This is a genomic window from Pseudoduganella flava, from assembly GCF_007830495.1.
GTDB lineage: Bacteria > Pseudomonadota > Gammaproteobacteria > Burkholderiales > Burkholderiaceae_D > Rugamonas > Rugamonas flava.
In genome coordinates, this window is the sequence record NZ_VLKW01000013.1 from 112,787 (window position 1) to 227,239 (window position 114,453).

Consider the following 114,453-nt stretch of genomic DNA (forward strand, 5'->3'; position numbering starts at 1 on the left):
GGCGCCTCCCATTTGGCATTCATCGGGGAGACGTACACCTGCGGCACGTCCTTGCCTGGTTTGGCGCCCGTGTTGGTGACCGTGAAGCGCACCTGCACCCGGCCGTCGCGCAGCTCGGCGCGCGGCTTGCCATAGCCGAAGCGGGTGTACGACAGGCCGTAACCGAACGGGAACAGCGGCTTGTGGCCCTTCAAGTCGAACCACTTGTAGCCGACCGCCGCCCCCTCGTGGTAGTCGACGTTGAAGTGCAGCTCCGGTTGATTCGGATCGCCGTCCAGCTTCGGCCGCGGCAGTTGCTGTTCCGTCTCGGGGAACGTGGCGGGCAGGCGGCCGGACGGGTTCACTTCGCCAAACAGCACGCGCCCGATCGCTTCGCCGCCATTGGTGCCGGGGTACCAGGCCTCGACAATGGCCGCCACCCGGTCCGCCCACGGCGTCAGCACGGGGCCGCTGTTCTCCAGCACCACGGCCGTCTTCGGGTTCGCGGCGGCGACGGCGGCGATCAATGCATCCTGCCGGTCCGGCAATGACAGCGTCGTGGCATCGATCGACTCGTCCACCCACTGCGTCGCAAAGACGAGCACCACATCTGCACCGGCAGCCAGCTGCGCGGCCTTGGTGGGATCGGCGCCGCTGTCGAACACGACCTGCGCGCCCGGTGCGCGGGCCCGGATCGCCTTCAGTGGCGACGAAGGGTAGAACATCACCGGGCCGGGCCACGTCGCCGGCTGCAGCCCCGGCACGGCATTGCCGCCGCGTGGATAGACGAGCGACGAGCCGCCGCCCGCCAGCACGCCGACGTCCGCATGACCGCCGATGACGACGATCTTCCTGGCATTCGCGCGCAGCGGCAGCAGGTCGCCTGCGTTCTTCAGCAGGACGATGCCTTCCTCGGCATCGGCCTGGCTGATCCTGCCGTGCGCGTCGTAGTCGATCGCGCCATCCTGCCGCACCGGGTGGTCGACGACACCTTTCGCAAACATCGTGCGCAGCACACGGAACGCCATGTCATCGAGCCGTTTCTGCGGCACGTGGCCGTTCTCGACGGCTTCATCCAGCGCGCCGCCAAAGTAATGAGCGCGGTCGAATTCAAAGCCCGATTGCTGGTCCAGGCCCGCATTCGCCGCTTCGACGGTGCTGTGCGTGGCGCCCCAGTCCGACATCACATAGCCCTTGAAGCCCCAATCCTTCTTCAGCACCTCGTTCAGCAGCCATGGGTGCTCGCAAGCGTAGGGCCCATTCAGCCGGTTGTAAGCGCACATGAACGAGCCGGCATCCGTCAGCTCCAGCGCGATCTGGAACGCAAACAGGTCGGACATGCGCAGCGCGGCCGGTTCGATGCGCGCGTTCAGTTCGAAGCGGCCCGTTTCCTGGTCGTTCAGCGCGTAGTGCTTGATCGTCGAGATCACGTGGTTCGATTCGATGCCGCGCACCTGCTCGGCCACCATGATCCCCGCCAGCAGCGGGTCTTCCCCCGCGTATTCGAAGTTGCGGCCGTTGCGCGGCTCGCGCAGCAGGTTCACGCCGCCGGCCAGCATCACGTTGAAGCCGGACGCGCGCGCCTCGAAGCCGATCATCCGCCCGCCTTCATAGGCAAGCTTGCGGTTCCACGTGGCCGCGGTCGCGATGCCCGACGGCAGCGCCGTGCGTTCGCGCGGCGTCGTCGTGTACTGCGTGGCGACGCCGATGCCGGCGTCCGTCAGGAACATCGCGGGCAGGCCGAGGCGGGGAATCGGCGGCACGTAGCCGGCCGAGAACGGGATCGCCTCCGGCACCTTCTTCGTCTTGTTGCCGGCATGGTCGGCGCCGAAGTGGCTGGATACCAGGGTCAGTTTTTCCTTCTGCGTCATCTCCCTGATCGCCAGCGCGGCACGGCGGTCGGGATCCAGGCTCTTGTCCAGCCACGGCTGCGGCGCGTCGGCGGCGGCCAGGCATGGCAACACGGCAAGCGCCAGCAGGAACGCTTCTTTGTGCTTCATCGTCATCCTTTGAAAGTCAGTGCTGTGCTTCGACGTACATGCGGGCATAGCGCACGCCGAAGTACAGGATGAACACGTAGCAGGCCGCCGGCACGAAGAACGACCATTGCAGGCCGATCGCATCGGCCAGCGCGCCCTGCACGAACGGCACGATGGCGCCGCCGACGATGGCCATGCACAGGATGCCGGAGCCCTGCCCCGTCTGCGCGCCCAGCTTGTGCAGCGCCATCGAGAAGATCGTCGGGAACATGATGGAATTGAACAGGCCGACGGCCACCAGCGCCCACAGCGCCACCTGGCCCTTGCCGAAGATGGCCAGCAGGATCAGCACGATGGATGCGGCGGCATTGAACGCGAGCGCCTTGCCGGGGCTGACACTGCGCATCACGGCAAAGCCGATGAAGCGGCCCACCATCGCGCCGCCCCAGTAGTAGCTGACGTAGTGCGCGGCCTGGGCGTGCGGCAGGTTGGCGATCTGCGGTTCGCCGATGAAGTTGATCAGGAAGCTGCCGATCGCCACCTCGCCGCCCACGTACAGGAAGATGCCGATCGCGCCCAGCACGAGGTGGCGGTGCGCGAACACGGAGGCGGATGGCGCCTCCAGCTCGTCGCCGGCATGGGTGATCGTGGGGAGCTTCACCAGCGCGAACAGCACGGCCAGCGCCAGCAGCGCGCCGGCCAGCGCCAGGTACGGGCCTTGCACCGCGGCCGCTTCCTGCAGCCGGTACTGCAGCAACGCGTCGCCCACCAGTTTCGTCGCGTCGACGGCAGCGGGCATGCCCTGCAGGATCAGCAGGCCGCCCAGTGCCGGCGCGATCGTCGTGCCCAGCGAGTTGAATGCCTGCGTCAGCGTGAGGCGGCTGGATGCGGTGGCCGGCGGCCCCAGCACCGTGACGAACGGATTGGCGGCCACCTGCAGCACCGTGATGCCGGACGCCAGCACGAAGAACGCGAACAGGAACAGCGCGTAACCGCTGATCGCCGCCGGGTAGAACAGCGCGCAGCCGAGCGCCGCGACGACAAGGCCGGCACAAGCGCCGTTCTTGTAGCCGATCCGGCGGATCAGCATCCCGGCCGGCAGCGACACGATGAAGTAGGCGCCGAAGAAGCAGAACTGCACGAGCATCGCCTGCACGTAGTTCAACGTGTAGACGGACTTCAGGTGGGGGATCAGCACGTCGTTCAGCGACGTCAGGAGCCCCCACATGAAGAACAGGATCGTGATCACGACCAGGGGTGCGGTGTGCGACCGCGCGGGGGCGTTGCCCGGCGGCGCATACGCCGCGGGTGACAGGTGTTCCATCATCGTCTCCTCTCGGATTCCGGCGGCGCCGGGTCTGTTGTTATGACAACGATTTTGCATAAGCCCCCGCGGCGGGTCAAACGCCGGCCGCGAAACGGGGCCCAGTTTAGCGCTGTTCACTAAACAAGCACCCCGTCCCTTCCTCTATTGCAGCTACACAGGGGCGGCAGGAGCGGCGGTTGTTTAGTAAATACGACTAAACTGCCGGGCAAAGCGCATTGCGTGTTTGACCATGTACCGACCCTATGCAAGACTGTGCCGATAAAAGAACGGGCCGGCAGGCACGTTCGCTGATAACGGAGGGGATCCATGTGCCAGCTTCCCGGAGGCGTAAGCCCATGACGGCCGCCACCGCCAACGACGCCGCCCGGCGCACCGCCCAGGGCGGCGTGACGATCCGCGACATTGCCCGCGCCGCCGGCGTTTCGGCGGGCACGATCTCGCGGGCGCTGAAGAACGAACCGGGGCTGACGGAAGTCACGCGCCAGATGGTGCTGAACACGGCGCGCGACCTCGGCTACGATTTCTGCAAGCTGCGGCCGAAGCGGCTGCGGCGCCTGACGTTCCTGCTGCACCGCCAGCACAACACTGCCGCCAGCAGCCCGTTCTACTCGCCCGTGCTGCACGGCGCCGAGGAGGCCTGCCGCAAGCAGGGCATCGTGCTGTCGTTCATGGCCGTGGGACCGGCCGACGGCCTGGTGGACCAGTTGCGGATGCACGCGCCGGACGCCATCGTGTGCGCCGGCTTCTTCGAGCCCGAGCTGCTGACGGCGCTGCGTGCCACCGGCAAGCCGATCGTGCTGATCGATATGAAGCTGCGCGGCTACAGCTCCGTCAACCCGGACAATATGATGGGCGGCTACCTGGCCACCAAGCACCTGATCGAACGTGGCCGCGAACGCGTGGGCTTCATCTGCGGCTCGCTGTCGCACTACAGCATCCGCGAGCGGGCGCGCGGCTACCGCCAGGCGCTGTTTGATGCCGGCATCCTCGCCGACCCACGGCTGGAGGCGCCGCTGCCGGATGGCGTGGACCTGGAACAGGGTGCATGGGAAGCGATGGAATCGCTGCTTGCGTTGCCGAAGCCGCCGGACGCCGTGTTCTGCTACAACGACAGCGCCGCACTGGTGGCGATGCGTTGCTGCCTGGCGCGGGGACTCAAGGTACCGCACGACGTGGCGATCGTCGGCTTCGACGACATCTCGACGGCCGTGCTGGGCCACCGGCCGCTGACGACGCTGCGGATCAACAAGAAGGAGCTGGGCGCGCTGGGCGTCGAGCTGCTGCTGAGCGGGCGCACGGACGACGTGGTCGAAAAAGTGGCGCCCGTCGAACTGGTGGTGCGCGCCAGCACCGTTTGCTGAAGGAGGAACGGGGCGGCACACGACCACACCATGCGACGTACCCGGCGCGGCCAGCGGCCGTGCGGGGAGCGCTCATCCTCGCATGACGGAGGCGCGTCGCAGCATCGTGAAAACAGGGGAAGGACAGGACCAAGGACAGCGCCAAGGACAGCTCCAACGAGGAACTTGGGGCCAATTGTACTTGGGGCCTATTGTATAAACGGTTTCCGCCTTCGTTGCCGCGAAGAGGAAACGCCATCAGAACGGACGATTCATGTTACCAGATTTTCATTCCCGCGAAACCCTGCTGCGGCATATCCGCGACACCCGCAGCTTCTACGACCCGCGGTCGGTGGATGCCAGCGGCGGCTTCCACCACTTCTACAAGGATGACGGCACGGTGTACGACGCGCACACCCGCCACCTCGTCAGCAGCACGCGCTTCGTGTTCAATTACGCGATGGCCTACCGCCACTTCCACGAAGCGGAAGATCTGCGCCGCGTGCGCCATGGCCTCGCATTCCTGCGCGACGTGCACCGCGATCCCGCCACCGGCGGCTATGCATGGCAGCTGGACTGGCGCGATGGCGTGAAGACCGTCGGCGACGCCACCAACCACTGCTACGGCCTGGCCTTCGTGCTGCTCGCCTATGCGCATGCGTTGATGGCCGGCGTGGAGGAGGCGCGCGGCTGGCTCGATGAGACGTACGACCTGATGGAGCAGCGCTTCTGGGAACCACAGCACGGCCTGTACGCGGACGAGGCGACGGCCGACTGGGTCGTGGCGCCCTACCGCGGCCAGAACGCCAACATGCACTCGTGTGAGGCGATGCTGGCCGCGTACGACGCGACCGGCAACGTGCGCTACCTGCACCGCGCCGAAACGCTGGCGCGCAATATCGCCGTGCGCCAGGCTGGCCTCGCGGACGACCTGGTGTGGGAACACTACCGGCAGGACTGGTCCGTCGACGCCGACTACAACCGCCACGACAAGACCAACATCTTCCGCCCGTGGGGTTACCAGCCGGGCCATTTGACCGAATGGGCCAAGCTGCTGCTGATCCTCGATCGCCATCGCGACAAGCTGGCCGGTGACGCGGACTGGCTGGTGCCGCGCGCCGTGCACTTCTTCGACGCGGCGCTGGCCAGGGCATGGGACGAGCGCCATGGCGGCATCCATTACGGCTTCGGGCCGGACGGCAGCATCTGCGATGGCGACAAATACTTCTGGGTGCAGGCTGAAAGCTTCGCAGCGGCCGCGCTGCTGGGCGCACGCACGGGCGAGCAGCGCTTCTGGGACTGGTACGACCGCATCTGGCAATACAGCTGGCAGCATTTCGTCGACCACGTGCATGGCGCCTGGTACCGCATCCTCGCGCCGGACAATGCCAAGCTGACTGACGAGAAGAGCCCGGCCGGCAAGACGGATTACCACACGATGGGCGCCTGCTACGAAGTGCTGACCGTGCTGAAGGACTGACATGAGCGAACCCGTTTTCATTGCCGCAGGCGAGGCGCTGACGGACCTGATCGTGGCCGGCGATGCGCGCGCCACGTGGCTCAGCCGCACCGGCGGCTCGACGTGGAACGTGGCGCGCGCGATGGCCCGGCTGGGCGTGCCGACCGCGTTTGCGGGGGCCATCAGCCGCGATGTGTTCGGCGACGCGCTGTGGCAGGCCTCCACCGACGCGCAGCTGGACCTGCGCTTCCTGCAGCGGCTGGACAAGTCGCCGCTGCTGGCGATCGTGCACCGGCTGGCGCCGCCCAGCTATTTCTTTGTCGGCGACGACAGCGCCGACCTGCACTTCGATGCCGCTGCGCTGCCGGCCGGATGGCAGGACCACTGCCGCTGGATGCACTTCGGCGGCATCAGCCTGGCCCGGCAACCGCTGGCGGACAAGCTGGTGGCATTGGCGCGGCAGGCCAGGGAGGCCGGCATCCGCATCAGCTACGACCCGAACTGGCGCCTGCTGATGGACGAGCGCTACGACCCGACCTTGCGGGCGATGACGGCGCTGGCGGACGTCGTGAAGGTATCCGACGAAGACCTGGCCGGCCTGTTCCGCACGACCGACATCGCCGCCGCATTCGTCACGCTGCGCAGCTGGAACCCGCACGCGCACTACCTGTACACGCAGGGCGAACTGGGCGCCTCGCTGCACCTGGGCGACGCCAGCTGGCACGTGCCGGCGCCGCGGGTGACGGTGGCCGACACGGTCGGCGCCGGGGATGCGAGCATCGCCGGCTTTGCCTTCAGCATGTTGCAGGCACCGGAGCGTGCGCCCGTGGAGCACCTGCGCCGCGCCGTCGCCGCCGGTGCCGCCGCCTGCCTGGGAGCGGGCGCGACGCCGCCCACGCTGGCGGACGTCGAGCGGCTCGTGCTGGAGGTGGCGCGCGCTTAGCCTTATGATGGCGGGATTCACCCCTATTGGAGTCCCGCCCGATGAAGCTTGCCGCGCTGCTTGCCCAGCCTTTTACCCAGCCTTTTACCCAGCCTTCCGCCCTGCCCCTTGCCCTGCTCGTCCTTGCCGGCGCGGCGCACGCCGCCCAGCCGGTCGACGCCGCCCGCCTGTACCAGAACCATTGCGCGCAATGCCATGGCGTGAAGCTGGAAGGCGGCACGGGACCGAGCCTGGCGGACAACCAATGGCTGCACGGCCAACCGACGCCGGCGAACCTGGCCGGCATCATCGCCAAGGGCGTGCCGGACAAGGGCATGCCGGGATGGTCGCAGGCACTGGACAAGACGCAGATCGCGGCGCTCGCGGACTACGTAGCCGCGGGCGGCAGCAAGAACGCCGCCGCGGTGAAGACCGCCGCGCCGGGCAAGGCGGACGACGGCCTGTCCCGCCTCACCTTGCCGAAGGGGTTCTCGATCGCCGTGTACGCGGACGGCGTCGCGACGGCACGCTCGCTGGCGGTATCGGGCAGCGGCATCGTCTACGTGGGCTCGCGCAAGGCCGGCAAGGTGTATGCGGTGGTCGACACGGACGGCGACAAGAAGGCCGACAAGGTCGTCACCGTGGCCGAGGGCCTGGACAGTCCGATCGGCGTGACGTTGCTGAACGGCGCGCTGTACGTGGCGGAGGTCGGCCGCGTGATCCGCTTCGATGCGATCGACAGGACCTATGCGAACAAGCCGGCCTACAAGGTCGTCAAGGGCGACCTGCCGAACGATCGCTGGCATGGCGAGAAGGTGATCAAGGCGGGGCCGGACGGCAAACTGTACATCCCCGTCGGCTCGCCCTGCAACGTCTGCGACAAGAACGACGAAGTCTATTCGAAGATCTGGCGCATGAACCCGGACGGCTCCGGCTGGGAGATGGTGGCGAACGGCATCCGCAACACGGTCGGTTTCGCGTGGCACCCGGTGACGAAGGAACTATGGTTCACCGATAACGGCCGTGACGAGATGGGCGACAACGTGCCCTCGTGCGAGTTGAACGTGGCGCCGAAGCCGGGCATGCATTTCGGCTTCCCGTACTGCCACGGCGGCGTCGTGCCCGATCCGAAGTTCGGCAACGGCAGGAGCTGCGCCGAGTTCACGCCGCCGGTCGCCAAGCTGGGCCCGCACGTGGCGCCGCTCGGCCTCGCGTTCTACACGGGCACGCAATTCCCGGCGCAATACCGCAACCAGGTGTTCGTGGCCGAACACGGCTCGTGGAACCGCACGCAGAAGATCGGCTACAAGGTCAGCCTCGTGACGCTGCAGGGCAACCAGGAAGTCACGACGACGACCTTCATCGACGGGTTCCTGCAGGGCGAGGACGTCAGCGGCCGCCCAGTCGACATCGCCGTGATGGCGGACGGTTCGATGCTGATTTCCGATGATCATGCAGGCAAGATTTACCGGGTGACCTACACCGGGAAATAAGTACAACGGCCATTGTTCGGACGCAACGACCTCGTGACATATTATTGCGTCGCGTCAATGGCCATGCTACGCTTGGGGTATTCGCTCTGGATGAGGCGGCCCTAACTGCTTGCCCGCCTCCCTGCCCCGATCCGTTCGGCACTCCGGAAGCAACCGCGCCACAGCCCTGCGCACAGGCCTCGCCATGTCGATCCGACATCGCGATATCACAGTGCCAGGGCCCGCGGCCCTGCTTACTTCGGAAGAATCATGCTGAATCGTCTCACGATACGTACCCGCCTCATCGCCACGATGGCCGTCCTTGGCCTGTTGATCGCCGTCACCGGCGCGATGGGCATCTACGGCATCCGCTCGGTCAACGCGGCCCTCGAACAAACCTACAGTAACCAATTGGCGTCGTCGATGGCGATCGCCGAATCGAAGAACACGGTGAGCCGGGCACGCCTGGTACAGGACCGCGCCATCCTCCATCCGGATTCGCCGGAAATCCCGGCGCTGCTCAAGCGCGCCGACGACTTCATCGCGAAATCCGATACGGCCTGGAACCGCTACCTCGCCCTGCCACAGGATGCCGAGGAGAAGCGCCTGTCCGACGATGTGGCAGTCGCCCGCAAGGCATTCATCGAACAGGGGTTGAACGCGATGGCGCAGGCGCTGCGCGCGGGCGACGCGGCACGCATCGAGCAGCTGGCGATGAAGGATATGCAAAAGCTGTATTCCGCGTTCAGCGACGCGTCGGACAAACTGGACAAGTACCAGATGGAGCAGGCCGAGGAGAACTTCGCGGCCAGCCAGAAGCTGTACGGCACGCTGCTGACGCTGTCGATCGGCGCGATCGTCGCGGGCCTCGTGCTGATCGTCGCAGCGAGCATCGTGCTGATGCGCGCGATCATGCAGCCGCTGCGCGAAGCGCTGCGCCAGTTCGATGCGATGGCTGCCGGCGACCTGTCGCAACCGGTCGACACCAGCCGCCACGACGAAATGGGCACGCTGATGAAGGGCCTCGCCACGATGCAGCAGCAGCTGGCCGCCACTGTGCGTACCGTGCGCGAAGGCAGCGGCTCGATCGCGCTGGCCAGCAACGAGATCGCCGACGGTAACCTGGACCTGTCGCGCCGCACCGAGCAGCAGGCCGCCAGCCTGGAAGAGACGGCGTCGTCGCTGGAAGAACTGACCGCCACCGTGCGCCAGAACGCGGACAACGCGCGCCAGGCGAACACCATGGCCTTGACGGCGTCGGACGTGGCGCAACAGGGCGGCAAGATCGTCGCGCAGGTGGTCGACACGATGGGCGCGATCAGCGCGTCGTCGAAGCAGATCGTGGACATCATCTCCGTCATCGACGGCATCGCATTCCAGACCAACATCCTCGCATTGAACGCGGCCGTCGAGGCAGCGCGCGCCGGTGAACAGGGCCGTGGTTTCGCCGTCGTCGCGAGCGAAGTGCGCACCTTGGCGCAGCGTTCAGCCGCCGCCGCGAAGGAAATCAAGGAACTGATCGACAACTCGGTGGCCAACGTCGACGCGGGGTCCGCGCTGGTGGGCAACGCCGGCACGACGATGACGGAAATCGTCACGAGCATCGCCCGCGTGGCGGACATCATGACGGAGATTACGTCGGCCACGAACGAGCAAAGCTCGGGCATCGACCTGATCAACCAGGCCGTCACGCAGATGGACCAGGTGACGCAGCAGAACGCCGCGCTGGTCGAAGAAGCCGCGGCGGCCGCCGGCGCGCTGCAGGAACAGGCCGCGACGCTGGAGCAGACCGTCAGCGTGTTCCGGCTGGAGCAGCAAGCAGCCCCCCACGCATCCCGCACCCCGCTGCGCAGCCAGCCGGCATCCCGTTTGGCCCTGCAATAAGTTGCTCAAAACGGGGGACTGTCCCTCGAATCAGGAAATATTTCCAAATTCGAGGGACAGTCCCCAAACCAAAAACCACACTTTTGTCGCGACGGCGCGTCACTTTGGTGGAATGCGCGTGCGCCTGCCCTGCTGATTGCGTTTTCAACTGATTGGGGACTGTCCCTCGATTCAGGAAATATTTCCTGGATCGAGGGACAGTCCCCAAATTTTGGCAACGCTTTTTGTTGCGCGTTTGCGTCGTTATGGCTTGGTGGCGGCCGGGGTGCCGCAGCTGTAGCAGAAGCGCGTGAAGGCGTTCTTGCGGGCGTTGCAGGCGGTGCAGTGGTTGAACAGGCCGATGCCGCAGTGCGGGCAGAAGTCCATCTTCGGGTCCTTCAGGTCCACCTGCCGCTCGCAGCCGGGGCACACGCCCTTGCCCATCCGCGCCAGCGCCGTGTCGTAGCCCAGGTTCTCGCGGCGCTCCGTGTCCGGCAGCGCTTCGGCGGCTTTCTGCCGTTCCAGGTAGCGCTGCAGCCCGAGGATCGCTTGCCGTCCCACCACCACCGTCAACAGGATGCCCACCACGTAGCGCACGTAGCCGCCGTAGCTGGGCAGGTAGGGCACCAGTTCGACGAAGAACGCGAACAGCGCGAAGAAGATGAAGCCCCAGACGAATGGCCACCACGTGCTCTTGCGATGCGTCTTCCACAGCCAGCCGGCGACCAGCAGCAACGGCAGCGTCAATGCCAGGCGGTAGCCGAACACGCGTAGTTCGCGCAGCTGCATCGCCCTGATGTAGCGGCCCTGCGCCTCGCTCTCCAGCGCCAGGATGCGCGCACTGGCACGGTCGCGGGCCTGCGTCGCATCCAGTTGCCGCTGTTCCTGCGCCTGCACGGCCGCCAGCGCCTTGCGCTCCTCGGCCTTCAGCGCATCGAGCTGGCGCGTGCGGGCGATCAGTTCAGGGTCCTGCTCCGGGCGCATCGTCGCCTGGCGGGTAGCGAGCCAGTTGTCGAACGTCTCGCGCGCCGTGCGGCTGTTCGCCTCGGCCACCTTGTGCTTCTGGCGCGCCTGATCGAGCGCCGCCTGGGCTTCCTCGCGCGTGCCTTCCGCCTCCTTCAGCGCCAGCTCGGCCGCGCCGTACTGCTGGCGGTCCGTGAACTGCTGCAGCTGCAGCGGGGCTTCGACGAGGTTCAGGTTGTCGACGACCTTGCCGCCCAGCCCGATCAGGAAGCCGGCGAACAGCAGCGCGACGAGCCACAGGCCGCGCTGGAACCATTTTTCGGAGAGGCGGAGGGCTTTGCTCATGGTTGCTCCTTGAGGTAGGGAGGAAGGCCCAGCGCCTCGCGCGCGCGATCAACGCGCTGCGGCAACGCGCCTTCCAGGATGACATAAGGGATATGGCGCTCGGCCAGCGCGCGTTCGTACCACGCATGCTGCTTCAGCCGGAACGGGGGTTCGCGCCGCGTGCCGTCCTGCACGAACGGGAAGTCCGGCGCGCACAGGAAGACCGCGTCATAAGGGCGTTCCGCAAGCCGGACGAGTTCGGGGTCCGCGCGGCCGAACAGGTCGAGGCTGTAGAACAGCGTCGTCAATGGCGACGTGTCGCAACTGAGCCAGGCACACCCGTCGGCAGCAAGGCGCTCCTCGGCGTCGACCTGGCGGCGCGCGATGTGCAGCATGTCGTCGTATACCAGCCGGCCGTCGCACTGCTCCCACCACGTGCGGCCGAACTCCGGCACCCACGCGCTGCCGAGCGCACCTGCCAGCGCCTCGGCCATCGTCGACTTGCCGCTCGACTCGCCGCCGAGGAAGCACGCGCGCCGCACGAAGTCCGCATACACCACCGGTGCCAGCTGCGCGCGGTGGCGATGCACGTCGGCGCGCACCGCCGTCCCCGACACCGGCACCGCGCTGCGCGCGCGGTCCACGCAGACGTGGCGCACCGGATGGCCGAAGCAGCGCGCCAGCGTGGCGGCGAAGCCGTCGCCGTAATCCTCGCTGGTGAAGACGGCGTCCACGGTGCGTCCCAGCAGCGCGGTGCACAGCCATGCGACAAAAGTGCGATGCACGTCGTCCGGCGCGTCGTTGCCGGGCAGCCGGCGCAGCGGCAGGCTGCGCGCTGCGCACTGCTCCGCGAGGCGCGCGTCGTCCAGCACCAGCACGGTCGCCGCGGGGAACCGGCTGCGCAGCCAGCGTTCGCGCCGCGCCGGCGCGCAGCCGTCGAACTCGGGCTTCGTATAGCTGATCACAATCAGCTCGGCGCATTGCCGTGCCGCGTGGCCGATCACGAGCTCGTGCCCCAGGTGCAGCGGGCAGAACTTGCCCACCACGAGGCCGGTTCGAAACGCCGGCATCACCCGAGCGCCTCCGCCAGGTCGGACGTGTATTGCACCACCTTGTCTTCCTCCTTCAGCAATGCGACGCGCAGCGGCACGGGACCGAGCAGCGCTTGCAATGCGGTGCGCGCTGCCTGCGACCACGGCTGGCCGTGCGCATCGAGCCGTACCGTCACGGCGCCATCGCGGGCCTGGTGGACGGCGAAGTGCGCCAGGGGCAGCGCCTGCAGCGCATGCGTCACATCGATATTGTTCACCCAGCTGCCGTCGGCGCACCGGTAGCGCACCGGCGCGCGGCCGGACAATGCCCGCAGCACCGGCCCATCCGGCGTATCGGCAAGCGCCGCGTAATCGCCGGTGCGGTAGCGCAGCAACGGCAGGCAGGTATTGAATCCGCCGGTGACGACGACCTCGCCGCGCGCGCCCGGCGCCACCGGCCTGCCGGCACCGTCCAGGATCTCGACGTAAAGCTCCGGCTGCAGCAGCAGGTGGCCGTCGCACCGCTCGTCATGCACGGCCACCGGTCCCACCTCGTTCATCGAATAGATGTCCAGCACGGGACAGCCGAACCGTTCCGCCAGCGCCTGCCGCAACCCCGGCAGCAGTTGCATCGACACCGACAGCAGCGCCTTCGGCCGCCACGTCATCGGCAGGCGCAGCAGCTCGGCGAACGAGATCGGGTCGCCCGAGATCACTTCCGGCGCCATCGCGTCGAGGTAGCGCGCGCGGTCGGCCGGGTCGCGCCAGTCGCCGGGGTGCAGGTTCAGTTTCGCCAGGCCCGATTCGCCCATCGTCGGCGTCACCGACACATAAGTGAAGCAGCGCCGCTGGCAGCCGAGCAGGATCACGCCCACCTGCCCCGCACCATGACGCAGCGTGACGCCAAAGCGGGCCAGTGCCCGCTTGTGGTAGGCCAGGTAGCGTGCGGCCACCAGCGGCAGCGACGGCACCTGCAGCGGGTGCCCGGTCGTGCCCGTGGTGCGGAAGTTGAGCAGGCGCGTCACGTCGACGTCGTCCGGCACGAAGCGCGTCACGTCCTGTGCCAGGTCGGCGCGCGCGACGATCGGCAGCGCGCCGAGCGTGGCGGGCGGCGCGCCGAGGGCACGGTAGTAAGGCACGCGCCGCAACGTATCGGCGACGAACGCCGCCAGCCACGGCGGTTCGACGCCGGCCCGCCATGCGAACGGCTGCGCAGGGATGACCTCTTCGAAGCGCCGCGCCAGTTCGACTTCTTCGGCCAGCAGGCGGTTGCCGCTGCGGTTGCGATACAGCGGCGCCGCCGGGTGTTCGCGCATGAACGCCAGCATGTGCCGCCCCGCGTCGGTCAGCGTGGGGTAGCGCTCCGCGTCCGTTGCCCCGCTATCGCTCATTCGCGCGACCATTTGTCCGCCGCTTCCTCGGCGGCCTGCCGCGCCAGCGCTTCCCGGATCGCGCGGGCCCGTTGTTCCGCCGCGCGGCTTGCTTCGAGCAGCCGGCGCCGTTCGATGCCGCTGATGGCCGCCAGCCGGTCCGCCGCCTGCTCGGCGGTCTCGCCCGCCGGGCGCCAACCGAGCGTGGCCAGGGTCATGCGCACGAGTTCCTCGCGCCGCTCGGGGTCCGCGGCAAACTGGCGCGCGCGGGTTGCGGCCGCCAGTTCGAGGGCAGTCGGTCCGATCAGCGTCAGCAGGCGCGCCTGCTCCGGCTGCGCGGCAGCGAAGCAGTCGTCAGCCAGCAGCCAGGCCAGCAGCGCGACGACCGCCAGGTATTCCGCATTGCCGTCCGCCGCCAGGCGTTGCAGCGCGTCGACGGACAGCCTGGTGCCGAGCCCTCCGGCCACGTCGTTCACGAGCGCCGCCACGTACAGCGTGCCCTCGACGCCGATGCGCGGCGGCGCGGCGAAGTCGGGCGGCGTATCGGCGAGCCGCCGCGTCAGCACTTCCAGCGCGGCGTGCGGCATGGTCAGCAGCGCCGTCTTCCGTGTCGTCATGCGCGCCGCCCCGCGTCGGCGTAATGGCGGCGGCTGAATACGCGGGCAAATTCCAGCAAGTCTTCCATCTTCTGGATCGCACTGATCTGCCAACCCTGCTCGCGCTCGGCGCGCTGCAGCGTGTCGTAGGCAGGCACGCCGCCCGCCTTGCCCCGCTCGATGAACCACGACGACAGGTTCAGCGCCATCGTACCGCCGGCCCCGGCGGCACGCAGCGCCGCCGCCGCGACGTCCCAGCCGCTGTTGCGGCGCTCGTCGGCGGCGAACAGCGTGTCGATGCCTTCGTCCGAGATCATCAGCAGGTGCGTGGGGCGCCGTCCGGGACGCGGCCGCAAGCCGGGTCCACACCAGGTATCGCGCAACCGATGGATGGGGAACGCCGTGCCGCCACCGAAATACCCCGTCAATACGGCCAGGATGCACTGCTCGTCGCGCGTGAAGCCATCCGTCTCCAGCACCTCGTGCTTCCCGCTCCACAGCGTGACGCGCACGGACGCGCCGGCGCGCAGCGCGGACAGCGCGATCACGGCGCCGGCCAGCGCCAGCCACGACGTCGCCACCCGCGGGTTGGGCATCGAACCGGAACTGTCCACGTACATGTCGAGGTCCATCGGCAGCACCTGCTCCGTGCTGCCCGCTTCGCGGCCATACGTGCGCTTGAACGTCGTCACGCCCGGGATCGGCACCGGCGCCAGCGCGAGACTGTGCAGCCAGTCGATCTCGTCGAGCGGATCGCCGATGTTCCACGGCTCGTGCCCTTCCAGCTGCGGTTCTTCGACTTCCGGCGCGCGCCGCGCGGGGAACGGCACCAGATGCGGCAATGCGCGCTCGCGGTAGTAGCGCACCGCGATCTCGACGTCCGTCAGCTTCACGCCGGCCGCACGCAGCATCTCGCCATACGCGAACGGTTCGCGGCACTGGCCTTGCGGCACGTCCGGCAAGGGCGGGCGCTCGTCCGCCTGGCCCGCTTCGTCGAGGCCCGAAATCAGCGGATCGTGCACCGGGTGCAGCGCCCCTTGCAGCTCTTCCCGGTCGACGCCCAACGCGCCAGCGGGCTCCGCGCCGGCGCAGGCCTCCAGCGTATCGAGCAGCTCGGGCGGCACCCGGCTATCGTCCACCAGGTAAGGCAGCAGCAACGTGGCGAAGCGGCCGGCGCCGTCGAGCCAGTCGTTCGCGTACACCCGAACCAGGCGAGCGCCCAGCCAGGCGTCCGTCGCCCGGGCGGCATCGGCGCCGGCACCCAGCTGGCCCTTGCGCTGCCACAGTTCTTCGCAGATGCCCATGTACAGCTGCCACACCTGCCCGCTCGCGGACGCTTCGTCGCGTGCCGCCAGCACCGCGTAGATGTCGGCGATCCGCAGGCCGGCCTGGCGTTGCAGCCGGTCGTTGATGAACAGGTCCGTGTACAGGTTGGCGATCATCGGCGCGTGCCGCTCGAGCGTCGGCAATGCGGCGCGGATGCGTGCGAGCAGGCGCAGGTGATCGGTCACGCTGGCCGGCGCCAGCACGTGGTGGCCAATCTCGTGCGCGAGGATTTCGGTGGCATAGCCCTCCAGGCCGTGCCGGCACACCGCCTCGAGGTCGATCACGACGCGCTGGTCGGCCAGCCGGATCATCGCGAAGCTGCCCTGCAATCCCTCGGCCGCCGCCTCGATCGTGTGCGCGCACAGCAGCGGCTCGCCCAGCCGGGTGTAGCGGCTCCATGCCGCCAGTGCGTCCGGCCATGCGGCGCGCCATGCCTGCAGGATCGTCTCGCTCATGGCAGCGGCAGCAGGCGGATCGCGTGCGTGTACGGCGACGTCACGGCGACAGTATGGTGGTTGCACGTGATGCGCAAGCCATCGGGCGGCAGGTCGAGCGCGATCGTGCGCGTGCCGAGCCGCAGCTGCCCGCGCTCCAGCTTCACCTCCGGATGATCGCCCCGAGGCGCCGCTGCCGCGTACTCGGCGGCGCTGGCTCCCAGCAGTACCGCGCCGTGCCGGTCGGCCAGCAGCAGGTGATGGCGCTCGCCGCCATCGACGACGAAGCCGTCGCCCCACGGCCGCAATGCGGGCGGCATCGCGAACGCGCCGCCCAGGCCCGCGAAGGCGCCGCAAGCGACGTCCGCATCGCGCGCGTTCCACCATGGGTCCTCCGCCAGGGCCGCGGCGCTGCTGGCCCAGTCGCTCGACGGTGGCAAGCCCACGGCGGCCAGCGCCAGCGCTTCCGGCAAGCCGGCAGCGGCGGCCAGCGCGCCGCCGCGCAGGTGCGCCATGCCGGCGCGCCATGCGAGCAGCTGGCCGAGCGCCGCGAGCTGCCGGGTGTCGCCGGCCTGCGCCGCCAGCGCCGCCATGTCGGTTCGCCACTGGGCTCCGCGGCCGCCGTGCGCCGCGACATACAGCCAGGCATTCGTCAGCATGCCCAGCACCTGCGCCGGCGCGGTGGCGAGCAGCGCACCGCACGGCTGCGCCAGCACGCGCCACAGTTCGCACACTTGCGCGGTACGGGCCGCCTGCGCCGGATCGGCCGCGCCGACCAGCAACGCGGTATCCAGCGCCGCCACCACGGCCGCGGTCACCCGCGCGGCATCGCATTGCGCGACCGCCTGCGCCACCGGGTCGACGGCCTGTTCGATGAACGCGGACAGTGTCGCGCCGTCGAACCCGGGGCCGGCATGGCGCGCCATCTCTATGCGGCGGTTCAGCTGGGAGCGTGCGGCGGCCAGCGCGGCGGCGAGGACGGCGGAGACCATGTCAGCGCGAACGCAGCCACGCCAGGTAATTGGTGTAGCGCTGGTGCAGGTACTTCAGCTTCAGCAGGTCGTCGTACTGGGGGCCATACAGCTTGCGCCCCTTGACCAGCTGGTCGATGGTGCGCTCGATCTTCGCCAGGCGCGTGCGGGTGTCCCGTTCGCTGACGCCGTCGAGCCCCTGCGCGAACTGGCGCGCCAGTTCGCCGACCGGATCGTTGCGGTCCAGGTCGAGCCGGTCATACTCGGCGCATGCCAGGTCGAACAGGTGGCGCAGCCAGCCCAGCCGGTCGGTGCGGAACGCCGCGTGCTCGGGCAGGCCGAAGAACGGCGCGTCGAGATCGGGCTGCAGCTTGTCGTGCAGGACGAACGGCAGGATCTGGCGCAGGTCCTCCAGTTCCACTTCGCCATTGCCGCGGAAGTAGGCCAGCGCTTTCGCATACACCAGCAACGTCATCAGGTTGCGCTCCGAGACCCCGTTGCGGGTCTGGCAGCCCAGGTCCTTCAGCCGGTCGCGCCCGTCGTCGGCCGCGACGACCTGCTGCCAATCGACGCCGGACAGCCGGGCCGTGTCCTTCGTCATGTATTCGAACTGGCCGCCGGCCGTTTCCATCAGCTCGAACTGGCTGGCGAAGAATTCGAGGCGGCGGCGCACCGGTTCGGGGATCTCGACGGCCCGCACCGCGTCGCCCAGCGCGTCGAGCTGTTCCGGCGTGAACACCAGCTCCGCCGGCACGAGCTCCTCCGGCTTCAGGTTTTCCTCGATGCGCGCCAGCAGGTCGCCCAGGAAGCGCGGGTTGAACGCCAGCGCCTGCACCACCACGTCGATGCGGTCGCGCAGCGCCTCGATGACCTGGTACGTGCCGCCGCCCTGCTCGTCGTTCGCCGTCAGGAACCACGCCGCTTCCGGGCATTCGTAGATCTGGTTCAGCACTTCGGCGTAGTTATCGCTCATCACGGTGAGGAGCGCGCTCTGCGTGCGGGTGGGGATGCGGTTGTACTCGTCGATGATCTTCACGCGCATGCCCAGCCACGCGCGCCAGGCGATGCGGATCTGGTCCATGCTTTGCGCGTTGACGAGATCGGCCGGCAGCGGGTTGCCCAGCAGGTCGGCGATCGTCATCTGCGGGTGGCCGTGCTGCATGCCGCGCTTGACGTCCTTCACCGAGGCGCCGGACAGCACGCCCATCAGGATCGCACTGGCCGTCTTGCCGCGTCCCGGCCCGCCGACGATCAGGCACTTGCGGCGCGCCGCGAACGTCAACAGCGGCAGCAGCACGAAGCTTGAATAGCTTTGCGCCGACGGCAGCGTCAACAGGCGCTTGCTGTCGCCCACGCGGTAGCTCTGGTGCGGCCCGTCGTTGTACTCGATGTCGTAGTGCGGACTGATGATCGCGTTGTTGACGATCCAGAAGTAAGCCTGGCGCAGCTTCTCGTCCAGCGCCTGCCCGGCCTCCTCACCTTCGGGCGCGACAGCGGCCGGACCGCGATACAGGTCGGCGACGTCGAACTGGCGCGGCTTGGGCGCCGCCTTCGGATTCGTCGGCGCCTGCGACAGGTGTTTGAACAGGTTGAAGGCCATACCGGAGCGGGAGGTGGAAGATGCCACAAGTATACCGGACTAACCCAGGCACAAATACAGGCATCAATCCAGGCATAAAAAAACCGCCGGGCTCACGCACCGGCGGTTTTCAGTTTGCAGCGAGAGGCTTACTGCGCAGTGGCAGCGCCTTCCTCGGCAGCAGCCTTCATCGACAGCTTCAGGCGGCCGCGGTCGTCGGTCTCGAGAACCTTCACGCGCACTTGCTGGCCTTCCTTCAGGTAGTCGGCGACGGCGTTGACACGCTCGTTGGCGATCTGCGAGATGTGCAGCAGGCCATCCTTGCCCGGCATGACTTGCACGATCGCGCCGAAGTCCAGGAGCTTGAGCACGGTGCCGTCGTAGGTCTTGCCCACTTCGACCGATGCGGTCAGCTCTTCGATGCGGCGCTTGGCTTCCTGGCCGGCGGCGGCATCGACGGAGGCGATCGTCACGACGCCTTCGTCGGAAATGTCGATCTGCGTGCCGGTTTCCTCGGTCAGCGCGCGGATCACGGCGCCGCCCTTGCCGATCACGTCGCGGATCTTCTCGGGGTTGATCTTGATGGTGATCAGGCGCGGTGCGAAGTCGGACAGTTCCGTCTTCACGTGCGGCATCGCCTTCTGCATCTCGCCCAGGATGTGCTCGCGGCCTTCCTTGGCTTGCGCCAGCGCGACCTGCATGATCTCCTTCGTGATGCCCTGGATCTTGATGTCCATCTGCAGCGCCGTGATGCCGTTGGCGGTGCCGGCGACCTTGAAGTCCATGTCTCCCAGGTGGTCTTCGTCACCCAGGATGTCGGACAGCACGGCGAACTTGCCGCCTTCCTTGATCAGGCCCATCGCGATACCGGCCACGTGTGCCTTCATCGGCACGCCGGCGTCCATCAGTGCCAGGCAGCCGCCGCAGACGGAAGCCATCGACGACGAACCGTTCGACTCGGTGATCTCGGACACCAGGCGCACGGAGTAGCTGAACTCTTCCGGTGCCGGCAGCGCGGCGACCAGTGCGCGCTTGGCCAGGCGGCCGTGGCCCACTTCGCGGCGCTTCGGCGTACCGACGCGACCCGTTTCGCCCGTGGCGAACGGCGGCATGTTGTAGTGCAGCATGAAGTCGTCCGTGTACTCGCCCATCAGCGCGTCGATCTTCTGCGAATCGCGGGCGGTGCCCAAGGTCGCGACGACCAGTGCCTGGGTTTCGCCACGGGTGAACAGCGCGGAGCCGTGGGTACGCGGCAGCACGGAGGTGCGGATCGCGATCGGACGCACGGTGCGGGTGTCGCGGCCGTCGATACGCGGCTCGCCGTTCAGGATCTGCGAACGGACGACCTTGGCTTCCATGTCGAACAGGATGTTGCCCACTTCGACGGCGTCCGGCGCATCCACGCCTTCGGCAGCGGCTTGCGCGGCCAGGTCGGCCAGCACTTCGCTCTGCATCGCGCGCAGCTTGTCGGTACGGGCCTGCTTGTTCTTCGTCTGGTACGCTTCGTTGATCTTCGCTTCGGCGAACTGCGCGACCTTGGCGATCAGCGCTTCGTTCTTCGCCGGCGGGTTCCATTCCTGCTCGGGCTGGCCACCCTCTTCCACCAGGGCGTGGATCGCGTCGATAACGACACGCATCTGCTCATGGCCGTAGACCACGGCGCCCAGCATCACTTCCTCGGACAGCTGCTTCGCTTCCGATTCGACCATCAGCACGGCCGTTTCGGTACCCGCAACCACCAGGTCCATCTCGGACGTCTTCAGTTGCGTCGTCGTCGGGTTCAGCAGGTACTGGCCGTTGGTGTAACCCACGCGGGCGGCACCGATCGGGCCGTTGAACGGCACGCCGGCCACGCACAGCGCGGCGGAAGCGCCGATCATCGAAGGGATGTCCGGATCGATCTCAGGATTGACCGACAGGACGTGCACGATGACCTGCACTTCGTTCATGTAACCTTCCGGGAACAGCGGGCGGATCGGGCGGTCGATCAGGCGGGACGTCAACGTCTCCTTCTCCGACGGGCGGCCTTCACGCTTGAAGAAGCCACCCGGGATCTTGCCGGCTGCGTAGGTCTTCTCGATGTAGTCGACCGTCAGCGGGAAGAAATCCTGACCGGGCTTCGCGTCCTTGCGCGCCACCACGGTTGCCAGCACGACGGTGTCGTCCATCGACACCAACACCGCGCCGGAGGCCTGGCGAGCGATCTCGCCGGTTTCCAGGGTCACGGTATGTTGGCCGTACTGGAAGGTTTTCGTAACTTTGTTAAACATGGGTAATCCCTTTCTATTTGCCGACAGATTTTCAGGGGCTGTCGTTCACCTCACCACAGGCGGCTTGCTGATGCGTGCCGCCTTATTGCTCATCATCTCCCCAAGGTTCCACTTGGAAATAATTTAACATTCCAAAAAGACAAAATGCCCGCGACAGCGAACTGGCGCAGGCATCTGGTTTAAAACCGGTACCGCAAAAATTACTTACGCAGACCCAGTTTGGCGATCAGATCGCGGTAACGGGTTGCGTCCTTACCCTTCAGGTAAGCCAGCAGGCTCTTACGACGGTTCACCATCTTGATCAGGCCACGACGGGAGTGGTGATCCTTGGTGTGCTCCTTGAAGTGGGAGTTCAGTTCGTTGATGCGTGCGGTCAGCAGCGCGACCTGGACTTCCGGGGAGCCCGTGTCGTTCTGACCACGTGCGTTGTCCGCGATGATCGCGGCTTTGTTGATGCTCTCTACAGTCATGATGAACCTTTCACATGCGATGCGCGGAGTGACGGGACCCTGCACATCGTGAACAACGTTAAATAAAAAAACCTGCCCGTAATGGACAGGCCCGCAAGTATAGCGGAAAACGCGCGTGGTGTACCGGCTTCTGACTACAATTATTCATCGAACAGGAGTCCTGCATGAAAAAACTGATCATTCCAGCAATGTTCTGCGCCGCGTTGGCGGGCTGCGCGCTGGGCCCGCCGCCGCAGCCGGGCGAGCCGATGGCCGCCGTCGAAGGCCGCCTCGGCCGCCCCACCGCCCGCTTCCAGGTGGGCGGCGACACGGTGGACGAATACGGCGCCGGCTCGTTTGGCCAGTTCACGTGGATGGCCCGCTACGGCCCGGACGGCAGGCTGCGCTCGTACGAGCAGGTGCTGACGGACGAGAAATTCGCCACCGTGAAGCTGGGCGTGGACGACAAGACCTCGATCCTGCACACGTTCGGCCACCCGGCCGAGACGTCGTACCTGTCGCTGCGCGACCTGGAAGTGTGGAGCTACCGCTACAAGCAGTCGGGCGTATGGGACTCGATGATGCACGTGCACTTCTCGCGCGACGGCAAGGTGCGTGAGATGATGGCCGGGCCGGACCCGATGCGGGAGGCGAAGGATGGGTGGTTTTAGAGAGGCCACAGGCTCGATTGAACCCAACAGCAGAAGCCGGGGTCAGACCCGGCGGGTCTGACCCCAGGGTTTGCTTTGGGGTTGAAACAAAGCCGGCGTCCCACTGCCGTCAGATCCGCTCCGTCTGCGGATTGACCCGCTCCTTCGCATGCAGCTTGTTCAGCGCGGCGAGGTAAGCTTTCGCGGAAGCGACCACGATATCCGGGTCCGCGCCCACGCCGTTGACGATCCGCCCCGCCTGCGACAGCCGCATCGTCACCTCGCCCTGCGATTGCGACGATGGGCTGATCGCGGCGATCGAGAACAGCACCAGTTCGGCGCCGCTTTTCGCTTCGCTTTCGATCGCGTTGACGATCGCATCGACCGGTCCGTCGCCCGTGCCTTCGCAGACGACTTCGCGGCCGCCCTGCGCGAACACGACGCGTGCGTGCGGCAGCTCGCCCGTTTCGCTCCGCTGCGCCAGCGACACGAGGCGGTAATGTTCGCCCTCTTCGCGCTCCTCGGTCGAGACGAGGGCCATGATGTCCTCGTCGAAGATCTCGGCCTTGCGGTCGGCCAGGTCCTTGAAGCGGGCGAACGCGCCGTTCAGTTCCGCTTCCGATTCCAGCTCGATGCCCAGTTCCTGCAAGCGCTGCTTGAACGCGTTGCGGCCGGAGAGCTTGCCCAGCACGATCTTGTTGGCCGTCCAGCCCACGTCCTCGGCGCGCATGATCTCGTACGTTTCGCGCGCCTTCAGGATGCCGTCCTGGTGGATGCCCGATGCATGCGCGAACGCGTTGGCACCCACGACCGCCTTGTTCGGCTGCACGGCGAAGCCCGTGATCTGCGACACCATCTTCGACGCCGGCACGATCTGCGTGGTGTCGATGCCGCATTCGAGGTTGAAGTAGGCGCCGCGCGTGCGCAGCGCCATCACCACTTCTTCCAACGCCGTGTTGCCGGCCCGTTCGCCCAGCCCGTTGATCGTGCACTCGACCTGGCGCGCGCCGCCGATCGTCACGCCGGCCAGCGAGTTGGCCACCGCGAGCCCCAGGTCGTTATGGCAGTGCACCGACCAGATGGCCTTGTCCGAATTCGGGATGCGCTCGCGCAGCCGGCGGATCGTTTCGCCGAACAGCTCGGGCACGGCATAGCCCACGGTGTCGGGAAAGTTGATCGTCGTCGCCCCTTCGGCAATGACGCCTTCCAGCACGCGGCACAGGAAATCTTCCTCGGAGCGGCTGCCGTCTTCCGGCGAGAACTCGATGTCGTCCGTGAACTGGCGGGCAAAGCGCACAGCGAGCCTGGCCTGCTCAAGCACCATTTCCGGCTCCATCCGCAGCTTCATCTTCATGTGCAGCGGCGACGTGGCGATGAACGTGTGGATGCGCTTGCGGGCGGCAGGTTCGAGCGCCTCGGCGGCACGCGCGATGTCGCGGTCGTTGGCGCGCGACAGCGAGCAGATGGTGGAATCCTTGACGGTGGCGGCGATCGCTCGGATCGCTTCGAAGTCGCCCGGCGACGCGGCCGCGAAGCCGGCCTCGATGACGTCCACTCGCAGCTTCTCGAGCTGGCGGGCGATGCGGATTTTTTCTTCCTTCGTCATCGACGCGCCCGGCGATTGCTCGCCGTCGCGCAGGGTCGTGTCGAAGATGATCAGGCGGTTACTCATGCATAAACTCCTTGGTGTCTTGCGTGGCCGCCGACCAGGTCAGCGGCCTTCGTCTTCCTCGGGTTCCTCGTCGACCTGCACGATCGACACCGGCTTGCCCTTCGCCAGCCGGGCGAAGAACACCAGGTAGCCGGACAGGCCATACAGCACGAACAGCGGGAACATCACCTTCGGCGGATCCAGCGACACGAGCGCGAACGCCAGCGCGATCAGGAACACGGTGATGAACGGTACGGACTTCCTGAAATTGACGTCCTTGAAGCTGTAGAACGGCACGTTGGTGACCATCGTCAGGCCGGCGAACAGCGCGATACCCCACGAGAACCACGGCATATCGGTGCCCTTGACGTCCAGGTCGACCATCATCAGCACGAGGCCCGCGACCAGCGCGGCGGCCGACGGGCTGGGCATGCCCTGGAAGTAGCGCTTGTCGACGACGGCGATATTGGTGTTGAAGCGGGCCAGCCGCAGCGCGGCGCCGGCGCAATACACGAAGGCGGCAATCCAGCCCAGCTTGCCCAGGCCGCGCAGCGACCATTCGTAGATGACGAGCGCGGGCGCGGCGCCGAACGACACCATGTCCGACAGGCTGTCGTACTGCGCACCGAATTCGCTTTGGGTATTGGTCAGCCGGGCCACGCGGCCATCCAGGCCGTCCAGCAGCATCGCCACGAAGATCGCCCAGGCCGCATGCTCGAAGCGCTGGTTCATCGCCATCACGATCGCGTAAAAGCCGCAGAACAGCGCCCCGGTGGTGAACGCGTTCGGCAGCAGGTAGATGCCGCGCGAACGGGGCCGCGGCTCGCCGGTGCGCTCGGCCTTCTTGCGGGCGAATCTGGCGAACGGCGTGCGCCGTGGCGCCTTGGCGATGGGAGTGGTACCGTTCTTGGGCCGGCGACGGGGAAATTTTGCCATGTGCTGTTGTGCGTACGCTGCGTTATTGTTCTGCTCCGGCCGGGCATGATGCCCGGCCGGAGGCCCCTATTATAGAGGAGCACGCAGCGCGCCTGTGCCGAATCGTCGCCGGGGTGCGGCACAGGCGGGCACCGAGCGCTCAGCGGAAGCGCACCTTGCCGACGAGGCGCATCTCCAAGGTCGTCTCGCCCGGTTCGAACGACGGTTCGGCTACCTCGGCCATGTCGGCCTTGGCTGCGCGCATCATCATCGGCGCGGCCGCCACCGCGTTCTCGCGCCCGCCGGCGTAGTTGCCCGAGCCTTCGAAGTCCACCGTGTCGAGTACGGCGTCCGACAGCGGCCGGCCCATCGCGCCGGCGACGGCGGCGATCCGCTCGTTCAGGTTCTTGTAGGTGGCGGCGATGCGCTGGTCGTCCAGCTTCTTCGTCGCGGCCGGCGACAGGCCGAAGTTGATCGAGTTCAGCGTCAGCACCTTCTGCGCCGCGGCCACCGTTTTCGGCAGGCCCGTCAGGTTCTTCGTCTTCACTTCGACGTACTGGCCCACGCGCCAGGCGGTCGGCAGGCGCGGCTTGTTGCCGGCCAGCGGCACGGGCGGCCGGTCTTCCGGGTAGACGGGATAGGTGTAGTAACCCATCGTCTTCAGTTCGGCGCCCGGGTCCTCGCGCTTGATGATGTCGAGGCCCTGCTTCATCTTCTGGTTGACGCGCGATGCGGCGGCGGCCTTGTCCTTGTCCTGTTCCTCGATCGCCAGCGTGGCGGTGGCCAGGTCGTTCGGCGCCTTCACTTCGCCATACGCGGGAATGATGACGGTGGTGCCGGTGGTCGGCAGCTGGGCCTGCGCCTGGGCTGCGCCGACGGCCAGCGCCAGCGCGACGGCCGCCACGGTTCTTGTCAGGGTCATGGAATGCTCCTTGGTTGATCAGTGTGCGCAATTTAACCGATCCTGTACGCTGCGCCGGCAACAGTTGGTGAACGTTTGTAACAGCCGCTGTCATCAGGGCGACATGCGACTATGCGAAGATGGCAAGCTGCCGTAACCTCAACCCAAGACCACTATGAGAACAACGATCCTCCTTCCGCTGGCGCTGGCAGCAAGCTGCTGCGCCACCGCCGCCCCCGCCCGCACGCCGGCCGCCCCGCAACCCGCCGCCCAGGCACCTGCGCCGAAACTCGTCGTCGTGATGGCCGTCGACGGCCTGCCGCAGGAACAGCTGGTGCGCTATCGCGCCCAGTTCGGCCAGGGCGGCTTCCGCCGCCTGCTCGAACAGGGCGCCTGGTTCGCCGATGCGCACCAGGCGCACGGCACCACCGTCACGGCCGTCGGCCACACGGCGATCCTGACCGGCGCCTACCCGTACCAGCACGGCATCGTCGCCAACAACTGGATCGACCGCGCCACCGGCGAAGAGATCTACTGCACCGAGGACCGCGCCCACCAGTACATCGGCGAAGCGACCGGCCCGCACGACGGCACGTCGCCGGCCCGGCTGAAGGTCGACACACTGGGCGACCAGCTGCGCTACGCGACGGGCAACCGCGCCAAGGTGGTCGCGATCTCCGGCAAGGACCGCGGCGCGATCCTGCTGGCCGGGAAGAACGGCACGGCGTACATGTACATGGAAGGCAGCGGCAACTTCGCCAGCAGCACGTGGTACATGCAGCAGCATCCGGCCTGGGTGCAGCGCTACAACGCGGGCAAGCCGCAGGACCGCTATTACGGCAAGACGTGGCGACCGATGCTGGCCGACAGCGCCTATGCGATGGATGCGGAAGGCCCGCTGTTCGCCCTCTCCTACTACAGCGAGAGCGGCCAGCCGGACGCCGGCTATTACAAGCGCCTGAAGGAAGGCCCTTACGTGGACGAGCTGACCCTGGACTTCGCCCGCGCCGCGATCGAAGGCGAACAGCTGGGCGCGAATCCGGCCGGCGTGCCGGACCTGCTGGGCGTGAGCCTGTCCGCGCACGACTACGTGAACCACCGCTATGGCCCGGAAAGCCGCATGTCGCACGATCACCTGCAGCGGCTGGACCGCATGCTGGCCGGCTTCTTCACGTACCTGGACAAGCGCGTCGGGTTTGATAACTGGCTGATCGTCCTGACCGCCGACCATGGCTTCGCCAACAGCGCCGAGTTCTCGCAACAGCAGCGGGTCGACGCGGGCCGCGTCGACGGCAAGCAGCTCATCGCCGGACTGGAACAGCACTTGGCGGCGGCGTTCAAGGGCGTCAAGCCGATCGCCAACGCCTCGCTGCCGAACGTGTACTTCGACCAGCAGGCACTCGACAAGGCGGGCGTGAAACGGGCCGACGTCGAACAGGCGGCGCGCAACTGGCTGCTCGCGCAGACCGGCATCGCCGATGTCTACACGCGCACGCGCTTCGAGGAAGCGGGCGGCACGGGCACGCGGCTGGACCTGCTGATGCGCCGCGCGTGGCACCGTTACGAATCCGGCGACCTCGTCGTCGTGCCGCGCGCCTACTGGTCGTTCGGTTCCGGCACGAGCGGCGCCACGCACGGCACGCCGTATGCGTACGACACCAATGTGCCGCTGCTGATGATGGGCAAGCGCTGGATCACGCCAGGCAGCCACGCGACCTATGCGGAAGTCGTCGACATCGCACCGACCCTGGCCACGCTGCTGAACATCCGTCCGCCGGCCGGTGCCGAAGGGCGCGTGCTGACCGAGGTGCTGCGCCCGGCCGGCAAGTAAGCCTCAGTGCGGCGGGGAGCTGTCAGCCCTGCCGCAACGCCTGGAACAGCTCCGCGATATCGTAAGGCTTGGCCAGCAGCCGCACGCCGGGCAGGTTGACGCGGCTGTCCGTATAGCCGGTGGCCAGCACGATGCGCACGTCCGGATAGCGATTGAGCACGATGCGCGCGAGCTCCACGCCGCCGATTGTGCCGGGCATGACGATGTCGGAGAACACCTGCCGCACCGGCGCGCCCGATTCCAGCACGGCCAGCGCTTCCTCGCCGCTGGCCGCGGCCTGTACCTCGAAGCCGGCGGTGGCCAGCGCGGCCAGCATCGTCTCGCGCACCAGCGGGTCGTCCTCGACGAACAGCACCAGGCCGGCCGCCGCCGTCATGTCCGGCGCCGCGGCCGGAGGCATATCGTCGCCCACCGCCGCGGCACCGTCGGCACGGGGCAGCCAGATCGTCACCGTCGTGCCGGCGCCGGGCGCGCTGTCCAGCACCAGCGTGCCGTTCGACTGCGTGGCGAAGCCGTAGGCCTGCGGCAGGCCCAGGCCCGTGCCCTTGTCCATCGCCTTGGTCGTGAAGAACGGCTCGAGCGCGCGCGCCAGCGTTTCCGGGCTCATGCCGGTGCCCGTATCGGTCACGGCGATGCACAGGTAGTCGCCCGGCGGCAGCCCATGCGCGCCGTCGTCGTGCGCCGTATTGCGCAGCACGATGCTCACCTTGCCGCCGCGCGGCATCGCGTCGCGCGCATTGATCACGAGGTTCAGCAGCGCCAGCTCCATCTGCAGCGGGTCGACGGTGACGGGCCACAGGGCGTCCGGCAGGTCCACCGCCAGCTCCACGTTGCCCGGCACGGCGCTCTTCAGCATGGCCAGCGTGTTGCGCACGGCCCGCGCCGGGTCCACCGTCGCCAGGCGCGCATCCTGCACGGTGCCGAACGCGCGCATCTGCCCCGTCAACTTGGTGGCGCGGGCGATCGCGCGCTGGCATGTCTCGGCCAGCGCCTGCACGCGGGCGCGGTCCTGCGTCAGCGGGATCAGCTGCAGCGCGCCGGACAGCGTTTGCAGGATGTTGTTGAAGTCATGCGCGATCCCCGCCGTCAGCCGGCCCAGCGCCTCCAGCTTCTGGCCTTGCAGCAGCGCGCGCTGGGCCCGTTCGGCGGCGGCCACCGCTTCGGCCACCTTGCGTTCCAGGTCCGCCTTGTTGTTGCGGATCTCGGCGCTGGCATCGGCCAGCGCGAGGCTGACGGCGTCCGCCTCCGCCATGCCGGACGCGAACGCGGCGACCGCCTCACCCCGCCCCAGCGCCTCGGCCGACTGGCGCAGCCGTTCGATCGGCACGGCGGTGCGCTGCGCGTACCAGCGGGCACCAGCCACCGACAGCGCGGCCATCAGCACCACCATGATCGAGAAGCCCGCCGCCGCATAGATCGCCGGGCGGCGCATTTCCTCCAGCGGCACGCTGAGGATCACGGTCCAGTCGGACGTCGGCGCGCGGCTGAAGAACGCCATCGTCGGCACTCCCGCCAGCGTCACACCCTGGTGCACGCCTTCACGCTCGCCGGAACGGATGCGCGCGCGCAGCGCGCTGCGCACGGTCAGGCCGATGTACTTCGCGGCGTCGCGGCTGCGCGCGATCACGCGGCCGTCGCGGTCGGTGATCGTGGCCGTCCATTCGGCCGGCAAGCCTTGCTGCACCAGCAGCGGCACCATGCGTTCGGCCGCCGTGCCCATCGCCAAGTAGTAACGGAGCTTGCCGCCGATGGCGACGGGGACCTGCACCGCGACGTCGTAGCGCTTGCCCACCGGCGCCATGAACAGGTCCGAGACGACGGTGCCGGCGGCGCCGCGGGCCGCGCGCAGTGCCATCAGGTTCGACGCGCCACGCGGCAGCGGGTGACCGAACGGCTGACGGCTGTTGAGGAGCTGCCTGCCTTCCAGGTCCATGATGACGATCGTCGAATGCTCCGGCGGCGCCACCCGGCGCGCGTGATCGTAGAAAGCGCGCAAGTCGCCGCGCTGCAGCGAGCCGGCCGCGCCGAGCGTACGCAGCACTGCCTCCATCGCCAACACCTCACGGTCGGCCAGCAGCGACAGCGCGCGCACGGCTTCCTTCACCCCTGCCACCTCGGCCTTGCGCTGCTCCTGGTAGACATACCATACGGCGACGGACGCGACGACGAGTGCCGGCAGCAGGATCGACAGGATCAGCAGCAGCAGGCGGGTACGAATACGCATGGGACCTCGGGCACGTGAATTAACCTAACGGCAACAGAGCATTCTAGCTGAGCAATGCAGAACGTGCCGCGCACGGTTCGTCGCGCGGCACGACGTTGTTTTTCAAACCGGGGGACAGTCCCCGGTGTCGTTTTACGACCAGCTCAGCCGCGAAATCGCAACCAGGGACAGTCCCGGTCGTTGTTTTGCGACCAACTCGGCGATACGGACGAAAAAAAAGCGGCCCATCAGGGCCGCCGAGAGGCTACAAGGGACTTCAGTTCTTGGATTGGTCGACCAGCTTGTTTTTCGCGATCCACGGCATCATCGCACGCAGTTTCGCACCCACCTCTTCGATCTGGTGCTCGGCCGTCAGGCGGCGGCGCGAGATCAGGGTCGGGGCGCCGGCCTTGTTTTCCAGGATGAACGACTTGGCGTATTCGCCCGTCTGGATGTCCTTCAGGCACTGGCGCATCGCTTCCTTCGTCTCTTTGGTGACGACGCGCGGGCCCGTCACGTACTCGCCGTATTCGGCGTTGTTCGAGATCGAGTAGTTCATGTTGGCGATGCCGCCTTCGTAGATCAGGTCGACGATCAGCTTCAGCTCGTGCAGGCACTCGAAGTACGCCATCTCCGGCGCGTAGCCCGCTTCGACCAGCGTCTCGAAGCCGGCCTTGATCAGTTCCACGGTACCGCCGCACAGCACGGCCTGTTCGCCGAACAGGTCGGTCTCGGTCTCTTCGCGGAAGTTCGTTTCGATGATGCCGGCCTTGCCGCCGCCGTTCGCCGAAGCGTAGGACAGCGCGATGTCGCGGGCGATGCCCGATTTATCCTGGTGCACGGCGATCAGGTGCGGCACGCCGCCACCCTGCTTGTACGTGTTGCGCACGGTGTGGCCCGGAGCTTTCGGCGCGACCATGATCACGTCGAGGTCGGCGCGCGGCACCACCTGGCCGTAGTGGACGTTGAAGCCGTGCGCGAACGCCAGCACGGCGCCTTGCTTGATGTTCGGTGCGACGTTCTCGTTGTAGACCTGGGCGATGTTCTCGTCCGGCAGCAGGATCATGACGACATCGGCGTTCTTCACGGCGTCGTTGACTTCCGCGACCTTCAGGCCGGCCTGTTCGACCTTCTGCCACGACGCGCCGCCCTTGCGCAGGCCGACGGTGACGTTCACGCCCGATTCCGTCAGGTTCTGCGCGTGCGCGTGGCCTTGCGAGCCATAGCCGATGATGGCAACGTTTTTACCCTTGATCAGGGAGAGGTCGGCGTCTTTGTCGTAGAAAACTTTCATGGTCATTCCTAAGTATTTTGTATAAATCGTTTAAATCAATCAGAGCAAATCAGGTATCGTTCAGAGCTTCAGAATGCGCTCGCCCCGGCCGATGCCGGAGCCGCCGGTGCGGACGGTTTCCAGGATCGAGGCACGGTCGATCGCGTCGATGAAGGCGTCCAGCTTGCTCTTGGCGCCCGTCAGTTCGATCGTGTAGGACTTCTCGGTCACGTCGATGATGCGGCCGCGGAAGATGTCGGCGGTGCGCTTGATTTCTTCGCGTTCCTTGCCCACCGCCCTCACCTTGATCAGCATGAGCTCACGCTCGATGTGCTGGCCTTCGGTCAGGTCCACCACTTTCACCACCTCGATCAGGCGGTTCAGGTGCTTGGTGATCTGTTCGATGATGTCGTCCGAGCCGCTGGTGACGATCGTCATCCGCGACAGGGTCGCATCCTCGGTCGGCGCCACCGTCAACGTTTCGATGTTGTAGCCGCGTGCGGAGAACAGGCCGACGACGCGCGACAGCGCACCCGCTTCGTTTTCCAGCAGCACAGAGATAATGTGTCGCATATCAGAGGTCCTCCGATCCGAGCAGCATTTCGGACAGGCCCTTGCCCGCCTGGACCATCGGCCACACGTTTTCGCTCTGGTCGGTGATGAAGTTCATGAACACCAGGCGGTCCTTCATGCCGAACGCTTCGCGCAGCGCGCCGTCGACGTCGCCCGGCTTCTCGATGCGCATGCCGACGTGGCCATAGGCCTCAGCCAGCTTCTCGAAGTCCGGCAGCGAATCCATGTACGACTCGGAGTAGCGCGAACCATAGTCGAGCTGCTGCCATTGCCGCACCATGCCCAGGAAGCGGTTGTTCAGCAGGATGATCTTCGGCGTCAGGTGATACTGCTTGCACGTGGCCAGCTCCTGGATGCACATCTGGATCGATCCTTCGCCCGTGATGCAGGCAACCGTCGCATCCGGGTTCGCCATCTGCACGCCCATCGCGTACGGCAGGCCGACACCCATCGTGCCCAGGCCGCCGGAATTGATCCAGCGGCGCGGCTTGTCGAACTTGTAGTACTGCGCGGCCCACATCTGGTGCTGGCCCACGTCCGACGTGATGAACGCGTCGCCGCGCGTCAGCTCGTACACCTTCTCGACGACGGACTGCGGCTTGATGATCGTGTCCGACTGCGGATACTTCAGGCACAGGCGGTTGCGCCACTCGGTGATCTGGCCCCACCACTTCGACAGCTGCGCCGGGTTCGGACGGTGGTCCGCCGCGTCCAGCTGGGCGAGGAATTCGACCAGCACGTCCTTGACGTTGCCGACGATCGGAATGTCGACCTTCACGCGCTTACTGATCGACGAAGGGTCGATGTCCACGTGGATGATCTTGCGCGGGTTCTGCGCGAAGTGCTTCGGATTGCCGATCACGCGGTCGTCGAAGCGCGCGCCGATCGCGATCAGCACGTCGCAGTTCTGCATCGCCATGTTCGCTTCGTAGGTGCCGTGCATGCCGGGCATGCCGACCCACTGGTCGCTCGATGCGCGCGAGCCGCCCAGGCCCATCAGCGTGTTCGTGACGGGGAAGCCGAGGCGCTCGACAAGCTTGTTCAGTTCATTGTGCGCGTTGGCCAGGATCACGCCGCCGCCCGTGTAGATCATCGGGCGCTCGGCCTGCAGCAGCAGCTGCACGGCCTTGCGGATCTGGCCGGAGTGGCCCTTGTCGACCGGACGGTACGAACGCATCTCGATCTCCTTCGGATAGGAGAACACGTGCTTGTGCATCGAGATGTCCTTCGGGATGTCGACCAGCACGGGGCCGGGACGGCCGGTGCGGGCGATGTAGAAGGCTTTCTTGACCGTCTCGGCGAGGTCCTTCACGTCCTTGACGAGGAAGTTGTGCTTGACGACGGGGCGCGTGATGCCGACCGTATCGCATTCCTGGAACGCATCCTGGCCGATCGCGTGGCTCGGCACCTGGCCGGAGATCACGACCATCGGCACGGAATCCATGTAGGCGGTCGACAGGCCCGTCACCGCATTGGTGACACCGGGGCCGGACGTGACGATCGCGACGCCCACCTTGTTCGAGCTGCGCGAATACGCATCGGCGGCGTGCACGGCGGCCTGTTCATGGCGTACCAGGATGTGCTGGAATTTGTCCTGCTTGAAGATCGCGTCGTAGATGTAGAGGACGGCGCCTCCAGGATAGCCGAAGACGTGTTCGACGCCCTCTTCGGCCAGGCAGCGCACGAGTATTTCGGCGCCTGTGATGGCTGCTTCGGAGTTCATGAAACATTCCTTTCAAGGTCCATAGGAGATTGAACGGATGCTCTTGCCTGTCGAAGTAAGCCCGTCGCCACAGCTCCCTCCCGCCCGTACACTTATTCGCGCTCGCCGCCGCTGTTCCCCCAACCGTAGTGGGGTGCAAGACGAAGGCTGTGGCGCTACTCGTTGAGCGACAGTTTCTGCAGCGGCCTGACTGACCTCTCGCGCTTTTGGCACGGGTTAGAGCAAACTGCTGACATATGAAAGCGGATCGGCGCCTGTGGCGTTGTGTGCGACGGGAGCACGATCGGGGAGCTTCGTGGTGTGCGAAGCGTTCCATACGGTACTGCGTCGCACCATTCTGGTCAAGGAATATTGTGTTTTTTTCGTCCCGGCGCCCCGTTCGGGTGCAAAACAGCGGGCGGAACGTCGTGAAAATCGTTAAAACCATGCGGAAATTGAGGATTTTTGCTAGCATGCGCAGGTTCCAAGACCTCTACGGCACCGCAATCCCCACCTGATGGCAACAGATAAAGAACTTTCAGACTTTCTGGAAAACGTCGAACGACGTGCCTTCAAGCAGGCGGTCTATGCGGTACGCAAGGATGAATCGGCGCTGGACATCGTCCAGGACGCGATGATCAAGCTGGCGGAGAAATACGGCGACAAGCCGGCCGCCGAGCTGCCGCTGCTGTTCCAACGCATCCTCCAGACCACGATCCTCGATTACTTCCGGCGCGAGAAAGTTCGCAATACCTGGGTTAGCTTGTTTTCAGGATTGGGAAATTCCCAAGAGGAACATGAGGATTTTGATATACTGGAATCCTACGAGGCCGAACAGGGCACCCAGGCCGCCGAATCTTCCGCCGACCACGTCGAGCGCATGCAGGTACTGCAAATCATTGAAGATGAAGTACAAAAGCTCCCCACGCGTCAACGGGAAGCGTTCCTCATGCGTTACTGGCAGGATATGGATGTAGCCGAGACGGCCGAAGCGATGGGATGTTCCGAAGGGAGCGTGAAAACGCATTGCTCACGCGCAACTCACACTCTCGCCGAAGCGCTCAAAGCCAAGGGAATCAAACTATGAACACCGAAGAAATCAATTTCGCTTACCGGGTGCGCCATGCGCTCAACGAGAAGCTGGACGATTTGCCGGCCTCGACCACGGACCGTCTCGCCGCCGCCCGCCAGGCGGCCCTGGCGCGCAAAAAGGCGCACGTCGAAGTGCGCGTGACGCGTACCGCGACGGCCACGGCCACCGCCAATGGCGGCGCATTCGGCGGATTGTTCTCCGATCCGTTCGGCTGGATGAGCCGCTTCTCGGTGGCGCTGCCGTTGCTGCTCGTCGTGGGCGGCATGATCGGCGTGTACCAGTACGAGCAGCAGCAATCGATCGCCGAGCTGGCGGAACTGGATGCGGCCGTGCTGTCGGACGAGCTGCCCCTGTCGGCCTACCTGGACCACGGCTTCAACGCCTACCTTGAAACGCGCGAGCAATAAGCATGGCGCGAGCTAGCGGTCGCACGTGGCTGTTGGGCGGTGCCGCCGCATTGGTCGTCGCGATCGTCGCCGGCGTTGCCTTGTTGCGCCATGAGCGTCCCGACCCGGGTGCCGGTTCGGCGGCTTCGGCCGCCTCGGCACTGCTCGCCCCTTCCGCCGCCGAAAAACGCTGGCAAGACCTGACACCCGCGCAGCAGGCTGCGCTCGAGCCGCTGAAAGCGGGCTGGGACGACCTCGGCCCCGTGCGCAAGCAGAAGTGGCTCGAGATCGCCGGCCGCTACGCGACGATGAAACCGGCCGAACAGAAACGCGTCCACGAACGGATGCGCGAGTGGGTCGCGCTGTCGCCGGAAGAACGCAAGGCCGTGCGCGAAAGCTATGCGCGCGCCCAGAAGATCGTCGGCGGCAAGAAGGCCGCCCAATGGGAGCAATACCAGCTGTTGCCGGAAGAGGAAAAGCGCAAGCTCGCCAACGCCAACGCGGCGAAGAAGCAGCAGGTGGCGAAACCGCCGACGCCGGCGCAAAGCCTCGTCAAGACACCCACACCGATCAAGCCACACCCGGGCCTCGCCACGGCCGGCGGTACCGCCGCCCCGACAACGCCCGTCGCGCCTGCGCCGGTAGTGCCGGTACCGGCCGCACCGGTGGTCCCGCCGCCGGCGCCCGCTCCCGTGCAGGAAATGGAATACCCGCTCGAAGGCGCCGCGACGCCGGCGGCGATGATGCAGCAAAACCCGCCGGCGCCGCCACCCGCGCCGCAGCCGGCCCCGCAACCTGTCCCTGCTCCGCCCAATGCCGGCAAATGACCTGAGTCCCATCGGCGTGCCGTCCATCGGCCGCCGGCTGATCGCGATGGTGTACGAGCTGCTGCTCGCCTTCGCCGTGCTGTTCCTGCCTTTCCTGATCTTCGAGCTGGCGGTCAACGCCAGCCATGCGGCCGTCGTCGAACACGGCCGCCAGGCGCTGGCCTTCCTCGTGCTGGGCGCCTACTTCATCCATCAATGGAGCCGCAACGGCCAGACCTTGGCGATGCAGACGTGGCGCATCCGCGTGACCTTGCCTGACGGCGGCGCTGTGCCTTTGAGGCTGGCGGTGGTGCGCTACCTGCTGGCGTGGATGTGGGTGCTGCCGGCGCTAGTCGCCAGCTGGGCGTTCGGCCTGGCGCACTGGGCCGCGCTGGGCGCGCTCGGCGCCGGCATCGCCGTGTGGTCGCTGACCGCCCTGTTCGACAAGGACGGCCAGTTCTTGCATGACCGTCTCGCCGGCACGCGGCTCGTGCAGTTGCCGAAGCGCACCAAGAAAACCGCCGCGACGGCCTGACCTTGCGGGCGGGTCCCCTCGCCCTCACCTTGTCCGGATGAACCCGGACGACGACTCCCCTTCCGCTCCGCTGTGCCCGTTGTGCGGCCGCCCGCTGGGCACGATCAATATCGATCGTCACCACTTGGTGCCGAGAACGTTCAAGGGCCGCGAGCAGTTCCCGATCCACAAGATCTGCCACCGGAAGATCCACTCCGTGTTCACGGAAAAGGAATTGCTGCGCACCTATCACACGTGGGACAGGCTGCGCGAGCACGAGGATATCCGTACGTTTATCGAGTGGGTGGCGAACAAGCCGGCGGGCTTTTATACGACGACGGCGACGGCGAACCGCAAGAAGAGGCGGTGATGTGGGCGTTGGTGAGCTCCCGACGCGGAGCGAAACCCAAGACGCAAACCCATGGGGTCAGACCCGGCGGGTCTGACCCCGGCATTTGCAGTGGGTTGAACATTAGAGCCCCGGCGCCTCAATGCCAAGCCCCGACACGGATCCGCTATTTCAGAACCGCTCGTAGCCCTGCAAATACCGCCACTGCCCCACCGGCAGCGCACCCATCGATATACGCCCGATGCGCAGCCGCTTCAGCGCCGTGACAGTCAGCCCCACGTCGGCGCACATCCGCTCGATCTGCCCCGGCTTCACGTTCTTGATCGCGAAGCGCAGCCGGCCTTCGTTCTGCCAGCTGACCTTGGCCCAGCCGTTGTTCAGCCGCTTCAAGCCATCCTCGGCGATCGTGCCGGTGATGTCGGCGATGAGCTCTTGCTCGATCTTCGCGGCTTCGTCAACGAGCTTGCGCGCGACGCGGAAGTCCTGCGTGAACACGAACAGGCCGCTGGCAGCGTCGTGCAGCGGCAGCATCGCCTGCAGCTTCGTCACGTGGCGCTTCAGGAAGCGCTCCTTGCCCGCTTGCGCGCTGCGGTTTTCCGCCGTCAGGCAGGACAGCGCATCGACGCCGGCGGGCTTGTTCAGCAGCAGGGTGACGGGGACGATGTCCAGCAACGTCGCGTCGTCGGCCAGCGTAACCGTCTGCCCAGTCGCCACGCGCGCGCCCTGGTCCTCGACGACCACATCGTCGACGAGCACATAGCCGCCTTCGATGTACAGCTCGGCCTCGCGACGCGAGCATGCTTTGAGTTCGGCCACGCGCTTGGCGAGGCGGATTGCGTCGTCCGTCATGCGAAGTACCGCGCGAACGCGTCCGCCACCTTGCGCAGCTGTGCGCGGTTCACGTTCAGGTGTGTGACGAGGCGCAGCTTCGGCCCCATCGACACGCGGATGCATTCGTCCGCCAACGCCTTTGCCAGCGGTGCGCAATGCTCGGCCGGCACGTCGACGTAAAAGATGTTCGTCTGCGGCGTGCTCACGGTCAGGCCGGGAATCTTCGCCAGCTCGGCCGCGAGGAACGCGGCATTGTCGTGATCTTCCGCCAGCCGCTGCACGTTGTGCTGCAGCGCGTACAGCCCGGCCGCGGCAATGATGCCGGCCTGGCGCATACCGCCGCCCAGCATCTTGCGCCAGCGCTTGCCCTCTTCGATCAACTCGCGCGAACCGCACAGCACCGAGCCGACCGGTGCGCCGAGGCCTTTCGACAGGCATACCGACACGCTGTCGAAGCCCGCCACCGCGTCGCGCAAAGCGATGCCCTGCTTGACGGCCGCGTTGCAGATACGCGCGCCGTCCAGGTGCGTGGCGAGGCCTCGCTCGTGCGCGAGCGTGGTGGCCTGCGCGACGTACTCGCGCGGCAGCACGCGGCCGCCGATCGTGTTTTCCAGCGCCAGCAGCTTCGTGCGGGCGAAGTGGATGTCACGCGGCTTGATCTGCGCGGCGATGTCGGCCAACGCCAGGCTGCCGTCCGGCTGGTTGGCGATGGGCTGCGGCTGGATGCTGCCCAGCACCGCGGCACCGCCGCCTTCGTAGCGGAACGTGTGCGCTTCCTGGCCGACCAGGTATTCGTCGCCGCGGCCGCAATGGGCCAGCAGCGCGATCAGGTTCGTTTGCGTGCCGGACGGCGCGAACAACGCGGCTTCATAGCCGAACAGCTCAGCCGCATGCTGCTGCAGGCGGTTGACCGTCGGGTCGTCGCCATACACGTCGTCGCCCACCGGGGCGCTGGCCATCGCATCGCGCATCGCGGCGCCGGGCTGCGTGACCGTGTCGCTGCGCAGGTCGATCCACTCGTTCGTCACACTTCCTCCGTGTAGAAGCGGCTGCCCATTTCCAGCAGGCCGACGGTGTCCAGCACTTCCTTCAGCCGCTCGGCGGGACGGCGGCGCGGCAGGTCCTTGTACGTCGCGATAATGAGTTCGTTCTTCATCGAATGCTCCCAGCCCACCAGCTCCGTCACGTTGACCTGGTAGCCGTGCGCTTCCAGCTGCAGGCAGCGCAGCACGTTCGTGATCTGGCTGCCGAATTCGCGCGTGTGGATCGGGTGGCGCCAGATCTCCGTCAGCGCGCTCTTGCCGAGCGACTGGCCCTTGTTCTTCTTCAGCACCGATGCGACCTCCGCCTGGCAGCACGGCACCAGCACGATGTGCTTCGCATGCTTCTTCAGCGCGAAGTCGATCGCATCGTCGGTGGCCGTGTTACAGGCATGCAGCGCGGTGACGATGTCGATCCGCTCCGGCAGCGCCGTCGAGGTGGTCGACTCGGCCACTGACAGCGGCAGGAACGCCATGCCCGGAAAATCGAACTTCGCGGCCAGCTCGCGCGAACGCTGCACCAGCTCCTCGCGCGTCTCGATGCCGTAGATGTGCGAACCGCTCTTCGCGTCGCCCTGCAGCGCCTTGAAGAACAGGTCGTAGATGATGAAACCCAGGTAGGACTTGCCGGCACCATGGTCGACCAGCGATACGGCGCCCTTCTCCTTCAGCACGTCCTGCAGCAGCGGTTCGATGAACTGGTACAGGTGGTACACCTGCTTCAGCTTGCGGCGGCTGTCCTGATTGAGCTTGCCGTCGCGGGTCAGGATGTGCAGCTCCTGAAGCAGCGCGACGGACTGTCCCGGCTTGATCTCCGGAATGTCCGTCACGGTGGTGGGCAACGCTGCGGGGGCTGGCTTATTGCGCTTCATCGATCCATGCCTGCTGGATCGCTTCCAAGACCTTCTCGCCGCCCCGCTTGTGGTCGTCGTCGAAGCCTTCCAGCGTCACGACCCAGTTGTGCAGGTCCGTGAAGCGGATCTGCGTCGGGTCCAGGTGCGGGTATTTGTCGTACAGCGCTTCCGCGATCGCCGTGATGTCGGACCATTTCATGTCAGTGGCCGCCTTCGCTCGCATGGTTGATGGTGTACTTCGGGATCTCGACGACGAGGTCCTCGTCGGCCACGATCGCCTGGCACGACAGGCGCGATTGCGCTTCCAGGCCCCAGGCCTTGTCCAGCAGGTCTTCTTCCGTCTCGGTCGCTTCATTCAGCGAATCGAAGCCCTCGCGCACGATCACGTGGCACGTGGTGCAGGCGCACGATTTCTCGCACGCGTGTTCGATGTGGATGTCGTTCTCGAGCAGGACGTCGCAGACGGACTTGCCCGGCGCCGTGTCGATGACGGCGCCTTCCGGGCACAGCTTGGCGTGGGGCAGGATGACGATTTGTGGCACTTGATACCTCTGTAATAATTTTTAGATGACCTGGTCCAGCGCCTTGCCGGCCAGCGCGCTGCGCACGCTGCGGTCCATGCGGCGCGACGCGAATTCCTCGGTGCCGTGCGCCAATTCCTCGACGGCCGCCTTGACGGCCAGGTGGTCGACCGTGCCGGCAGCGGAGGCCGCGACGACGTCGCGCGTCTTCTGCATCAGCGCGTCGACGGCGGCGCGTTCCTCGGCCGACAGCAAGTTCGCGTCCTCGTCCAGCGCAGATTGCGTGGCCAGCAGGATGCGCTCGGCCTCGACCTGCTCTTCGCGCAGCGCGCGCGCCTTCATGTCGCTTTCGGCGGCCGTGTACGAATCCTGCAGCATGCGCGCCACGTCCTCGTCGGCCAGGCCGTACGACGGCTTCACCGTGATCGATGCCTCGACGTTCGAGCGCAGCTCGCGCGCCGACACGGACAGCAGGCCGTCCGCATCGACCTGGTACGTGATGCGGATGCGCGCCGCGCCGGCCGCCATCGGCGGGATGCCGCGCAGCTCGAAGCGGGCCAGCGAACGGCAGTCCGTCACCAGTTCGCGCTCGCCCTGCAGCACGTGCACGGCAAGGGCCGTCTGCCCGTCCTTGAACGTCGTGAATTCCTGCGCCCGCGCGCACGGGATCGTCGAGTTGCGCGGGATGATCTTCTCGACCAGACCACCCATCGTCTCGATACCCAGCGACAGCGGGATCACGTCCAGCAGCAGCCAGTCGTCGCCCGGCGCGCGGTTACCGGCCAGCAGGTTCGCCTGGATCGCGGCGCCCAGCGCCACCACTTTGTCCGGGTCGATGTTCGCGTGCGGGATCGTGTGGAAGTAATCGCCGACGGCGCGCTGCACGTGCGGCATGCGCGTGGCGCCGCCGACCATCACGACGCCGTCGATGTCGTCGGCATCCAGGTTCGCGTCGCGCAGCGCCTTCTTCACGGCGTTCATCGTCTTCGCGACGAGGTGCTTCGTGATCTCGGCAAAGGTCTCGGCCGTGACGGTCAGGTGCACGTTCTCGCCCGAGGACAGGTTCGCATCGATGACGACCTGCGGCTTCGTCGACAGCAGTTCCTTCGCTTCGCGCGCCTTCACCATCAACAGCGCCGTGTCCTCGTCGTTCAGCGGCGCGAGCTTTTCCTGCTCGTGGATCCAGCAGAACAGGCGGTGGTCGAAGTCGTCGCCGCCCAGCGCGGAATCGCCGCCCGTGGCCAGCACTTCGAACACGCCCTTGGACAGCTTCAGGATCGAGATGTCGAACGTGCCGCCACCCAGGTCATACACGGCGAACAGGCCTTCGGAACCGTTGTCGAGGCCATACGCGATCGCCGCGGCGGTGGGTTCGGACAGCAGGCGCAGCACGTTCAGGCCGGCCAGCTGGGCCGCGTCCTTCGTGGCCTGGCGCTGCGCGTCGTCGAAGTACGCCGGCACCGTGATCACGGCGCCGACCAGGTCGTCGCCCAGCGCGTCCTCGGCGCGCTGGCGCAACGTGGCCAGCACCTGCGCGGACACTTCGACGGGGCTCTTCACGCCGGCCACCGTCTTCAGCTGCACCATGCCGGGGCTGTCGACGAAATCGTAAGGCAGGTTTTCCGCGTACGCGATGTCCTTCAGGCCGCGCCCCATGAAACGCTTGACGGAGACGATCGTGTTCTTCGGATCGGTCGTCTGCGCGGCCTGGGCCTTGTAGCCGATGTTGGCGTGGCCGTTCGGCAGGTAGCGCACGACGGACGGCAGCAGCGGCCGGCCATCCTCGTCGTTCAGCACCTCGGGAATCGACGAGCGCACGGTGGCGACCAGCGAGTTCGTCGTGCCCAGGTCGATGCCGACCGCCAGCCGGTGCTGGTGCGGTGCCGTGGACATGCCCGGTTCGGAAATTTGCAGAAGTGCCATGTGAAACCTGTTCTTGTTGTGGGACGGCTCAGGCGTCGAGCGCGTCGAAGGCAAAGCGGACTTCTTCGCCGAATTTTTCCAGGAACATCAGCGCGCGCACGCCCTGCGCCGCCGCGTGGTAGTCGCCCCCGTTCAGCTGCGCCTCGATGTCCTTCAGTTGGTCCTTGCGGGCCGCGCGCAGCTGGGCGTCCAGCTTGTCGAGCAGCTCCTCGTCCTTGGCGGCGCGCGCCTCGGCCAGCTCCTCGCGCCATTCCATCTGCTGCATCAGGAACGCCATCGGCATCGCCGTGTTCGACTCGGTCTGCAAGTCGACGCCAGCCAGCTCGCACAGGTATTGCGCGCGCCGCTGGGGATTCTTCAGCGTCTGGTAAGCCTCGTTGGCGCGGGTGGCCCATTGCATCGCGACGCGCTTCTCGGCATCGGTGGCATTGACGAAGCGGTCGGGATGCACCTGCGCCTGGACGTCGCGATAGGCCGCATCCAGCGCGCCCTGGTCGATTGCGAACTGCTGCGGCAGGTGGAATAACTCGAAGTGGTTCTGCACGGTGGGACTGTGGTGACGGCTTAGACGCGGAAGCTTTCGCCGCAACCGCAGGCGTCCTTCTCGTTCGGGTTGTTGAACTTGAAGCCCTCGTTCAAGCCTTCGCGGGCGAAGTCGAGCTCCGTGCCGTCGATGTAAGCCATGCTCTTCGGATCGACGAACACCTTCACGCCATGCGATTCGAACACGTGATCTTCCGGTGCCGCCTCGTCGACGTATTCCAGCTTGTAGGCCAGCCCCGAGCAGCCCGTCGTCCGCACGCCGAAGCGCAGGCCGAGGCCCTTGCCGCGCCGTTCGATGTAGCGGGAGATGTGTTTCGCTGCTTTTTCGGTCAGGGTGATTGCCATGCTTTACCTCCATCGTCGGGGCCGGACATCCGGCCCCTTTCCAGCTTTATTTCAGCTTTATTCCAGCTTTATTCCAGCTTTATGCCGAGTGCTTCTGTTTGTAATCCTGAACTGCCGCCTTGATCGCGTCTTCGGCCAGGATCGAGCAGTGGATCTTCACCGGCGGCAGCGCCAGCTCTTCGGCGATCTGCGTGTTCTTGATCGCCAGCGCTTCGTCCAGCGTCTTGCCTTTGACCCATTCGGTCACCAGCGAGCTCGAAGCGATCGCCGAGCCGCAGCCGTAGGTCTTGAACTTCGCGTCTTCGATCAGGCCGTTCGCGCCGACCTTGATCTGCAGCTTCATCACGTCGCCGCAAGCGGGCGCACCGACCATGCCGGTGCCGACCGTGTCGTCGCCCTTTTCAAAGGCGCCGACGTTGCGCGGGTTTTCGTAGTGATCGAGTACTTTGTCCGAGTAAGCCATTTTGATGCTCCTAAATTAATCGTGACGGTCGCTTAGTGAGCGGCCCACTGGATGGAATTGATATCGATACCCTCTTTGAACATGTCCCACAGCGGGGACAGTTCGCGCAGCTTGCCGACCTTCGACTTCATCAGATCGATGGCGAAGTCGATGTCGTGTTCCGTCGTGAAGCGGCCGATCGTGAAGCGGATCGAGCTGTGCGCCAGTTCGTCGCTGCGGCCCAGGGCGCGCAGCACGTACGACGGCTCCAGGCTCGCCGACGTGCACGCGGAACCGGACGACACCGCCAGGTCCTTCACGGCCATGATCAGCGACTCGCCTTCGACGTAGTTGAACGACACGTTCAGGTTGTGCGGCACACGGTGTTCCATGTCGCCGTTGATGTACACCTCTTCGATCTCCTGCAGGCCCTTGGCGAGGCGGTCGCGCAGCGCCTTGATGCGGGCGATCTCTTCATCCATCTCGACCTTGGCGAGGCGGAACGCTTCGCCCATGCCGACGATCTGGTGCACCGGCAGCGTGCCGGAACGCAGGCCGCGCTCGTGACCGCCGCCGTGCATCTGCGCCTCGATGCGCACGCGCGGCTTGCGGCACACGTACAGCGCGCCGATACCTTTCGGGCCGTACGTCTTGTGGGCCGTGAACGTCATCAGGTCGACCTTCAGCTTCTGCAGGTCGATGTGCACCTTGCCCGTCGCCTGTGCCGCGTCGCAGTGGAAGATGATGCCCTTGCCGCGGCAGAAGGCGCCGATTTCCTCGACCGGCTGGATCACGCCGATCTCGTTATTGACCAGCATGACGGAGACGAGGATCGTGTCCGGGCGCACCGCTGCCGCGATCTGCTCGACGGACACCAGGCCGTTGTCCTGCGGGTCCAGGTAGGTGGCTTCGAAGCCCTGGCGCTCCAGCTCGCGCACCGTGTCCAGCACCGCCTTGTGCTCGGTCTTCACGGTGATGATGTGCTTGCCCTTCGTCTTGTAGAAGTGCGCCGCGCCCTTCAGCGCCAGGTTGTTGCTCTCCGTTGCGCCGGAGGTCCAGATGATTTCGCGCGGGTCCGCATTGACGAGGGCCGCGACGTGGCCGCGCGCCTCTTCCACGGCCGCTTCCGCCGTCCAGCCGTACATGTGGCTGCGCGACGCCGGATTGCCGAACTGCTCGCGCAGGTACGGAATCATCTTGTCCGCCACGCGCGGGTCGATCGGCGTCGTCGCCGAGTAGTCCATGTAGATCGGGAAGTGCGGCGCGGTCTTGAAGTCGACCGGGGCTACCGTGGCGGCGTTTTTCTCAGGGGCGTTCATCTATCACTCCAATGCGGTACAGCGTATGGTTTGTCGGGAAATTCAGCCGAGCGTGGCGTGGTCGTTGCGATGCATGACCACCACGTTCTGCTCGGCGCTCTTCTCGGCGTTCTTCTGTTTTTGCTGGTCGACCAGGTCCTGCAGCGAGACCGAATCCAGGTAGTCGACCATCTTCTCGTTCAGCGTGGCCCACAGTTCATGGGTCATGCAGCGGGCACCGCTGGCGTGGTCGGCGCCATGGCAGTTTTCCTTGCCGCCGCACTGGGTCGCGTCCAGCGGCTCGTCGACGGCGATGATGATGTCGGCCACCGTCACCTTGTCGGCGCGGCGGGCCAGGCTGTAGCCGCCGCCGGGACCGCGGATCGATTCCACGATCTCGTGCCGGCGCAGCTTGCCGAACAGCTGTTCCAGGTAGGACAGCGAAATGGCCTGCCGCTGGCTGATGCCAGAGAGCGTGACGGGACCTTTGCCCTGGCGCATCGCCAGGTCGATCATCGCTGTCACGGCAAAACGGCCTTTGGTAGTCAGACGCATACGACCTCGAAGAAATTCAGCCCTTCAGCCGCCCGGTCGGGCGCGGAGGCTTGATTCGTTGAATTCGGGTAAAATCTTGTGCTTACGCATTACGCGGTGTCGCTCAACTGCCCGGTTCACCTATAAAAACCGTATTAGTTGAATGATTTAGTCAAGTATATCAGCTTTAAAAAATCCTTGCCGGGCGCCCCTTGATTTCACCTGCGGCGCAGCATCCCCGCCCCCGCAGGGGCAGCGGCGGACGATCGGCGGATCTCAGTTGCGTTGCAACAAACGCAATGGACCGAACAGTGCCTGCATGTCCTTGTTGCCGATGAAGGACAGGTTGTACGGGTGCTCCGCCACCACTTGCGGCATCGCCTGCACGACGGGCAGCTTGTTCAGCTGTTCGGCAATCTTCCCCCACAACACCAGCTTGGGACGTTCCTGGCACGCCGCAAGGGCCTCGATCACCGTCGCGAAGAACGGCAGCCATGCCTTGGCATCCTTGACGGGCGGCACGTGCGGGCGGAACACGAGCGAAGCGTTCAACAGCAGGAAGCCATGGCCGATCAGCCGCTCCTGCAGCTCGGCCAGTGTGCCGATCGCCGCACCGCCGCGGGCGCGCTCGGCGCAGGCGGCCAGCGCGCTACCGGCCGTGTTCGCCTCGTCCAGCTGACCATCGGCCACCAGCAGCATCTTCATGAAGTTGCGCAGCGACGTGGCCCGGTTCACCGGCTTCGACAGCCCGCCATCCGGCTCCGCCGACCACAGGCTGCCGACGGCGCCATCCATGAAGCACACGCCGGTCGCGCTCTCGGCGCGCGGATAGGGGCCCTCGCCCACCAGGACATAGCGGACCCGCTGAAGTGGCAGCGTGAACGCGGCGAACAGGCGCAACTCGGTCGGCAGGTAGCTGTCCTCCGCCAGGGCCGGCAGGTAGGCCGGGTCAGCCGCGGCGACGGCTTCGAGGCCGCGCACGAGCGTGGCGTGCCAGGAGGGATGCGCCTTGTCGAGCGCGGCGAGGAAATGCTGGGGAATCATCATGGCGGCAGAGGCGGAAAGCAAAGGCAGCGGCAAAGCGCCGCATTCTACCGCAAGGGGGCCGGTGCCAGGCACCGGCGCCGGACCTTCAGAGCTGGCCCAGCAGGTCGTGCGCGTTCAGGATAGCGTAGGCGATGTCGGGGTGGGCATCCAGGCAGCGGCGCACCGCGGCGGGCACGGACTGGCGGGTCTTGCGGCACAGGCCGGGCCGGGGCGACAGCTCGATCGCGAAACCGCGCACGGTGCGCACTTCGTTCGGGCCCGGCGCGATCGTCAGCCGCACGCCCAGCTGCTCTTCCAGCCGCTGGCTCAAGCGCATCAGCTCGGCATAGGTGGCGATCGCCTCGATGCGTTCGATCAGCCGCTTTTCCTCGTCGCGCGTCAGGCGCAGCACGCGCAAGTCCGCTTGCGGGTCGTTTTCCAGCAGCGCGCGCTCGCAGACGCAGGCACCGGGCGGGCATTCTTTGCGGATCTGAAACGGCGGCGTTATCGGCATGGCGGTCACGGTGGGATCGGCGGGGGAAGTATCCGGCGCAAAGGACGGAGTGTCAATTATGCAGCCGTGCAACGAGCGCCCGCATTGATGTTGTGCAGGGCAACTCTTTTTCCATGTAAAGCCGCGCGCGCTTGCGCCACACCCTGCTTATGGCTAGATTGTCAATACCCCCATCGCCGCGAGGTGCGCCGTGACCGCTCCCGACCTGTCGCAGCTGAAGATCGAACGCACCGAATCGCACGCACCCGCGCGGCAGCCGCGCCGCCGGCGCTGGTGGCGCATAGCGGCAGTCGCCATCGTGCTGGCCGCGGCCGCGCTGGCCGGGTTGCGGGTCGCCGGACAGCCGGAGGTCGAGACGGCGACGGTCGCGCAGGCCTGGCCGGCACAGAACTACACGCTGCTCAACGCCACCGGCTATGTCGTCGCGCAGCGCAAGGCGGCGCTGTCGTCGAAAGCCACCGGGCGCCTGGTGTGGCTGGGCGTGCTGGAGGGCAGCCGCGTGCGCGAGGGCGAGGTTGTGGCGCGCCTGGAAAGCCGCGACGTGGAGGCGGCGCTGGGCCAGGCGGCGGCCAATGCGCAGGTGGCCGAAGCCAACCTGCGGCAGGGTGAGGCGGAACTGCGCGACGCCGAGCAGCCCCGCCGGCGCGCCGAGGAACTGCTTGGCCAGCACTTCATCGCCGCCGCGACGCATGACGCGGCCGTGGCCCGCTTTGACAAGGCCCGCGCTGCCGTGGCCGCGCAGCGCGCCGCGATCGCCGCCGCCCGCGCGAATGTCCGCGCCGCGCAGGTGGCCGTGGACCAGACCGTGATCCGCGCGCCGTTCGACGGCGTCGTGCTGACGAAAAGCGCGAACGTGGGCGACAACATCACGCCGTTCTCGTCGGCCGCCGAGAGCAAGGGCGCCGTCGTGACGATCGCCGACATGGCCACGCTGGAAGTCGAGGCCGACGTGGCCGAATCGAGCCTCGCGCGCATCCGCGTCGACCAGCCGGCGGAGATCCAGCTGGACGCCTTTCCCGGCCTGCGCCTGGCCGGCGTCGTGTCGCGCATGGTGCCGACGCTGGACCGCAGCAAGGCCACGCTGCTCGTCAAGGTGCGCTTCGTCGACCGCGATCCGCGCGTGCTGCCGGACATGAGCGCGCGCGTCGCCTTCCTGTCGCGGCCCGTGCCGCCGGACGAGCGCGCGCCCGTCGCCGCGCTGCAGCCGGCCGCCGTCGTGCAGCGCGACGGCAAGCCCGTGGTGTTCGCGCTGCGCGACGGGCAGGTGCGCCAGACGCCGGTGACGACCGGGCGCCGGGTCGGCGAACTGCTGGCGGTGCGCGGCGTGGCGGTCGGCACGAAGGTGGTGCTGCGCCCTCCCCCATCGTTGCGCGACGGCCAGCGCGTGAAGCCGGTGCAGCCATGACGGCGCTCGTGCGGATCGCCCACCTGTCGAAGAGCTACCGGCGCGGCGGCCAGGTCGTGCCGGTGCTGCACGACATCGACCTGACCGTCGAGGCGGGCGACTTCCTGGCATTGATGGGCCCTTCCGGCTCCGGCAAGAGCACGCTCCTGAACCTGATCGCCGGGATCGACCAGCCGGACAGCGGCGAGCTGCGCGTGGCGGGGCGCGACCTCGCGGCGATGTCGGAAACGGAACTGGCGCGCTGGCGCGCGGCCAGCATCGGCTTCGTCTTCCAGTTCTACAACCTGATGCCCGTGCTGACGGCGCTGGAAAACGTGGAACTGCCGCTGCTGCTGGCGCCGTTGTCGCGCCGCGAACGCCGCGCCCGCGCCCGACTGACGCTGGAGCTGGTGGGCCTGGGCGGGCGGCTCGAACACCTGCCCAGTGAACTCTCCGGCGGCCAGCAGCAGCGCGTGGCGATCGCCCGCGCGATCGTCACCGACCCGCTGCTGATCGTGGCGGACGAGCCCACCGGCGACCTCGATCGCCAATCCGCGGCCGACGTGCTGGCGCTGCTGGAGCGCTTCAATCGTGAGCTGGGCAAGACGATCGTCATGGTCACGCACGACGCGCTGGCAGCCCAGCACGCCCGCACCGTCGTCCACCTGGAAAAAGGCGAGCTGCTGCGCGCCACCGCCTGATATGCTGATTCGCCTCATCGCGGGCAATGCCCTGCGCCACAAGCTGCGCACCGTGCTGACGGTGCTGGGGCTGACGGTGGCGATCCTGTCGTTCGGCCTGCTGCACACGGTGATCGACGCGTGGTACGCCGGCGCCAACGCTGCCGCGCCAACGACGCTCATCACCCGCAACGCGATCTCGCTCGTGTTCCCACTGCCGCTGTCGTACGAGGGCCGCATCCGCGCGACACCGGGCGTGACGGGCGTCGGCTATGCGAACTGGTTCGGCGGCGTCTACCGCGACCCGAAGAATTTTTTCGCGCAGTTCGCAATCTCCGGCCGCAGCTACCTGGACATCTACCCGGACTACCTGGTCCTCGAGCGCGACCGCGAGGCATTCCTGCACGACCGCCAGGGCGCGCTGGTGGGCCGCAAGCTGGCCAACCAGTTCGGCTTCAAGGTCGGCGACGTGATCCCGTTGCGCGGCGTGATCTACCCGGGCGAGTGGCACTTCACGGTGCGGGCGATCTACGACGGCCGCCACAGCAACACGAACACGTCGACGATGTTCATGCACTGGGACTACGTCAACGAAACGATGAAGCGCACGGTGCCGCGCCGCGGCAACCAGGTCGGCGTCTACGTCGCCACCATCGCCCGGGCCGAGGATGCGCCCGCGATCGCCCGGGCGATCGATGCGCAGTTCCGCAACTCGCTGGCCGAGACGCTGACCGAGACGGAAAAGGCGTTCCAGCTGGGCTTCGTGTCGATGTCCGAGGCGATCGTGGCGGCGATCCGCGTCGTGTCGCTCGTCGTCATCCTGATCATGATGGCGGTGATGGCGAACACGATGGCGATGAGCGCGCGCGAACGGATCGCGGAATACGCGACGTTGAAGGCGCTCGGCTTCGGCCCCGCCTTCCTGGCGCAGTTGATCGCCGGCGAATCGCTGCTGCTGGCGCTTGCCGGCGGCGCGCTCGGCAGCGCGCTGCTGTACCCTGCCGCGCACGGCTTCGCCGAGCGGATGGGCACGATGTTCCCCGTGTTCGACGTGGCACCGGCGACAGTGGTGCTGCAACTGGCGGCGGCGCTGGCGATCGGCGCCGTGGCCGCGCTGGCCCCGGCATTGCGCGCGGCACGCATCCGCATCGTCGACGGCCTGCGCAGCATCGGATGATGAAGATCCCCTTTTCCTACATCGTGCGCAACCTGTGGACGCGCCGGCTGACGACGGCGCTGACGGCCGCCGGGCTGGCGCTCGTCGTGTTCGTGTTCGCCACGGTGCTGATGCTGAACGAAGGCTTGCGCGCGACGCTCGTCGACACGGGCGAAGCGGACAACGTGGTGCTGGTGCGCCGCGCCGCCGACACGGAGGTGATGAGCGGCGTCGATCGCGCACAGGCGGCCGTCGCCGTCAGCCACCCCGCCGTGGCGCTGGGCGGCGATGGCCTGCCGCGCGCATCGAAGGAGACCGTCGTGCTGATCGTGCTGAACAAGCGCGCCTCGGACAAGCCGTCCAACGTCGTCATCCGCGGCGTCGGCCCGGCCGGGCTGGCGCTGCGGCCGCAGGTGCGCATCACCGCGGGCCGGCTGTTCCGCCCCGGCGCCTCCGAAATCATTGCCGGTGCCAGCATCGCGCGCCGCTTCGCCGGCGCCGGCATCGGCGAGACGGTGCGCTTCGGCCAGCGCGAGTGGACCGTCGTCGGCCTGTTCGATGCGGGCAACAGCGGCTTCGATTCCGAGATCTGGGGAGACAGCGAGCAGCTGATGCAGGCGTTCCGCCGCGGCGTTTACTCGTCGGTGATCGTGCGGCTGGCCGACCCTGGCGGCTTCCCACGTTTCAAGCGCGACATCGAGGCCGACCCGCGCCTGACGCTCGAGGCGAAACGCGAGCGGCAGTTCTATGCCGACCAATCGAAGGCGCTGTCGACGTTCATCGGCGTGCTGGGAATGACCTTGTCGGTGATCTTCTCGATCGGCGCGATGATCGGCGCGGCGATCACGATGTACGCGTCGGTGGCGAGCCGCACCGGCGAGATCGGCACGCTGCGGGCGCTTGGCTTCAGCCGCCGCGCGATCCTGTCCGCCTTCCTCGTCGAGGCGATGCTGCTGGCGCTGGCCGGAGGCGCGGCGGGCCTCGCCTGCGCCGCGTTCATGCAACTATTGACGTTCTCCACCACCAACTTCCAGTCGTTCGCCGAGCTGTCGTTCGGCTTCCGCCTGACCGGCGCGATCGTCGTCGACACACTGCTGTTCGCGCTGGCGATGGGCTTCATCGGCGGCTTCCTGCCGGCACTGCGAGCCGCCCGGCTGCCGATCGTCGACGCGCTGCGCGCCGCGTAACACTCCGACCACACCTGTTGCAACCTTGCCACGAAGATTTCACTTGGGGAAATGCGTTTCCGCACGACCGTGTTACACTTTCCGGAGGGCAAATTCGCCCATCCGTTCTTTACACCTCTATGCACCAGACGCTGACGCGTACCCTGCTGATGGCCGGCTGCTGGCTGGCGTTCGCGCTCGCCTGCCACGGCGGCGCGCACGCGGCCAATGCGGCCGGCGAACGGCAGGTGCTGGTGCTGTATTCGCTCGGGTCGGAATCCACGTCCGTGTGGCAGCGCCTCGTGCACAAGGGCCTGTACGACGAATTGGGCAAGCGCAGCTGGGGCGCGACGCCGGCCATCTACGAAGAACGTTTCGACGCCAACCGGGTCGGCGAGGAGCAGGCCCGCGAAAGCATGGCCCCTTACCTGCGCAGCAAATACGCCAAGGTGCCGCTGGATGCGATCGTCGCGGAAAATCACGTGGCGAGCGAATTCCTCGGCGAGCACCCCGAGCTGTTCCCCGGCGTGCCCCGCTTCTACGTGAACCACGGCCGGCTGGGCTGGCAGCCGGCGGACGGCACCGGCATCGAAGTCACGTCCGATTTCGACCGCGCCATCGGCATCGTGCCGCGGGTGGCGCCGCAGGTGCGCCGCCTCGTCGTCATCGGCGACCGCACGCCCCGTGCGCAGGCATGGATCGCAGCGATCCGCGCCATCGCGGCCCGCCATGCGCCCAAGCTGACGATCGAGTACTGCGACGACCGCAGCTTCGAGCAGATGGAACGGATGGTCGCGGCACTCGACCGTCAAAGTGCCGTGTTCCTGCTGTCGACCATCACGGACAGTAATGGCGACCGCATCTCGCCGCCGGTCCTGGCGCGCCGCATCGCCGCGGCCAGCGCGGTCCCCGTGTTCACGCACATGGAATCGCTGGTGCTGCCCGGCGTGGCGGGCGGCTACGTGATCAGCGCCGAGAGCATCGGCCGCGTGATCGCGCGCATCCTGCTTGGCCAGCGCACCGACGGCATCGACGTGCAGGGTTACTTCTTCGACGACCCGACGGTACGCCGCTTCAACCTGCGCGACGTGCCGCCCAGCGCGGTACTGCTGAACCGGCCGGACAACGTATGGGAGCTGTACCGCTGGCAGATCATCGCCGGCGTGACGTTGATCGTGCTCGAGGGCGTGCTGATCTCCGCGCTGGTGGCCGCACTGCGCGACCGCCGGCGCATGCTCGCCGACCTGAACGCGGAGCGCAACAACCTGGAAGACCGGGTGCTGCAGCGCACGCTCGAGCTGCTGATGGCGAACACCAAGCTGGAACAGCTGGCCACGACGGACCCGCTGACGGGGATCGCCAACCGCCGCAAGATGACCGAGCAGATCGGCGCGGAGCTGGAGCGCGCACGCCGCTTCGGCCATCCGCTGTCGCTGCTGATGGTGGACATCGACCACTTCAAGCGCATCAACGACACCTACGGCCACGAAGTCGGCGACCAGGCGATCGTCGCGACGTCGAAGCTGCTGACGGAATCGCTGCGTTCGATCGATATGGCGGCCCGCTTCGGCGGCGAGGAATTCGTCGTGCTGATGCCGGAGACGGAGGAATTCGTCGCGGCCGTCGCCGCCGAGCGGCTGCGCGACGCCGCTTGCGCACTGCGCGTGCAGGCCGAGGACGGCACCGACGTGGCCCTGACGATCAGCATCGGCGTGACGTCCGTGCTCGCCGGCGATACGCCGTCGACTTTGCTGATGCGCGCCGACAAGGCGCTGTACCGCGCCAAGCGGGAAGGCCGCAACCGCGTGGTGCGGTTCTAAGGCCGCTTACTCGGCGTCCGGCTGCTGCGCCGGATGGGCCGCCTGGAACGCGGGAATCTGCGCGCACGCCTCGTCGATGCGGGCGATGGTCGGATACGGTGCCAGGTCGATGTTGAAACGGTTGGCGTTGAAGACCTGCGGCACGAGGCAGCAATCGGCCATCGTCGGCGTATCGCCATGGCAGAAGCGGCCGGTGTCGGCGCTGTTCGCCAGCTGCGCTTCCAGCACGCGCATGCCCTCGTTCATCCAGTGCCGATACCAGTCCATCTTCGCTTCCTCGGACAGCCCCAGCGGCCCCTTCAGGTGCTGCAGCACGCGCAGGTTCGTCAGCGGATGGGTGTCGCAGGCGATCGTCTGCGCCAGCGCGCGCACGCGGGCGCGGCCCAGCGCATCGGGCGGCAGCAGCGGCATCATCGGATGCGTCTCGTCCAGGTATTCGATGATCGCCAGCGATTGGGTCAGCGTGACACCGTCGGCTTCGAGGGCAGGCACCAGTTCGCCCGGATTGACGGCCTTGTAGGCGTCCGTGTGGTGCTCGCCGCCGCCCTTCAGCAGGTGCACGGGAACGGCTTCGTAGCCGATGCCTTTCAGGTTCAACGCAATGCGCACGCGGTAGGCGGCGGAGCTGCGGAAGTAGGTGTACAGCTTCATGGTCGGGTCTCCAGTGTTGTCGATCTTTTCCGGGAGCCGACATTAAACCGCGCCGGCCGCCGTTCGTCCAACCGTTTTATCGTGGCTGAAACGACGCGGACGAAACTATAATGGCCGGGTCATCCGCATTCGAACCCGCTCCCATGTCGCACAACACCATCGAGATCAACCGCGCGATGGACAAATTCGACGGCCACCACAGCGTGTGGCTGTTCGGCTACGGCTCCCTGATCTGGAAAGCCGACTTCCCGTACATCGAGCGCCGCCCCGCCTGCATCGCCGGCTGGGTGCGCCGCTTCTGGCAAGGCTCGCACGACCACCGCGGCACGCCCGAGGCCCCCGGCCGCGTCGTCACGCTGGTGCGGCAGGAAGGCGCCGTCTGCCACGGCATGGCGTATCTCGTGACGCCGGAAGAATTCGCCCACCTGGACCACCGCGAAAAGAACGGCTACCTGCGCCTGCCGATCGACATCGCGTTCGACGGCGGCGGCAACGTCGAAGGCCTCGTCTACATCGCGCGGCAGGACAACGCCGCGTACCTGGGCGAGGCGTCCGAACTGGAGATCGCCCGGCACATCGCCAAGGCACGCGGCCCGAGCGGGCCGAATGCAGAGTACCTGCTGCACCTGGCGCAGGCGCTCAGGGGCATGGGGCATGTGGATGAGCATGTGTTCGCGATCGAGCGGTATCTGGCAGCGCTGGCTGACGACACACGCTAGAACAAATCCATCTGCCCCGCCGCCGCGGCCCGCTTCGCCCTTGCCCCGAGCGCCGGTACCACCACCGGCCGCTGGAACCGCGTGCAATCGAGCTGCTTGAAGCGCCGCCCTCTTCCCTCCATGCCGCAGCGCTTGATCGCCTTCTCGACGCGCTGGCGGATCAGGTCCGCCCACACGCCCTCGCCGTGCATCCGCGTGCCGAAGGTGGCGTCGTAGTCCTTCCCGCCGCGCATGTCGCGCACGCGGTTCATCACACGCTGCGCGCGGTCCGGGAAGTGCGCTTCCAGCCATTCCTTGAACAGCGGATTGACTTCCCACGGCAGCCGCAGCACCACGTAGCTCGCCATCACGGCGCCCGCGTCGTGCGCCGCCTCGATGATCTTTTCGATGTCCGGCTCCGTGACGAACGGGATGATCGGCGCCACCGACACGCCGACCGGGATGCCCGCGTCGGTCAGCGTGCGGATCGCGCGCAGCCGGCGGGCCGGTGCGGCGGCACGGGGTTCCAACGTGCGGGCGATCTTCGGGTCGAGCGTCGTCAGCGTGATCGATGCCGCGGCCAGGCGCTTCTCGGCCATCGGCCCGAGGATGTCGATGTCGCGCTCGATCAGCGCCGACTTCGTGATCAGCCCCACCGGGTGCTCGCATTCCTGCAGCACTTCCAGCACGCGGCGCGTCAAGCGCAAGTCGCGCTCGATCGGCTGGTACGCATCCGTATTGACCCCCAGCGCGATCGGCTCGACCGTGTAGCTGGCCTTGGCGATCTCGCTCTTCAGCAGTTCCGGCGCATTCATTTTCGCGAACAGCTTGCTCTCGAAATCGAGCCCCGGGGACAGGCCAAGATAGCTGTGCGTGGGCCGCGCGAAGCAGTAGATGCAGCCATGCTCGCAGCCGCGGTAAGGGTTCAGCGACACGCCGAACGGAATGTCCGGCGACTGGTTGCGCGAAAGGATCGAACGCGCCGTTTCCTCCGTCACGTGGGTGCGCCACACCTTCGGCTCCTCGCCCTCGCGCTCCCAGCCGTCGTCGAACGTTTCGCGCACGTCCGCTTCGTAGCGCCCTTGCAGGTTCGTGACGGCGCCGCGCCCTTTCTGCACCTTCAGAGAGGACGGCGGCAGCATCACCTGTTCGGCCTGGGGATCGTCGTCGTACGGGGGCATGGTGGAGCTCACATTAACTGTATATATGTACAGTATTCTAGGCCGATTCCCTGGCCGCCGCAACCGCCGCGCGTGCCTTGCCGGTTCGCCAACTGGTATGATTCGCGCTTCAGCGTCCCCCGCACCCATTCAAGAGCAAAAATGAGCACAACTACCCCGTCCTTCTGGGCCAGGATCCCCCTCGCCTTCAGCGCTTTCTTCAAGACGCTGGGCAACGCGGAATTCGCCGCGCGTTACCAACACGACCAGGTCGGTCCCGTGGCCGCACCAGCACCCGCGCCGGCACCGGCCCCCGCACCCGCACCAGTCCCCGCTGCCGCGCCCCTGCGCGAAGCGACGCCGGACGCCGCGCTGCAACTGCTGTCGCTGCTGCAGCGCGAGGCGCGCCTGATCGACTTCACGCAGGAGAACCTGGCCGGTTACGCCGATGCCGACATCGGCGCCGCCGCCCGCGTCGTGCACGAGGGCTGCAGCAAGGTGCTGCGCGAGCACTTCACGATCGAACCCGTACGCGGCGAAGCCGAAGGCAGCCGCCTGACCATGGACGAAGGCTTCGATGCCGCCAGCGTGCGCCTGACCGGCAATGTCGTCGGCAAGCCGCCGTTCAAGGGCACGCTGAGCCACCGCGGCTGGCGCGCCACCAATGTGCGCCTGCCGAAGCTGGCCGAAGCGCACGATGCGAAGATCCTCGCACCGGCCGAGGTGGAACTGTGAGCGACGGGGATAAAATGAGTCGCTACGCTATCGGCATCGACCTGGGCACGACGCACAGCGCGTTGTCCTATGTGGACCTGACGGCCAGCGACGGCGAGAAGACGCAGCAAGCCGTGTTGAACGTGCCGCAGCTGACGGCACCGGGCACGGTGGAAGAGCTGCCGCTGCTGCCATCGTTCCTGTACCTGCCGCACCCCGACGAACTGGCGCCGGGCGAACTGGCCCTGCCCTGGAGCACGTCCGGCGAACAGGCGATTGCCGGCGAGATGGCGCGCAGCCGCGGCGCCACGACCCCGATCCGCCTCGTGTCGAGCGCCAAGAGCTGGCTGTGCCACCCCGGCGTGGACCGCCGCGCCGCGATCCTGCCGAACGACGCGCCGGAAGAAGTCACGCGCGTCTCGCCGCTGGACGCTTCAACGCGCTACCTGAACCACCTGCGCCAGGCCTGGGATGCGGCGCATCCGGAAGCGCCGTTCGCGCAGCAGGCCGTGACGGTGACGATCCCCGCATCGTTCGACCCGGCCGCCCGCGAACTGACGGCCGAAGCGGCGCGTGCCGCCGGCTATGACGCCGTCACCCTGCTCGAAGAACCGCAGGCAGCGCTGTACAGCTGGATCCAGGGCAGCGAAGGCCGCTGGCGCAAGGAAGTCAAGCCGGGCGACATCATCCTCGTCGTCGACGTGGGCGGCGGCACCAGCGACTTCTCGCTGATCGCGATCCTGGAACGCGATGGCGTGCTGGAACCGCACCGCGTCGCCGTCGGCGACCACATCCTGCTGGGCGGCGACAATATGGACCTGGCGCTGGCCCACCTGGTCGCGCGCAAGCTGGCGCAGAACAGCACGCAGCTGGACGCATGGCAGCTGCGCGCGCTGACGTACGGCTGCCGCGCGGCAAAGGAAAACCTGCTGGCCGACGCCAGCGCGGAATCGTGGCCGATCGTCGTGCCGAGCCGCGGCTCGAAGCTGATCGGCGGCTCGATCCGCACGGAGCTGACGCGCGCCGAGGTGACGGCCTTCATCACGGACGGCTTCTTCCCGAAAGTGGAAGCTTCCGCACGCCCCGCCGTGCGCACCCGTGCCGGCCTGACGCAACTGGGCCTGCCGTATGCGCAGGACGCTGCGATCACGCGCCACCTGGCCGCCTTCCTGGGCCGCCAGAAGGATGCAACGGCCGAACTGCCGGGCTTTGCGGAACGCCACAACCCGGCCCACACGTTCCTGTACCCAAGTGCCGTGCTGTTCAACGGCGGCGTGTTCAAGTCCGCGTTGCTGGCGCAGCGCGTGATGGATACGCTCAACGACTGGCTGTACATGGAAGGCGCGCCAGCCGCACGCATGCTGGGCGGCGCGGACCTCGACCTCGCCGTCGCGCGCGGCGCCGCCTACTACAGCTACGTGCGGCGCGGTGCCGGCGTGCGCATTCGCGGCGGCACGGCGCGCTCGTACTACGTGGGCGTCGAATCATCGATGCCGGCGATCCCCGGCATGGAGCCGCCGATCCAGGCGCTGTGCGTGGCGCCGTTCGGCATGGAGGAAGGCAGCGAGCTGGAACTGCCGGGCCAGGAGTTCGGCCTCGTCGTCGGCGAACCGGTGCACTTCCGCTTCTTCGGCTCGTCCACGCGCCGGCAGGACCAGAGCGGCGACGTGCTGGACTTCTGGGGCCCGGACGAATTGATCGAGCTGAACGAGATCCAGGCCACGCTGTCGCCGGAAGGCCGGCAGGCGGGCGACGTGGTGCAGGTGCGCCTGCATGCGCGCGCCACCGAAGCGGGCACGCTCGAACTGCTGGCCGTGGCCAATGACGGCCAGCGCTGGAAGGTCGAGTTCGACGTGCGCGCCGTCGAGGGGCAATGACGCCTTACCTGGTCGGCATCGATCTCGGCACCACGAACACGGTGCTGGCCTATGCGGCGCCCGGCAGCACCGAAGTCCGCCTGTTCGACATCGAGCAGCTGACCGCGCCGGGCGAGGTGCATGGCGCACTGCTGCTGCCGTCCGCCCGCTACCATCCCGCACCGGGCGAGCTGGCGCCCGGCGAACTGCAACTGCCGTGGCCACGCGGCGATGAAGACGTCGTCATCGGGCGCCTCGCCCGCACGCTCGGCGCGCAAGTGCCCGGCCGCCTCGTCACCAGCGCCAAGAGCTGGCTGTCGCACCCGGGCGTCGACCGCACCGCGCCGATCCTGCCATGGGGCGCCGATGAAGGCGTGCCGAAGGTGTCGCCGGTGGCCGCCAGCGCCAGCTACCTGGCGCACCTGCGCGATGCGTGGAATGCCCGCTTCCCATCCCATCCGCTGGAACGGCAGCAGGTCGTGCTGACAATTCCCGCGTCGTTCGACGAAGGCGCGCGGGCGCTGACGCTGGAAGCCGCAAAGCTGGCCGGGCTGGGCACATTGCGCCTGCTGGAAGAACCGCAGGCCGCCCTGTACGACTGGCTGTACCGCCACCGCGCGAACCTTGCAGGCGAACTGGCTGACACGCGCCTCGTGCTTGTCGCGGACGTCGGCGGCGGCACCACCGATTTCTCGCTGGTGCAGGTGACGGTGGAGCATGGCGAGCCGGTGCTGGAGCGGATCGGCGTCGGCAACCACCTGATCCTCGGCGGCGACAATATGGACCTGGCGCTGGCCCACCTGGCCGAAACGCGCCTCGGCCCGCCGGACGGCCAGCAACGGCTGTCCGCCGGCCGGCTGGCCCAGTTGACGGAACGGTGCCGCGCCGCGAAGGAACAGCTGCTCGATCCGAATGGCCCGGAACAGGCCACAGTGACGTTGCTGGGCAGCGGCTCGAAACTGATCGGCGGCAGCCGCTCCGTCACGCTGACGCGCGCCGACGTCGCGCAGGTCGTCGTCGACGGCTTCTTCCCGCTGAACGCCGAACGGCTCGACGCCCGCCGCGCCCGCGCCGGCATCGTCGAATTCGGCCTGCCGTATGCCAGCGATCCGGCCGTCACGCGTCACCTCGCCGGCTTCCTGCGCCAGCATGCGCAAGCGGCGCGTGCCGCGCTGGGCACCGACGCCGAGCTGCCCGTGCCGGATACGCTGCTGCTGAACGGCGGTGTGTTCCGCGCCGGCGCGCTGGCGCAGCGGCTCACCGACACACTGGCCGGCTGGCGCAAGGAGGAGGTGCCTCGCTCGCCACGCGTGCTGCACAACGATAACCCTGACGTGGCGGTGGCCCGCGGCGCCGTCGCCTACGCGCTGTCGCGGCAAGGTCTCGCACCGTCGATTGCCGGCGGTTCGGCGCGCAGCTACTACCTGCTGCTCGATGGCGACAAGTCGCCCGGCGTGGCGCGCCGCGCCGTCTGCATCCTGCCGCGCGGCGCGCAGCCGGGCCGCGAAGTGACCTTGGCCGACCGCACGTTCGCGCTGCGGCTGGGCCGTCCGGTGCGCTTCCACCTCGTGTCGACGGTGGCCGACCTGCGCCATGGTGCCGGCGACCTGGCCGACCTGGATCCGGCCGACTTCGTCGCACTGCCGCCGATCGCCACGGTGCTGGAAAGCGACGTGCGCAAGGAGATCCCGGTGCGCCTGGCTACGGCGTTGTCCGAGGTCGGCACGCTGGAAGTGCATTGCGTGGACGAGGCCAGCGGCCGGCGCTGGCTGCTGGAATTCCAGCTGCGCGGCGAGGACGACACGGCGCAGCCGGACGAGGAACCGCCGCCGCCCCGCTTCCCCGACGCCGTCGAGAAGATCGACCGCATCTTCGGCACGCGGGCGCTGCAGGTCGACAGCCGCGAAGTGCGGCAATTGCGCGGCCAGCTCGAACACCTGCTGGGCAGCCGCGAACGCTGGAGCACGCCGCTGCTGCGCCGCCTGTTCGACGCGCTGATGCAGCGTGCGAAAGGCCGGCGCCGTTCGCCCGAGCACGAACGCGTGTGGCTCAACCTCGCCGGCTGGTGCCTGCGGCCCGGCTTCGGTGCCCCGCTGGACGACTGGCGCATCGGCCAGCTGTGGGCGCTGTTCGAAGCGGGTGCTCAATACTTCAAGGACAGCCAGGTACGCGCCGAGTGGTGGACGTTGTGGCGCCGCGTGGCAGGTGGCCTGGCCACCGATGCGCAACTGCGGCTGCTGGACGACTTCGCGTTCAACCTGCAGGCCGATGCCGCCGAGCGGGGCAAGCGGCCCGCCACCCTGGTCGACGGCAGCGAGGAAGACATGCTGCGCCTGGGCGCGTCGCTGGAACGCATCCCGTCGGCCTACAAGGCGGAGATCGGCAACTGGATGGTCGGGACGATCGTCAAGCTGCCCACGTCCGGCCCGAAATTCGACGCGAAGGCGGCGGCCAGCTTCACCCGCTACCTGTGGGCGCTGGGCCGCGTCGGCGCGCGCCAGCCGTTCCACGGCAGCGCGCACGAGGTGGCGCCCGTCGCCGCCGTCGAAGCATGGCTGGCGGCGATCCTGAAGCTGGACTGGAAGAAGATCGAACCGGCCGGCTTCGCCGCGGCGCACCTGGCGCGGATGACGGGCGACCGCTCGCGCGACATCGATCCAGTGCTGCGCGACGAGGTGCTGCGCCGCCTGGCCGCGGCCAATGCGCCGCCGACGTGGAGCGCGATGGTGCGCGACGTCGTCGAACTCGACCAGGCCAGCGAACAGCGCATGTTCGGCGACGCGCTGCCGCCCGGCCTAAAGCTGATCAGCTGATCGATCGGCTGAAGGCGCGCGGTGCAGCGCCTCGGTGGCCTGCACCTGCCCGACGAATCCATCGAACGCATCGATCAGCGGCGCATAGCGCGCCGCATCGTTCTCCAGCTGGGCCAGCGCATACGCCGTCGCTTCCAGCGTGGACAGCTGGCCCGGCTTGTGCGCCTTGCGGATCAGGTAGTGCGACGCCGGCACGTCGCGCAACGCGAGGCGCGGCAATGCGCGCAGCGCGGGATTCAGGTGCAGCATCTTGCGGCTTTTGCGCCACGTGGCATCGAGCACGACGAGCAGCACGTCCGCGCCCGGCGCCGGGTCGAACGTGGCTGCCGGCGCATCGGGGGTGTCGGGGTACAGCAGCACGGGCCGGCGCGGCCCGGCCAGCAGCGCGGCCAGCTGTTCTTCCGTGAAGGTTTCGCCGACGGCCAGCGTGCTGCCCGGCAGGCACAGATGCAACAGGCGCGCGCTGTTCTTCGCGTTCGCCACTTCCAGCGGGTGTTGCAGGATCAGCACACGGGTGGCGCCGGCGACCGGCTGGACCCAGCGGCAGATGCAGGCGCTGGCCGCGCGCAGGCAGGTGGCGCACGTGGCGCGTTTGACGTTCATGCCCGCATTGTAGCCGCCGCCCGGCAGCGCCGGGCAAGCGCCGTCAGGCGGCGCTCAGCGCGAGGCGATGATCCTCGCGGCGGCGGTGCGGCGGCTGCGTGTCGAGCCGGAAGACGGCCACCGCATCGGCCAGCCGCGCCGACTGTTCCTGCATCGCCTCGGCCGCCGCGGCAGCCTCCTCGACCAGCGCAGCGTTCTGTTGCGTGACCTGGTCCATCTGCGTGATCGCCACGTTCACCTGCTCGATGCCACTTTGCTGCTGGGCGCTGGCATCGGCGATCTGGCTCATGATCTGCGTGACGCGGTCGATCGCGCCGACGATGTCGCCCATCGTCGCGCCCGCGCGGTCGGCCAGCGCCGTACCGGCCTGCACCTTCTGCACCGAATCGCCGATCAGTTCCTTGATCTCCTTCGCCGCGGCGGCCGAGCGGCCCGCCAACGCGCGCACTTCGGAGGCGACGACGGCGAAGCCGCGGCCCTGCTCGCCGGCCCGCGCCGCTTCCACGGCCGCGTTCAGCGCCAGGATATTGGTCTGGAAGGCGATGCTGTCGATGACGGAGATGATGTCGACGATACGGCTGGACGACGCGTTGATTTCCTCCATCGTGCGCACGACATCGGCGACGACCGCACCGCCCTGCCCCGCGATGCTGGCCGCACCATCGGCCAGCTCGCGCGCGTGGCGGGCATTGTCCGCGTTCGAACGCACGGCCGACGTCAGTTCGTCCATCGTTGCCGCCGTGTGCTGCAGCGACGTGGCCTGCTGCTCGGTGCGCGACGACAGGTCCAGGTTGCCGGCCGCGATCTCGGACGACGCCGTGGTGATCGTCTCGGTGCCGTTGCGCACCTGGCCCACGATCGTCATCAGGCTGCCGTTCATCTTCTGCAATGCGCGCATCAGCTGGCCCGTTTCATCGCTGCTGCCGACGTCGATATCGCTCGTCAGGTCGCCCGATGATACGTTCTCGGCCACGCGCACGGCCTGGCGCAGCGGTTCGGTGATCGTGCGCGTGATGCGCCATGCCAGCAGCACGCCGATGACGATCGCGCTGACGCCCAGTGCGATCAGCAGGTTGCGGCCCGATTCGTAATTGCCATGGATTTCGATGGCCGTCGCGTCGAGGGCGTCCTGCTGCGTTTTCAGCAAGCTTGCCAGCGCGGCCAGGTAGGCCTCGCGAGTCGTGTTCAGGTCACCCGCGTAGATGCGCTGCGCGGCCGCCATGTCGCCGCCGGATTTCGCCGTCAGCATCGTCTTCCGCGTGCCCGTGTAGTTCTTGCGGGCCGCCATGACGGCCGCGTGGCCGCGGCGCGAGGCGTCATCCGAGAGCGTACTGCCCAGCAGGTCCTGGATCTCGGTGGCGCGCTTCGACGACGCGGCCATCGTGGCCTCGATCGCCTTCTGGTCGGCCGGATCGGTCGCGTGGAAGGCGGCGATCGTGCGCGCCGCATTCACTTCGATGATCTTGTTCCACTCGGCCATCAGGCGCTCGTTGTGCACCCGCTGGTCCACCAGTTCCTGCGTCAGCCGGCTGGCGCTCTGCATGCGCAGCACGCCGATCGCGGTCATCGCCGCCAACAACACGAGCACCACCGCGAAGCCAAGACCCAGCCGCGTTCCGATCCGCACGTTCATAATTGCTCCTAAGCATTACTCCCTTGGAGCCAGTCTGCCCACAATGCAGAGAGAATGCAAGCGGAACGCGGCGCTTTGTTTCAGCTCTCCGACACCGGCGCCACAGTGCCCAGCAGCTCGTCGAGCTGGGCCAGCTGACCGGGGTCCTTGACGACGGCGCGCAGCCATTGATGAAGTGGCATGCCGGCCCACTCGGCGGCCTTGTCGGCCAGATAAGCCACGGGGCTGTGCGGCTCGGTGCGGCGGAAGTACTCGGCCACCTTGCGCAGCTGCTCGATCGCCTGCTGGCGCGACGCGATGGTGCCGTCGCCCCGTGCGCTCGGCTGCGCGGTCGGAACGGCCGCCACATCGCCCGCATTGCCTGCGACGGCGGCCGGCGCGGCGGGCGCCAGCAGGCCGATGAAATCGATCGCGTGCTGCACCGCTTCGCGCGCGGCGCCGAAGCTGGGGCCGTCGACACCCAGCCGGTTGTCCACCGCCTGTTCCAGCGTCTGCAGCGCCTGCAGGCAGTAGCGCGCGTCGGCCAGCAACGTGGCGTTGAACCCTTCCGAGTTGCGGCGCCGGCGCGCGTCGAGTTCCTCGACCGTCGGGCCGTCGGCCGTGGGACGGTTGCCCCATTCGTCCACATCCGGCACGTTGGCGGCCCGCTGCCGGGCCGCGTCGAAATCGGCCAGCGACACGCTGCCGTCTTCCGTCAGCGGGATTTCCTTGACCAGCTGCGGCGACCGGGTCAGCAGCCAGAACAGGTTGCCGATGCGCTGCTCCTGGTCGCCATCTTCGGCGCACGGGTACAGGCCGTCCCAGAAGCGCTCGCACAGGCGCGCCAGCAGCGTGTAGCCGTCGCCCAGGCCGCGGAAGTGACGCGTCTTCGCGTGCGCCTCGGCGAGCCAGACGGCCAGGCGCAGGTCCTTGCTGCGCTGGCGGATCAGGCGTTCGCAATGCGTGGCCACGAACGGCCAGTCGGCCTGCTTGACCGTCTCGACCCATTCGCCCTGGTCCAGCGCGGGGTCGTCGTGGCGGCGGGCATTGGCGATGGTGTCCACTTCGGCGGAAAAGCCCAGGTCTTCGCCGCAGGCCTGGGTGACGCTGATCGGAACGAGCAGCTGGTCGATATCGAGCATGGTTCTCTCCTCTAGCGGATGGTGTAGCGGAACTGTCCTTGGCGCGTGGCGCCGGCCTTGATGCGGGCGATGGCGCCGCCTTCGGCCATGCGCGCCAGCACGGCATCGGCGATCTCCGGCAGCAGCGTGCCGTTCAGGATGTTGTCGACGTTGCGCGCGCCCGAATCGACCTCGGTGCAGCGCGCCAGCACCGCCTCGACGAGCGCGCCGTCCCACGTGAACTCGGCGTGGTGGTTGTCGCGCATGCGCGCGGCGATGCGCGCCAGCTTGGCCTCGATGATCCCGGAGAGCACGTCGTCGGCCAGCGGGTAGAACGGCACGGCCTGCATGCGGCCCAGGAACGCCGGCTTGAAGTGCTTCATCAGCTGCGGGCGGACCATTTCGTACAGCTGCGCGGGCGACGGCAGTTCGGCCGGCGTCTCGTTCAGGCACGCCTGCATGATCGTGGCCGACCCGGCGTTCGACGTGGCGATGACGATCGTGTTGCGAAAGTCCACTTCGCGCCCTTCCGCATCTTCCATCACCCCCTTGTCGAACACCTGGAAGAACAGCTCCGTCACGTCCGGGTGGGCCTTCTCGATCTCGTCGAGCAGCACGACGCTGTACGGATTGCGGCGCACCGCCTCCGTCAGCACCCCGCCCTCGCCATAGCCGACGTAGCCGGGCGGCGAGCCTTTCAGGCCCGACACGCTGTGCGCTTCCTGGTATTCGCTCATATTGATCGTCACGAGCTTGCGCTCGCCGCCATACAGCAGGTCCGCCAACGCCAGTGCCATCTCCGTCTTGCCGACGCCGGACGGGCCGACGAACAGGAACACGCCCTGCGGCTTGTTCGGATCGTCCAGGTTGGCGCGCGCCGTGCGCACGCGCTGCGCGACGGCGGCGATCGCGTGCGCCTGCCCCAGGATGCGGCTGCCCAGCAGCAGGTGCAGCTGGCGCACCGTATCGATTTCGTCCTTGATCATGCGGCCCAGCGGAATGCCGGTCCAGCCGGAGACGACGCCGGCCACCGTGGCGGCATCGACCTGCAGCGGCACCATCGGCGCGTCGCCCTGCAGCGCGCGCAGTTCCTCCTCGGCGGCGCGCGCCTCGGCCGCGTCGGCAAAGTTGGCCTGCGTGCCGCGCAGGCGGCGGATGCGCGCGCCCAGCGTCTTCTCGCGTTCCCAGCGCACCGCCAGTTCCGCATGGCGCGCCTGCAGGTTGCCGCGCTCGTCGCGCAGCGCCGGCAAGCGGTTGCCGCCGTGGTCCCCGATGCAGCCTTCCTGCACATCGCGCTCCAGCGCCGCGATCTCGGCCGCCAGCGCGGCCAGCCGGCGGTTGCAGCCTTCCAGCTGGGCCGGCACGGTGCTCTGGCCCAGCGCGACCTGCGCGCACGCGGTATCGAGCACGCCGATCGCCTTATCCGGCAGCTGCCGGCCGCTGATGTAGCGGTGCGACAGCCGCACGGCGTCGACGATCGCCTCATCCAGCACGCGGATGTTGAAGTGCTTTTCCATCAGCGGCGCCATCGCGCGCAGCATCGCGCAGGCGGTGGCTTCGTCCGGCTCGTCGACCTTGACGACCTGGAAGCGGCGCGCCAGCGCGGCATCCTTCTCGAAATACTTCTTGTACTCGCTCCACGTGGTGGCGGCGATCGTGCGCAGTTCGCCGCGCGCCAGCGCGGGCTTCAGCAGGTTCGCGGCATCGTTCTGGCCCGCCTGACCGCCGGCGCTGATCATCGTATGCGCCTCGTCGATGAACAGCACGATCGGGTGCGGGCTTTTCCGCACTTCCGCGATGACGTTCTTCAGCCGGCTCTCGAACTCGCCCTTGACGCTGGCGCCGGCCTGCAAGAGGCCCATGTCGAGCGTGTGGATCTGCACGCCCTGCAGCACTTCCGGCACGGTGCCCTCGGCGATGCGCAGCGCCAGGCCTTCCACGACGGCCGTCTTGCCCACCCCGGCCTCGCCCGTCAGGATCGGATTGTTCTGGCGCCGGCGCATCAGGATGTCGACGGCCTGGCGGATCTCCGCCTCGCGGCCGACGACCGGATCGATGCGGCCCTCGCGCGCCAGCTGCGTCAGGTTCGTCGTGAACTGGTCCAGCGCGGGTGTCTTCGCGCACAGCTGTTGCACGGAATCGCCCGGCGAGCTGTCCTCGCGCGTGGCCACCACCGGTTCCTCGGCCGAGCCTTGCGCGAGCCGGTCCAGGTTGTGCTTCAACTCGTCGACGGGGAAGCGCGCGAACAGCGGCGAGGCGCGGTGCGCGAGCTGCGCCAGTTCGGGCTCGGTCAGCAACGCCAGCAGCAGGTGCGCGCTGCGGATCGGCGCCGGCTGCGCGCCCAGCGACGCGACCAGCCACGCATGTTCGAGCAGCGGCGGCAGGTGGCGCGAGAACACGGGGACGCGGCTGCCGCCGGACTCGAACTTCGCCAGCTCGGCGCGCAGGTCCGCCTCCAACGCATCCGTGCCGACGCCGCTACGGCGCGCGATCGCCACCAGGTCGCTGCGCGGCTCCTCGAGCAACGCGAGGAACAGGTGTTCGAGATCGACTTCGTAATGGCCCATGCCCAGGCACAGGTTGGCGGCGCGCGTCGCGGCCTGCCGCGTAACGTCGTTCAGCTTGCCGATCAGCGTTTTCAGGTTGTTCATGCGCTTCCCCTCGCGTTGCGGCGGATCGAGTAATGCAGCGTCGACGGCTGCAGCACCGCGTCGAAATTGATGGGTTCCGTCACGCCCGGCGCGTGCAGCACACCGGTGATGACGAAGTTGATGCGGTTGACCGTGCCGGCCGCCAGCTCGACGTGCGCCTGCACGTTGCGCAGCCGCGGCTCATGGCGCTCGATGGCTGCGCGCAGGCTGGCGCAGATGCGTTCGCGGTCGCCGCTGCTGGACAGGCACATGCCGGCGATGTCGATCAGTCCATAGCTGAGGATCGACGCGGCGCATTCGGGCCACGCCGCCAGCATCTCCTCGGGCAGCGCCATGCGCGTGTTCAGCAGGTCTTCCAGGTCGCGTGCGACGGCGTCCTTCAGTTGTTCCAGCGTCATCCGGGGACCATAGCCGCGGTCCCCCAGCAGCCGGTCGAACAGGCTGGGCGTGTGGCCGTTCATGTCGCTCTCCAAAAAAAAGGCCGCGGGGATACCGCGGCCAAAGTCGCCGTCGCAAATCAGACGATGCGGTTCGCGGCCAGGTCCCAGCCGCCGGACGTGTTACCGCCCGCGCCGCCGGAGATCTTCTGCTGCGTGTAGCGCCAGCGCACCTTCGAGAACTTCAACGAGACCGATTCGGTCATGATGTCGCCCTCTTCGACGGACGGGGACACCTCGCCGATCAGCACGTTCTCGATCTCGATCTCGTAATACTTGACGCGCTCGCCCATCGCGTCGGCACGCATGAACTCGAACTTCGCCTTCGGGATCGTGCGGCCGGCCGAACAGGTTTGCAGCAGCAGTGGCGACGCCAGGTCGGCCAGCTTGGTCATGACGATGTCGTGGTGCTGGCAGCGTTCCGCCGTGTGGCCGCCGCCGGTCGACGAGGTGGCCGACTTCGGCTGCTCCACGCCCCAGTTGACCGACTTGCACTCGATCCAGTCCTTGTGCCGGTCGTCAGCCGACTCCCCTTTGATGCCGTCAATGTACAGATAGACGTCGATTGCCATTTACGCTCTCCTCTACTGGTGGTGGAATGAATCAGGGGGCCGTCTTCGGCAGTTCCGCCACGAGGCGGAGCGAGACGGTAAGCTCGTCGAGCTGGAAGTGCGGCCGCAGGAAGCTGACGGCGCGGTACACGCCCGGGCGGCCCGGCACCTCGTGCACCTGCACTGACGCTTCGCGCAGCGGGAATTGCGCCTTCTGTTCCTGGCTCGCGTTATCGTCGAGCAGCACGTACTTCATCAGCCAGCGGTTCAGGAAGTCCTCGACGTTCGCCGCGGAGGCGAAGCTGCCGATCTTGTCGCGCATCATGGCCTTCATGTAGTGCGCGATCCGGGAGACGGCAAAGATGTACTGCAGCTGCGACGACAGCACGGCATTCGCGTTGGCCGCTTCGCTGCTGTAGCGGCGCGCCTTCTGGGCCGACTGCGCGCCGAAGAACGCGGCGTACGCGGTGTTCTTGCAATGCACCAGCGAGATGAAGCCCTGGTCCGATAGTTCCTTCTCGCGCCGGTCGGTGATGGCGACCTCGGTCGGGCATTTCAGCGCGACCTCGCCTTCGTCCGTCTTGAACGTGTGCGTCGGCAGGTCGTCCACGAGACCGCCGCCCTCGACGCCGCGAATGGCCGCGCACCAGCCGAATTCCTCGAAAGCCTTGGTCAGCTTGGCGCCGAACGCGTAGGCGGCGTTACACCACAGGTATTTACCGTGGTCCGTGCCGTCGACCTCCTCGACGAAATTGAAACCGTCGACGGTGGTGCCGTCGACCGGGTTGAACGGCAGCCGCCCCAGGAAGCGCGGCAACGTCAGGCCCACGTAGCGCGCATCCTCCGATTCGCGGAACGCCTTCCACTTCGCATACTCCATCGTGTCGAAGACCTTGGCCAGGTCGCGCGGCTTGCCCAGGTCGCCGAAGCCTTCGAGGCCGAACAGCTCGGGCGACGCGGCCGTGACAAATGGTGCATGCGCGGCGGCGGCCACGTGCGACATTTGCTCGATCAGGTACATGTCTTCCGGCTGGCGCGAGATCTCGAAGTCGCCCAGCAGCGCGGCATACGGCGCGCCGCCGAAGGTGCCGAACTCCTCCTCGTACACCTTCTTGAACATGGCGCTCTGGTCGAACTCCAGCGCGCTCTGGAAGTCGCGCACCAGTTCGCGCTTGGTCGCGTTCAGCATGCGCACCTTCAGGCCCGGCCCGGTGGCCGTGTTGCGCACCAGGTAGTGCAGGCCCGTCCAGCTCTGCTCGAGCTTCTGGAACGCCGGCGCATGCATGATCGCGGACAGCTGCTCGGAGATCAGCCGGTCCAGCTCCGCCACGCGGCGGTCGATCGTTGCCGACAGGTTGTGCGACACGATCACCGTGCCTTTCAGCACCTGGTTCACCAGCTCGCCGATGATGTCCTTGGCGCGCGCATGCTCGGCGCTGGACTTGGCGACCTTGCTGCGTTCGACGATCTCGTCCAGCAGCGCCGCGCCATCCGTGACGACGGGCAGCGCCACTGCTTGCAGTTGAGCGGACATGTCATTCCTCCGGGGTCGGGGATTTGAATTGCGCCAGCTGCTCGGTGTTCTGCAGCACGTCGGTGAGGATGTCTTCCAGCTTGTCATTGCCGGCCAGCTTGTTGCGCAGGTCGGCCAGCTTGCCGCGCGCCTCGAGCAGCTTCGCCAGCGGCTCCACCTGCCGCACGATCGCCTCGGGGCGGAAGTCCGCCATCGAGCGGAAGCGCAGCTCGACGCGCAGATCGCCATCGCCCGTCAGCCGGTTCGGCGCCTGCACCAGCGCGACCGGCTCGACGCCGGCAAGCACTTCGTCGAAGTTGTCGTTGTCGACGTTGACGAAGCGGCGGTCCTTCAGCCGCTTCTGCTCCTTCTCCGAGTTGCCACCGTAGTCGCCGATCACGCCCAGCACGAAGGGCAGTTCCTTGTTCTCGATCGCGTCGCCGATCTCGACGTCGTAGGTCATCTGCACCCGGGGCGGCCGCACCTTGTTCAGGCGCTTCTGCACGCTGTCGCCGTTCTTGGCCATGGTCGCTCCTATTTCAGCGCGCCGAACGGATCGGCGCTGTTGGCTTGGTTGGACGTGTTCTTGCGCACCTGCGCGCCGCCGGTGACGGGCACCGGCTTCTTCGCCGCGACGGGCTTGGCGGCCTTCGACGGCACCAGCACTTCTTCGCCGAGCGTCGAGCGCAGCAGGTTCGCCAGTTGCTGCGCTTCGGTGCGCAGCGGGCCGCCCAGGTTGTTCTGCCGGCTCAGGTCCGCCACCGCCTTCGTCGACAGCCGCAGCCCGGCGACGGCAACGATGCTGTTGCCCTGCCGGTCCGCGGGATCGCGCTGCAGCGCCTCGAGGGCATTGGTGATCGCGTCGCCGTAGCTGCCGCGGTCGAACTTCAGTTGCGCGATCTGCAGCCACGGCGCCTTCTCGGCCGGGAAGCTGCTGCCGGCATGGCGCAGGATCGTGTAGGCCTTGTCGGCATCGCCGGCGGCGACGCTGCGCTCGGCGTCGGCCAGCGCCGCATCGAGCGTGGCGGCGGGCGGCACGGCGTTGTTGGTGGTGCTGGTCGCGCATGCCGACAGCAGCAGTGCACTGGCCAGGCAAGGGATCAGGTGTCGTCTCATCGTGGTCCTCCTTCCGAATGGTGGAGGCCATTATTGAAGACTTGGTGGGAAGAACAATTGCGTTGACGCAAGCTCGTCACCGGGTACTTGCGTGAACGCAAGAGCGGCGGGCGGCCCGTTCGGTTAAATGAGTGACCGGCTGAACGGAGGAGCACCGATGAAGCGCATCGCACGTATCAAGATCACCGCCATCCCAATCATCGCCATCGGCGCCGCGCTGTGCGGCTGCGGCACCGGCGTTTCGCTGGCGGGCGCCGTACTGCAGGTCGCCGGGATCCGGAGGCCGCCGGAACTTCCGGACGCGCAAAAGCCGCCGCGCAACGTGAACATCCGGCTGCACGCGGCGGCAACGCTCAACAGCGGCGACGCGGGACCGCCGTTGTCCATCGTCGCGCGCATCTACACGCTGCGCCAGGCCGACGCGTTCGAACGCGTGGCATACGAGACCTTCACGAACGCGCACACGGAGCGCGAGCGGCTCGGCACCGACCTGCTGGACGTGAAGGAAGTGCTGCTGATTCCCGGCCAGCGCTACGAGGTCGCCGAGAAGGTCAGCCGCGAGGCGGGCTACATCGGCGTCGTCGCGCTGTTCCGCAACCCGAACGGCCAGCGCTGGCGCGCCGCCTTCCCCGCCGGCGAGGCGGAAAAGGCCGGCATCACGCTGGGCGTGCATGCCTGCGCGCTGACCGTGGGCCAGGGTGCCGCGGCCCGCCAGCAGCAGCTGGCCCGGCCGCCGGCACGCTGCGCCTGATCACTGACACGAGGAGAACCCGATGACGTCCATACCGCACCTACCGCAATGCCCGCCCGACCGCCGCAGCAAGGTGGCGCCATGACGCCCCAGATCGAACGCCGCGGCGCGCCGTCGCTGTTCGGCGCGCGCCCCGTCACGTCCGACGGTTCGCGCGTCCATTCGCTGCTGGACCTGATGCACGAAGGCTTCCACCTGCTGTTCCTGCTGAAGACCGGCTCGGCGCCGCCGGGCGAGGACGAGTTCATGGACCGGGTCGGCGCGTTCCTCGGCGAATTCGAGCGCGAAGCCCGCAAGCTGCGCGCCGAAGGCGACGACATCGACGCCGCCAAGTACGCCTACTGCGCGGCGCTGGACGAGATCATCCTCGGCTCGCCGTTCCCGATCCGCGACGCGTGGGAGCGCCGGCCGCTGCAGCTCGCGCTGTTCGGCGACCAGCTGGCCGGCGAACACTTCTTCGACCGGCTCGACGAACTGCGCGGCAAGGGCGGCACGCGGCTGCAGGCGCTGCAGGTGTTCCATATGTGCCTGCTGCTGGGCTTCCGCGGCAAGTACGCGCTCGACAGCAGCGACAAGCTGGCCTACATGACGGCGCGCCTGGGCGACGAGATCGCCCACATCAAGGGCAAGAGCGCCGGCTTCGCGCCGCGTGCGGGGCGGCCCGACCAGGTCGTCAACAAATTGCGCAGCAACGTGCCGCTGTGGGCCGTCTGCGCCGTGTTCGCGCTGGCCGGCATGGCGATGTTCACGGGATTGCGCGCCTCGCTGAACCGCGATGCGCAAGTGGAGCTGGCCGCTTACCACGACCTCGTCAAGCTGGCGCCGCGGCCGGCCAGCCTGACGGTGACGCTGCCTTAGTGGCTCCCTTCGTCAGTCCGCGACGCGGAACTCGATGCGGCGGTTGCGGGCGCGCCCGTCCGCCGTCGCATTGTCGGCAACGGGCCGGTCCGGGCCCTGGCCGGACACGGTGATCATCGCCGGATCGATCGCCTTGCCGGCCAGGTAGGTGCGCACCGCTTCGGCGCGCGCCAGCGACAGCGCCAGGTTGCTCTCGCGCAGGCCGGTGTTGTCCGTATGGCCGATCACCTCGACCTTCTTGCCCTTCACCTTCAACAGCGCGGCTGCCATCTCGTCCAGGATCTGCATGCCGGACGGCCGGATCAGCGCCTGCCCGCTTTCGAACTCAATGATGCGCCTGGCCAGTGCCGCATCGAGCAGGTTCTGCTCCGCGGCGCTGACGCGCAGCGCGTTCTTGACGACGTAGGTGGGGTTCAGGCTGGACGCGATATCGCTGGCGATCTGCTGCCGCTGCGCCTCGTTGGCCACTTCGCCCTGCACCGTCACGGCGTTGCCGTCGACCTTCAGCTGGCCCTTGCTGATCAGCTTCAGGTTCCCGTTGATCAGCTTCTGCACGTAGCCGTTCCAGTTCGGCGGCAGCACCACGTTGCCGATCGCGATCTGGTCGACAACGCGATCGAAGCCATACAGCTCGCGCACGCGCGCCAGCATCGCCGCCTTGCTGGCCTCGTCCGGCACGGTGCCGCTGACGAGCACCTGGCCCGGCATCGGCGTCACCGGTGCCGGCACCTGCGCGGCGGCGCCGGCGGCAGCGCACACCAGCAACAGCATCCCCATGGGTTTGGTTTGCATCGTCGTCTCCGCTCAGGCAAAGGTCTCGTTGAACATCGCGCGGGCGCCGGCCAGCGACAGGCCGTCCTGCGCCAGGCAGGCGGACAGCCGCTGCGCCGCGTGGTCGTTGATGATCATGTCGTCGACCCACGCCGTCTCGTCGAACGCGATCAGCTGCGCGCCGGCCGTTTCGGGATCGATAATCGCGTGCAGCGCGGCCGGGGTGGCGCCGGAAAAGCCGACCACGAGCATCGTCTGGCCGTCGATCTCCGCCACGAACAGGGCCAGCTCGATCTCCAGCCGGTCCAGGAACGGTGCGATCAGCGCCAGCCAGAACGCGGCGACCTGGGCGCGCGCATGCTCGTCGCGCGGCAGCGGCAGCACGAGGCTGCGGTCCAGTCGCGTGCTGCCGGTCCACTGGAACGGCTGCAGCAGCAGGCCGATGCCGAGCACGATGCCGCGCACGCAGTAGCGCCGGCCGCCCTGCGCCAGCAGCGCTTCCAATGCCGCCATGTCGGTGGCGGCGGCGAAGCGCTCTAGCGCGGCCGCATGACCGTCGCAGCCGGCATCGGCATCGAGCACCGCGCGGCCCAGCGCCTGCAGCGGCGCCGCCGGTTCCGGCGCGTTCAGTGCGTCGTCCGCCAGTGCGCCCAGGCGCAGCCACAGCGGCGTGAGCGCGAGGGGGCTGACGGCGATGAAGGTGTCCGGCTGGGGCACGTCCAGCGTGCCGACGGCGATGAACGGGAAGCGCCGGCCCGATTGATCGTTGCTGGCGGCGAGATGGCCGGCCACCGCCACGCGGCTCTGCGGGCCGACGAACGCGAAGTGCAGCGGCTGCGCCGCATCGTAGTGCTGCTTCCAGCGGGGATTGGTCGTCAGCTGGTTCATCATGCCGGCCAGCCATTCGTCGAGCAGGCCGGTGAGTTCATGCTGCGCGCCGCCCTTGACGAAGTCGGAACGGGCCGGCAGCTTGCCGAAATAGCCGATTTGGAACGTGGTCATCACAGGGCTCCTCCCGCGGTCGCGGGCGCTGGGGGTGTCGTCGATGTCTGCAGCGGCGCCGCGGCGCCGACGATGGTTTCGGGCAGCTGCATGCCGCCGTATCCGGGAGTGGGCGACGCGGACTGGCTGGTGACGGCCGCGCTGCTCGTGATGCGCAGGTCGACGGCGACGCTGACGCCGCCGGCGCTCCAGCGCAGCTCGTGCACGCCGCCTTCCTTGCGCTGCTTCTGCGCCGCGTCGATCATCCGCTTCAGGCCGAACTCGCCGGGCTCGTTGAACAGTTCGACGGTGCGGCCGTCGAACGTGACGGCCGTGATGCGCGCGCCGGGCGCGCCCTGCGTAGCCGGATGCACCATGCTGTACCACTGCGGCGGCGTGTTCCGGTAGCGCATCTGCTGGCCGTCGATCTCCACGGTGAATTCGGTGGTGCCGGGCGCGGGGTTCGGCAGCAGCTGGAACATCGTCTGCGCCGTCGACGGTTGCACGCCCCCTGCCCCGGCCGCCGCGATCCACGCGGGGAAGCGGCCCACCGCCTGCGGCTGCAGCGTGATGCCCATGTCGGCCCACGTGCGCGGCGCGAGCACGTCGCCACGCCGCACAACCAATGGGCCCATCGACGTGGTGACGAACTTCGCCACCAGGCCGTCCGGCCCGAAGAACTGCGCGATCTCCGCCTGCGTGGCCTCGATGCGGGCGGATTCGGCGAACGGGTACTTGTTCGCCAGCGTGCGGCTGAACGGCTCGTACACCTGCGCCAGCCACGTCTTGTTGATCTCCGCCTCGGCCGGTTTGACGATGACGGCGAACGTCTGCATCAGCGGGCGCACCAGCAGCGGCCGCACGGCCTGCTTCTGCGTGTCGCTGATCCCGTTCAGCATCTGCTCGTCGACGAAGCGCAGCGCGTCGGCCAGTTCGGAGCCGCTGCCCTCCAGCGTCTGCTGCATGAACTGCTTGGCGCCGGGGCCCGGATCGCCCTGGTTCTTCAGCTGGTTCAGGCGTCTGCGCAGGCGCGACAGCGTGTCGAGATAGGAGCGCAGCAGCGAGGCATCCTTCTCGTTCGTGCCGACGATGCGGGCAATGGGCGCGAACTCGCGGCCGATCGGCCCCATCGCCTTGTCGGGGCCACCACTGAAGCCGCCGCCGTCCAGCTGGATGTTGACGTTCACGCTGCCACCGACGGGCGACGGCGCGCGCCGCAGCACGTGCATCTTGATCCAGTTGACGAAGCCGGCGCGCGCCTCCTTCATCTGCGCGTTCAGCGCGCCGGGATTGTCCCACGCCGTCTGCGCGTTGATGGTGGTGAGGATCTTCGCGATCGGCGACGCCTGCGGATCGCCCAGCCGGTTCATCGCCGCGACAGCGCCGTTGAAGCCGTTCATGTCGGCGATCGCGATGCCCTGCACGAACTTCTGCCATTCGCGCGTGTAGTCGGCCTTGTACATGGCGACCAGGTTCTTCTGGATCTGCTCCGGGCTGCCCTCCAGCGTCAGGTCGTCGCGGCTGGCCGTCTTCAGCACCCAGTCGGTGCTTTGCAGCTCCTTCGCCGACGCCTCGCGGATCGCGGCGGCCACGTAGCCGTCCCACGCTTCGCGGGTGAAGGTGCCGGCCACCGCGTGGCTGCCCTGCACCAGTGCGGCGTCCTGCTCGCCGACGATGCGGCCCACCGTCATCGCCGGATAGCGGGTGGCGGCGCGCGCGCGGATCTCGGCGTACACGCGGTCGCGCGCCGGCATGCCGCGCACCACGCGGCGCAGGTTCTCGCGCGCCGTGTCCACCAGCGCCAGCTTCTGTTCGATGCGCGGCCAGGACGGATCCTGGCACTGGCCGAGGTAGAACGTCATCAGCCGCTCCGCGCTGCGGATCATCTGCTCGCGCGGCATCGCGCCGCGGTTCGCTTCCAGCCAGCCGCGCCAGAAGCGCGTCAGCTGGTCGTTCAGATGGCCGGGCTCCGCGTGCACGGGGTCGGCCAGCATCAGGTACGTCTTCAGCGCGTTGTACGCATCCTCGACGTTGGTCGGCGACGCATCGGCATACGCGCGCGTCGCGGGTGCCTGCGCCGGCTGCGCGCCGGCCGCCGGTATTGCCAACTGGTCGGCGTTCGCATTCATCTCGTACAGCAGCGCTTCCAGGTTGGCCGTCACGGGCTTGACCATCACTTCGCGCACGCCGCCAAAGTATTCCTCGCGCAGCTTGCGCTCCAGCAGCTCGCCCTGGTACAGCCCCAGGCTCAGCGCCCACGGCTTGTCGCGCCGGTACTGGTCCAGCTGCTCGATGCGCTTTTGCAGCACGTCGAGCGCGTCCAGCCGCGATTGCAGGTCGAGGCGGCGGTCCTGCAGCTTGACGACGTTGTCGAGGTCTTGCCGCACCGTCGCCACCAGCGCGCGGTTGCCGAGGTAGGACCAGCTCCAGCCGGCCAGCGCGACGCCCAGCAGCACGGCCGCGGCGACGAACGCGCCGTACTTCAGCTGCAGCTTGCTGCGGCTGGCGTATTGCGACACGAGGTTGCGGTCCTCGAAGATCACCTTGCGGAACAGTTCGAGCAGGAAGTAGCCGGTCTGGCGCAGGCTGTCCTGCGGCGCCGCCGCCGCCGTCAGGCTCAACTTGAAGCGGCCCGCCACACTGCGCGACTGGGCGCTTTCCGGCACGCCTTCCTGCAGCGCGCTGGTGAAGTAGAAGCCGCGGAACAGTGGCTTGAACTGGAACGGGTTTTCCTCGAACAGCGTGGCGAGGAAGGCGCGCAGCGGCACGCGCAGCGATGCGAATTCGAGCGGGAACGTGAACACGCCGGCGGGCGGTTGGTCGCGCCGCTGCAGCGTCATGTTGGCCACGCTGGTTTCCTTCAGGCCTTCGTGCAGCTCGTCGAACGCCTGGTCGAAGAACGCCAGGATCTCGTGCGTGCCGGTCTTGCGCTGGTACGGCATCGTGGCACCCCAGGCCCGTTCGCGCTCGCCACGCTCGAACCATGCGAAGAAGTCGGCGAAGCCGGCGATCAGGTCGGCCTTCGTGAACATCACGTAGACGGGCGCGAAGACCTCGAGCCGTTCGATCAGGTCCTGCACGCGCTTGCGCAGGCTGCGCGCCAGGCGCATGCCGGCATCGGCGTCGGCGCCGCGCAGCTCGGCGATGCTGACGGCGATGATGATGCCGTTGATCGGCGCGCGCGGCCGGTGCTTCTTCAGCAAGTCGAGGAAGCCGTGCCATTCGCCCTTGTGCTCGTCGTCGACGGAATAGCGGCCGGCCGTGTCGAGCACGATGCCCTCGGTCGTGAAGAACCAGTCGCAGTTGCGGGTGCCGCCGACGCCCTGCACGACCTTGTTGTCGGCGATCGGGAACTGCAGGCCAGAGTTGGTGACGGCGCTGCTCTTGCCGGCGGCCGGGTTCCCGATGATCATGTACCACGGCAGTTCGTACAATGCCCGGCTGCCGCTCCGGATGCCCAGCTTCGAGCTGCGGATCGTGTCGATCGCTTTCAGCAAGTCGCCGCGCAGCGCATCGATGTCGGCGCCGCCGGCCGTGCCGGCGCCCGTTGGCGCGGCGCCGCTGTCCGCCTCGATCGCCGCTTCGAGCCGGGCCGTGCGGCGCGCCGCCAGGTAGCGCCGCAGCCACCAGCAGAACAACCAGAGCAGCAGCGTCGCCGCCGTGGCCGCGATCGCCCAGATCAGCGCCAGCTCCAGTAATTCGGCACCGAGGTAATAAAGTCCCGCCATGGCCAGCAGGCCAATCACCGTGAGGTGGCGGGAGTCCGTCAGGAACAGCCAGATTCTTCGCATCATGTGGCACCCGTATGTGAGGGATCGGATGATGGTGCCACTATCCACCAGGAAATTTGTTGACGAAGCGCAACCTCAGCGGCGGCGTGTCCGCAGCTCCACATGGCCGAAATCCATCATTCTCCAGCGCCCGCCCCACGTCAGCCCGGCCGCCTCGGCCACCTGGCCATACAGTTCATAGCCGCGCATCGCCCACGGGTCCTTTTCCGAAATGACGACTTTGCCGTCGCGCAGGAACGCGCAGTCGCCCGCCAGCCCGAACTGGTGCCAGCTCTGGAATGCCCGGGCGTTCGTCACGTGGCCGCCGGCGTCCGCCAGCTCGTTCTGCCGCTCCGGGCTCCGATACCCTTCCAGCAAGACCATCTCGTAGCCGTGGCGCTCACGCATCAGTTTGAAGACGAGCAGCAGGCGCTGCGTGAAGTCGGCATCCAGCAAGTCCCAGTTGCGGTTCGCGCCGGCCAGCTGCGGGCGGATCAACGTCACCTCGGCTGTCGTGAACACGGCAGGCGGCAACGCCGGCGGCGCCACCAGTCGCTCGCCGCGCAGCAGCAGCGCCACCTGCTCGTTGACCGCGTGAGTGTCCTCCGCGACGCCCGGCAGCTGTAGCCGCCCGGCCAGCAGCAACGCGGCCAGCGGCGGCAGCATGACGAAGGCGATGCAGGCGGCCGACAGCAGCGGGTGGCGCGCCAGCACGCCGCGCGCCGCCGCCAGCAGTGCCCGGCCGCGCCGCGACAGCGACGACGCTCCCTGTGCGCTTTGTTGGTTCGCCGCGCGCCAGCGCCGGTCCAGGCCGCGCCCCATGCGCAGCACCGCATCGGCCAGCGCGTCGCGGCCGGCCGGGAACACCAGCAGCCAGCCGCCGACGCAGGCGGCAACGAACAACAGCAGCATCGAAAAGAGAAACATGGTGCGCTCCGTCAAGACATTGGCATGAGGCCCGCGCGACACTGGCGAGCGAATGGGGTTGCCCCATCGTAACGTTCCGTTCGGCATCAGCCGAGCGCCACATCAAGCTTTGGAGGTACACCTTGGATGCGTCAAAACCTGGCAAGGGAATCCTGGCGAGCCTTGAACACGCGAAGGGCCGGCAGCCCACCCGCATCCACCCGCACCGGGGTGACGGCCTGGCCAGCGGCCGCGGGCCGGCCCTGGTGATCGGCAGCGGCGTGCTGGTGGGAGCACTGCTGGCGTGGTGGATCTACAGCGGCCCGTCGCCCATCGTTGCGCACGAAGCGGCGCTGCCGGTGCCGCAACCGGCGCACGTCGCCGCCGCGCCGGAAGCGCCGCCCGCGGCCGAAGCGACAGCGGCGGCAGCGGCGATCATCGAGGATGCGCCGGCACCTTCCGCCGTGGTGGCCGCCGCACTGGCGCCCACGCCGGTCGCCACCGTCGTGATGCGGCGCGAACGCCCGGCCGCAGCGAAGCCGCAACCGAAGGAGGTGCGCCGCGACAGCCCACCGCGCTCCCTGCGCACCGTGCGCGCGCCGGCCGCGCCGGACACCGATGTGGCGCTGCTGACGGCCCTCGTCGCCCATGCCAGCGGTGGCGACGTCGTCGAACCGCATCTGGCCGACAGCACTGCCAGCCTGCTGCAACGCTGCCAGCGCGTCGGCGGTGAGGAAGGACGCCTGTGCCGGCTGCGCATCTGCTCCAGCCGCGCCGACGACGACGCGTGCCGGCCGCAGTAGCTCAGGCGCTTGCCGCGGCGATGAACGCGCCGGCCAGTTCCAGCACGCGCGCCGGCTGGTCGACGTGCGGCGCATGACCGCAGTCGTCCAGCAGCACGGTGCGCGCGCCGCGGACGCCGGCCTCGATCGCGTCCAGCTGCGCCGGCGTGCCGTACTGGTCATCCCTGCCCTGCAGCGCCAGCACGGGGCAGGCGATCGACGGCAGCGCGTAGCCGATGTGCCAGTGCGCGAAGCCGGGGCTGCGCCATGTGTCGGCCCAGGCATGGAACAGCGCCGCCGTCTTGTCGCCATGATGGCGCGCCAGGCCGGCCAGCTTGCCGGCTTCCCATGCCGCAGCCGCGGCGGCGATGCCGTCCAGGGTCACCTGCTCCACCATCACGTGCGCCGCCAGCGTGACGATGCCGCGCAGCCGCGCCGGCGCCTCCGCAGCATGCAGCAGCGCGATGCTGCCGCCATCCGAATGCCCGAACAGGACGTAGTCGCGTTCCGGCAGCAGCGCCGCCAGCACGGCGGGCAGTTCGGCAAGCGCGTAGTCGTGCAGGTAGTGCACCGTGCGGCGGCGCGTCAACGCGGGCGAGCGGCCATAGCCCTGCCGGTCGTACACGAGGCCGGGGCAGCCTGTCGCCGCGCACAGCCGCCGCGGAAAATCCTTCCACATCGATACGCTGCCCAGGCCCTCGTGCAGGAACACGAGCACCGGGCGCGCATGGCCGTCGACCGCTTCGCCGGCGATCCATTCGTGATACAGCTCGCTCGATTCCGTCACCGGTGTCCTCCCTATGTTCGTGCGCGCACATCGCGCGAGCGCGCATTGTGGCACGCTTTCGGCCTTGATTTCGACAGGAGGACACCATGGCAAAAGCACTCAACGGCAAAAAGGTCGCAGTACTGATGACGGATGGCGTGGAGCAGGTCGAATACACGGAACCGCGCAAATTTTTGGAGGAGCACGGCGCCCAGGTGACGCTCGTGTCGCCGAAGGCCAAGGGCGAGCAGGTGCAGGGGTTCAATCACCTGGAACCGGCGCAGAAATTCGAAGTGGAGCTGGACGTGCGCGATGCCCGCCCCGCGGAATTCGACGCGCTCGTGCTGCCGGGCGGCGTGGCCAATCCCGATCAGCTGCGGCTGTCGATGGAAGCGATCACGTTCATAAAGGAATTCGCCCGCGAAGACAAGCCGATCGCCGCGATCTGCCACGGCCCGTGGACGTTGATCGACGCCGATCTCGCCAAGGGCAAGCGCATCACGAGCTGGCCCAGCCTGAAGCTGGACCTGCGCAACGCGGGCGCCGAATGGACCGACGAGCAGGTGGTCGTCGACGGCAAGCTTGTCACGAGCCGCAAACCGGACGACCTGCCGGCGTTCAACCAGGCGATCTTGCGCGAGCTGGGCGGTTCGAGGGCCGGCGAGCGGGCGTGAGGCCCCCATATACACGAAGCCCGGCATCGCTGCCGGGCTTTTTCACATGCTTGCTAACGATCTAAATTCGCCCATGAGTAGTCCAGTGCCAAGTCGCCTCGTTGGGTCGGAAGATGTCGCTACGATACACGACAAATTGGGTCTCGCTGTAATGACACCTCCAGTCGCACAAACATCCACTAACGTGTTGCGCGACTTACACAACGTTGATTTTTATACTGGATGCACATACAGTATAAGATACGATCCAAGTACCGGGCGGGGCTGATGTGACAAATTGTGACTTTCTCAGCAGCATCGCTGTGTTAGTGTCCAGAGACCAATGGTTACTCAAGGCATCGACACTATGTCTTTTCAATTCGAAATTCTGTTCGACGACATGTTTTCGAAAATCTGCAACGACGCTAGCCTAGCTCCTGTGCAACGCAAACGTTTACTCAGCCTAGTGAACGGATATGAGGATGGCAAATGGCGGTCTGGACGCTTTCATAGCTTCATATGGGACAACATCGCTCAAACTGCTTTAACTGAAAGAGAGCGCTCCAACTTAGTCGACCGTTCACACAGTGCGCTCGTCGCGGCAGCAAGGAATCTTCGACTTACTGATAAAGAGGATGATATCAGCGAAGGAAGCGAACTCGCAGAAATTGTTCTATACGGCGTGATGAAACATTATTATAAAGCGCTCCCTGTGGTTCCAAAGATATTCTACAAACAAAATACGCAGGATAACGCGAAGGGGGCGGACAGTGTCCATATCGTGGTCACGAATGATGACTTTTCTCTTTGGTTCGGAGAGGCAAAATTCTACAACAGCATTGACGATACCCGCTTGGGTTCAGTTATAACATCTATCCGGAATGCCATCGATACCGGCAAGTTAAAAAAAGAGAATGCCATTATAACTAATGTTAACGATTTAGATGACTTAGTACTAAACAAGACACTCTTAAAATCAATAAAGGCTGCATTGGATAGCGATGAATCTATCGATAAAATTGTGGGGAAGCTACACGTCCCAATATTATTGATCCATGAGTGTGGAATCACAAATTCTAGTAGCAGCCTGGACAACGAGTACCGGGAAAAGGTTATTTCATACCACACAGATAGAGCCAACGCATACTTTAAGAAACAGATCGCCAAACTTAGCTCTATTGCGAAATATCCGAGCATCACCTTCCACCTCATTTTGCTGCCTGTACCCAACAAGAAGGCTATCGTGAGCAAGTTTATTGCGAATGTTGAACACTACAAAGGCCAGGAATGAACGCGAATATCTTCTCAAAGTGCAAGAGTGTCAACGACCACTTGCGCAGTGGCAATGAAACTACCGCGAGAGATGAACTGATAAAAGTACTCGCTCACTGCGAAAAGGAACACATTCCCTATGATCCGCTAATTAATCATCTTATCAGGGAAACAGGGCTGTACCCGTACATGAAGCTGGAGAATGCAGGTTGGCAAGACCGGTATCTTTTCGAGGCGTTCAAGGTTGACATTGGCGGCGACGTTCCTGCCACTCTTCATCGGGACCAATCCGCTCTTCTTCGTTCATTGCTTGATGGCCAGAACTTGGCGATAAGTGCCCCGACGAGCTTCGGTAAGAGCTTCGTTATAGACTCCTTCATTGCCATCAAACGACCGCTGAACGTCGTTATTATCGTACCCACAATTGCTCTCGCAGATGAGACTCGTAGGAGATTACACAGGAAATTTTCTGATGCCTATAAAATCATTACCACTGCGGATGTCCAACTAGGCGAAAAGAATATCCTGATTTTCCCCCAAGAAAGAGCGATAGGATATGTCGACAAGCTCCCAGCCCTGGACATTTTGATCATTGATGAATTCTATAAAGCAAGCAAGAAATTTGATAAAGAACGTGCTCCGTCGTTAATCAAGGCCATCATGCAGCTTAGCGAAAAGGCTGCGCAGCGGTACTTCCTTGCGCCAAACATCTCGGAATTAAAAAAAGGCGTGTTTACGAAAGGGATGCAGTTCAGAAGGTTCGATTTCAACACAGTGTTTTTGGAAAAGAACGAACTTTACAGGCAAATTTCGAACGAAGAGCAAAAGAGTCAAGCACTGCTCAAAATTCTGGCTGAAACAGACAATAAAACGCTTATCTACGCTGGCACCTATTCCAACATTTCAAAGATATCGAACCTCATCTTAGCAAATATTCAGCCCGAGTCCACGCCGCTTCTCGATAGCTTCTCCAATTGGTTATCGGCTAATTATGATCCGAACTGGAACCTAACGAGCCTAGTCAAACGCAGAACAGGCATTCATAATGGACGACTGCACCGCTCCCTAAGTCAGATTCAAGTCAAACTTTTCGAAGAGCCGTCTGGCTTGCAAAATATAATCTCAACATCTTCAATAGTCGAAGGCGTCAACACCTCAGCAGAAAATGTAGTGATCTGGAGCAACAAGAACGGAAAATCAAATCTAAAAGACTTTACCTACAAGAATATTATAGGGAGAAGCGGGCGAATGTTTAAGCACTTCATCGGAAGAGTTTTTATCTTGGAGAGCCCGCCTAAGGACGAGCAGACCGTATTAGATTTAGACCTACCAGATGAGTTACTTGGCACGCTGGATGAGGTAAAGCATGAGGCCGACCTTACGTCAGAGCAAATACAAAAGATAATAGACTATAAGAATGAGATGAGTCGCATCCTAGGTGAAACGAAATTTAACGATCTCCTAGCTGCGAATGCCTTTCAATCTTCCAACTCGGAAGTTTTGAAGAAGATTGCAATGGATATTCGCAATGATCCAGCAAGTTGGAATGGCCTATCATTCCTGAATTCTGACAACCCTGCAGACTGGGACCGCTTTTTGTAAAAGGTTATTAATTTCGCCCCGGGAGGATGGGAAGCGCCATATGGAGTTTTTGTTGATTTCATAAAGATCCTGTCGCAAAATTGGAAGCTATCCATTCCCGAGTTATTGCAGAAACTTGATAGAATTGATATTGGCATTGACGCTTTTTTTCAGCTCGAGCGTAACGTAGTATTTAAGTTTGCAGCGCTGCTATCAGACGTAAATACGCTTCAAGCGGCAATCCTACGCAATAAGGGGTATGACGTGTCCCCATTTCTCGCTAAGGTATCGTTCGCCTTCCTCCCCCCTGTTGTGTACCAACTTGAGGAATATGGCTTACCCCGCATGATCAGCCGAAGGATCCAATCCGCAGGATTGTTGAATTTTGAGGACGGAAATATTTCGGTCCATACAGCAATAGATCAACTAAATGCGATTGGGGTGGGTCGCTTGAAACGTGCAGTAGGAGGACTGCAAGACTTTGACACATATCTTCTTGACTATTTCTTCGATGGCATTCGGCAGCCTTCTCGGGCTGCGGCCGGAAGCCGACCTTAAATGGCTCGACTCCGACGTTCCGAGCGGGACGCTCGAAGCCTAGGTCAGGGAGGGATGCGGCAGGCGGGATCCCGAAACCTACCTACTCCCTTTTTCAATGGCGTAGGAGCAGTACCAATCGAGGAAGCCTTCGATATCGTGACTCATCCTTAGGACGTTGACGGTGATTGGCGTAGATTTGGCAAGCGGCTTTTCCGGGGGAACTCCTTCAGCCCTGAGAATGAGCAGTTCAACTTCGAAGTCGTTAGCAATGTCACGAACCGCATGTGTTTAGGCGCCGAATGGACGGCGCAGTTGTCCCTCACCTCTTTCAGCGGCATCTCGAACCAAGAGGTCCCGCGTCGGACGTAATCCGCGTGAGACTCGTGCTCACCATACGGCTCGCGAAGTTTCAGGAAAAACTTTTTATGGTCGCTAAACGATTTGAAACTCGGCCGGTTTCCGCCCGTCAGGAAACGACTCGACAAAGCAGTCAAACGGTCTAGCAGTATTCGCGCGTGGATCAGGCAGTTAACAATCTCAAGTTCGGTATACGGCGCTATCTCCGAGTACTTGTCGGCTATAACTCGCAGCTGGGGGTGTAAACCACACGGCATTTCCTGGCGTAGTAGGCCGAGCTCATGTAGCGCGCGACGACCGAGGTGTTTGTGAGGAAGCGTCGGGTTGACAGGAAGTAAAGCTGATACGCGTCGCGGTAGCGGGAAATGTGGGTGCTTAGTATTGGGTCCGAGTCATGTCCTAAGCGTTCGAACCAAGGCTCCAAAGGATTGCGCCTGATCCTCGCCACCTCCTTTCGGACGTTTGGCCGTTTTCCGAGGGGGCGGTGCCCCAAGGGGAAATTCATGCTGTGCTACTCCAGGTGTAGAGGTCGGCTGGGGCCTGCCTTCGATAGCCACGCAGAACGCCTTGCATTTAACGGGCGATGCGTATAGCTTGCTCCGGGGCATTGTAAGACAAATTGTAAAAATGGGCTCTGTAGCCGCTGAGTATCGTTAGAACGTAATGAGTATAGGAGGGCATCGAAAGCATAGCACTCTATGCAGCAACATGCCTTGTCTCGACGATGAGGGAATTACACTTCAGTCAACGTCATCGAGTCCAAGGACCGTTTCGATTTCCGACTCGCTCAAGTGGAACAGCGGGCGGGCGCCGTCCGTGAGTCGCTCGAAGAAGGCGCTCATTGTGGCTGTAACATGCGAAATGAACGTTGCTTTCAGCTCGAATCCAAAGCCGTCCGCATGGACGTACCCTAGCCCTGCATCTCGAAACGAAATGTGAACGCTCCTTTCGACGTATTCGTGCAGTTGGGAATTGCTGCCTATGTCGCCAGATGAATGGACGATTGAATTCCTCAGTTGGCGGAATGCGTCAAGTTCGCGCCAATAGATCTCGGCAGCGGAGAAGTCCACGCCAACCGTCTTCTCCAGATAGTCCCTGTACTTGCGGATGTTACCTCGCGCTGGAGGGGGCCCTTGAACGTCAAGGCATTCGCTCAGGTACCGGCAGTATTGCGCCAGTGCCGACTCAAGGACGCTGTAGAGGGAAAGCAGCATCGAGCATCTGTGCATGCTCGGATAGTTATGCTCGAAGTCATACCGCTCTGCTCCGAACTCTTCGAAAACCTCTTGCGCGAGGTCTGGATCGCAGACGTCGAGGGCCTCATCGATATGCGAATGCAGGGCGTCAATGCGAAGCGCAAGCAACATCTCAACCGCGTTGTGATGATTGCCGATAAACTTCATATCGGTACGGATGACCTTCCAGCGCCGGAGGATCATCAGCTCCAAATGCAACTTGTCGAGTTCGCTCTCTGAATACATTTCGGACTGTTCCTGTGACGGCAGGGTCCTTAAATTAAGGTACCGCGTTCGCGGTCTCTTGTATCTTTGCTTGCGCGGATCGCAATGCGCCTTCGGCCTTGGCGACGTTTCCGCTGCCGTGCATCAACGCGACGAGCATCGGGGCGAGTTCCTTGCAGAGCCCGTCGATTCCGACCTCGTCGCCCATTCCAATAGCCTTGTGAAGGGTCTGAGGAAGGTTCTCGACGGGCTCGATCGACGCGTGGCGGCCAGGCAGCCAGTTCATCAGCCGCTTGTGCTGGGCGCGGTATTGATCGAGCAGGCAGCCCGGCAGGTCGGCCGCGGCACGGCATTGCTTGTCGCGCTCGCGCAGCCATTGGCGCTGCAGCGCCTGCAGTTCGGCGCGCGCGGCCAGCGTGTCGTGGCCGTGGCGGATCTCGGTGTACAGCTTGGTCAGTTCCAGGTCCGCCAGCGCCAGCGCGGGCGTGCCGCAGATGGCGCGCTCGATGGCATTGCCCGCTTGCGCGCAGTCGAACGACGGGCCGCCTTCCGGCGGGACGAAGCGCGCGGGCGGCGCGAACGCTGCAACGTCCGCCTTGCTGGACTTGCCCTGCCGGTCGATGAACTCGACGCTGGCCGGGCGCAGCTGCTCTTCGGCGATCCAGTCGCGCAGCGCCTTGAGGGCCGGCTCCGGCACCGCATCGGCAGCGAAATCGTTCGACCCGAGGCGCAGCGCACCGTCGTCGTAGTTCGCGCCCAGCGCCGCGCCGGTCGCCGTGTCGATCCAGAAGAAGCCCTTCACGGGGCATGCGTGCGCGACACAGGCGGACATGCTGACGTAGCGCTTGTCGGTGACGATCACCGGGTCCGGCGGCCCGCCCAGCGCATCGACGACGTCGCGCGCCAGCGCCTTCGGCACGTGCGCATTGACCAGCGGGCGGGCGCGCTTGTCCCAGATCAGCGCATTGGTCGACTTGCCTGCATAGTCCAGCAGCCACGGCACCGGCTGCGCCGCCGCGGCCCATGCCGCGCCACACAACACCGCTGTCACCATCCACTTGCGCATCGCATTGCTCATCCACGCATTGCTCATCGATTCTCCCGGTACAAAGCAAAAAGCCCAACCGTGAGGCTGGGCTTTTCAATGTTCTGGCTCCCCGACCTGGACTCGAACCAGGGACCTGCGGATTAACAGTCCGTCGCTCTACCGACTGAGCTATCAGGGAAAAGAGGCCGTATTATAGCGGCCTGATTCGCGGCTGGCAAGAGGAGATGAAACGCCTCTTGCCAGGCCCCGCGCAACCGTTAGAACGTGCCTTTAAATTGCACGCCCCACTGCCGCGGCTCGTTGATGAAGCCCGTCAGGTTGTTGAAGTCGATCGCACCGGTGATGCGCTGCTGGTCGGTGATGTTGCGGCCGAACGCGGCGATCTCGTACTTGCCGCCTGCCCAGTTGTAGCCGACGCGCAGGCCGCCTTCCGTCAGCGGCTTGCCGGTGAATTCGGCGGCTTCGTACAGGAAGAAGTTGACCTTGCTGCGGTACGACCAGTCGGTCAGCACGAACAGGTTGCCTTCAGCCAGCGGGAAGTTGTAGCGGGCCGACAGGTTGACGATCCACTTCGGCGCCTGCGGCAGCGGGTTGCCGTCGATGACGACGCGGCCGGCGGCGTTCAGCGGATCGAGCACCGTGCACTGTGCGCACTTGTTCACGGACAGCGAAGCATCCTGGATCTTCGTGTAGTTGTAGCTGGTCGAGGCGGAGACCTTGAAGTCCGGCGTCACGAAGCCTTCGATTTCCGCTTCGATGCCGCGGCCCTTGGTCTTGTTTGCGTTGATCAGCGCCGTGACGTTCGAATTGCCGCCGACGACCGTCAGCTGCTGGTTCTTCACGTCGTAGTCGTACACGGACAGCGACGCGCGGGCACGGCGGTTCAGCAGGTCGGCCTTGATGCCGGCTTCATACGACGTGATCGTTTCGGCGTCGGCGATCGTGGCCGGGCCGGAGGCGGACGGTGCGCCGATCGACGGTGCGCGGAAGCCCGTCGCCACGCGGGCGTAGGCCGACACGTCCTGGTTGATGGCGTACGTGGCCGACAGGTCCCAGTTGGTCTTGTGCTTTTCGGACTCGATCGTCGCCGGGCCCTGCAACGTCGTGCCGGTCGCTTCGATCGTATGGAAGTCCTTCTTGTCGTTCGTGTAGCGCAGGCCGCCGCGCACGGTCAGCGCATCGGTCACCGCATAGTTCACGGAGCCGAATGCCGCCCATGCCTTGTTCTTCTGGTTGCTGACGACGCGGCTGGTGCGCGCGCCCGCGACGTTGAAGTTGTCGCTGCCGCCGGTGGCGTCTTCATCGAAGTAGTACACGCCGGCCTGCCACGACAGCGGGCCTGCTTTCTTCGACTCGACACGGAACTCCTGCGAGTACTGCTTCAGGTCCGGCAGCACGGAGGCCGTCTCGACCTGGAACGGCACCACGCCAGGACCGGTCGGGTTGCCGCCGTCGATGTCGCCGCGGCTGTTGTACTCGGCGATCGTCTCGTAGCCGGTGATCGAGTACAGCTTCACGGCGCCCAGGTCCCACGACAGGCGCACGTTGGCGCCGCGCGTCGTCAGGTTCTGGTAATTCTGGCCGTTCGTGTAGATCTTCTCGGCGTCGAAGCCGTCCACCAGGTTGTTCGTGCCCTTCTGGATGATGTTGGCACGGAACAGGCGCGAGCTGCCTTCGGTGGTGCGCTGGTGAACGTTGAACAGCGCGTTGAACGTGCCGTTCGGCTGGTACAGGAACTGCACGCGCTCGGCGTGTTCGTTGTAGCCGTCCAGCGTGTCGGCGCTGTTGTTGGTGTAGGCGTTCTTGACGTAGTCGTCGCGGTGCTGGCGCAACGTCGAGACGCGCATCGCCCACTCGTTCGACAGCGGGATGTTGGCCGCGCCTTCGGCATTGATCGTGCCGTGCGTCGCGTACGACAGGTTGTAGTAACCTTCGACGCCTTTCAGGCTCGGCTTCGCGGATTCGAACTTCACCACGCCGGCCGGGGTGTTACGGCCGAACAGCGTGCCCTGCGGGCCGCGCAGCACTTCGATGTTCGCGAGGTCGAACATCGGGTAGCCCTTCAGGATCGGGTTCTCCTGCACGACGTCGTCATAGATCAGCGACACGGGCTGCGACGCGAAGATCGAGAAGTCGGCATTGCCGTAGCCACGGATGTAGAAGCGCGGGAACACGCGGCCCGTCGACGATTCCACGTTCAGGCTCGGCGTCTTGCCGGCGAGGACGCGCACGTCCTGGCCGCCGGACAGGATCACGTCCAGCTTCTCGTTCTGCAGGGTCGAGACGGAGACCGGCACTTCGCGGATGTTCTCGGCGCGGCGCTGGGCCGTCACGGTCACGGTTTCGAGCTGGCCGGTGGCGGCCGGGGTGGTTGCCTGGGTGGCTTCCTGGGCCAGCGCGGCCACTGGCAGCGCAGCCGTAAGAGCGAGGAGACGCTTATGCATCTTGGACAGTTTCATCATTTGCTTTCCTGGGTTTGAAAAAATACTGCAAAGGTGTACAACGCTGTCTCCCGTTCTCTTGTGTGGGATGCCCGCCCGGCCTGGTGTTGCGCGGTGCCGTGTGCGAACTCCTCTTATGGTCGCACTGCCAACTACCTGAACTTTTGTTATCGCGACGGATAATAAAAAGCCGCGTATGAAACGCGGCTTTTGGTGTTCTGGCTCCCCGACCTGGACTCGAACCAGGGACCTGCGGATTAACAGTCCGTCGCTCTACCGACTGAGCTATCAGGGAAAAGAGGCCGCATTATAGCGGCGCAAAACGCAGTTCACAACACCACTGTTGTTTTTTGGCACGCCGCATGGGTTTCGCGCGCACACCGCTCAGCGGGGCCGGAACAGCGCTTCGAAACGGTCAGGCGTGCCGGCAACGCGTTCGAGTACCGGGTAGCGCAGGCCACCGCGATAGTCGAGCGTCGCGGTGGTGCTGGCGCCATCCTGGCGGAACGTCAGCACGACCGGTGTTCCGGCGGAGCCCGCCGTTGCGGCCACCGCGGCGCCGAGCGCCGCCACGCTGAATGGCTGGCCATTGACGGCGGTGATCTGCGCGCCCGGTGCGAGCCCGGCGCGAAACGCCGGCCCTTCCCATGCGACGGCGCGCGCGACACCGGCCTTGGTGACTGTCAGGCCGATGGCGTAGCTGAAGTCCGCAATGCCGCCGTCCTCCTCCAGCAACCGGAAATAGGCCGTCGGCTCGTTCGTGTATGCCAGCCGGTAGCCGGCGCGCGCCAGGCCGTCGAGCAGATGCGCGTCGTCGTGCGCATCGAGGCGCTCGCGCAGGAAGCCGGCCCAGTCATACGGGGCGATGCGGCGCAACGTGTCGGCCACGTCGGCGAACGTGTACGTCAGCGGCGCGCGGCTGCCGTCGCGCATGCCGAAGAAGGCGGCCGCGAAATCGTCCAGGCCGCGGCGCTCGCCGGTCAACTCGCGCAGGCGCATGTCGACATCGAGCCACAGCAGCATGCCCTCGCCGTAGTAATCCTCGCGGCGCTGCCAGTCGCGCCAGGCGACCGGCTTGCCCGCCATGTAGCGCGGGTCGGCGGTGCTTTCCTGCAGCGATTTCCAGCGCCGGCCGATGCGCGCCTGCGCAAGCGCCGCCTCGGCGGCAAACACGTCGCGCGTCTGATGCGCCGTGCGCAGGCCGGCGCGTGCCGCGATGACGTTGCCCCAGAACTGCGTCTGCCCTTCATAGACCCACAGCAGGCTGTCGCGCATGATGGAGTTCAGGTTGGGCGTCCACATGTCCGCCGGCACCCGGAATTTGCCGTTCCACGAGTGCACGTATTCATGGGCGAACAGGTCGCCCGTCAGCAGGCGCGCATCCGCGCTCGTGAACATGTCGGGCGGACCGTTCAGTTCGGCCGATTCGAGGTGTTCGAGCCCGCCGGAACCGGCCACCACGTCGCTCGCCGTGGCAAGGAAATCGAAGCGGTCGTAATGCTCGGAGCGCAGCAGCTTGCGCGCTTGACGGACGGCCGCGCGGTAAGGTTCCAGCTGGGCAGGCGTGATCTCCAGCTGGTCCGCGCGGTCCGCCGCCACGTGCAAGAACACGGGCCGGGAACCTTCCGCGTCCAGCGCGTACCGGCGCAGGTGACGGCCCGCCAGCACGGGCGCATCGACCAGCTCCTCCATCGATACGGGGCGGTACTCGATGCGGCCTTCCTGTTCGCGCGCCACGTCCAGCGCGCTGCCGGTCCGGAAGCCCGCAGGCAGCGCCAGCGACGGCTGCACCATCACATTGCGCATGAACCAGCCCGCCGGGTACAGCACCATGCGGTTCCATGGCACCAGCATCACGTCGGGCGCCATCGTCTTGCCGGCGCCGATCGGGGACAGGTACTGGAATTGCACGTCGACCGTACTGGTCCCGGGCGGCACCGCGACGTGGAACGCGAACACGTCCGCGGCATCGCGGCGCCACGCCAGCCGCTTGCCGCCGGCGCTGGCGACGAGGCCGGCGAGCGGCGCGACCATGCCGGTGTCGGCGTGGCTCGCGGCTTCCCATTGCGGGTACAGCAGTACCAGGTCGCCCGGCCGCTGAACGGGGATCGATTCACGCACGGTGTAGATCTTGTGCGCGGTGTCCGTCGCATCCACGTGCAGCCGAATCGTCCCGTTGAACGCCATGTCGCGCGGTGCGGCGATCGGCGGTTCGGGCGGCAACGGCTGTGGCCCTTCGGTGGCGTGGACCATCGCGCAACCGCCTGCCAGCAAGGCGGACGACAACGCAAGCACTGAACTGAGTCTCATCGGATCTCCGTGATTCCTGGTCGACGGACCTTACAAGCGTTGCGGCGTGCCGTCAACCTTCCCTCGCGTCGTCCAGCTGGGGTTTCACCGCCGGCAAACCCGGTTTCGTCGCATCCGGGTGGAACGGGCCGCCGGCGGCCGGCAGCATGTGCTCATTCCACCACAGGAGAAGACCGATGAAACACCTTGCACTACCGCTGCTGCTGGCAGCCACCCTGGCCGCCGGCGCGGCGCACGCCGATGCCGTCACGCTGCCGCAAGCCCGCAGCCAGTTCCTTGCCGCGACCGCTGGCGACACGGCGGCGCGCGATGCCGCGATCGAATCGTTCGCCCGGCTCGCGGCCGAACAGCCCGGCCACCCCGTGTACCTGGCTTACCAGGGCGCGGCGCTGGCGCTGAAGGGCCGCGACGCCAAGCAGCCTTGGGAAAAGATGAAGTACGCCGAACAGGGCGCCGACCTGGTCGAGAAGGCCGTCGCGCTGCTCGGGCCCGAGCACGACAAGCCACTCGCCGACGGCAACCCGGAAAGCATCGAGACCCGCGCCGTGGCGGCAAGCTCGCTGCTGGCGCTGCCGGAATTCCTGCACCGCGGCGCGGCCGGCAAGCGCGCCTTGCAGGGAGCGCTCGACTCGCCGCTGCTGGAGCAAGCCAGCGCATCGACGCGCGCCAGCGTGTACGCGGCCGCGGCGCGCGTTGCCGGGAACGAGCGCCGCGGCGCCGACGAAGCGGCGTGGCTGAAAAAGATCGTCGCGCTGCCCGCCACCCCGGCCCAGCGCGAGCGGGCGCAGGCGCGGCTCAAGGAGCTGGGACTGTGACGGGCGCGCTGATGGCACTGGAAGGCGTGCATCGCAGCTACATGCTGGGTGCCAGCCCGATCCGCGCGCTGCGCGGCGTCGGGCTGCGCCTGTGGCCCGGCGAAATCGTCGCCGTCACGGGGCCGTCCGGCAGCGGCAAGAGCACGTTGCTGAACATTTGCGGGCTGCTCGACCGGGCCGAGCGCGGCAGCGTGTACTTCGACGGCACGCTGCTGGCGGACGACGACGAGGCGCAGCGCACGTTGCTGCGCCGCCGCGCCGTGGGGTTCGTGTTCCAGAGCTTCCACCTGGTGCCGGTGATGAACGCGCACGACAACGTCGACTACCCGCTGGCGCTGCTGGGCCTTCCGGCCGCGGAACGCCGCCGGCGGGTCGGCGCGGCGCTCGATCGGGTAGGCCTGGCAGGCTTCGGCAAGCACCGCCCGGATCAGCTGTCCGGCGGCCAGCGCCAGCGGGTGGCGATCGCCCGCGCGATCGTCAAGCAGCCCCGCCTCGTGATCGCCGACGAGCCGACGGCCAGCCTCGACGCCGTGACGGCGGGCCAGGTGACGACGCTGATGCGTGAACTGGCGCACGAACAGGGCACGGCGTTCCTCGTCGCGACGCACGACGAGCGCGTGCTGCCCCACTGCGACCGCGCGCTGATGCTCGACGACGGCCTGCTGGCGGGAGGCCATCATGCGGCTTGATTTCACGTGGGTGGCGATGGCGCTGAAGAACACGCTGCGCAACCGGCGCCGTTCCTTCGTCACGCTCGGCATCGCGGCCACCGGCACCGCCGCCGCATTGCTGGGTGCCGGCTTCGCCAGCTACACCTACCAGTCGCTGGCCGAGATCAGCGCGCGCGACACGGGCCACGTGGTCCTGGCGGCGCCGCATTGGTTCGCCGGCACCGAGGACGTGCCGCTGCAGCATGGGCTGGTGGGCAGCGCCGCGCTGGCGCGCCAACTGCTGGCACGCCCCGGTGTGCGCCGCGTGCTGCCGCGGCTGCAGTTCACGGGCCTGGTCAGCAACGGTGACAAGAGCGAGATCTTTGTCGGCACCGGTGTCGATCCGGCCCAGGAATTCGCCGTGCGCGGCCCGTTCATCCGCGTCGATGCCGGCACGCTGCTCGAAGCGGATGCCGCCCGCCCGGACATCGTGCTGGGCCGCATCCTGGCGCGCAGCCTCGGGGCCCATCCGGGCACGGCGCTGACGCTGCTGTCGACGACGACCAGCGGCAGCCTCAATGCACTGGACGTCACGGTGACGGGCATCGTCAGCAGCGGCATCGACGAGATGGACAAGCGCCTGGCGATGGTCGACCTCGCCACTGCGCAAGGCTTGCTGGCCACGGACAAGGTCAGCACGCTGGCCGTGTATCTCGACGACCTCGATGCGTCCGCCGCCACCGCGGCCGACCTGCGCCTGCGCTACGCCGGCCGCCTGGACGTGCGCGACTGGCAGGACCTGGCGCAGGTGTACCGCAGCGTGCGCGGCCTGTACGACCGCATCTTCGGCTTCCTCGGCGCGATCATGCTTGTCGTCGTGCTGGGGGCGATCGCCAACACGCTGGCGATGGCCGTTGTCGAGCGTACCAGGGAAATCGGCGCATTGCGCGCGCTCGGCACCACGCCGGGCGAAGTGATGCGGCTGTTCGCGCTCGAAGGCATGGCGCTTGGCGCCGCCGGCGCGCTGGCCGGCGCGTTGATAGCCGCCGGCATCGGTGCCGCACTGCTGGCCCTCGGCATCCAGATGCCGCCCCCACCCGGCCGCACCAGCGGCTATCCACTGGCCGTCACGATCGCGCCGCAGGCGTATGCCGTGGCAATGATGGCCGTCACCCTGCTTGCCGCGCTGGCCGCGCTGTGCGTCAGCCGCGCCGCCGCCCATCGTCCCGTTACGGAGGCACTCGCCCATGTTTAAACGACTCCCGCTCCTGTTGTTGATCGCCGGCTCCGCCCACGCGGCCGATGTCGCCGAGATCCTGAAAAAGGCCGACAGCTTCCGCATGCCCGGCGGCGCGACGCAGATCGAAACGCTGGTCCAGACCTTCAAGGACGGCCGGCCCGACCGCGAAAAGCGTTATACAGTGCTGGCGCGCCCGGACGGCAAGTCGCTCGTCCTGTTCCGCTCCCCGGGCGAGGCGGGCCAGAAGGTGCTGATGTCCGGCGACGACTTCTGGATGCTGATGCCCGGCAGCGCGCGCCCGATCCGCATCACGCCACTGCAAAAACTGCTGGGCGACGCGGCCACCGGCGACATCGCGACGATGACGTGGTCGGGCGACTACGCCGGCACCGTCGGCCGCGACGTCGACATCGACGGCGTGCCGTGCGTGGAGCTGGACCTGGCCGCGCTGCGCAAGGGCCAAAGCTACCAGCGCGTGGTGCTGCACGTGGCGAAGGCCGATTACCGGCCCGTGCACGCCGACCTGTACGCAGCGTCGAACCGCAAGCTGAAAGAGGCTCGGTACGAACTCGGGCAGGTCGGCTTCCGCACGATCGTCCAGCGCATGACGCTGACGGACGCGGTGCAGACGGCGCGCCACACGGTCGTGACGACGATATCGTCGACGCCGCGGCCGCTGGCCGACGCACTGTTCAACCCGATGACGCTGAACCGCGGCGACGTGGCGCCATGAGGCGGATCGCCATCGCCGCCGCGCTGGCGGCCGCCCTGCCCTGCGCGGCCGGGGCGGCGCTGGACGGCGTCGCGCGGGCGCAGGTCGAGACGTGGCACAGCGCCCTGCCGGGGCTGGATGGCGCGCGCCCCGCGCAAGCCGTCGACCTGCGCGGGCAGGCCGGCATCGCCGCCGAAACGATCGCCCGCGGCACCGTCGGCCTGCGGCACGAGGCGGGCGGCACGCGGCTGCGCGTGTTCGAGCTGGCGCTGGAGCGGCCGCTCGCGGGCGGCTACGCGACGGTGGGCAAGAAGGTGATGAGCTGGGACGTCGGCTACGCGTTCCGGCCCCTCGACGTCGTCCAGCAGGAAGACCGGCGCGCGCTGTATCCCGGCACGCTGGAAGGCGTGCCGATGCTGGCCTGGGAGGCGGCCGATGCGGAGCGCGCCGTCACCGTCGTGTGGTCCAATCCCGGCCGCGGCCTGGCGGACCAGCCGCGCGACGACGAGGCGCTGGCGGTGCGGCTGTACCGCCAGCGCGGCGCGCGCGACGAATACGCCGTGCTGCGCGTCTCGCGGCGCAGCGGCATCGAAGCGGGGGCTTCGCTGTCGCAAGTGCTCGATGAAGGCACGGAGGTGCATGCGTCGCTGCTCGCGCAAGCGCGGCACGCCACGTGGGACGGCATGCGCTGGCGCGAGGCCGGCGGTGGCGGCAAGGCGCTGGCCGGCTTCACGTGGACCACCGAGAGCCGCTTTTCGCTGCTGGGCGAAGCATGGCTCGACCGCACGGCGCCGGCGGCCCAGCAGGGCAATGTGCTGCTGCGGGCCGCCCAGAAGATCGACGATGTGGAGATCGCGGCGGACGTGCTGCGGCGCGCGGCCGGCACCGTCTTCACCGTGGCCGGTTCATGGAAGAACGGCGCCTGGCTGGTCTCGGCCAGCTGGCGCCGTTACGGGCAGATCGTGCCGGGGCATGCGGCCAGCGTGGGACTCGTCACGCTGGAACGCGCGTTTTGATCACATCTGGCGGAACAGCTGCGCGTACACGGGACTCACGCGCAGCTTCTCCGGCCGGTGCTTCACGTTCAGCGACAGCTTGCCCGCCTCGTCGCGCACCGCCGACAGCACGCACGTCGAGTTGACGATCGTGCCGCGGTGCACCTGCCAGAACAGCTTGTCGTCCAGCTGCGGCAGCAAGTCCTTCAGGCTCGTACGGATCAGCGCCTCGCCATCGGCGGTGACGACGTTGACGTATTTGTCGACCGCTTCGAAATAAATCACGTCGGCGATCGGAATCATCCTGACCTGGTTGCCGACCGCGGCGCGGATCACGGTCAGGCGCTCGGCAGGCGGTTGCGCGGGCAGTGCCAGTGCGCGCAGTTGCGCCACCAGCGCATCCATGCCGCCCGCCGGCTGCTGTGCGGACAGGCGCTGGCGCAGCCGCTGCACCGTGCGGCCGAGCCGTTCGTCGCTGACGGGTTTCAGCACATAGTCGGCGGCCGCGTTATCGAACGCCTGCACCGCGAATTCGTCGTACGCTGTAACAAAAACGACTTGCGGGAAAGGCCGCGCATCGTCCCATTGTTCGGCCAGTTCCTCGGCCACTTCGAGGCCCGTCTTGCCGGGCATTTTGATGTCGAGGAACAGCACGTCGGGCCGGCGCGCCAGCGCCTGCTCCAGCGCGGCGACACCATGCGGGCACGTGGCGACGATGTCGAGCTCCGGCCACAGGCGTTGCAGCGCGGCCGCCAGGGTGGCGGCGAGGATCGGTTCGTCTTCGGCGATCAGGGCGGTGGTCATGGTCTTATGGTTGAGCGAAGTTGAGAGGAATGGTGAGGCGGGCGACCGCGCCGCCGCCGTCGCCCGGCGTCAGCGTCGCATCGGCCTGCGCGCCGAACAGCGCATGCAGGCGTGCGCGCGTGTTCGCGAGGCCGACGCCCGTGCCGGGCTTGCCCGGGCCTGCGGCGAGGCCGCGGCCGTTGTCGGTGACGGTCAACTCGAGCAGGTCGCCATGCCGCGCCGCGGCGATCTGCACGTGGCCGCCGTCGATCGTCGGCTCCAGGCCATGCGCGATCGCGTTCTCGACGAGCGGTTGCAGCAGCATCGGCGGAATCGCGACGTCGCGCAATTCCGGCGGCAACGCGCAGCCGTACGACAGCCGCGCGCCCATCCGTACCGACATCAGGCCGAGGTAGGCATCGAGCAGCTTGAACTCCTGCGCGAGCGTGGTGCGCTCGGCGCGCGACGACGACAACGTGGCGCGCAGGTACTGGATCAGCTGGTCCAGCATGTGCTGCGCCCGCGCCGGGTCAAGCGCGATCAGGCCTTGCAGGTTGGCCAGCGTGTTGAACAGCATGTGCGGTTCGATCTGCGCCTGCAGCAATTGCAGCTGCGCCTGCAGCGCCTGGCGCTCGACAGCTTCGGCGCGGGCGCGTTCCTCGGCGGCGGCGGCTTCGGCGCGGATCACGCGGTCGCGGCTGGCGAAGAACAGCGTGACGCCGCCGGTGGCCAGCAGGGTGAACAGCAGCATACCCGTGGTGCGACCGGAACCCAGCGTGTGCAGGTTCGTCAGCTGGACGCCCAGCAGCCACGCCGCCAGCCGCGCCCCGGCGATCTGGCCGACCGGTACCCCCACCGCCACGATGCAGGCAAACGGCAGCCAGCCGGGCCGATTGCCTTCACCCCAGAACGCGAGCCGGATACCGTCGATGATGCCGAACGCGAACCCGCCGATGCATGCCGAGATCACGAGGTTGCCCAGGAAGTGATTGCCGTTGCCGAAGCCCCACGTGATGATCGCGGCACATAGCGTGACGATGAGCACCATCCAGCAGGCGTCGATGCCAAAGCGGCGCCAGGGGAAAGGACGGCGGAGCCGGATGGATCGTTCAGCGGCGGGGCGTGCCGGAACGGTGGATTTGGTCGAGTTCATGGCGCATTCTGACTTGCCGATGCCGCGCTGGCAACGGTGCCGCGACGAAATGGCGCCGCAGCGGCGCGAAACGGCCCGCGAGCGGCATGAACGTGCCGCTCGCGATGACCATTTGTGGGCGATTTGTGGGTGGGACAGGCCCAGACTGCGCCAGTGGTTACGCCACCGTCGCCCGCTCCCTTACCGACCATTACCTGAAGGAATACCATGCCAGCGCCACTGCCCTCCGCCGTGATCGGCTCGATCGTCTGCACTCCTGTTACCGCCGCCGTCGGCGAAAGTATCTGCGTCGAAGTGCTCGCCCCCAACGGCCACCCTTACGACAATACGGAAACCGCCAGCATCACCATCAACGGCATCGCCGGATCGAAACACTATCTCGTGTGGAATTGTGCCGGCACGAAGACGATCCACGTGGCGGCCGGCGCTCGCAATACGCTGCAGACGATGCAGGCGCAGGTCGACATCACGCAGCCGGCGGACGGCAGGGCCCCGCCGCTGCTGCGGGCACACGTGCTGCCGCACAAGCCGACCGCGCTGGGCTTCGTGGTGATCAATGCCCGGGCCAACGCCGCCCCTGACACGCCGCGCATGCCGCCCCGTAAGCAAGACCAGGCATCGGCATCCGGTCCGGCGATTCCCCCCGGCCCGATCCGGCCCCGCGCGGCGCACGCCGGGCTGGCGGACAGTACGCTCCTGCCGCCGCCGGGCGACATCGACATTCCCGTGCTGGCAAGCGTCACCCAGCCCACCTACGGCTGGAACCTGGACGGCGTGACGATGCATACCCGGCGGCCGTACATCGAACACGATTTCGGCGACCGGCTCGACCCGCACCGGCCCCATACGGTATTCCACATCACGCTCACGCTGCAGGAACCGGGCCGGCCGGTGCGGGTGATCCGGCGCAGCGTCAGCATCGCCAACCCCTACTTCCTGTCGCGCCAGCGCGGCATCGTGCGGCCACCCCTTCGCCAGTGCGACCTCAGCGTGCGGCATGGCGACGGCTGTTTCCGCGCTGGCTTCAGCGTGCGCAATCCCGAACCGGCGGCGTTGACGCTGACGAGCATGCAGGTGGAACTGATCGCCGCCGAAGGCCCGCGCACATTCGACCCGCGCGGCACGCAGCCATGCCGGATCGTGCTGGCGGCGAATGCCGAGACACGCGTGGACGTCGCCATTCCCACGGCGCAGGTGCCGGCCCACGCCACCGCGCTGGCGGTGCATTATCGCGGCACGGCCCCGGACGGCCTGCCGGTGCGGGTCACGGCATATTTCGACGTGCCCCAACACCTCGGCGCCGGCATGCAGGTAAACCCGGCCGCCCAGCAGATGCTGGAAGACCTGGTGAGCCGCGGCCTGGTGGCCAGCGCCACGTCGATCGGCATGCCGGAAGTGCTGCGGCTGACCGAACGCAATCTGCTGCCGGCCCCGACGACGGCACGCGCCAACGGCGCCCGTGTGCGGCCCTTGCCCGACGCGCTGGCGAACGCACTGCGCCGGCCGGCGCCCGCGCACCCGGCCGCGCACCTGGCCGAGCCGGCCGCGCAGGCGCTGCACGTGGAGCCGGCGCCCGCAGTGGAAGGAGCGAGCTGCGAGCCGTGGAATCTGCCGGGCCAGGTCCCGGCGAACATGGAATGCGTGCCCACGGCCGTGAAGAAATGGATCTTCCTGCCGGCCCGCTTCATGAACGCACGCAAGGGCGACCTGGTACTCAATCCCGGCGACGGCAGCCTGGTCTCGCGCGTGCTGCAAAGCGTCTCGCCGTCGCAAGCGTACTCCCACTCCGGCATCATGACGCGCAATTTCGACGAAATCACGCACTCCACGGCATCCCAGGCCAGGCTGACCAGCGCGGCGTTCCTGGGCACGGACGGCTTCCGCCCGGATGCGCTCAAGTACGCGTGGCCCGGCGTGATCACGCAAACGGTGGAGCAGGCCGTCAACGGCGAATGGCTGTTCGATATCGACAGCGCCGCGCTGTACCAGATCCTCGACTTCGGCACGCTGGAGGGCAAGCCGGACCTGGGCGGCGATGCGCTGACGCTGGCGCCGGCCCTCGTCATCAAGCCACTCGACGAAACCCTGGAGATCCGCCAGACGCTGAACGGCATCGCCGACTTCGCCGCGCAACAGGCCGGCAAGAGTCACTACCGCTTCTTCTGCTACACAGACCCGCGCATCGCCACGACGGACAAGGCTCCGGCCAGCGCGCGCTGGGCCGCCAACACCTATCCCACCGTCTGCTCGTCGCTGCTGTGGCATGCGATCCGGCAGGCCGGCGTGCCGATGGAAGGCGGCCTGCTGGAGCAGGCCGACCTGAAGGAAGGTGCGCAGATCGTGCCCTCCACGCCGGATGGCCTGTACCTTTACCAGGAAACCGAACGCGCGGCGGCAGGGGCGATGCTGTTCACGAAGGTCCGCGAGATGGTGCTGCAGGAGGCCGGCTGGCTCGGCGAAATCCTGACCGACGTGGCCGACCAGAGCGCGAACCAGATGCTGAACGCATTTGCCTTCGACTGGTGCGACGCCGATGCCACCAACTCCGACAAGTGGCGCACGCCCGGCGACGCGCAGGCGGTCAGTCCCGCCAACCTGGCGTTCTACGACGCACCGCTGTATGGCGACATGGAACCGCTGCTGTATCGTCCGGCGCGCTGGGAAGAAGTCACCCTCTACGAGTGGAAGACGCAGACGCAGTTCGGGGCCGTCGCCGGCATCGTGCGCGACGCGGGCCAGCCCGTGGTCGGCGCGCGCGTCGCACGCGACGCCACGCACTTCGTCACCACGCAGAAAGACGGCAGCTTCTTGTTCGAGCACGTCGGCACCGGGCCGGTGCAGCTGGAAGTGGAGTACGGAACGTTGCGCGGCACGGCCACCACCACGGTTGCCGCTAACCAGACGGCGCAGGTGGCGATCGACTTGCAGCCGCCGGCGCACCTGTTCCGCCGCCTTGTCATCGACGGCTGGATGCGCACCGTCGATTACGAATTCGCTGCCGCATTCGACCCCTACACGATCGGCGATATCTATGCGATCGCGCAGGTGGGGCCAGCGTCATCGACGCACGTGCGCAAGCAGTTCGACCTGCGCTGCGACGACGCGCTGGGCCGCCTGACCCTGTCGCTCGACCTGCTCGACAATGACGCGGTGATGGTCAGCACGACGTTGCGCTGCTACCACGACGGCAAGGGCGAGGACGACTACGTCGAAGCGCAACTGCTGCCGTTCATCATCCCGGCCGGCTACAGCTACAGCGCCGACGTGCATGCGTACGACGGCGACAAGGCCTACGCGTCGTTCACGATCTCCAACACGGTGGACCCGGCCTAGCAAATCGCAAGCGACGATTCAGCCGAGAAAACAGTTGTTGTTTGAAGATTTGGCGCTAAGCTGGAGTGTCTTCCGATGCCACGGGAACCGCCATGCGCCTGCTTGCCAAAACGTGCCGCCCGGTGGCGCGCCTGATCGGGCGCCCCGGCGCCGTCGCCCCCTTGCTGGCGGAACCAGCCCCGTTGACGTGGATCGTCGGTCCTGCCGGAGCCGGCAAGACCAGCCTGGCGCTGGAACTGTGTGCCGCCTCCGGCGCCCAGGTGGCCTGGCTGCGGCTCGATGAAACGGATACCGACCCTGCGAGCTTTCTGCTGTACCTCGAGCAAGCCATCGGCAACGGCGGCCTGGCGCCGGGCTGGCATGCTCCGGAACTGCTGCGCGAGCATTTGCCCGCGTTGCAGGGCTACCTGCGTCTGTTCATCCGCTCCCTCGGCGCCGCGTCACGGAAGGATGCCATGCCCGGCTGCATCGTGATGGACGACGCGCACCGCTGCCAGGACACCCCGTTCTTCAAGCTGCTGCTGGACGTGCTGGCGGCCGAGCTGCCGCCGGCAATCCGGGTCGTGATCGTCAGCCGCGCGGCGCCGCCGGACGCCTGCGCGCGCCTCATCGCCAATGGCGCGCTGCACGCGCTCGATGCCACGGCGCTGGCGTTCAGCCGGGCGGAAACGGAAGTGCTGCTCAACGTGCTGGGCGTCGGGCATGCGGAGGCGGTCGGCAATGCGGTGTTCCACTACACGCGTGGCTGGCCGGCCGGCGTGGCGCTGGTGGCGGCGTGGTTGCGCCGGTGGCCCGCTGCGGTGCCCGGTGCGCAGGATGTGCTGTCCGAGCCGATGGTGGGTTACCTCGCCGAAGAGGTGTTCGGTGCGTTCGGCCCGGAGCAGCAGGCAACCTTGCTGGCTGTGTGCTGGCTGCCCTACTTCAACGGTGCCTGGAGCGTGACCCTGTCCGGCTGGACGGAGGCGGCCGACTTCCTCGCACGGCTGGCGGCCCAAGGGGGGCTGATCTACGAATACCCGGGGCGGCAGTACGCGTTGCACCCCCTGCTGCAAGGCTTCCTGCGCAAATGGGCGACGGCGCGGCTGCCGCGCGCGGAACGCTGCGCGACGATCGCCGCCTGCATCGATCTTCTGCACGGAAGCGACAACAGCGAGGCGGCCATCGAACTGGCCCTGGAACACGGACTGCCCGAGCGGGCCGCCAGCCTGATCTCCGCGCACGCGCAAGCCATGCTGGCCAGCGCCCGGCATGCCACGCTGGCGCACTGGATCGACACGCTGCCGGAACAGTACCGCGACGCATGGCATTACTACTGGCTGGGACTCGCCGTCTTCATGAGCGACACGGCGCGGGCGCGCAGCGCGCTGCTACGCGCGCTGCCCGCGTTCACGGCGCTAAGCGAACCCCGGCATCGCTTCCTCGCGCTCTCCACCATCATCAGCTCGTATTTTTTCAGCGGCGCGGCGGACGAGCCGCTGCGCGGCTTCCTGCAACGGCACGTCGATGCGGAAGCCGACTACGCCAACCTGCCCGACCCCGCGCTGCAGGCGCACCTGACCCACAGCGTGTGGAGCGCGATGTTCATGACGGACCCGGGCCATCGCGACATGCCGCTGTGGCAGGGTCGTGCGCTGGATGCGCTGCGCGGCGGCGCCGACACGACATTGAAGGTGCGCCTGGCATCGATGCTGGCCCAGCACTTCTTCCAGACGGGCCGTTACGCCAGCCTGCGTTCACTGCACGCATTGATGGCTGCCCTGCCCGAATCGGCCGCCATGGGTGCCTACGCGCGCTACCTGTCGTTCCTGCTGCGGCTGTACGCGGACGTGGCGAGCCTAGACATGGCGCGCGTGGACGCCACGTATGCGGCGGCGTGCGCCAGCTCCGACGACACCGGCATCCGCATCATGGCGCCCCATTACGCGCTGATTCATGCGAGCGCCTGCATGCTGCGTGGCGACGTGGCGAAGGCCCAGGCCATCGTCGACGGAGTCGCGGCGCAAACGCCGCCACGCCACTACAACCTGGTGGGACACCTGCAGCTGACGCAAGCGTGGCTGGCCAGCTGGCGGGGCGACGGCCGCGCCGCGCTGGAACATGCCGAGCTGGCCCAGCGTGCCGCACACAGCTTCGGCAGCGTGCCGTACGAAGTGTATGCGGCAATCGCCGCCACGCTGGCGCGCACCTTGTTCGAGCGGCATGCGTGCACGGCGGCGGTGACGACGTTACGCGGGCTCGGCGCCACTTGTGGATCGCCACTGGCTTGCGTCCATGCGGACCTGTTCGACGCATGGCTGGCCCTGACCGGTACCGATGGCGCCGCGCTTGCGCCTGCGGCATTGCGGCGTAGCCTCGGCTCCGCGCGACTACGGGAAGCGCAGCAAGCGCTGGCCGCGGCGCTGGAAGCCATCATGGCGGAGGGCACGCCGTACCTGACCTTCGCGACGCCCCACATCCTCACGCCGCTGTGCGCCCACGCGCTGGCCTGCGGCATCGCGGTCGACGCGGCGCAGGCCCTGGTACGGGGTTACCGTCTGGCGCCGCCCGACGGCGCGGGCGCCAACTGGCCACGTCCCGTACAACTGCGCGTGTTCGGCCCTTTCGACCTGCGCCTGGACGGCGCGCCGCTGGCCTCGCAAGGCAAGTCGAAGCATCGCCAGCTCGACATGCTGAAGCTCGTCGCGGCCCATGCGCCCGGCAGCGTGCCGGCCGACCGCGCCGCCGAGTTGCTGTGGCCCGACACGGACGGCGACAGTGCGCGCCATGCGCTAGAGACGACGCTGTCGCGCCTGCGCGCGACGATCGGCGCCGGCACCGTGCTGTTGAAGCAGGGGGCGCTGTCGCTGGCGCCGGACCTGTGCTGGTGCGATGCGGCGGCGCTGGACGACGCGCTCCCTGTCCTGGCGGCGCTGACGCGGGAATATGCCGGCCAGCTGCAGGCGCACGGCTATCATCGCGAGGAACAGGCGCAACAAGGAGGCGCGGACTGGCCAGGCGACGCGGTGCCGCCGCATGGCGGCAGCCTGCAGCGCGGACCGATACCGGACCTGGCGCGCGCGCAAGGCGACGAAGCCGATGCCGAGGCGCTGCTGGCGGCCGCGCACGACGTGATGGCGCTGTACCGCGGCGACCTGCTGGCGGGCGACGGCGCTCCGTGGCTGCTGGCGCGGCGCGAACTATGGCGGGGCAAGGTGGTACGGGCATTGGGCGGCACGGCCAGCGCGCTGGCCCAGGCGGGTGACGCGGCGGCGGCGGCGCTGTTGCTGGAACACGCATTGGAAGCGGACCCGTGCAACAAGGTGCTCAGCGCCCAGCTGATCGGGATCCACCTCGACTGCGGACAATACGACCAGGGCATGGCGGCCTACCGCCGCTACCAGCGTATCGCCCAGGCAGCGCTGGGAACCGCCGTATCGGCGGACATCGAGAGGCTGGCGCAGCGCTTGCTGGCCGGTGCCGCGCACACGGCGTCCGGCCAGCGGCGCTGAGCGCGTTACCGCAGGTGCTTCAGATGCGCTTCAGGGATGCGCATCGACTTCGCCAGCTCCGGATTGGCACGCAGCGCCTCGACGACGCCTTCCAGCGCGGGGGCCTGGAAGACGGCCTCGCTCGAACGTTCCGTGGTTTCGGGCCCGCCGTGTTCCGTGTCGCGCGCGACCTGCCCCATGTCCGCCGTCAGGCGCATCACGACACCGCCGCGGCCGCGCGTGCCGGTCAGCAGCACACCGTTGTCGTCCTGTCGCGTGGCGATGTCGCCATACCCTGCGTCGCTCAGCAACGCACGCACCGCTTCCACCAGTTTTTGATCGTGTTCCATGTTCATGTTCCTTTCTTAACCTACCAGCAAGCCGAGGGACAGGTCGCTGCTGGCGTCCTGCAAGAATGCGCCGGGGATGCGAACACCGTTCCCAGGCATCATGTACATCGTCGCGAACGGGATGTTGCGCGTGCTCTCCAGCGCCACGGCGAGCAGCTTGTTCACTTCCCCTTTCACGGCGGGCATGGCCGCCTTCAGCATGTCCGATGCGATACCGGTGCCAAACAACCCGCCCTGCACGGTGAACCACGTGCCGTCCAGCGTCACTTGCAGGTGATGACTCCCGTCGAGCCGTGCGAACAGGAACACCGAGATCGTGCCGTCGATGTCGCCGTTGTACCAGGGACCATCGAAATTGAAATCAAAGCTGACCTTGATCAGCATGTCGCCCGGCATGTGCGCCCCGGCCGCCTGCAGGAAATAGGGCACGGCGACCCAGGGCAGCGCCGTGACGCGGATGCCGCTCGTCAGCGAACCGTGCGAGGCAATCAGGTGCTTCGATACCTTGCCGATATTCTCGGGCGTGTTCAGCAGGGTGCCCAGCGGCACCAGGATCTCGGCGTTGGGTCGACGGATCGTCAGCACGTCGTTGTCGAGTGAGCGTTTGAACCCTTCGTTGTTCGACGCAGTGTTCTGGATGACGACGGGCCCGTTGAACAGCCCACCCATGAATTGGTATTTACTGATGACTGACATGATGCTCTCTTTCAGAAAGATGACACGTTGGTTGTATGCCGCGCTGGCCGTCACCCGACGGTGAACGACACGGCGGAAGGTCCTTGCGGAGTACCTGTGGATGCGGCGTCGCGCATGTTCTTGTTTCACGCCGCTGCATCACAGGATCAACGATAGACTTCGCCAACCCACAAATGCCTCGCAAATGTTCAGGTAATCAGTGGTGGTCGAGATGGAGGGGCGCCGATGTCGCACGGCCCAACAAAATGCGCTGTTCGCGTCACGCTGTTCGCGTCAAGTGCAGCGGCTCACGCCGGCGATCGCAACAAACACCCAGCATTGACTATAGTGAGAGCAATAAGTTCCGTTCCCTCGAGCAAAACCGACTTGACGCGAACAGCGCCAAACAAAAAGGGCCACGCTTTCACGTGGCCCTTGTCGGGATCGTCGCTCGCAGTCGCGCTACTGGCCGACACAGATGATCTTGGTCGCATACTCGTGCGCGCCGGCTTTTTTCTTCGTGGCCCAGGCGATGGCTTCATGGGCCTCCGGCAGCGTCATCACCGTCGCCTTGTCCTTGTTCTTGATGAAGGAGACGCCCTCGAACGCGCCTTCCTTGCTGCGCATGACGCGGGCGAAGACCGGCGGCTTTGCGCTGTCGGTGATTTTGTTCTGCTGAACCAGGTAACGCTGATCGATATCTTCCACGATGCCCCCAATGAAAAAAGCCCAACCGTCTGGCTGGGCTTTCTTGAATTCTGGCTCCCCGACCTGGACTCGAACCAGGGACCTGCGGATTAACAGTCCGTCGCTCTACCGACTGAGCTATCAGGGATTAGAAGGCAGCATTTTATACCTTTGAAGCAACTACTGCAAGCTTGTTTCAACGTACCGTTTGCTGCCGTTTTCGCTGACTTGCGTCAACGAAGAAGCAGGATTTTAGAGAACTTTGGCGATCGCGTCAACAACGATATCGAGGTTCTTCGAGTTCATCGCCGCGACGCAGATGCGGCCGGTGTCCACGGCGTAGATCGATTGCTCGCGCAGCTTGGCGACCTGCTCTTTCGTCAGGCCCGAGTACGAGAACATGCCGACCTGCTGGCGCACGAATTCGAAGTCGTGGCCCGGCGCCTTTTCCTTCAGCTTCTGCACGAACGCATCGCGGGTTGCCTTGATGCGCACGCGCATCGCGGCCAGTTCCTCTTCCCACAGCTGGCGCAGTTCCGGCGTGGCCAGCACGGTCGCGACAACCTTGCCGCCGTGCACCGGCGGGTTCGAGTAGTTCGTGCGGACGACGCGCTTCAGTTGCGACAGCAGGCGGGCTGCTTCGTCGGCCGACGAGGCAACGACGGACAGCGCACCGACGCGCTCGCCGTACAGCGAGAACGACTTCGAGAACGAGTTCGACACCAGCAGCGGCACGCCGGTGGCGGCGAAGCGGCGCACCACGGCGCCGTCTTCGGCGATGCCGGCGCCGAAGCCCTGGTAAGCCATGTCCAGGAACGGGATCAGGCCGGCGGTGACGACGGCGTCAATCACCTGGTCCCACTGCTGGGAGGTCAGGTCGGCACCGGTCGGGTTATGGCAGCAGGCGTGCAGCACGACGATCGCGCCGCGCGGCATTGCCTTCAGCGCGGCCAGCATGCCGGCGAAGTTCACGCCGTGCGTGGCGGGATCGTAGTACGCGTAATTGTTGACCTTGAAGCCGGCGCTTTCGAACAGCGCGCGGTGGTTTTCCCAGCTCGGGTCGCTGATGTAGACCTCGGAAGCCGGCGAGAAGCGCTTCAGGAAGTCGGCGCCCAGCTTCAGCGCGCCCGTACCGCCCAGTGCCTGCACGGTAATCGCACGTTTCTCTTGAACGACGGCGCTGTCGGCCCCAAATACCAGCTCCTGCACCGCCTTGTCGTACGCGGCCAGGCCCTCGATCGGCAGGTAGGTGCGGGGCGCGGGCTGCTCGATCAGCATGTTTTCAGCCTTTTGCACGCACGATAGCAGCGGCACTTTGCCGTTGTCGTCATAATACACACCGACGCCCAGATTGATCTTGTTCGGGTTGGTGTCTGCGTTAAAAGCTTCGGTGATACCCAGGATCGGGTCGCGCGGAGCCATCTCGATGGCACTGAAAACGGAAGGATTCGTCATGATAGGATTGGATTCGATTGAATGCGATTCGCAGCGGTGGTGAGCAACACAAACTGGCTACAGCGGCAATTACAATGCACGGTGATCACAATGCACGGCAATTACGATGCACGGCGCCGACCGGGTGTGCCGGCTGCGATGCAAAGACTGCACAGGATGTTGTGCAGCGCACTATTCTAGCAAAGGTCTGACTACATGGCTGATTTATCACTGGCCGGCGCTCCCGAGCCCACCGTGCTGACGTTTCCGAACTCCCCTTTCAAGCTGCACCAGCCGTTCCCGCCGGCCGGCGACCAGCCCACGGCGATCGAGCAGTTGTGCGAAGGGATCGCCGACGGCTTGTCGTACCAGACGCTGCTCGGCGTAACCGGTTCCGGCAAGACCTACACGATGGCCAACGTGATCGCCCGCATGGGCCGTCCCGCGATCGTGTTCGCACCGAACAAGACGCTGGCTGCCCAGCTGTACAGCGAATTCCGCGAATTCTTCCCGCAGAACGCCGTCGAGTACTTCGTCTCGTACTACGACTACTACCAGCCGGAAGCCTACGTGCCGCAGCGCGACCTGTTCATCGAGAAGGACTCGTCGATCAACGAGCATATCGAGCAGATGCGGCTGTCGTGCACGAAGTCGCTGATGGAACGGCGCGACGTCGTCATCGTCGCCACCGTGTCGGCGATCTACGGTATCGGTAATCCGAACGAATACCACCAGATGATCCTGACCTTGCGCGCCAAGGACAAGGTCAGCCAGCGCGACATCATCGCCCGCCTGATCCAGATGCAGTACACGCGCAACGAAGTGGACTTCGGCCGCGGCACGTTCCGCGTACGGGGCGACACGATCGACATCTTCCCGGCCGAACACGCCGAACTGGCGGTGCGCCTGGAGATGTGGGACGACGAGCTGGAATCGATCCAGCTGTTCGACCCGCTGACGGGTCGCGTGCGCCAGAAGATCCCCCGCTTCACCGTCTATCCGGGCTCGCACTACGTGACGCCCCGCTCGACCGTGCTGCGCGCGATCGAGACCATCAAGGAAGAGCTGCGCGAGCGCCTGGAATTCTTCCGCAAGGAGGGCAAGCTGATCGAGGAACAGCGCCTCGAACAGCGCACCCGCTTCGACCTGGAGATGATGGCGGAAATCGGCTTCACGAAAGGCATCGAGAACTATTCGCGGCACCTGTCCGGCGCCCTGCCCGGCCAGCCGCCGCCAACCCTGATCGACTACCTGCCGCAGGACGCGCTGATGTTCATGGACGAATCGCACGTGCTGATCGGCCAGCTCTCGGCGATGTACAACGGCGACCGTTCGCGCAAGACGAACCTCGTCGACTACGGCTTCCGCCTGCCGTCCGCGCTGGACAACCGGCCGCTGAAGTTCGAGGAATTCGAGAACAAGATGCGCCAGACGGTGTTCGTCTCCGCGACGCCGGCCGAGTACGAACAGAAGCATGCGGACCAGGTGGTGGAACAGGTGGTGCGCCCGACCGGCCTGGTCGACCCGCAGGTGATCGTGCGCCCGGCGCGCACGCAGGTGGACGACCTGCTCTCGGAGATCAACGACCGTATCGCGAAGAACGAGCGCGTACTGGTGACGACGCTGACGAAGCGGATGTCGGAGCAGCTGACCGAATACCTGTCGGACCACGGCGTTAAGGTGCGCTACCTGCACAGCGACATCGAGACGGTGGAGCGCGTCGAGATCCTGCGCGATCTGCGCATCGGCACGTTCGACGTCGTCGTCGGCATCAACCTGCTGCGCGAGGGCCTGGACTTGCCGGAGGTGTCGCTGGTCGCGATCCTCGACGCCGACAAGGAAGGCTTCCTGCGTTCGGAACGCTCGCTGATCCAGACGATCGGCCGCGCCGCCCGTAACCTGAACGGCGTGGCGCTGCTGTACGCGGACACGATCACGGACTCGATGAAGCGCGCGATCGACGAGACGGAACGCCGCCGCGCCAAGCAGATCGCCCACAACGAGAAGCACGGCATCATCGCGCGCGGCGTCAACAAGGTCATCAAGGACATGATCGACGGCGTCTACGATCCGAACCGGCAGGGCACGGACTTGAAGGCGGCGCAGGAGTCGGCGAAGTACGAGACCATGAACGAGAAGCAGGTCTCGAAGGAGATCAAGCGCCTCGAGAAGCTGATGATCGAACACGCGAAGAACCTGGAGTTCGAAAAGGCCGCGCAGGTACGCGACCAGCTGCATTTGCTGAAGGAGCAGCTGTTCGGGGCGCCGGGGGCGGATGTGATTTCGATTACCGGGAAGTAAGCCACTGCAACGTAAAACGCCGCGTCATCGCGGCGTTTTTTTTGTGCGGGCGGTTCGGCCGGTCTCAGGGCACGCGGCCGTTCTCCAGCATGTCCTTCAGTGTCCGCGTGCGCTCGCGCGTCAGGTCCGTCTTGCGCGAGTTGTACGACATCGGATACATCGAGCCCCAACACATGCGCTCGTTCTCGTCCTCGCACGCAAAGTATGCGGCCAGCTCGGCGTCGCGAAACGCCAGCCATGCCTTCTGCGCCGTGCGCAGCTTGGCGATGAACACCTTGTCATTCGCCTCCTTGCGCAGCAACGCCTGCCACGTGGCGTTCAGCTCCGCATCGGCCTTGCGCAAGTCGTCGGCCGCGCACGCGTTCATTTCCATTTGGCTGCCGGCCGGGTTGCAGCGAATGTCGGCGGCCATGGCCGCCCCGATCGCCATGCCCAACGCGGCGGCCACCCAGTACTTCAGAATCATGCTGGTCTCCTTACAGTGTCTTCACAAACTCGCGCACGCCGCCCAGCAGCATCTCGACCGACATCGCCGCCAGGATCAACCCCATCAGCCGCTCGAACGCCGTCATGACCTGCGTACCCAGCGCCTTCTGAAGCCGCTCGGCGCCGAGGAACACGGCCAGCCATACGACGACAACAGCGGCCAGCGCGGCCACGTGGATCATCACCTCGCCGGTCGTCTCGCGCGAGAACAGCAGCACCGTGGCCAGCGCGGACGGGCCGGCCAGCGCGGGAATCGCCAGCGGCACGATGAACGGCTCGCCGCCTTCACTGCGGCCCAGGACGCCGTCCGGATGCGGGAACACCATGCGGATCGCGATCAAGAGCAGGATCACGCTGCCGGCGATGCGCAGCGACACCTCGGACAGGTGCAGCGCCTGCAGGAAGTGGCGGCCGAAGAACATGAACACCAGCAGCACGATGAACGCGATCAGGCATTCGCGCACGACGATGCGGGGCCGGCGAGCCGGTGCGACCGGCTGCAGCGCCGTGGCGAACAGCGGCACGTTGCCGAACGGGTCGGTCACGAGCAGCAGCAGGATGAAGGTCTGGAAGAAGTTTTCGGTCATGTTGCAGCTTTGTTTATTGTTTTTCGAGAGTCGTAATGAAAAATGGCGGAAGGCCTCACAGCCTTTCCGCCATTGTCGCAGAGGCGCTCACGCCTTACGAATTCGCTTCACCCTTTTTGATCCACGCCGCGAGCTGGTGCGGGCGGATGCCGTCGTAATCTTCGAACGGCTGGTGGATCCACGGGTTGTGCGCCAGTTCCTGCATCTGGTAATCGGGCTTGAACGTGGAGCAGCCCTTGGTCCAGATCACGGCCGACTTCACTTCCGTCACGCCATCGAAATTGTCCTTCAGGTGCTGCATCACCTTCGTCAGCGTGACGCCGGAATCGGCCAGGTCGTCGACCAGGAGGATGTTGCCTTTCAGCGGGCCCTTCGTCATCGTCATGTACTTGGCGATGTCCAGGTCGCCCTGCACGGTGCCCTTGTCTTCGCGGTAGGAGCTGGTCGACAGGATCGCCAGCGGCACGTCGAAGATGCGCGAGAACACGTCGCCGGGGCGCACGCCGCCGCGCGCCAGGCACAGCACCATGTCGAACTTCCAGCCGGATTCGTACACCTTCAGCGCCAGGCGCTCGATCAGGCGGTGGTACTCATCCCAGGATACCCACAGATGCTTGTCGTCGGATTGGGGGGTGTTCATGTATTTCCTTATTGCTTCGTGCTTGTGGCTTCTTATTCGAACGGATGGCGCAGGACGATCGTCTCTTCGCGGTCCGGACCCGTGGAGACCATGTCGACGGGTACGCCGACCAGTTCCTCGATGCGCTTGATGTACGCGCGGGCGTTGGCCGGCAGTGCGGCCAGCGATTTCGCGCCGACGGTGCTGTCCTTCCAGCCCGGCATCTCTTCATAGATCGGCTCGCAGCGTGCCGCGTCTTCCGCGCCGACCGGGAAGATGTCGACCTTGCGGCCGTCCAGCATGTAGCCGGTGCATAGCTTCAACGATTCCAGGCCGTCCAGCACATCCAGCTTCGTCAGGCACATGCCGGACACGCCGTTGATCTGCACGGAGCGGCGCAGCAGCGCGGCATCGAACCAGCCGCAGCGGCGGGCGCGGCCCGTCACGGTGCCGAACTCGTGGCCCACTTGCGCCAGGTGGTGGCCGACGCCGGCATCGGTCGGCAGCTCGGACGGGAACGGGCCGGAGCCCACGCGCGTCGTGTAGGCCTTCGTGATGCCCAGCACGTAGTGCAGCATGTTCGGGCCGACGCCCGAACCGGCGGCGGCATTGCCGGCCACGCAGTTCGACGACGTCACGAACGGATAGGTGCCGTGGTCCACGTCCAAAAGCGAGCCTTGCGCGCCTTCGAACAGCAGGTTGGCGCCGGCCTTGTGCGCCGCGTACAGCGCGCTCGACACGTCGGCCACCATCGGCGCCAGGCGCGGCACGTAGGCCAGCGCGTCGTCCAGCGTCTTCTGGTAATCGACCTTCGGGGCCTTCAGGTAGTTTTCCAGGACGTAGTTGTGGTAGTCCAGGTTCTCGGCCAGCTTCTCGGCGAAGCGCTTTTCGTTCAGCAGGTCGGCGATGCGGATCGCGCGGCGCGCCACCTTGTCTTCGTAGGCCGGGCCGATGCCCTTGCCGGTCGTGCCGATCTTGGCGGCGCCGCGGGCCGCTTCACGGGCTGCATCCAGCGCGGTGTGGTAAGGCAGGATCACGGGCGATGCTTCGGACACCTTCAGGCGCGACGAGACTTCGACGCCGACGGCTTCCAGCTTGTCGATCTCGCGCAGCACATCCGGCACGGAAACGACGACGCCGTTGCCGATGTAGCAGGCCACGCCCGGGCGCATGATGCCCGACGGGATCAGCTGCAGCGCGGTCTTCACGCCGCCGATCACCAGCGTGTGGCCCGCATTGTGGCCGCCCTGGAAGCGCACCACGCCTTGCGCGTGTTCCGTCAGCCAGTCGACGATTTTGCCCTTGCCTTCATCGCCCCATTGGGTGCCGATGACGACCACGTTTTTTGCAGTGATTTTTTTTGACATCACACTAACCTAAGTTTTTAAGAATCCAGTTACTACCACTATCGTCGAGCACCAGCGCGCGGTCGCACTCGAACTCGTCCTGTTCGTTGCTGTGACCCGGCAAGGACTGGATCACGACTTCGCCACTCTTGCGCAGCGCGGCGATTTTTTCTTTCAGTTCGGGCGCGTTGCCCCACGGCGCACGGATCGCATGCTTGCGGTCGGCCGTCGGCAGCAGGCGAGCCAGTTCGCGCAGGTCCATCGAGAAGCCCGTCGCGGGACGGGCGCGGCCGAATGCCTCGCCCACGTGATCGTAACGTCCGCCACGAGCCACCGCGTTCGGCAGGCCCGGAACGTACAGCGCGAACATCGCACCGCTCTCGTACTGGTAGCCGCGCAGGTCGGCCAGGTCGATCGCGACCTGGGCGCGGCCGATCGCGGAAGCCGCCAGCGCGGCCAGTTCGGCCAGCGCCTTGGCGATGCCCGGCAGGTCCGGCAGCGCGTGCTTGGCGGTGCCCAGCACGTCGACGTCGCCGTACAGGTTCGGCAGCGCCAGCAGCGCGTCGCGCGTCGTTTGCGCATAGTCCGCCGTCAGCGCGCGCAGGCCCGGCACGTCCTTCGCCCGCAGTAGCTGCACGATGGCGTCGTGGTCGCGGGCGGCCAGCGCATCCTGCTCGAGGATCGCGCGCAGCACGCCCACGTGAGCCAGGTCCAGGCGCACTTCCGTGAAGCCGGCCAGTTCCAGCGATGCGAGCGCCAGCTCCTGGATCTCGGCATCCGCTTCCAGGCCGGCGTGGCCGTAGATCTCGGCGCCGATCTGCAGCGGCTCGCGGGTCGCATGCAGGCCGGAAGGCCGCGTATGCAGCACGGGGCCGGCGTAGCACAGCCGCGTGACGGATGCGCGATTGAGCAGGTGGGCGTCGATGCGGGCAACCTGCGTCGTCATGTCGGCGCGCAGGCCCAGCATGCGGCCGGAGATCTGGTCGACCAGCTTGAACGTGCGCAGGTCGGTGTCCTGGCCGGCGCCGGTCATCAGCGACTCGACGTATTCCAGCAGCGGCGGCATCACGAGTTCGTAGCCGTAGCTGCGGAAGTTATCCAGCATCAGGCGGCGCATTTCCTCGATCTTGCGCGCCTCCGACGGCAGCACGTCGGCGATATGTTCAGGCAAAAGCCAATTCGGCATGGGAGAACCGGTTTGTTGAAAAACGTGTAATGAGCACAGCAGCGTGGCGCAGCGGTGCCACTCGGCGGCGGAGGCCGAACCGCATATTTTACGCGAAAACGGTGACAAAGAGGAAAAAAACCGTGGCGCGGGGCCAAAGCAAAACCGGTGACAGACACCCGTTTTCGGGAAATCTTTCCCGGAAAACGGTGTCTGTCACCGGTTTTTACAGCGGCTGGACGGACCTTACTTGCTGCCCGAACCAGCGCCCTTGAAGTACTTGAAGAAGTCCGAGTTCGGGTCGACCAGCATCACGTCGGCCTTCGTCTTGAAC

98 protein-coding genes and 3 tRNA genes (2 of these 101 only partly in view) are annotated in these 114,453 nt (G+C 66.5%); 35 read left to right on the top strand and 66 right to left on the bottom strand.

What is annotated here, in order from left to right; translation table 11 throughout:
- Together IP92_RS26260 and IP92_RS26265 are read right to left on the bottom strand one after the other, a co-directional pair.
- Window positions 1-1,985 carry the 5' portion of a glycoside hydrolase family 3 C-terminal domain-containing protein gene (locus tag IP92_RS26260; protein WP_145880907.1) on the bottom strand. It extends 256 nt beyond the left edge of the window, so 1,985 of the gene's 2,241 nt are visible here — the first part of the coding sequence; its start codon is at window positions 1,983-1,985; its stop codon lies off the left edge, out of view.
- 10 nt (window positions 1,986-1,995) lie between these two features.
- Entirely contained in the window at window positions 1,996-3,282 is a 1,287-nt protein-coding gene (locus IP92_RS26265) for a sugar MFS transporter (RefSeq protein WP_145881131.1), read from the bottom strand.
- 338 nt (window positions 3,283-3,620) lie between these two features.
- Here IP92_RS26265 and IP92_RS26270 point away from each other — a divergent pair, with 338 nt between their 5' ends.
- From IP92_RS26270 to IP92_RS26290, 5 genes are all read left to right on the top strand, one after another.
- Entirely contained in the window at window positions 3,621-4,646 is a 1,026-nt protein-coding gene (locus IP92_RS26270; protein ID WP_145880909.1) for a LacI family DNA-binding transcriptional regulator, read from the top strand.
- 253 nt (window positions 4,647-4,899) lie between these two features.
- Window positions 4,900-6,105 (top strand): AGE family epimerase/isomerase, encoded by a 1,206-nt coding sequence (locus IP92_RS26275; RefSeq protein WP_145880911.1) that lies wholly within the window; start codon window positions 4,900-4,902, stop codon window positions 6,103-6,105.
- A gap of 1 nt (window position 6,106) precedes the next feature.
- Entirely contained in the window at window positions 6,107-7,027 is a 921-nt protein-coding gene (locus tag IP92_RS26280) for a carbohydrate kinase family protein (RefSeq protein ID WP_145880913.1), read from the top strand.
- A 41-nt stretch (window positions 7,028-7,068) separates the two neighbouring features.
- On the top strand, window positions 7,069-8,499 hold the full coding sequence (locus IP92_RS26285; protein ID WP_145880915.1) for a DUF7133 domain-containing protein: 1,431 nt from the start codon (window positions 7,069-7,071) through the stop codon (window positions 8,497-8,499).
- Window positions 8,500-8,748: 249 nt separating this feature from the next.
- Window positions 8,749-10,362 carry a methyl-accepting chemotaxis protein gene (locus IP92_RS26290; protein WP_145880917.1) on the top strand — a complete coding sequence of 538 codons (1,614 nt, stop codon included), beginning with the start codon at window positions 8,749-8,751 and terminating at the stop codon, window positions 10,360-10,362.
- Between the two features lie 243 nt (window positions 10,363-10,605).
- Here IP92_RS26290 and IP92_RS30295 read toward each other — a convergent pair whose 3' ends face one another.
- The 9 genes from IP92_RS30295 to rpsO all read right to left on the bottom strand — a co-directional run bounded on the left by IP92_RS30295 (window position 10,606) and on the right by rpsO (window position 21,675).
- Entirely contained in the window at window positions 10,606-11,649 is a 1,044-nt protein-coding gene (locus tag IP92_RS30295) for a serine endopeptidase (RefSeq protein WP_199271911.1), read from the bottom strand.
- Window positions 11,646-12,698 carry an AAA family ATPase gene (locus IP92_RS30300; protein WP_199271912.1) on the bottom strand — a complete coding sequence of 351 codons (1,053 nt, stop codon included), beginning with the start codon at window positions 12,696-12,698 and terminating at the stop codon, window positions 11,646-11,648. The genes IP92_RS30295 and IP92_RS30300 overlap by 4 nt, the downstream gene beginning before the upstream one ends.
- Complete coding sequence (locus IP92_RS26300; protein WP_145880919.1) at window positions 12,698-14,050, bottom strand: AMP-binding protein; 1,353 nt, start codon at window positions 14,048-14,050, stop codon at window positions 12,698-12,700. The genes IP92_RS30300 and IP92_RS26300 overlap by 1 nt, the downstream gene beginning before the upstream one ends.
- Window positions 14,047-14,646 (bottom strand): hypothetical protein, encoded by a 600-nt coding sequence (locus IP92_RS26305; protein WP_229418981.1) that lies wholly within the window; start codon window positions 14,644-14,646, stop codon window positions 14,047-14,049. The genes IP92_RS26300 and IP92_RS26305 overlap by 4 nt, the downstream gene beginning before the upstream one ends.
- Window positions 14,643-16,406, bottom strand: coding sequence for a vWA domain-containing protein (locus IP92_RS26310; RefSeq protein ID WP_145880921.1), 1,764 nt, complete (start codon window positions 16,404-16,406; stop codon window positions 14,643-14,645). The genes IP92_RS26305 and IP92_RS26310 overlap by 4 nt, the downstream gene beginning before the upstream one ends.
- A complete protein-coding gene (locus IP92_RS30025) occupies window positions 16,403-17,377 on the bottom strand; it encodes a hypothetical protein (protein ID WP_158206697.1) in 975 nt (324 codons plus the stop codon). The genes IP92_RS26310 and IP92_RS30025 overlap by 4 nt, the downstream gene beginning before the upstream one ends.
- 1 nt (window position 17,378) lies before the next feature.
- Window positions 17,379-18,956 carry an AAA family ATPase gene (locus IP92_RS26320; protein WP_145880923.1) on the bottom strand — a complete coding sequence of 526 codons (1,578 nt, stop codon included), beginning with the start codon at window positions 18,954-18,956 and terminating at the stop codon, window positions 17,379-17,381.
- Window positions 18,957-19,084: 128 nt separating this feature from the next.
- Window positions 19,085-21,205: a polyribonucleotide nucleotidyltransferase gene (gene pnp / locus IP92_RS26325; RefSeq protein ID WP_145880925.1), complete on the bottom strand. Its 2,121-nt coding sequence runs from the start codon at window positions 21,203-21,205 to the stop codon at window positions 19,085-19,087.
- A gap of 200 nt (window positions 21,206-21,405) precedes the next feature.
- Window positions 21,406-21,675 carry a 30S ribosomal protein S15 gene (rpsO, locus tag IP92_RS26330; protein WP_145880927.1) on the bottom strand — a complete coding sequence of 90 codons (270 nt, stop codon included), beginning with the start codon at window positions 21,673-21,675 and terminating at the stop codon, window positions 21,406-21,408.
- A 164-nt stretch (window positions 21,676-21,839) separates the two neighbouring features.
- Between rpsO and IP92_RS26335 the strand changes: the two genes are divergently transcribed.
- On the top strand, window positions 21,840-22,325 hold the full coding sequence (locus IP92_RS26335; protein ID WP_145880929.1) for a hypothetical protein: 486 nt from the start codon (window positions 21,840-21,842) through the stop codon (window positions 22,323-22,325).
- 109 nt (window positions 22,326-22,434) lie between these two features.
- Here IP92_RS26335 and IP92_RS26340 read toward each other — a convergent pair whose 3' ends face one another.
- The 3 genes from IP92_RS26340 to IP92_RS26350 all read right to left on the bottom strand — a co-directional run bounded on the left by IP92_RS26340 (window position 22,435) and on the right by IP92_RS26350 (window position 25,792).
- Window positions 22,435-23,976, bottom strand: coding sequence for a 2-isopropylmalate synthase (locus IP92_RS26340; protein ID WP_145880931.1), 1,542 nt, complete (start codon window positions 23,974-23,976; stop codon window positions 22,435-22,437).
- A gap of 39 nt (window positions 23,977-24,015) precedes the next feature.
- Window positions 24,016-24,891 (bottom strand): CDP-diacylglycerol--serine O-phosphatidyltransferase, encoded by an 876-nt coding sequence (gene pssA, locus IP92_RS26345; RefSeq protein ID WP_145880933.1) that lies wholly within the window; start codon window positions 24,889-24,891, stop codon window positions 24,016-24,018.
- A gap of 139 nt (window positions 24,892-25,030) precedes the next feature.
- Window positions 25,031-25,792, bottom strand: a complete 762-nt coding sequence (locus IP92_RS26350) for an SIMPL domain-containing protein (protein ID WP_145880935.1) — start codon at window positions 25,790-25,792, stop codon at window positions 25,031-25,033.
- Between the two features lie 154 nt (window positions 25,793-25,946).
- Here IP92_RS26350 and IP92_RS26355 point away from each other — a divergent pair, with 154 nt between their 5' ends.
- A complete protein-coding gene (locus tag IP92_RS26355) occupies window positions 25,947-27,602 on the top strand; it encodes an alkaline phosphatase family protein (protein ID WP_145880937.1) in 1,656 nt (551 codons plus the stop codon).
- Between the two features lie 22 nt (window positions 27,603-27,624).
- On the opposite strand, the gene IP92_RS26360 is transcribed toward IP92_RS26355, so the two are convergent.
- The 4 genes from IP92_RS26360 to IP92_RS26375 form a co-directional block, all read right to left on the bottom strand.
- The gene (locus IP92_RS26360; protein WP_145880939.1) at window positions 27,625-29,826 is read right to left on the bottom strand and encodes an ATP-binding protein; all 2,202 of its coding nucleotides are present in this window, start codon (window positions 29,824-29,826) and stop codon (window positions 27,625-27,627) included.
- A gap of 256 nt (window positions 29,827-30,082) precedes the next feature.
- Window positions 30,083-31,099: a ketol-acid reductoisomerase gene (ilvC, locus tag IP92_RS26365; RefSeq protein WP_145880941.1), complete on the bottom strand. Its 1,017-nt coding sequence runs from the start codon at window positions 31,097-31,099 to the stop codon at window positions 30,083-30,085.
- Window positions 31,100-31,159: 60 nt separating this feature from the next.
- Window positions 31,160-31,651: an acetolactate synthase small subunit gene (ilvN, locus tag IP92_RS26370; RefSeq protein WP_145880943.1), complete on the bottom strand. Its 492-nt coding sequence runs from the start codon at window positions 31,649-31,651 to the stop codon at window positions 31,160-31,162.
- 1 nt (window position 31,652) lies between these two features.
- On the bottom strand, window positions 31,653-33,374 hold the full coding sequence (locus IP92_RS26375; protein WP_145880945.1) for an acetolactate synthase 3 catalytic subunit: 1,722 nt from the start codon (window positions 33,372-33,374) through the stop codon (window positions 31,653-31,655).
- A gap of 496 nt (window positions 33,375-33,870) precedes the next feature.
- On the opposite strand from IP92_RS26375, the gene IP92_RS26380 reads away from it, so the two are divergent.
- Genes IP92_RS26380 through IP92_RS26400 form a run of 5 tightly spaced genes read left to right on the top strand, consistent with a single transcriptional unit; the run spans window position 33,871 to window position 36,522 of the window.
- A complete protein-coding gene (locus IP92_RS26380) occupies window positions 33,871-34,440 on the top strand; it encodes an RNA polymerase sigma factor (RefSeq protein WP_145880948.1) in 570 nt (189 codons plus the stop codon).
- The gene (locus IP92_RS26385; protein ID WP_145880950.1) at window positions 34,437-34,853 is read left to right on the top strand and encodes a DUF3619 family protein; all 417 of its coding nucleotides are present in this window, start codon (window positions 34,437-34,439) and stop codon (window positions 34,851-34,853) included. Before IP92_RS26380 ends, IP92_RS26385 begins: the two co-directional genes overlap by 4 nt.
- A 2-nt stretch (window positions 34,854-34,855) precedes the next feature.
- The gene (locus IP92_RS26390; protein WP_145880952.1) at window positions 34,856-35,659 is read left to right on the top strand and encodes a DUF3106 domain-containing protein; all 804 of its coding nucleotides are present in this window, start codon (window positions 34,856-34,858) and stop codon (window positions 35,657-35,659) included.
- Window positions 35,646-36,173, top strand: coding sequence for an RDD family protein (locus tag IP92_RS26395; RefSeq protein ID WP_145880954.1), 528 nt, complete (start codon window positions 35,646-35,648; stop codon window positions 36,171-36,173). The genes IP92_RS26390 and IP92_RS26395 overlap by 14 nt, the downstream gene beginning before the upstream one ends.
- A gap of 37 nt (window positions 36,174-36,210) precedes the next feature.
- Window positions 36,211-36,522: a hypothetical protein gene (locus IP92_RS26400; protein ID WP_145880956.1), complete on the top strand. Its 312-nt coding sequence runs from the start codon at window positions 36,211-36,213 to the stop codon at window positions 36,520-36,522.
- Window positions 36,523-36,672: 150 nt separating this feature from the next.
- On the opposite strand, the gene IP92_RS26405 is transcribed toward IP92_RS26400, so the two are convergent.
- The 13 genes from IP92_RS26405 to IP92_RS26465 all read right to left on the bottom strand — a co-directional run bounded on the left by IP92_RS26405 (window position 36,673) and on the right by IP92_RS26465 (window position 46,372).
- The gene (locus IP92_RS26405) at window positions 36,673-37,350 is read right to left on the bottom strand and encodes a S4 domain-containing protein (RefSeq protein ID WP_145880958.1); all 678 of its coding nucleotides are present in this window, start codon (window positions 37,348-37,350) and stop codon (window positions 36,673-36,675) included.
- Complete coding sequence (ltaE, locus tag IP92_RS26410) at window positions 37,347-38,360, bottom strand: low-specificity L-threonine aldolase (RefSeq protein WP_145880960.1); 1,014 nt, start codon at window positions 38,358-38,360, stop codon at window positions 37,347-37,349. The genes IP92_RS26405 and ltaE overlap by 4 nt, the downstream gene beginning before the upstream one ends.
- Window positions 38,357-39,244 carry a class I SAM-dependent methyltransferase gene (locus tag IP92_RS26415; protein WP_145880962.1) on the bottom strand — a complete coding sequence of 296 codons (888 nt, stop codon included), beginning with the start codon at window positions 39,242-39,244 and terminating at the stop codon, window positions 38,357-38,359. Before IP92_RS26415 ends, ltaE begins: the two co-directional genes overlap by 4 nt.
- The gene (gene iscX / locus IP92_RS26420; RefSeq protein ID WP_145880964.1) at window positions 39,231-39,425 is read right to left on the bottom strand and encodes a Fe-S cluster assembly protein IscX; all 195 of its coding nucleotides are present in this window, start codon (window positions 39,423-39,425) and stop codon (window positions 39,231-39,233) included. Before iscX ends, IP92_RS26415 begins: the two co-directional genes overlap by 14 nt.
- Before the next feature lies 1 nt (window position 39,426).
- On the bottom strand, window positions 39,427-39,768 hold the full coding sequence (gene fdx, locus IP92_RS26425) for an ISC system 2Fe-2S type ferredoxin (RefSeq protein ID WP_145880966.1): 342 nt from the start codon (window positions 39,766-39,768) through the stop codon (window positions 39,427-39,429).
- Window positions 39,769-39,789: 21 nt separating this feature from the next.
- Complete coding sequence (gene hscA / locus IP92_RS26430) at window positions 39,790-41,670, bottom strand: Fe-S protein assembly chaperone HscA (RefSeq protein ID WP_145880969.1); 1,881 nt, start codon at window positions 41,668-41,670, stop codon at window positions 39,790-39,792.
- Between the two features lie 28 nt (window positions 41,671-41,698).
- Window positions 41,699-42,214 (bottom strand): Fe-S protein assembly co-chaperone HscB, encoded by a 516-nt coding sequence (gene hscB / locus IP92_RS26435; protein WP_145880971.1) that lies wholly within the window; start codon window positions 42,212-42,214, stop codon window positions 41,699-41,701.
- A gap of 20 nt (window positions 42,215-42,234) precedes the next feature.
- Window positions 42,235-42,558, bottom strand: a complete 324-nt coding sequence (gene iscA, locus IP92_RS26440) for an iron-sulfur cluster assembly protein IscA (RefSeq protein WP_145880973.1) — start codon at window positions 42,556-42,558, stop codon at window positions 42,235-42,237.
- A 79-nt stretch (window positions 42,559-42,637) separates the two neighbouring features.
- Window positions 42,638-43,021 (bottom strand): Fe-S cluster assembly scaffold IscU, encoded by a 384-nt coding sequence (iscU, locus tag IP92_RS26445; RefSeq protein ID WP_145880975.1) that lies wholly within the window; start codon window positions 43,019-43,021, stop codon window positions 42,638-42,640.
- A 32-nt stretch (window positions 43,022-43,053) separates the two neighbouring features.
- Window positions 43,054-44,319: an IscS subfamily cysteine desulfurase gene (locus tag IP92_RS26450; RefSeq protein ID WP_145880977.1), complete on the bottom strand. Its 1,266-nt coding sequence runs from the start codon at window positions 44,317-44,319 to the stop codon at window positions 43,054-43,056.
- A 42-nt stretch (window positions 44,320-44,361) separates the two neighbouring features.
- Window positions 44,362-44,853: a Fe-S cluster assembly transcriptional regulator IscR gene (iscR, locus tag IP92_RS26455; protein WP_145880979.1), complete on the bottom strand. Its 492-nt coding sequence runs from the start codon at window positions 44,851-44,853 to the stop codon at window positions 44,362-44,364.
- Window positions 44,854-45,108: 255 nt separating this feature from the next.
- Window positions 45,109-45,879: a uracil-DNA glycosylase family protein gene (locus IP92_RS26460; protein WP_145880981.1), complete on the bottom strand. Its 771-nt coding sequence runs from the start codon at window positions 45,877-45,879 to the stop codon at window positions 45,109-45,111.
- An 85-nt stretch (window positions 45,880-45,964) separates the two neighbouring features.
- The gene (locus IP92_RS26465) at window positions 45,965-46,372 is read right to left on the bottom strand and encodes a hypothetical protein (protein ID WP_145880983.1); all 408 of its coding nucleotides are present in this window, start codon (window positions 46,370-46,372) and stop codon (window positions 45,965-45,967) included.
- 190 nt (window positions 46,373-46,562) lie between these two features.
- Between IP92_RS26465 and IP92_RS26470 the strand changes: the two genes are divergently transcribed.
- The 5 genes from IP92_RS26470 to IP92_RS26490 all read left to right on the top strand — a co-directional run bounded on the left by IP92_RS26470 (window position 46,563) and on the right by IP92_RS26490 (window position 52,578).
- The gene (locus IP92_RS26470; RefSeq protein WP_145880985.1) at window positions 46,563-47,777 is read left to right on the top strand and encodes an efflux RND transporter periplasmic adaptor subunit; all 1,215 of its coding nucleotides are present in this window, start codon (window positions 46,563-46,565) and stop codon (window positions 47,775-47,777) included.
- Window positions 47,774-48,457: an ABC transporter ATP-binding protein gene (locus tag IP92_RS26475; protein WP_145880988.1), complete on the top strand. Its 684-nt coding sequence runs from the start codon at window positions 47,774-47,776 to the stop codon at window positions 48,455-48,457. The genes IP92_RS26470 and IP92_RS26475 overlap by 4 nt, the downstream gene beginning before the upstream one ends.
- A 1-nt stretch (window position 48,458) precedes the next feature.
- Window positions 48,459-49,613: an ABC transporter permease gene (locus tag IP92_RS26480; RefSeq protein WP_145880990.1), complete on the top strand. Its 1,155-nt coding sequence runs from the start codon at window positions 48,459-48,461 to the stop codon at window positions 49,611-49,613.
- Window positions 49,613-50,779 carry an ABC transporter permease gene (locus IP92_RS26485; RefSeq protein WP_145881135.1) on the top strand — a complete coding sequence of 389 codons (1,167 nt, stop codon included), beginning with the start codon at window positions 49,613-49,615 and terminating at the stop codon, window positions 50,777-50,779. Before IP92_RS26480 ends, IP92_RS26485 begins: the two co-directional genes overlap by 1 nt.
- 119 nt (window positions 50,780-50,898) lie before the next feature.
- Window positions 50,899-52,578: a GGDEF domain-containing protein gene (locus tag IP92_RS26490; protein WP_229418982.1), complete on the top strand. Its 1,680-nt coding sequence runs from the start codon at window positions 50,899-50,901 to the stop codon at window positions 52,576-52,578.
- A gap of 6 nt (window positions 52,579-52,584) precedes the next feature.
- On the opposite strand, the gene maiA is transcribed toward IP92_RS26490, so the two are convergent.
- Window positions 52,585-53,229 (bottom strand): maleylacetoacetate isomerase, encoded by a 645-nt coding sequence (gene maiA / locus IP92_RS26495; protein WP_145880992.1) that lies wholly within the window; start codon window positions 53,227-53,229, stop codon window positions 52,585-52,587.
- 143 nt (window positions 53,230-53,372) lie between these two features.
- Between maiA and IP92_RS26500 the strand changes: the two genes are divergently transcribed.
- Window positions 53,373-53,948, top strand: a complete 576-nt coding sequence (locus tag IP92_RS26500) for a gamma-glutamylcyclotransferase (protein WP_145880994.1) — start codon at window positions 53,373-53,375, stop codon at window positions 53,946-53,948.
- On the opposite strand, the gene IP92_RS26505 is transcribed toward IP92_RS26500, so the two are convergent.
- Entirely contained in the window at window positions 53,945-55,108 is a 1,164-nt protein-coding gene (locus tag IP92_RS26505; protein ID WP_371860986.1) for a PA0069 family radical SAM protein, read from the bottom strand. The two genes, IP92_RS26500 and IP92_RS26505, sit on opposite strands and share 4 nt — an antisense overlap.
- Before the next feature lie 141 nt (window positions 55,109-55,249).
- On the opposite strand from IP92_RS26505, the gene IP92_RS26510 reads away from it, so the two are divergent.
- Genes IP92_RS26510 through IP92_RS26520 form a run of 3 tightly spaced genes read left to right on the top strand, consistent with a single transcriptional unit; the run spans window position 55,250 to window position 60,470 of the window.
- Entirely contained in the window at window positions 55,250-55,822 is a 573-nt protein-coding gene (locus tag IP92_RS26510) for a DUF2760 domain-containing protein (RefSeq protein WP_145880996.1), read from the top strand.
- A 14-nt stretch (window positions 55,823-55,836) separates the two neighbouring features.
- Window positions 55,837-57,678: an Hsp70 family protein gene (locus tag IP92_RS26515; RefSeq protein ID WP_145880998.1), complete on the top strand. Its 1,842-nt coding sequence runs from the start codon at window positions 55,837-55,839 to the stop codon at window positions 57,676-57,678.
- Window positions 57,675-60,470, top strand: coding sequence for an Hsp70 family protein (locus IP92_RS26520; protein WP_145881000.1), 2,796 nt, complete (start codon window positions 57,675-57,677; stop codon window positions 60,468-60,470). Before IP92_RS26515 ends, IP92_RS26520 begins: the two co-directional genes overlap by 4 nt.
- Here IP92_RS26520 and IP92_RS26525 read toward each other — a convergent pair.
- The 9 genes from IP92_RS26525 to IP92_RS26565 all read right to left on the bottom strand — a co-directional run bounded on the left by IP92_RS26525 (window position 60,453) and on the right by IP92_RS26565 (window position 70,074).
- Entirely contained in the window at window positions 60,453-61,073 is a 621-nt protein-coding gene (locus IP92_RS26525) for a tRNA-uridine aminocarboxypropyltransferase (RefSeq protein ID WP_145881002.1), read from the bottom strand. The genes IP92_RS26520 and IP92_RS26525 overlap by 18 nt on opposite strands.
- A 43-nt stretch (window positions 61,074-61,116) precedes the next feature.
- On the bottom strand, window positions 61,117-62,706 hold the full coding sequence (locus IP92_RS26530; protein WP_145881004.1) for a methyl-accepting chemotaxis protein: 1,590 nt from the start codon (window positions 62,704-62,706) through the stop codon (window positions 61,117-61,119).
- Between the two features lie 80 nt (window positions 62,707-62,786).
- Window positions 62,787-63,827, bottom strand: coding sequence for a type VI secretion system protein TssA (tssA, locus tag IP92_RS26535; protein WP_145881006.1), 1,041 nt, complete (start codon window positions 63,825-63,827; stop codon window positions 62,787-62,789).
- A gap of 11 nt (window positions 63,828-63,838) precedes the next feature.
- Complete coding sequence (gene tssH / locus IP92_RS26540; RefSeq protein WP_145881007.1) at window positions 63,839-66,457, bottom strand: type VI secretion system ATPase TssH; 2,619 nt, start codon at window positions 66,455-66,457, stop codon at window positions 63,839-63,841.
- Complete coding sequence (gene tssE / locus IP92_RS26545; protein ID WP_145881009.1) at window positions 66,454-66,918, bottom strand: type VI secretion system baseplate subunit TssE; 465 nt, start codon at window positions 66,916-66,918, stop codon at window positions 66,454-66,456. The genes tssH and tssE overlap by 4 nt, the downstream gene beginning before the upstream one ends.
- A gap of 56 nt (window positions 66,919-66,974) precedes the next feature.
- Window positions 66,975-67,466: an Hcp family type VI secretion system effector gene (locus IP92_RS26550; protein ID WP_145881011.1), complete on the bottom strand. Its 492-nt coding sequence runs from the start codon at window positions 67,464-67,466 to the stop codon at window positions 66,975-66,977.
- Window positions 67,467-67,497: 31 nt separating this feature from the next.
- Window positions 67,498-68,979, bottom strand: coding sequence for a type VI secretion system contractile sheath large subunit (gene tssC / locus IP92_RS26555; protein ID WP_145881013.1), 1,482 nt, complete (start codon window positions 68,977-68,979; stop codon window positions 67,498-67,500).
- 1 nt (window position 68,980) lies between these two features.
- A complete protein-coding gene (tssB, locus tag IP92_RS26560) occupies window positions 68,981-69,484 on the bottom strand; it encodes a type VI secretion system contractile sheath small subunit (protein WP_145881015.1) in 504 nt (167 codons plus the stop codon).
- Between the two features lie 8 nt (window positions 69,485-69,492).
- Entirely contained in the window at window positions 69,493-70,074 is a 582-nt protein-coding gene (locus IP92_RS26565) for a tetratricopeptide repeat protein (RefSeq protein WP_145881017.1), read from the bottom strand.
- Window positions 70,075-70,231: 157 nt separating this feature from the next.
- On the opposite strand from IP92_RS26565, the gene tssJ reads away from it, so the two are divergent.
- Both tssJ and icmH read left to right on the top strand, forming a co-directional pair.
- On the top strand, window positions 70,232-70,825 hold the full coding sequence (gene tssJ, locus IP92_RS26570; protein ID WP_229418983.1) for a type VI secretion system lipoprotein TssJ: 594 nt from the start codon (window positions 70,232-70,234) through the stop codon (window positions 70,823-70,825).
- An 81-nt stretch (window positions 70,826-70,906) separates the two neighbouring features.
- Complete coding sequence (gene icmH, locus IP92_RS26575; RefSeq protein WP_145881021.1) at window positions 70,907-71,683, top strand: type IVB secretion system protein IcmH/DotU; 777 nt, start codon at window positions 70,907-70,909, stop codon at window positions 71,681-71,683.
- A 12-nt stretch (window positions 71,684-71,695) separates the two neighbouring features.
- Here the strand turns inward: icmH and IP92_RS26580 are convergent, their stop codons facing one another.
- From IP92_RS26580 to IP92_RS26595, 4 genes are all read right to left on the bottom strand, one after another.
- Window positions 71,696-72,475 carry an OmpA family protein gene (locus tag IP92_RS26580; protein WP_145881023.1) on the bottom strand — a complete coding sequence of 260 codons (780 nt, stop codon included), beginning with the start codon at window positions 72,473-72,475 and terminating at the stop codon, window positions 71,696-71,698.
- A gap of 12 nt (window positions 72,476-72,487) precedes the next feature.
- Complete coding sequence (tagF, locus tag IP92_RS26585; RefSeq protein WP_145881025.1) at window positions 72,488-73,456, bottom strand: type VI secretion system-associated protein TagF; 969 nt, start codon at window positions 73,454-73,456, stop codon at window positions 72,488-72,490.
- A complete protein-coding gene (gene tssM, locus IP92_RS26590) occupies window positions 73,456-77,226 on the bottom strand; it encodes a type VI secretion system membrane subunit TssM (protein WP_145881141.1) in 3,771 nt (1,256 codons plus the stop codon). Before tssM ends, tagF begins: the two co-directional genes overlap by 1 nt.
- A 75-nt stretch (window positions 77,227-77,301) precedes the next feature.
- Window positions 77,302-78,132 carry a M15 family metallopeptidase gene (locus IP92_RS26595; RefSeq protein ID WP_199271913.1) on the bottom strand — a complete coding sequence of 277 codons (831 nt, stop codon included), beginning with the start codon at window positions 78,130-78,132 and terminating at the stop codon, window positions 77,302-77,304.
- Between the two features lie 122 nt (window positions 78,133-78,254).
- Here IP92_RS26595 and IP92_RS26600 point away from each other — a divergent pair, with 122 nt between their 5' ends.
- Window positions 78,255-78,914 (top strand): hypothetical protein, encoded by a 660-nt coding sequence (locus IP92_RS26600; protein WP_145881027.1) that lies wholly within the window; start codon window positions 78,255-78,257, stop codon window positions 78,912-78,914.
- Between the two features lies 1 nt (window position 78,915).
- On the opposite strand, the gene IP92_RS26605 is transcribed toward IP92_RS26600, so the two are convergent.
- Window positions 78,916-79,680, bottom strand: a complete 765-nt coding sequence (locus IP92_RS26605; protein ID WP_229418984.1) for an alpha/beta fold hydrolase — start codon at window positions 79,678-79,680, stop codon at window positions 78,916-78,918.
- Window positions 79,681-79,766: 86 nt separating this feature from the next.
- Between IP92_RS26605 and IP92_RS26610 the strand changes: the two genes are divergently transcribed.
- The 3 genes from IP92_RS26610 (at window position 79,767) to IP92_RS26620 (ending at window position 83,186) form a co-directional block, all read left to right on the top strand.
- A complete protein-coding gene (locus tag IP92_RS26610; protein WP_145881029.1) occupies window positions 79,767-80,333 on the top strand; it encodes a type 1 glutamine amidotransferase domain-containing protein in 567 nt (188 codons plus the stop codon).
- Window positions 80,334-80,655: 322 nt separating this feature from the next.
- Window positions 80,656-81,603 carry a HamA C-terminal domain-containing protein gene (locus IP92_RS26615; RefSeq protein WP_199271914.1) on the top strand — a complete coding sequence of 316 codons (948 nt, stop codon included), beginning with the start codon at window positions 80,656-80,658 and terminating at the stop codon, window positions 81,601-81,603.
- Window positions 81,600-83,186, top strand: a complete 1,587-nt coding sequence (locus tag IP92_RS26620) for a DEAD/DEAH box helicase (RefSeq protein ID WP_199271915.1) — start codon at window positions 81,600-81,602, stop codon at window positions 83,184-83,186. The genes IP92_RS26615 and IP92_RS26620 overlap by 4 nt, the downstream gene beginning before the upstream one ends.
- Before the next feature lie 1,616 nt (window positions 83,187-84,802).
- Here the strand turns inward: IP92_RS26620 and IP92_RS26625 are convergent.
- From IP92_RS26625 to IP92_RS26650, 6 genes are all read right to left on the bottom strand, one after another.
- A complete protein-coding gene (locus IP92_RS26625; protein WP_158206698.1) occupies window positions 84,803-85,510 on the bottom strand; it encodes a hypothetical protein in 708 nt (235 codons plus the stop codon).
- Window positions 85,511-85,577: 67 nt separating this feature from the next.
- A complete protein-coding gene (locus IP92_RS26630) occupies window positions 85,578-86,615 on the bottom strand; it encodes a lysozyme inhibitor LprI family protein (RefSeq protein ID WP_229418985.1) in 1,038 nt (345 codons plus the stop codon).
- A 57-nt stretch (window positions 86,616-86,672) separates the two neighbouring features.
- Window positions 86,673-86,748 (bottom strand) — tRNA-Asn (locus IP92_RS26635).
- 79 nt (window positions 86,749-86,827) lie between these two features.
- Window positions 86,828-89,032, bottom strand: a complete 2,205-nt coding sequence (locus IP92_RS26640) for a TonB-dependent receptor (RefSeq protein WP_145881033.1) — start codon at window positions 89,030-89,032, stop codon at window positions 86,828-86,830.
- Window positions 89,033-89,230: 198 nt separating this feature from the next.
- Window positions 89,231-89,306 (bottom strand) — tRNA-Asn (locus IP92_RS26645).
- 89 nt (window positions 89,307-89,395) lie between these two features.
- Window positions 89,396-91,321, bottom strand: coding sequence for a M61 family metallopeptidase (locus IP92_RS26650; protein ID WP_145881035.1), 1,926 nt, complete (start codon window positions 91,319-91,321; stop codon window positions 89,396-89,398).
- Between the two features lie 176 nt (window positions 91,322-91,497).
- Between IP92_RS26650 and IP92_RS26655 the strand changes: the two genes are divergently transcribed.
- Genes IP92_RS26655 through IP92_RS26675 form a run of 5 tightly spaced genes read left to right on the top strand, consistent with a single transcriptional unit; the run spans window position 91,498 to window position 95,754 of the window.
- Window positions 91,498-92,136, top strand: a complete 639-nt coding sequence (locus IP92_RS26655) for a hypothetical protein (RefSeq protein WP_145881037.1) — start codon at window positions 91,498-91,500, stop codon at window positions 92,134-92,136.
- Window positions 92,133-92,825 carry an ABC transporter ATP-binding protein gene (locus tag IP92_RS26660; protein WP_229418986.1) on the top strand — a complete coding sequence of 231 codons (693 nt, stop codon included), beginning with the start codon at window positions 92,133-92,135 and terminating at the stop codon, window positions 92,823-92,825. Before IP92_RS26655 ends, IP92_RS26660 begins: the two co-directional genes overlap by 4 nt.
- Window positions 92,815-94,041 carry an ABC transporter permease gene (locus IP92_RS26665; protein ID WP_145881039.1) on the top strand — a complete coding sequence of 409 codons (1,227 nt, stop codon included), beginning with the start codon at window positions 92,815-92,817 and terminating at the stop codon, window positions 94,039-94,041. Before IP92_RS26660 ends, IP92_RS26665 begins: the two co-directional genes overlap by 11 nt.
- Window positions 94,034-94,759, top strand: a complete 726-nt coding sequence (locus tag IP92_RS26670) for an outer membrane lipoprotein-sorting protein (RefSeq protein ID WP_145881041.1) — start codon at window positions 94,034-94,036, stop codon at window positions 94,757-94,759. The genes IP92_RS26665 and IP92_RS26670 overlap by 8 nt, the downstream gene beginning before the upstream one ends.
- On the top strand, window positions 94,756-95,754 hold the full coding sequence (locus tag IP92_RS26675; protein ID WP_145881043.1) for a hypothetical protein: 999 nt from the start codon (window positions 94,756-94,758) through the stop codon (window positions 95,752-95,754). Before IP92_RS26670 ends, IP92_RS26675 begins: the two co-directional genes overlap by 4 nt.
- Here the strand turns inward: IP92_RS26675 and IP92_RS26680 are convergent, their stop codons facing one another.
- Both IP92_RS26680 and IP92_RS26685 read right to left on the bottom strand, forming a co-directional pair.
- The gene (locus IP92_RS26680) at window positions 95,755-96,537 is read right to left on the bottom strand and encodes a LytR/AlgR family response regulator transcription factor (protein WP_145881045.1); all 783 of its coding nucleotides are present in this window, start codon (window positions 96,535-96,537) and stop codon (window positions 95,755-95,757) included.
- A gap of 4 nt (window positions 96,538-96,541) precedes the next feature.
- Window positions 96,542-97,669 (bottom strand): sensor histidine kinase, encoded by a 1,128-nt coding sequence (locus tag IP92_RS26685; RefSeq protein ID WP_145881048.1) that lies wholly within the window; start codon window positions 97,667-97,669, stop codon window positions 96,542-96,544.
- A gap of 207 nt (window positions 97,670-97,876) precedes the next feature.
- Between IP92_RS26685 and IP92_RS26690 the strand changes: the two genes are divergently transcribed.
- Together IP92_RS26690 and IP92_RS26695 are read left to right on the top strand one after the other, a co-directional pair.
- Window positions 97,877-101,002 carry a carboxypeptidase-like regulatory domain-containing protein gene (locus tag IP92_RS26690; protein ID WP_145881050.1) on the top strand — a complete coding sequence of 1,042 codons (3,126 nt, stop codon included), beginning with the start codon at window positions 97,877-97,879 and terminating at the stop codon, window positions 101,000-101,002.
- Window positions 101,003-101,094: 92 nt separating this feature from the next.
- Window positions 101,095-104,490 (top strand): AfsR/SARP family transcriptional regulator, encoded by a 3,396-nt coding sequence (locus IP92_RS26695; protein ID WP_145881052.1) that lies wholly within the window; start codon window positions 101,095-101,097, stop codon window positions 104,488-104,490.
- A gap of 5 nt (window positions 104,491-104,495) precedes the next feature.
- Here the strand turns inward: IP92_RS26695 and IP92_RS26700 are convergent, their stop codons facing one another.
- From IP92_RS26700 to IP92_RS26720, 5 genes are all read right to left on the bottom strand, one after another.
- Complete coding sequence (locus IP92_RS26700; RefSeq protein ID WP_145881054.1) at window positions 104,496-104,819, bottom strand: hypothetical protein; 324 nt, start codon at window positions 104,817-104,819, stop codon at window positions 104,496-104,498.
- 15 nt (window positions 104,820-104,834) lie between these two features.
- The gene (locus tag IP92_RS26705) at window positions 104,835-105,515 is read right to left on the bottom strand and encodes a hypothetical protein (protein ID WP_145881056.1); all 681 of its coding nucleotides are present in this window, start codon (window positions 105,513-105,515) and stop codon (window positions 104,835-104,837) included.
- 441 nt (window positions 105,516-105,956) lie between these two features.
- Window positions 105,957-106,202, bottom strand: a complete 246-nt coding sequence (locus IP92_RS26710; protein ID WP_145881058.1) for a hypothetical protein — start codon at window positions 106,200-106,202, stop codon at window positions 105,957-105,959.
- 51 nt (window positions 106,203-106,253) lie between these two features.
- A tRNA-Asn gene (locus tag IP92_RS26715) sits at window positions 106,254-106,329 on the bottom strand.
- Window positions 106,330-106,433: 104 nt separating this feature from the next.
- Window positions 106,434-107,636, bottom strand: coding sequence for an amino acid aminotransferase (locus IP92_RS26720; protein WP_145881061.1), 1,203 nt, complete (start codon window positions 107,634-107,636; stop codon window positions 106,434-106,436).
- Between the two features lie 195 nt (window positions 107,637-107,831).
- Between IP92_RS26720 and uvrB the strand changes: the two genes are divergently transcribed.
- Entirely contained in the window at window positions 107,832-109,916 is a 2,085-nt protein-coding gene (gene uvrB, locus IP92_RS26725; RefSeq protein WP_145881063.1) for an excinuclease ABC subunit UvrB, read from the top strand.
- A gap of 64 nt (window positions 109,917-109,980) precedes the next feature.
- On the opposite strand, the gene IP92_RS26730 is transcribed toward uvrB, so the two are convergent.
- From IP92_RS26730 to hflC, 6 genes are all read right to left on the bottom strand, one after another.
- Window positions 109,981-110,382, bottom strand: a complete 402-nt coding sequence (locus IP92_RS26730) for a lysozyme inhibitor LprI family protein (protein WP_145881065.1) — start codon at window positions 110,380-110,382, stop codon at window positions 109,981-109,983.
- Between the two features lie 10 nt (window positions 110,383-110,392).
- Window positions 110,393-110,989, bottom strand: a complete 597-nt coding sequence (locus IP92_RS26735) for a MarC family protein (protein WP_145881067.1) — start codon at window positions 110,987-110,989, stop codon at window positions 110,393-110,395.
- 94 nt (window positions 110,990-111,083) lie between these two features.
- Complete coding sequence (locus IP92_RS26740) at window positions 111,084-111,629, bottom strand: phosphoribosyltransferase (RefSeq protein ID WP_145881069.1); 546 nt, start codon at window positions 111,627-111,629, stop codon at window positions 111,084-111,086.
- 32 nt (window positions 111,630-111,661) lie between these two features.
- Window positions 111,662-112,975: an adenylosuccinate synthase gene (locus tag IP92_RS26745; protein WP_145881071.1), complete on the bottom strand. Its 1,314-nt coding sequence runs from the start codon at window positions 112,973-112,975 to the stop codon at window positions 111,662-111,664.
- 4 nt (window positions 112,976-112,979) lie between these two features.
- Window positions 112,980-114,140 carry an ATP phosphoribosyltransferase regulatory subunit gene (locus IP92_RS26750; protein WP_145881073.1) on the bottom strand — a complete coding sequence of 387 codons (1,161 nt, stop codon included), beginning with the start codon at window positions 114,138-114,140 and terminating at the stop codon, window positions 112,980-112,982.
- A 225-nt stretch (window positions 114,141-114,365) separates the two neighbouring features.
- Window positions 114,366-114,453: the end of a protease modulator HflC gene (hflC, locus tag IP92_RS26755; protein WP_145881075.1), read on the bottom strand. Its footprint extends 791 nt past the window's final position; the window shows 88 of its 879 coding nt (coding positions 792-879); the start codon falls outside the window, past its right edge — the gene reads right to left on this strand; it ends in the stop codon at window positions 114,366-114,368.

Bases quoted from the DNA above. Each gene is read 5' to 3' on its own strand.
- tssM (WP_145881141.1), bottom strand. From the start codon at position 77,226: ATGCGAAGAATCTGGCTGTTCCTGACGGACTCCCGCCACCTCACGGTG.
- IP92_RS26405 (WP_145880958.1), bottom strand. From the start codon at position 37,350: ATGACGGACGACGCAATCCGCCTCGCCAAGCGCGTGGCCGAACTCAAA.
- IP92_RS26340 (WP_145880931.1), bottom strand. From the start codon at position 23,976: ATGAGTAACCGCCTGATCATCTTCGACACGACCCTGCGCGACGGCGAG.
- IP92_RS26735 (WP_145881067.1), bottom strand. From the start codon at position 110,989: ATGACCGAAAACTTCTTCCAGACCTTCATCCTGCTGCTGCTCGTGACC.
- IP92_RS26485 (WP_145881135.1), top strand. From the start codon at position 49,613: ATGAAGATCCCCTTTTCCTACATCGTGCGCAACCTGTGGACGCGCCGG.
- iscU (WP_145880975.1), bottom strand. From the start codon at position 43,021: ATGGCTTACTCGGACAAAGTACTCGATCACTACGAAAACCCGCGCAAC.
- IP92_RS26480 (WP_145880990.1), top strand. From the start codon at position 48,459: ATGCTGATTCGCCTCATCGCGGGCAATGCCCTGCGCCACAAGCTGCGC.
- IP92_RS26700 (WP_145881054.1), bottom strand. From the start codon at position 104,819: ATGGAACACGATCAAAAACTGGTGGAAGCGGTGCGTGCGTTGCTGAGC.
- IP92_RS26415 (WP_145880962.1), bottom strand. From the start codon at position 39,244: ATGAAGCGCAATAAGCCAGCCCCCGCAGCGTTGCCCACCACCGTGACG.
- IP92_RS26565 (WP_145881017.1), bottom strand. From the start codon at position 70,074: ATGAGACGACACCTGATCCCTTGCCTGGCCAGTGCACTGCTGCTGTCG.
- IP92_RS26385 (WP_145880950.1), top strand. From the start codon at position 34,437: ATGAACACCGAAGAAATCAATTTCGCTTACCGGGTGCGCCATGCGCTC.
- tssH (WP_145881007.1), bottom strand. From the start codon at position 66,457: ATGAACAACCTGAAAACGCTGATCGGCAAGCTGAACGACGTTACGCGG.
- IP92_RS26350 (WP_145880935.1), bottom strand. From the start codon at position 25,792: ATGACCCTGACAAGAACCGTGGCGGCCGTCGCGCTGGCGCTGGCCGTC.
- IP92_RS26655 (WP_145881037.1), top strand. From the start codon at position 91,498: ATGAAACACCTTGCACTACCGCTGCTGCTGGCAGCCACCCTGGCCGCC.
- IP92_RS26650 (WP_145881035.1), bottom strand. From the start codon at position 91,321: ATGAGACTCAGTTCAGTGCTTGCGTTGTCGTCCGCCTTGCTGGCAGGC.
- iscX (WP_145880964.1), bottom strand. From the start codon at position 39,425: ATGAAATGGTCCGACATCACGGCGATCGCGGAAGCGCTGTACGACAAA.
- IP92_RS26450 (WP_145880977.1), bottom strand. From the start codon at position 44,319: ATGAACGCCCCTGAGAAAAACGCCGCCACGGTAGCCCCGGTCGACTTC.
- IP92_RS26300 (WP_145880919.1), bottom strand. From the start codon at position 14,050: ATGAGCGATAGCGGGGCAACGGACGCGGAGCGCTACCCCACGCTGACC.
- IP92_RS26510 (WP_145880996.1), top strand. From the start codon at position 55,250: ATGAGCACAACTACCCCGTCCTTCTGGGCCAGGATCCCCCTCGCCTTC.
- IP92_RS26490 (WP_229418982.1), top strand. From the start codon at position 50,899: ATGCACCAGACGCTGACGCGTACCCTGCTGATGGCCGGCTGCTGGCTG.
- IP92_RS26355 (WP_145880937.1), top strand. From the start codon at position 25,947: ATGAGAACAACGATCCTCCTTCCGCTGGCGCTGGCAGCAAGCTGCTGC.
- iscA (WP_145880973.1), bottom strand. From the start codon at position 42,558: ATGGCAATCACCCTGACCGAAAAAGCAGCGAAACACATCTCCCGCTAC.
- IP92_RS26670 (WP_145881041.1), top strand. From the start codon at position 94,034: ATGTTTAAACGACTCCCGCTCCTGTTGTTGATCGCCGGCTCCGCCCAC.
- IP92_RS26750 (WP_145881073.1), bottom strand. From the start codon at position 114,140: ATGCCGAATTGGCTTTTGCCTGAACATATCGCCGACGTGCTGCCGTCG.
- IP92_RS26270 (WP_145880909.1), top strand. From the start codon at position 3,621: ATGACGGCCGCCACCGCCAACGACGCCGCCCGGCGCACCGCCCAGGGC.
- tssE (WP_145881009.1), bottom strand. From the start codon at position 66,918: ATGAACGGCCACACGCCCAGCCTGTTCGACCGGCTGCTGGGGGACCGC.
- IP92_RS30025 (WP_158206697.1), bottom strand. From the start codon at position 17,377: ATGGTCTCCGCCGTCCTCGCCGCCGCGCTGGCCGCCGCACGCTCCCAG.
- IP92_RS26305 (WP_229418981.1), bottom strand. From the start codon at position 14,646: ATGACGACACGGAAGACGGCGCTGCTGACCATGCCGCACGCCGCGCTG.
- IP92_RS26395 (WP_145880954.1), top strand. From the start codon at position 35,646: ATGCCGGCAAATGACCTGAGTCCCATCGGCGTGCCGTCCATCGGCCGC.
- IP92_RS26520 (WP_145881000.1), top strand. From the start codon at position 57,675: ATGACGCCTTACCTGGTCGGCATCGATCTCGGCACCACGAACACGGTG.
- IP92_RS26320 (WP_145880923.1), bottom strand. From the start codon at position 18,956: ATGGCCTTCAACCTGTTCAAACACCTGTCGCAGGCGCCGACGAATCCG.
- hscA (WP_145880969.1), bottom strand. From the start codon at position 41,670: ATGGCACTTCTGCAAATTTCCGAACCGGGCATGTCCACGGCACCGCAC.
- IP92_RS26680 (WP_145881045.1), bottom strand. From the start codon at position 96,537: ATGACCACCGCCCTGATCGCCGAAGACGAACCGATCCTCGCCGCCACC.
- IP92_RS26460 (WP_145880981.1), bottom strand. From the start codon at position 45,879: ATGATGATTCCCCAGCATTTCCTCGCCGCGCTCGACAAGGCGCATCCC.
- tssB (WP_145881015.1), bottom strand. From the start codon at position 69,484: ATGGCCAAGAACGGCGACAGCGTGCAGAAGCGCCTGAACAAGGTGCGG.
- icmH (WP_145881021.1), top strand. From the start codon at position 70,907: ATGACGCCCCAGATCGAACGCCGCGGCGCGCCGTCGCTGTTCGGCGCG.
- IP92_RS26740 (WP_145881069.1), bottom strand. From the start codon at position 111,629: ATGAACACCCCCCAATCCGACGACAAGCATCTGTGGGTATCCTGGGAT.
- IP92_RS30300 (WP_199271912.1), bottom strand. From the start codon at position 12,698: ATGCCGGCGTTTCGAACCGGCCTCGTGGTGGGCAAGTTCTGCCCGCTG.
- tssJ (WP_229418983.1), top strand. From the start codon at position 70,232: ATGAAGCGCATCGCACGTATCAAGATCACCGCCATCCCAATCATCGCC.
- IP92_RS26525 (WP_145881002.1), bottom strand. From the start codon at position 61,073: ATGAACGTCAAACGCGCCACGTGCGCCACCTGCCTGCGCGCGGCCAGC.
- IP92_RS26335 (WP_145880929.1), top strand. From the start codon at position 21,840: ATGAAAAAACTGATCATTCCAGCAATGTTCTGCGCCGCGTTGGCGGGC.
- tssA (WP_145881006.1), bottom strand. From the start codon at position 63,827: ATGCTCGATATCGACCAGCTGCTCGTTCCGATCAGCGTCACCCAGGCC.
- IP92_RS26675 (WP_145881043.1), top strand. From the start codon at position 94,756: ATGAGGCGGATCGCCATCGCCGCCGCGCTGGCGGCCGCCCTGCCCTGC.
- IP92_RS26360 (WP_145880939.1), bottom strand. From the start codon at position 29,826: ATGCGTATTCGTACCCGCCTGCTGCTGCTGATCCTGTCGATCCTGCTG.
- IP92_RS26705 (WP_145881056.1), bottom strand. From the start codon at position 105,515: ATGTCAGTCATCAGTAAATACCAATTCATGGGTGGGCTGTTCAACGGG.
- IP92_RS26280 (WP_145880913.1), top strand. From the start codon at position 6,107: ATGAGCGAACCCGTTTTCATTGCCGCAGGCGAGGCGCTGACGGACCTG.
- IP92_RS26550 (WP_145881011.1), bottom strand. From the start codon at position 67,466: ATGGCAATCGACGTCTATCTGTACATTGACGGCATCAAAGGGGAGTCG.
- IP92_RS26265 (WP_145881131.1), bottom strand. From the start codon at position 3,282: ATGGAACACCTGTCACCCGCGGCGTATGCGCCGCCGGGCAACGCCCCC.
- IP92_RS26400 (WP_145880956.1), top strand. From the start codon at position 36,211: ATGAACCCGGACGACGACTCCCCTTCCGCTCCGCTGTGCCCGTTGTGC.
- ilvC (WP_145880941.1), bottom strand. From the start codon at position 31,099: ATGAAAGTTTTCTACGACAAAGACGCCGACCTCTCCCTGATCAAGGGT.
- IP92_RS26475 (WP_145880988.1), top strand. From the start codon at position 47,774: ATGACGGCGCTCGTGCGGATCGCCCACCTGTCGAAGAGCTACCGGCGC.
- IP92_RS26720 (WP_145881061.1), bottom strand. From the start codon at position 107,636: ATGACGAATCCTTCCGTTTTCAGTGCCATCGAGATGGCTCCGCGCGAC.
- IP92_RS26375 (WP_145880945.1), bottom strand. From the start codon at position 33,374: ATGAACTCCGAAGCAGCCATCACAGGCGCCGAAATACTCGTGCGCTGC.
- IP92_RS26380 (WP_145880948.1), top strand. From the start codon at position 33,871: ATGGCAACAGATAAAGAACTTTCAGACTTTCTGGAAAACGTCGAACGA.
- IP92_RS26640 (WP_145881033.1), bottom strand. From the start codon at position 89,032: ATGATGAAACTGTCCAAGATGCATAAGCGTCTCCTCGCTCTTACGGCT.
- tssC (WP_145881013.1), bottom strand. From the start codon at position 68,979: ATGTCCGCTCAACTGCAAGCAGTGGCGCTGCCCGTCGTCACGGATGGC.
- ilvN (WP_145880943.1), bottom strand. From the start codon at position 31,651: ATGCGACACATTATCTCTGTGCTGCTGGAAAACGAAGCGGGTGCGCTG.
- maiA (WP_145880992.1), bottom strand. From the start codon at position 53,229: ATGAAGCTGTACACCTACTTCCGCAGCTCCGCCGCCTACCGCGTGCGC.
- pssA (WP_145880933.1), bottom strand. From the start codon at position 24,891: ATGGCAAAATTTCCCCGTCGCCGGCCCAAGAACGGTACCACTCCCATC.
- IP92_RS26285 (WP_145880915.1), top strand. From the start codon at position 7,069: ATGAAGCTTGCCGCGCTGCTTGCCCAGCCTTTTACCCAGCCTTTTACC.
- IP92_RS26610 (WP_145881029.1), top strand. From the start codon at position 79,767: ATGGCAAAAGCACTCAACGGCAAAAAGGTCGCAGTACTGATGACGGAT.
- IP92_RS26685 (WP_145881048.1), bottom strand. From the start codon at position 97,669: ATGAACTCGACCAAATCCACCGTTCCGGCACGCCCCGCCGCTGAACGA.
- IP92_RS30295 (WP_199271911.1), bottom strand. From the start codon at position 11,649: ATGAGCAAAGCCCTCCGCCTCTCCGAAAAATGGTTCCAGCGCGGCCTG.
- rpsO (WP_145880927.1), bottom strand. From the start codon at position 21,675: ATGACTGTAGAGAGCATCAACAAAGCCGCGATCATCGCGGACAACGCA.
- uvrB (WP_145881063.1), top strand. From the start codon at position 107,832: ATGGCTGATTTATCACTGGCCGGCGCTCCCGAGCCCACCGTGCTGACG.
- IP92_RS26620 (WP_199271915.1), top strand. From the start codon at position 81,600: ATGAACGCGAATATCTTCTCAAAGTGCAAGAGTGTCAACGACCACTTG.
- IP92_RS26275 (WP_145880911.1), top strand. From the start codon at position 4,900: ATGTTACCAGATTTTCATTCCCGCGAAACCCTGCTGCGGCATATCCGC.
- IP92_RS26500 (WP_145880994.1), top strand. From the start codon at position 53,373: ATGTCGCACAACACCATCGAGATCAACCGCGCGATGGACAAATTCGAC.
- IP92_RS26595 (WP_199271913.1), bottom strand. From the start codon at position 78,132: ATGTTTCTCTTTTCGATGCTGCTGTTGTTCGTTGCCGCCTGCGTCGGC.
- IP92_RS26580 (WP_145881023.1), bottom strand. From the start codon at position 72,475: ATGCAAACCAAACCCATGGGGATGCTGTTGCTGGTGTGCGCTGCCGCC.
- IP92_RS26665 (WP_145881039.1), top strand. From the start codon at position 92,815: ATGCGGCTTGATTTCACGTGGGTGGCGATGGCGCTGAAGAACACGCTG.
- IP92_RS26695 (WP_145881052.1), top strand. From the start codon at position 101,095: ATGCGCCTGCTTGCCAAAACGTGCCGCCCGGTGGCGCGCCTGATCGGG.
- IP92_RS26745 (WP_145881071.1), bottom strand. From the start codon at position 112,975: ATGTCAAAAAAAATCACTGCAAAAAACGTGGTCGTCATCGGCACCCAA.
- IP92_RS26515 (WP_145880998.1), top strand. From the start codon at position 55,837: ATGAGTCGCTACGCTATCGGCATCGACCTGGGCACGACGCACAGCGCG.
- iscR (WP_145880979.1), bottom strand. From the start codon at position 44,853: ATGCGTCTGACTACCAAAGGCCGTTTTGCCGTGACAGCGATGATCGAC.
- IP92_RS26290 (WP_145880917.1), top strand. From the start codon at position 8,749: ATGCTGAATCGTCTCACGATACGTACCCGCCTCATCGCCACGATGGCC.
- IP92_RS26465 (WP_145880983.1), bottom strand. From the start codon at position 46,372: ATGCCGATAACGCCGCCGTTTCAGATCCGCAAAGAATGCCCGCCCGGT.
- IP92_RS26390 (WP_145880952.1), top strand. From the start codon at position 34,856: ATGGCGCGAGCTAGCGGTCGCACGTGGCTGTTGGGCGGTGCCGCCGCA.
- tagF (WP_145881025.1), bottom strand. From the start codon at position 73,456: ATGACCACGTTCCAAATCGGCTATTTCGGCAAGCTGCCGGCCCGTTCC.
- IP92_RS26505 (WP_371860986.1), bottom strand. From the start codon at position 55,108: ATGCCCCCGTACGACGACGATCCCCAGGCCGAACAGGTGATGCTGCCG.
- IP92_RS26530 (WP_145881004.1), bottom strand. From the start codon at position 62,706: ATGAACGTGCGGATCGGAACGCGGCTGGGTCTTGGCTTCGCGGTGGTG.
- IP92_RS26690 (WP_145881050.1), top strand. From the start codon at position 97,877: ATGCCAGCGCCACTGCCCTCCGCCGTGATCGGCTCGATCGTCTGCACT.
- IP92_RS26730 (WP_145881065.1), bottom strand. From the start codon at position 110,382: ATGATTCTGAAGTACTGGGTGGCCGCCGCGTTGGGCATGGCGATCGGG.
- IP92_RS26630 (WP_229418985.1), bottom strand. From the start codon at position 86,615: ATGAGCAATGCGTGGATGAGCAATGCGATGCGCAAGTGGATGGTGACA.
- IP92_RS26310 (WP_145880921.1), bottom strand. From the start codon at position 16,406: ATGAGCGAGACGATCCTGCAGGCATGGCGCGCCGCATGGCCGGACGCA.
- pnp (WP_145880925.1), bottom strand. From the start codon at position 21,205: ATGTTTAACAAAGTTACGAAAACCTTCCAGTACGGCCAACATACCGTG.
- IP92_RS26615 (WP_199271914.1), top strand. From the start codon at position 80,656: ATGGTTACTCAAGGCATCGACACTATGTCTTTTCAATTCGAAATTCTG.